We start from the raw sequence: 115,343 nt of genomic DNA on the forward strand, positions 1-115,343 counted from the left end.
AGGATGACGTCAAAAAGAATTTCTTCAAAAATGGCAGTAAAGGCTACGATTATTATGATCAATTGGCAAATACCTATACGAAATTAGGCATGGCTGATTCGGCATTTATTTCCCTAAAAAAAATGAAAGCTTCTATTACAAAATATGAAGTCAATAATTGGAGGTATTATGATCGAATGGGTAACTACTTTAAACTTATTAATAATCCCGATAGTGCTGCTGTTTATTATGCTAAAGCCGATTCAGGAACCGGTATTGCTAACAATGTTGAAGCACGTATTGAACGCTATGCTAATCTTGACACCTTATTTTCACGCAAAGGGAACTATCAGAAATCATATCATTATAAAACACTTTGGATGCAATACAAAGACAGTGCAGCAACACTCTCCAAAGAAGGTGATTTGGTAGTATTGGAGATTGATAACGAAAACCAACGAATGGAAGCCGAAAGAAGAGCTAGTCACACTATTCAATATATGGGAATAACAGCCGGATTGGCATCAATATTTATCTTACTGGTGCTATTAGGAGCATTTAGTTCAAGCACTGCAATTATTAGAGGATTGGGCTTTTTTGCTTTTATCTTCTTTTTTGAATTCCTGATTCTATTGTTTGACAATATCATTCACAAACTAACTCATGGTGAGCCATGGAAAATACTCTCTATTAAAATCGTTTTGATTGCCATACTCTTACCTCTACATCATTACGTAGAACATAAAGTTGTAAATCATTTGCTACAGCGAAAGAAAATCAGATTTCTCAGATGGAAAAAAGTAACATCGCAAACACCTTTACCTATAGAGAATGAGGATATTAAGAAATGACAAGCATCTTTATAAACTCATAGGGCTCTGGGTTTAGCCGTGAGACATTATTGAAATGTAAAGCGCAGACTCAGGATTTTAACACTTTTGTTCTGAAAAAAAATATAAGTTTGCTATTAAAAAGATTACTAAAAATAGCTAACCCAAAAAATGAAGAAAACAATATTATTGACATTAGTAATAATGGCAATAGTCTCAAATCAATCACAAGCACAATTCTCTTATGGTGACAAATGGTATAACAACCCTTTGGGGTTTGAACCTCTGAAACTTCACACTTCAATGGGATTCATAATTCCTGCAGCGGCAGTTGGTACTTGCCTATTGATTACAAAGAAAAATCCTTCACTAAAACAAAAGATTTCTATTTACAATGAAATTGGACTATCTTGGGGCTATAAATATCCAAATACTTTTTTGCCTCAAAACAACACTGGAATTAATTATCAACTTCGAAAATTTATGTCCATAGGAATGGAATTTGACATTGTTTTTGCAAAAGACAACTTCAACTCAACTACAGGATTTGCATTAAGGCCTTTTGCTAGATTCTATCCAATAAACAAAGAAAAATGGAGACTTTACTTTGAATCTGGTGGTGGATTAATTTATACATTAACCGAATTTCCAAAACCAACTGATCAAGATAGTAGACTTGGATTAAAATTAAATGGAATAACAAAATATGGTGTCGGCACTGATGTTAACATTTCAAAATCAACAGCAATAATGTTTGGTATTAGACACATACATATCTCTAATGGAAATGCAAAAGGAGAAGAGCGAAATCCATCACACGACAGCAACGGATTTTTTATAGGTTTATCTCATAGTTTAAAATAGTACCATCCGACAACACTATCTTGCATCAATTACTGTTAACTTTCAGTCGTCCTTTTTTGTTCATTTACAAATTCCAAAATATCTCCTGGCTGGCAGTCTAATGCTTCACAAATTGCTTCTAAAGTGCTAAAACGAATTGCTTTAGCCTTTCCCGTTTTTAAAATGGAAAGATTGGACAAAGTCAAATCAACTCTTTCTGAAAGTTCATTTAGGGAAATTTTCCGCTTTGCCATCATCACATCTAAGTTTACAATAATTGACATAGCTTAAATTGTTAATTCGTTTTCGTTTTGAATAGCTACTCCTTTTTTGAAAATAATAGCAATAATATAGATTACAGCTCCCATTAAAATAAACGCCTGACTGTCGGCCCAAAATGGGTTTAAGTTGTCTGTAGCAAAACCTCGATGCTCTAAATTTTTAGCAAACTGTCTGGCTATATAACTTAAAAATCCTATTGAAATTGTATAATAACTCATTTGTGAAATTTGTTCCGAGACAAAGCTGCTAAACGGTTTTGACAAATCCATTTTATGCATTAGTTTAATGACTGTGTAAAATAGGCAGGCTTTTAAAATTGAAATGATTAGAATAAAGCTATACACACCAAAAAAAGCAAATCTACTGTTAGCATACATTTCACTTAAGTCCAATTTTTGATAAAGATTTGAGACAAATTCAGGGTTATACAGACTGAAAAAGAAATTTACCAGTAAGCCTCCTGCTTCAATAGACAAGCCGACAAAAATTAACCAGGCCACAATATATAGACCCCAAAATACAAAGCTGTTTGTTTTTGACATAATTAGTAAAGCTTAAATTATGTCACAAAAATAATAAATATTTATTGATAAACAATAAAAATATATTATTTTTTAATAATTTATTTTCTCTGGAAGTTTATTTTCTGCCCAACATGCAATCCGTTGTTTTTGGCTAACATGCCACACATATGAAATAACATGCGCGCACCAACGTTGCCATCCCAATCATCATTTTCTCCCGGCGCAACTTCTACCAAATCAAATCCAATAATATCTTTTCCGCTTGCGGTTAATTTGTTGAACAAATAGGTTGCCTGCTCGAATGAAAATCCACCCGGAACCGGTGTTCCTGTATTTGGACAATACCATGGATACATTCCATCTATATCAAAAGACACACAAACTTTTTGTGGCAAGCTTGAAATGATAGCATCACATTGCTCTTCCCAGGTTTTGCCTGTAAAGGTTTCGGCTTTCAAATCGGCATCGGTGTTTACCAAAACTCTTCCATTTGACTGTTGCACTACTTCGACTTCCTGCTCACAGAAATCGCGAATACCAACCTGAACTATTTTTGAAATCTGTGGAATCTGCAAAGCATTATACATAATAGATGCGTGTGAATAAGTAAATCCTTCATAAGCAATACGCAAATCCATATGAGCATCTAAATGCAAAATTCCGAAATTGTTATGAATGCTTGCCAATGCTTCGTAATAACCTAATGGTGTCGAATGATCGCCGCCAAGCAACACAACTTTCTTGCCTTTCTTAGTCCAAAACAATACTTTTTCTTTGACTTCAGTATGCAAATCGCGACACGCTTTATTGATGGTTTCAAGATTTGATAGTAAGCTTGGATGATTGTTTAAATCTTCTCCTTTTTCAAGTGCCTGAATTATGGGTTGTGCCAATGCTTTGTAACTGTCTGAATTAATTTTCCAGTCTTCCGGTGCATCATCATAATATATCCCGAGTTTCCATAACTCCGGGAAATCCTGATGGTTTAAATCGACTTGGAAAGATGCATCTAAAACCGCTTCCGGACCTTCTGAAGCTCCGGCGCCATAACTTACCGTTACTTCCCATGGTACTGGAATAATAATGATTTCTGATTGTTCTGCCGAAAAGGGCAATCCAAAGATAGTTGCATCTGCTAAGCCCGGCTGACTTGGATCGAAAGTAGCTATGATTTGTTGTTTAGTCATTATTCAAAAGTTATAAGGTGGCAAAGTTATCCCTAAACTTCGGGATTGCAAAGTATTTTTGATATGGATATAAAAAAAGAAAACCACAACACTTTCGCATTATGGTTTTATTAATTGAATAAGCTTCTGTTATTCTTTTATGAATTTGTAAGCTACTTTGGCTTTATTGAAATACACATTGTAAATACCTTTAGCTAAAGAAGCAATATCGATACTTTCTTCGTTAGAAGTTACAGCTTTTGTCAAAATGGTTTGTCCTAACATATTGTAGATGGTTATGCTTTCACTGCTATCAAAATCGCCTTTTACATTTAACACATTAGAAGCCGGATTTGGATACAAAACGAAATTATTTTTCACAACATCTTCAACTCCTAAGAATGGAGTAATTGTAAGTTGGAATGTTCTTACAACTGTTGAAGCACCACTTGTAGCTGTCATGGTAATTGTATAAGTTCCCGGTGACAATACTGTTCCTGTAGTTGGCGATTGCGTTAAACCTGCATTACAATTGGCTGTTATTGGATTTGCCAAAGTAGCGTAACTTGGTAATGTATAAGTATTCGTAGCATCGGCAGTAACCGTCTGATTAGCTATAGCAGCCATTGTCAATCCTAAAGTTGGCAGAACATATCCTTTACCTGTAAATTTTTGAGTCATTACTTGAATGTCTGCACAAGGATAATTCATATTAATGGCAGCTTGTCTCACAGCAATTGCAGCATTTTGTTGATTTGTTGAACTATTAGTCAGTATCAAACCTTGTAAAAATGCTTTGTCGGTTTTTGTTCTTCCGATTACATCCCAAATTTGCATTAAAGCAGTTGCCCAAATTTGACCATCAGTATGAATTGAACCAGTTAGAGAACCCGGATAGGTACCGCTATAGTTAGTTGATCTTCCCGACCAACAAGTGTTATGTCCATCCCAACTAAACATGTATTGATTAGCTGCATCAGTGGATAACCATTGACCTAAACTTCTGCTGTATGACTGTGCCCAATAATCTCCATTTCCTTCACCAATTAAATTAGAAGTATTTCCATTGGTCAACCAATCGTGAATACCATGCCCTAATTCATGCCAAATAACATCTGCATCTTCAGCATCATCTACACAACCTTCACCAAAAGCCAATCTATCTGTAGATGGAAGATAATAGGAATTATCATCACCATTTAATCCTGATGAATCAAATCTAACCACTCCTGCGTTTAAAGCTGGTCTACAAGTTATTCCTAATGTTTCATTAATATATCTCATACTTGTATCAAGATGATAAAAAACATTAACCGCTTCAAAAGCATTGTTATCTCTGGTGAAATTAAACGCACTTGTTGCCTGAGTAAACAAGCCAGTAGTTGGTGCTTCGAAATCCTGAATCTCTGCATAAGAGCTTTTTAATGTATAAACTCCTGCTGTTAAATCAATTTCCGGTAAGGTTACCGATGTTCTTGCTGCTGCTAATTGTGTTGTATTGGCATCATTCCCGTCAGTATAACCTGTAGCTCCATAGGCTACACGGGCATAAGATAATGGATCAGATAAATAAACCATTGCTGTTCCCGAAACAAAACCTAAAGGTGACGTGGTAGTTGTTGGATTTGGTCCTTTGCTTACAACTTCTTTTTTATCATGGTACATCGCCTCATCATATGTACTTAAAACAGTTCCTGTTTGTGCATCAACTAAAACTGCCCAACTGGCACCACCTGTTTTTGGATTGGTAACAACTTTATAAACTAATTTAGTCTGGTCATTAACTTTAGTAACCAATAAAATGTTTTCGTCAACTGTATAGTCACCAGTAATTTTTAAACTTTCTTTTGATATGTTCAAAGCAGCCTCTTTAGAAATACTTGGTGTTGTATTAATATTTTCTATTGTACTGTCATACGAATCTGAAGTGAAAGCTAATTCGTTACTTGGATTGAAATTTACTACAATTTCAGAGTGATAAACCGGCACATCATTCATCATTTGTTGAAAACGAAGCGTTTCTCCGGCAAGACTTTTTGTAACGAATGATAATCTAAAAGTATCTGTTGGTTTAATTTTTAATTCACTTGCATGCGATTGTATCCATTGTCTTGCGGCACTTTCGTTCTCAGAAACTTGGGCAAAACCAGCGAATGATATTACAGTCAATGCTAAAGTTGCGAAATGTAATTTTAATTTCATTTTTTAATAGTTAATTAAGTGGTATTTGTTAATAAATCTTTGCAAATCAACGAATTGTTTTTCAAAAAACAAACTAATTTGCTGTTAAAATTCCTTGTTTTAGTATTTGTCCGAAATCATACATATCTTCATAAGAACAGTAAAAAGGAACCGGTGCCAGACGAATTACATTTGGCTCACGCCAATCGGTAATCACACCATTTTTCATTAAATAATTGAACAGACTTTTACCTTGTCCGTGAAGAAAAACAGAAAGCTGGCATGCTCTTTCTTCTTGATTTGTTGGAGTTATAATTTCAAATTCAGTGCCGTCAATTGCAGCATCGATTTCGTGTAAAATGAATTCTAAATAAGCCGTTAACTCATTTCTTTTGGCGATTAGTTTATCCATTCCGACTTCGGCGAACATTTCAACGGAAGCTAGATATGGTGCTAAAGACAGTATTGGTAAATTACTTACCTGCCAACCGTTTGCACCAACGATTGGATCAAATTTTGGTTCCATTAAAAAGCGTCTTTCTTTGTTTTGTGCCCACCAACCCCCAAATCGGGCTAAGTCTTTATTGGTATGATGCTTTTCGTGAATAAAACAACCTGAAGCATTTCCCGGACCGGAATTCATGTATTTATAAGAGCACCAGGCAGCAAAATCGATATTCCAGTCGTGGAGTTCTAACTTGATATTTCCGGCTGCGTGCGCTAAGTCGAAACCTACCTTTGCTCCTGCTTTGTGCCCGGCTTCGGTGATGGTTTTCATATCGAAAACTTGTCCCGTGTAATAGTTTACGCCACCAATTAGGACCAAAGCCAACTCATCGCCTACTTCATTAATTTTGGCTAAAATATCCTCTAAACGGATATTGTGTTCACCATCTCTTCTTTTAATTTCTACAATGGCATCTTCGGGTTTATAGCCGTGAAAATGAACCTGACTTTGAAACATATATTGGTCAGACGGAAACGCTTTTTCTTCGCAAATGATTTTGTAACGTATTTTTGTTGGATGATAAAATGACACCATTAACAAGTGTAGATTTACTGTCAAAGTATTCATAACTGTAACTTCCGAAGGTTTTGCTCCAACTAATTTACTTAGCGGATTGGCAAATCGTTCGTGATAATCCCACCAGGGTTTTTCGACGTAGAAATGACCTTCAACGGCATGACTTGCCCAATCGTTCATTACCTCATCAACATATTGTTTGGTTCTTTTGGGTTGTAATCCTAAAGAATTTCCGGTGAAGTATATTACGTTTTTTCCGTTGTGTTGCGGAAACAGAAATTCGTTGCGATAGTGTTTTAATTCGTCTTGTGAATCTAATTGTTGCGCGAATTCGCGTGTATTTTGGAAAGTCATTGGTATTGTTTAATTGGTGTCGTAAAAGTAAAAAAAAAGGGATAAGAAAAAAGGGATAAGGGATAAGTTTTAATTTGCAGATAGCCCTAGCCCTGATTGCAGTGGAAATCCTTTTATAAATTGCCACGGGTTTAAACCCGTGGCAATTTATAAAAGATTGGAACGGAAAGCGGGAAATAGCTCCTAAAAAAAATCCCAACATTGCTGTTAGGATTTTTATTGAGGGTCTTCGACAAGCTCAGACTGACATTTATATTATAAGCATCGCGTCGCCATAAGAATAGAAACGGTATTTTTCTTTGATGGCTTCTTCGTAGGCTTTTTTCATCAAATCGTGACCACAAAACGCAGAAATCATCATTAGCAATGTTGATTTTGGTGTGTGGAAATTGGTTACCATACAATCGGCAATGCTAAAATCGTGTGGTGGAAAAATGAATTTATTGGTCCAGCCTGTATACGGATTTAAGGTTCTTTGCGATGAAACTGAGCTTTCGATGGCGCGCATAGAAGTCGTTCCGATGCAACATATTCTGCTCTTTCTTGCCTTTGCTGCATTTACAATATCGCAGGCTTCTTGGGTGATGATTAACTCTTCCGAGTCCATTTTGTGTTTTGACAAATCTTCTACTTCAACTGGGTTGAATGTTCCTAAACCTACGTGTAGTGTTACTTCGGCAAAGTTAATTCCTTTGATTTCCAATCTTTTTAAAAGATGTTTAGAGAAGTGCAAACCTGCAGTTGGAGCGGCAACCGCACCCTCTTCTTTGGCATAAATCGTTTGGTAACGTTCTGCATCTTCTTCGGTTACTTCACGGTTGATGTATTTTGGAATTGGAGTTTCTCCAAGTTCGGTTAGTTTTCTTCTGAATTCTTCATACGAACCGTCATATAAGAAACGCAATGTTCTTCCGCGAGATGTAGTGTTGTCAATTACCTCAGCTACTAATGAATCGTCATCACCAAAATAAAGTTTGTTCCCAATTCTGATTTTACGAGCCGGATCGACTAAAACATCCCAAAGACGTTGCTCTGCATTTAATTCTCTTAGCAGGAAAACTTCAATACGCGCACCGGTTTTTTCTTTGTTTCCGTACATACGGGCTGGAAAAACTTTGGTGTTGTTCAAAATCATTACATCGCCATCGTCAAAATAATCGATGATGTCTTTGAATGTTTTATGTTCTATGGTTTTGTTTTTTCTGTTGACCACCATTAATCTGGCTTCGTCTCTGTTTTCTGCCGGGTATTCAGCTAATAATTCGGCTGGAAGATTGAACTGGAAATGAGATAATTTCATTTGAAAGAGTTATAAGTTATAAGTTATGAGTTATGTCATACTTTTTAAACGCCTGCAAATATACTATCGTGAGATAGCGAATGTCAAGTGTTTTGTTGTTTATTTTTAGAAAAGATTCTGAGATACTGAGTTGCTTAGGTTCTGAGATTTTACAAAAGTTCAGTAATGTAAAATCCAATACTCTTTAAGTCATTCCAAAAAGCAGGATAGGATTTGGAGACTACTTCAGCTTCTTCAATTATGATGTCGGTTTTTAGTGCTAAAGGTGCGAAAGCCATTGCCATTCGGTGGTCCTGGTAGGTTTTTATTTTGATATTGGAATGAATTGTACTTGATGGTTCTAATGTCAAGCTATCGTCAGTAATCGAAACTGTTGCGCCGAGTTTTTCCAGTTCATTTTTCAAAGCCTGTAATCGATCTGTTTCTTTTATTTTTAGTGTATGTAATCCTGTCAAATGACAGCCTATTCCTAATCCGAAACAAGTTACAGCTATGGTTTGGGCGATGTCTGGTGAGTTGTTGAGTTGATAGTTAACAGTTGTCGGTTGTCGGTTGTCAGTTTTCATAAGATGAATTGAATTTCCGTCAAAAATGGTCTCAACTCCAAAATCTTCATAAATCTGAGTCAAAACTGAATCTCCTTGCAGGCTGTTTTGTTTGTAGCTTGATAAAGTGATTTCGGTTCCGATGGCTGAAAGTGCTGCGATGGAATAGAAATAGGAAGCGGAAGACCAGTCGGATTCTACTGTTAGGGATAAAGGATAAGATACAAGGGATAAGGGCTTTACTGTGATTTTATTTTCTACGAAGGACGTTTCTACTCCAATTTCGTTAAGCAAGCTTAATGTCATTTTGATGTAAGGAATAGATGTGATTTCGCCTTCCAGTGTAAGTTCCAAACCATTTTCGAGTTTTGGAGCAATTAGTAACAATGCCGAGATATATTGACTGCTGATATTCGCAGCAAGCGAAACTTTGTGCTGTGTAACTTTTTTACCTTTGATTCGAATTGGCGGGAAACCTTCGTTTTCTTCATAACTTATTTCGGCTCCGAGTTGTTTTAAGGCATCAACTAAAATTTTAATTGGTCTTTCTTTCATTCGGGTTGAACCGGTAAGCACGACTTCGCGATTTTCCTGAATTGAAAAAAAAGCGGTTAGAAATCGCATGGCTGTTCCTGCGTGGTACACATCGACAAGCTCAGTGTGACAATCTGTAGAAAGCGCTTTCGCCATCACTTCTGAATCATCTGAATTGGACGTGTTTTCTAATGTTAGATTTGGATACAATGCCTGAAGCAATAACAATCTGTTGGTTTCGGATTTGCTTCCGGTTATTGAGATTGAAGATTGATAGTTAACAGTTGAAGATTTTAGAAGTAAGTTCATAGATTATTAGACAGAAATTCACAGAGAAGCACAAAGATATACAGAGTAAATCTTAATACTACTTTAGTTTATCGTTATTATGATGACGGTCGTGATCGCGATTGGATTTTAAATCCATTTTTTTGTCGAAAGCGGCTTGTAAATCGATCCCGGTTTGGTTGGCCAAACATAAGACTACAAAAACCACATCGGCTAATTCTTCGCCAAGGTCTTTATTTTTATCACTTTCTTTTTCGGATTGTTCTCCGTAACGACGGGCAATAATTCGGGCAACTTCGCCTACTTCTTCTGTGAGTTGCGCCATGTTGGTTAGTTCATTGAAATAGCGAACTCCATGAGTTTTAATCCAATTGTCTACTTCTAGTTGGGAGTTTTTTAAATCCATTTTAGTTGAGAGTTAATTCCATTAGCCAAATATACAACTCAAATAAAAATAAACGCTATGCTTTTTTGAGTACTATTTTTTCTGTTTGTTTATTCACGATTTCTTTATAGAAATTTTTCAATGCCTCATAATATTCAGAACCTATTATGGCTTGGTTGGTATCTTGAGTGTAAAGTAACTGAATTTGGCTTCCTGTATTTGAAATAATGTATTTAAAACCTCCTATATTTTCAGGCATCGCTACTGCTTTAGGTTGTGGTAATGTCTCTACAACATAGCCTTCAGGAATGGTAAGACTTATACTGAATTTATCCTGATCCGGAAATACAAAATCGACTGGATATTCACGCTTTTCCTGCTTGAATGGATTTTCAGTTATTGCAAAAAACAAAAATGGTGAAATATACATCTTGTCGCCAATAATCTCAACTGAATTAGTTGATGTAAAATCATAATTCTCAATAATTGGTAAGCTCAAATCATTACTGTTTTGAACATTATATTCTCCAATTTCAAGTCCTTGATGTTTCTTCTCCAATTTTTCAATATAACTATCTTTAGAAATGATATTATTGTTTTGTCGAAAAAGAAAAGCATTATAATCAAAATATTGGTCTCTTATTTTTCCTGTTACTTCGCCTTTTTCATTAATGCTTGCCATTATACTAACTACATCTTTTGAATTTGATTTTGGCATCAAATCAACATCAATAGAAGTTCCATCTTTTTTAATTAATCTTCCAAACCAGTTTAAATCTTTAATGGGTAAAATATTGGGTTGGGCATATTTATTTGTTGCATCCAACAGTATAATTTTCCCATTAGATTCTACTCCCGCAATAACGCAATTATAAGCTGTTCTGCTTGGGAATAATGAAATTCCATTAGCGCGTGTACTTACTAAAACCGGGTTGGCATTTACTCCTGCTTTTCTAAGCATAGCTACAAGTATCAAATTGATTTCAGCAGTATTTCCTGTCTTGTTTTTATAAGCTGATCTTACACCAACATCACAATAAACGCTGTTATATTCATTCCAATTCATTCTTAATTTAACAAAATCGAAAACTTTTGCTATTGTTTCATTATCCGACACTGTACCAATATTTAAAGCATTCAGATCCTCTTCAAAATAAGAACCTTTATTTAATTCACCGCCAAAATTTTCATTTTCATAAATAGTTTTTGTTACAGATTCCCATGTAGTTGCATATGAATTATACATTTCTCCAGGATATTGTATCGCAGCTAATTCATGCTCAATTGTTGCTGTATAATTTTCTATATTATTTACAAACGATTCCTCTTTTAAAGCTGTAACATTGCTTAAAGTATATTTTAATTTTGTTTCTTTATACTCTTTGGTTTCAGTAGAAAATTCAGTACTTGTTACTGTAGCTCTGATGTTTCTTTCCTTTGAGTTAATGTCAAACGATTTTCTTTGCACTTCCTTTTCTACAACTGGAGTCAAAAACCCTTTAAACTTTACATTATAGGTAAAATATTCAGGAATATACGTTGCGTATTCTGTATAATTAACCGGTATTTGTTTTTGAAATTGCCATTCAGGAAAAGTGGAATAAAAGGGAGAAGTTATTTCGAATTTATATTCAATAACAGAACCCTCTTTTACTTTAGGCATAGTGATTTTTTTTCGAGAGTAAAACTTATTAACTTTTTCGTCAAATTCTCCTTCACTATTGAGTTTCGTTTTCTCAACTTTTTCATTTACCAAATTATAGGTTATTGCTTTTGAAATAAAAACTTTTTCAACGTCTCCGCCATAACTATAGTAACTTATTGATTGATTTGCATAATCATAGCCCTCTTTTTTATATATTTTGATTTTAGCGATTACTTCTGTTTTTAACACAAAACCTTCATGCGCAGCATAACTAAAATAGGTTTTTCCCACATTAAACAAAACCGCCGCTACTGCTGAAGTATCTGATGGACAGACTTTTTCTTTTAGTTCTTCAATGGTTACATTCCCTAATTCATATTTTTGGGATTGGCACAATGTGCTTAAAAATAAAACAGCTAGTAAAAATAATTTCTTCATAATGTTAGGCTTTTGTAATGACTATTTTTGAGTTGTCGGTTTTGGCAATGGTTTCTCTGAATTTCCTATAGCTTTCGTATTTGGATTTGTCGTAAAATCCTTTTTTGATTACCAATTTTTTTTTGCACAATATTTTGTTTGAACTTATGGTATTGAATTCAATTTTATAATAACCAAATTCTGTTTCCTGTTCTGTTCCGTTTGGTTTTGCTTCTACCACAAACCCATCAGGAATAGTGATTTCTATTTCGTCTTCGTTGGTATAGCCGCGCTCCATTTGAAAGGGAAATTCGCGTGTTCTGTATTTCTTCGGGACATATGAACTTTGATCAAAAGCATTTAAAGCGAACATCAATTTCCCACCTGTGTTTTGAGCGTAACCTTCGGCTTCTAATTCTAAATCTTCTGTAAATTCAAGGGTTTTTGGATTATTATTAAAGTTTATTTTCTTTATTGTTAAATTATTGATATTGTCAAATTCCTCTTTATAATTTTTGATTTGGTCTTCTCTGCTCATTCTTTCTTTTCCGAATTCGCTGTCGTAACGCAGCGCTTTAGAGATGATTTTTACTTTGCCTGTTAAATTACCACTCTCCGTGATTTGATAGTATCCTTTTGTCGTTTTCACATTATCGGTTTCAGCAAATATTTTTGTTCTGACTATTTCACCACCTTCCGGTTTTATCAATAAAACATTCCTGTCATCTGTAAAGTCTCCCTGAAAACCGAACGGCTGAATTTGGCTTGTACATTCTAACCAAACCATTTTTTTATCTATAGGTAAAGTCAGAATAACGTGATTTCCCTGAATTGAAGCAAAGTCATTTTGCAAATCTTTTGTTTCATCGTCTCCGGCATAAACAACAGTATAATATGAGGGAACGCCAACCACTTTAAGCAATGAACGGGTATAATTTGATAATGCTTTACAATCTCCGTAACCCAGTTTATCTACATCTCTGGCCAACATTGGTTTCCATCCGCCAATACCAACCTGAACACTAACATAACGGGTTTTATCCTGAACAAATTTGTAAATAATCCGGGCAATTTCAATTGGATCTTTTTCATTTCCAACCAACTGCTTAATCTTTACTTGGGTTTCTTCCGGAATTTCTTCAGTATCGGCTAAAAGCGAACTGTAATACCATTTCCCAAATTCTTCCCAATTTGTTGCCTCTCCATCAACATTTTCCAAATGAAAGTTTTCTAAAGCAAAATATACTATCGGAAAAACATCTGAAAAACCCGGACTTAATTCTTCTCTTTTTTTTGCGATTAAGTTCTTTGCCTTATAACTTACACTATTTTCTGTTTGCTGTTTTTCGATGTGGAATTTATCCGAGAAATTAGCTTCTTTTATCTTTAGCTTTAACTCGGATTTAAAATTGATGGTTAACGAAGTACTTTCTGTGCTTACAAGGTAATCATCCATTGGACTCCAACTTGGAATAAAAGCGGTGTTTGACGTTTCTGTTTCAACCTCAAAAACCATCGTAAACGGATACGTAATTGGCGTGTAATCCAGATACAATGCTCTATTGTCATTAAAAACAGAAATCCCATCAGCAACACTTATATCCTTAAAATCTTTCCTTTTAAAGACTTTTAATTCGTTTCCAAAAGCATTATATGTAGTTGCTTCAATTTTATTTATTCTTGTGTTTTTATCGTAATTCTCATATAAACCAAGGTTTCTCAATCCCAATTCATTTAAAACTGTTGTAACCTGAATGGTTTTAAAAACCATCGATTTTTGTGAAGTAATGTCAATATTCAATTTACTCAAACGTACGACTGCATTTGCATTTTGCTTTAGGCTGTCGGGAATAGTTAAAGTGGAATATTCTAATTTTTGACCAAAGCAGAAAACGGAAAATAAAAGAAGAAAGAATGGTAAAATGTTTAGTTTCATTTGGACTAAGTTTTACCAAATATAAAAAATTAACTTACAATTAACAATATTAATCCTTATTTTTTGTGTCGATAATTATAGTAACCGGGCCATCATTTAAAAGAGCAACTTTCATGTCGGCTCCAAATTGTCCGGTTTGGACTTTCTTGCCTAATTCTGTTTCCATTTGCTGTATAAAAGACTCGTAAAGCGGAATGGCAATTTCGGGTTTTGATGCTTTTAAGTATGATGGACGATTGCCTTTTTTGGTAGCAGCATGAAGGGTAAACTGACTTACGATTATCATATCGCCGTTTACCTCTTTCAGCGATAAATTCATCACATCGTTTTCATCACCAAAAATTCGGAGATTGGCAATTTTTGCCGTTAACCAATTGACATCTTCTTTATCATCCGCATCTTCAAAACCAACTAAAACCAATAATCCTTTTTGGATATTGGCGACTTTATTTCCATCAATAGTTACGGAAGCTTCGGAAACACGCTGAATTACTGCTTTCATTTTAATTAAAAATACTGAATACTGTGACTGAACACTACCAACTATTTCCTCGTTTCATCGCTGGCAATTCGGTCGTCATTATACACATCCTGACGATAATGTTCGTCGTCGCCTTCTAAAATTTTGAGGTAACTATTGTAACGTGACCAGGCTATTTTATTTTCTTCCAATGCTTTTTTGACAGCGCAATGTGGCTCTTCTTTATGCAGACAATTGTTGAATTTGCATTGGTCTTTTAGTTTGAAAAACTCGGGAAAATAACCGCTGATTTCTGCCGGTTCCAAATCGACTACTCCAAAACCTTTTATTCCAGGTGTGTCTATGATTTTAGCATCAAATGACAAATCATACATTTCGGCAAAGGTTGTAGTGTGTTGTCCTTGTTTGCTTTGTTCGGAAATGGTTTTGGTTTTCAAATTTAAACTCGGTTCCAAAGCATTGACTAAAGTCGATTTTCCAACTCCGGAATGTCCGGAAAACATAGATACTTTTCCAATCATCATTTGTTTTAAATCTTCCAAGCCTTTCTTTTCAATAGCCGAAACTTTTAAAAATTTATAACCAATTTCAGAATAGATGTATTGCAGATACAATTGCTCATCCTTCATGGCTTCATCAAAAGTGTCGATTTTGTTGAAAATCAAAACCGCTTCAATGCCATAAGCTTCAGCAGTTACCAAAAATCTATCAATAAAACTCGTCGTTGTTGGTGGATTGTTGATCGTAATCAAAAGAAAAACCACATCAATATTAGAAGCAATGATATGAGTTTGCTTGGATAAATTCACCGACTTTCTGATGATATAGTTTTTTCGGTCGTGAATATTATGAATATTTCCGGTTACCGAATCTGAACTTTCATCCAACTCAAAATCTACTACATCACCAACTGCAATTGGGTTGGTGCTTTTAATGCCCTGCATTCGGAATTTACCTTTAATGCGACACTCGAAAACTTGATTGTCTTCGGTTTTCACAGTATACCAACTTCCGGTAGATTTGTAAACTAGTCCAGTCATGTCGCAAAGATACCATTTCCAATTTATATTTATCGGAATAAAAAAAGTTGCCATTACTGACAACTTTTCATTTATTTTCTCAAAACAGATTAATATTTATAACCGTAAGCTATTTTGTTTGATGAAGCATCTGTTGTTATCAAAACAAATTGATAACCCAATCTGGCTGCCTCCGTTTTTAGTCTTCTGGCAACCGCAGAATTCTCCGATTGATAGTTTGACAAGTCAGCACTTTCTCCAATTCGCGGTCCTACTTCTAAACCTTTAGTATTATCCACGTTTTCAAGGATGACAACTTTTGCCCAATCTGCTTGACCGTTAACCGTAATTTTGTTAGATGTTTGCACAACCTGACCTGTTCTGCCATAAGTAATTTTTTCAACTGCATTTTTAGCAATTGTATATGGAACATCCTGACCTTCGTATGTAAACACGATAACATTATCATCAACACTTATGATTCTTCCTCTAAGTGTTTCACCAATTTGTTTTTTTATCACATCGACTTGGGCGCTGGCTATGTTAAAACCAAAAACCAATGCAAATAGTAAAATAATTTTTTTCATATTCTTTATTTTTAGCATTAATAGACATTATTTAAGACATCAACAAATATAAAAAAAACAATTATTGCCACCCTATTTAACCGATATTCTCACAATTTATCCGATTATCCGTTAATTATCTTCTCTTGATGGCTGATACTTTCCTGGTGAATCGCTTTGAAAATTCTAAGAATAAACTCTTCGCTCAATCCTTTCTCTTCGCCATCTAAAATCATTTTTCCTAAAATTTCATTCCATCGTTTGTTTTGCAAAACAGCTACATTCTTTTCTTTTTTCAAGGCACCGATTTGTTCTGCGACTTTCATTCGGTTTCCTAGTAATTCCAGTAATTTGCTGTCGGCGATATCAATGTTAGCTCTTAGTTTTATCATTTTTGTATTGAAATCGTCGTCTTCGGTAGTTACTTTTTTGACTTTCAAATCTTCGAAAATCTGTTTCAAAACCGTTGGTGTAACTTGTTGTGCTGCATCACTCCAGGCATTATCAGGATCGATATGCGTTTCGATTATTAATCCGTCATAATTCAAATCTAATGCTTGTTGCGATACTTCCTGAATCATATTTCGTTGTCCTGTAATATGCGAAGGATCGCAAATCAGAGGCAAATCCGGGAAACGACTTTGCAATTCGATAGCAATTTGCCATTCCGGAATGTTTCTGTATTTTGTCTTTTCGTAAGTTGAAAATCCTCTGTGGATTACTCCCAGTTTTTTAATTCCGGAATTATACAAACGTTCTACTCCACCAATCCATAAAGCCAAATCAGGATTTACAGGGTTTTTTACCAAAACAATTTTATCCGTTCCGGCCAAAGCATCGGCAATTTCCTGAACTGCAAACGGATTTACCGTTGTTCTGGCACCAATCCAAAGCACATCAATATCGTGTTCTAAAGCCAATTTTACGTGTGCTGCATTTGCCACTTCGGTTGCCATTAACAAACCTGTTTCGGCTTTTGCTTTTTGCAGCCATTTTAAACCGATGGCGCCAACGCCTTCAAATCCACCCGGACGTGTTCTTGGTTTCCAGATTCCGGCACGGAAAACGCTTACGTCTGAATTTTTTAATTCGTGCGCAATTTTCAATACCTGATCTTCTGTTTCCGCGCTGCATGGTCCGGCAATTACTAATGGATGTGATAGATTGAAATCGACTAACCATTTTTTGTTTTCTGTTGTAATATTCATAGCTTCTATTATTTTCCGTTTAATATTTCTTTTATTCTGTTAGTATTTTCCATTTCGTTAAAAATCTGTTCGTAATTTCCGCTTTCTAACAACTCTTTGAATTGCGATAAATTGGCAATATATTCTTCTAATGATTTTACGACTTGCTTTTTATTTTGTTTAAAAATTGGCGTCCACATTGCCGGTGAGCTTTTGGCTAATCTGACTGTGCTTTCAAATCCGCTGCCTGCCATATCAAAAATATCTTTTTCGTCTTTCTCCTTTTCGATAACAGTTTTCCCTAGCATGAATGAACTGATATGCGACAAATGCGAGACATAAGCAATGTGTTTGTCATGCGATTTTGGTTCCATATAGCGAATTCGCATTCCCAAATCTTTGAATAATTTCAGCCCTTTTTCCTGCAACTTAAACGTAGTTTTTTCTACTTCGCAAATGATGTTGGTTTTGTCGACAAATAAATTTCGAATCGCAGCTTTTGGCCCTGAAAATTCTGTTCCGGCAATTGGGTGTGTTGCTAAAAAATTTCTTCTTTTGGGATGATTTGCCACGGCTTCGCATATTGGACTTTTGGTTGAACCGACTTCAAAAACCAAAGTTTCATCGGAAACCAAATCCAAAACTTTTGGCAAAAGCCCCAAAGCAATGTCTACGGGAACTGCGAGAATCACAAAATCCGCATCAATAACTTCATTTAATTCTGACTTCTGGTGAATAATTCCGAGTTCAATTGCTTCTTCCAAATGATCTTCATTGGCATCAACACCAACGATGACAGCATCTTTATCCAATGCCTGAATGTCCAATGCCATTGAACCTCCGATTAAACCAATTCCTATTACGTATACCTTCATAAAATTCCAAATTCCAATTATTAAAATCTTGAGATTGCTTCTGCTATTTTTTCTTCGGTAACGCAAAGCGAAAATCTAATATAGCCTTCGCCATTACTGCCGAAAATAGTTCCCGGCGTGATGAAAATATGTTTTTCTGTCAATACTTTATCAATAAATTCTTCGGATGAAATTCCGTCCGGAAGCTTTGCCCAAACGAACAATCCAACGCTGTTTTTGTCAAAAACACAATTCAGTTTTTCGGCCAGTTTAAAAATCAGATTTCTTCTTTTGGTGTAGATTTCATTTTGCTTTTCGAACCAATCGTTTCCCAGTTTTAAAGCTTCAATCGCTCCTTTCTGAATTCCGTAAAACATCCCGCTGTCCATATTGCTTTTTACTTTTAGAATCGCATCAATTAAGGTTGGATTTCCCATCACCATTCCAACGCGCCAACCAGCCATATTATAGGTTTTGGATAACGAATTTAATTCTAATGCAATGGCTGACGAACCTTCAACCTGCAATATTGACAACGGATTTCCATTCAAAACAAAACTGTACGGATTGTCATTTACTATTAAAATGTTATGCTTTTTTCCAAAGGCAATTAGTTTTTCAAACAACTCCAAAGTGCCATTCGCACCGGTTGGCATGTGCGGATACGAAACCCACATCAGTTTTACTTTTGATAAATCAGTTTTTTCTAAAGCTTCAAAATCAGGTTGCCAGTTGGTAGCTGCTGTCAAATCATAATACACTGCTTTTGCCTGAACCAATTCGGTTACCGAAGCATAAGTCGGATAGCCGGGATTTGGAATCAAAACGGCATCGCCTTCGTTTAAAAACGCCAACGAAATATGCATAATTCCTTCTTTAGAACCCATCAACGGAAGGATTTCTGTATTGAAATCTAAGTCGACATTAAAGTGGTTTTTATAGAAATCAGCCATGCCTTTTCTCAATTCGGGCAAGCCTTGGTAACTTTGATATTCGTGGGCTTTGTCATCAAACATAGCTTTTTGCATGGCTTCAATAACAGTGATGTCCGGAGCCAAATCAGGACTACCAATTCCCATATTGATAACCGGTTTTCCTTCGGCTATAAGTTGGCGTACTTCTCTCAACTTTCGGGAGAAGTAGTATTCCTGAACGCTATTTAATCTTTTGGCTGTAGTTATCATTGCATTCCTTTTTTATATTCACCCAACACTTTGAAATGTGTCGTCATTAATTCTAAAATCTTTTTGGCTTTATCATAATGCTTGTATTTTTCAAAAACCACATCCACAAAAAAGGAATATTGAAAAGGTGTTTCAATAATTGGCATCGATTGTATTTTGGTTAAATTGAGTTTCGAGTTGTTCATTACATTTAAAATCGTTGCCAAACTTCCCGGTGTATCGTCTAATTCAAATTTTATTGATGCCTTATTAATTTCTTCTTTTGGTAATTCTTTGTTTTGTGTTTTTACAATTACAAATCGGGTTTTATTACTTTGAATCGTGTGAATTCCAGCAGAAAGAATTTCTAAATCATACATTTTAGCAGCAATTGGCGACGCTATAGCGGCAATCCCTTTTATTTTTTGATCATGAATTCTGCGGGCACTTTCGGCCGTATCGCCACTTTCAACCAATTTAATATTGGGATATTGAAGAAAGAAATCAGCGCATTGAAGCAATGCCATAGGATGTGAATGCACTTCGGTAATATCATCTAGTTTTTGTCCTTTTAGCGCCATCAAATTCATGTGAATGTCTAAATAATGCTCACCTATGATGTGCAAATTATTTCTATCAATCAAAGCGTAATTTGGAATTATAGAACCCGCGATCGAGTTTTCTAACGCCATAACTCCTTTCTGAGATTTGTTTTCAATCAGGCTTTTTACTAAAGATGTAAAAGACATGCATTCATCCAAATCATATTCCTGCGCAAAATATTCCAGTGCCACCTGATGATGAAACGATCCTTTAATTCCTTGTATTGCAATTTTTGTTTCCATATAATCAAAAAAAAATCCCAACTCTTGTTGGGATTTATATATCGTATGTTTTACTTTTTACTTCTTTACATAACACAATACTAATCCCTTCTTTTGTCCGAAGAAAAAATAAAAGAAATAGCTATAAAAGGTGTTAAATGTTTTCATTTGTTGATTTCTATTTGGCTAATGTAAAAAATTAAAACGTAGGTTTTACAAGACTTTACAAAAAAAGTTACGGAAACGTTTTCGTAAAAACGCCTATTTATCGCTTTTCAACTCTTGTTGGTGTGTCTTTTCCGCTGATGATACTTTCTGAACTGATGGCTATGGCTTTGATGATTTCGGTCATATTATCTAAATCCAAAGTCGAAACCTCATCGGTTAATTGGTGGTAATTTTTTTCATCATCCATTTTGGAAGTTGAAATCGTATGTGCCGGAACACCCACTGCAGCCAAAGCGGCATTATCAGAACGATAAAATAATTGCATTTCCGGATAAGGATCTGCGTAAAACTTGAAGTTGCTTCCCTTTAAATTCTTTTGAAGGATGGTTCCAAAATCAGATCTTTCGAAACCAGTAATGTAGGCTGAGTTTTTATTCCATTTACTTTCCGTACCAATCATTTCTATATTGAACATAGCCACTACTTCATCGGGGTTAATATTTCTAGAGAAATATCTTGATCCTACAATTCCGATTTCTTCAGCTGTAAATGCCACGAAAATAATGGTGCGCTCATTATTGTTTAATTCCTTGAAATATTTTGCCAAAGCGATAACAGCAGTTGTTCCCGAAGCATCGTCATTCGCACCGTTATATACTTTGTCTTCTCCATCACTTACAGTTCCTAAATGATCATAATGCGCCGAAAAAATCACATATTCATTCGGTTTTGATTTACCCGGAAGCACTCCGATTACGTTGTTTGCGTTTTTATCTTTTCTGGTAAATTCCTGTCGGTAGTTTTTTAAATCCTTAAAATAAGCCAGTCCGATTTTAGCAAATTCTTTTTCAATAAAAGCGGAAGCGGAATCAATTCCGGGAGTAAAAACCTGTCTTCCCTGCATTTTGTCGGAAGCCAGTTCGGTTTCAATTCGGGTTACTTCGTCTTTTGAAATAAGAGGTTTCTTTTGAGCTTGAACTGCAAAGCAAGATAACAGGAACAGTAGTGCAATTTTTTTCATCGTGTAGTTTTGTTAATTGTAAAAGTAAGTGTTCTGTTTCAAAAAAAAGTTACAGTAAATCTAAAAAACAATAAACCCAAAACTTTTCTGTTTACATTTGCAATAAACATTTCAATTATGTCAATAGAAGTTCAAAATATTTCCAAAAGTTACGGAGCCCAAAAGGCTTTGGACAGTGTTTCTTTCTCCATCAAAAAAGGAGAAATCGTTGGTTTTCTTGGTCCGAATGGCGCAGGAAAATCTACCTTGATGAAAATTTTGACTACATTTCTTATTGCTGATGAAGGCGTAGCAACAGTGAATGGAAATGACGTAACCGAAAATCAAAAAGCAGTGCAGCTTTCGATTGGCTATTTGCCTGAACACAATCCGTTGTATCTGGATTTGTACGTTCGCGAATATTTGGCTTTCAATGCTGATGTTTATAAAGTTTCAAAATCCCGTATTGAAGAAGTTATTCAGTTAACCGGTTTATCGCCCGAAAGTCATAAAAAAATCAGTCAACTATCAAAAGGATATCGTCAGCGTGTGGGTTTGGCAACAGCATTGCTTCACAATCCTGATGTTTTGATTTTGGATGAACCAACAACAGGTTTAGATCCAAATCAATTAGTGGAAATTCGAAACGTAATTAAAAATGTAGGGAAAGACAAAACCGTTTTTCTGTCAACGCACATCATGCAGGAAGTAGAAGCCATTTGCGACAGAGTAATCATCATCGATAACGGAAAAATTGTGACTGATAAAAAACTGGACAAATTAGTTTCGGATGAAAAAGAGCAAATCATAGAAGTTGAATTTGACAAAACGGTTGCCGAAACTTTACTGGCTGGTTTGCCTAATATAAAATCTTATAAAAACACTAGTGCAAATCTTTGGACATTAACCTTCAACACCGAAGAAGATATGCGTCCAAAGGTGTTTGATTTTGCTCACGATAACGGATTAAAAACATTGCAGCTTAGTTTGAAAAGCAAGAATCTGGAGCAGATTTTTAGGGAGAAAACTAAGAAATAGTGTTCAGTCGCAGTCGCAGTTTACAATAAAAAAACTGAAAACTGCGACTGTGACTGTCAACTACAATTTAAGGATAAACGACTCTTCCCTGATACAGTGTTTGTACATCAACAATTGGAGGCACATTTTTCAAAACAAGATTTCCCGTACTGTTTAAAACGCCTCTAACACTTTGAATAGGTTTTACAATCATATCATTCGAACCACGATGGTAAACATTCATATTTTGAACGATTAAATTCTGAGCCTCTATTCTTCCATCGCCAAAATAGAAATTAAAATTGGCTGTATTGGTCTGTCCGGAAAGAAAAAATCGGGATACATTATTGTTAGCAATATTCAAATAATCATTGTTTACATTAAGAATAAAATCCCCTGTTCCTGCACCACTTTCTCCATCACCATCTTTGTCCATTGCAACAAAACTTATATAAGGAAACGTCAACACACCATTTGAACTGATATTCCTGTCGGTTTTTGAATAGACTTCCTCCAAGGTTGGTGTGGTAACTAAAATCTTTGTAGTTCCATAAGCACGAACCCAATTACAGCTCACATCATCCTTAAATATCAGTTGGTCTCCATTTTGTGTCACTTCTACATTACCAATAAAATTGGAACCGGCAACAATCTCTACTTTATATTCGCTTCCCTGAGTAATGACTACTTCAATCCCGCGATAAACCTTTATTTTTTTGAAAGGCTGAACAGTAACTTCCTTAGTAATTGTTGTCCCTGAACTTTCGACACAATCACTTGGTTTTTCACAAGCATTGAGTGCAAAAAATAAAACCATCAATAATGAAAACTTCTTCATAGCTGTTTTTTAAAGTCTGTATCCAATTCCAAATTCCAAAGCTTCTGCTAAAAACAAATGCGTTTTTATCGTAAATCCACCAAAAATTTTATTGGTGAAATAATATTTAATGCCGACTCTGTCATAAACCGGAATGTCCTTTTTAAAAGGCTCATAAGCATAATATCCTATTTGGGTTTCCAGCGAAATGCGGTTAATCATTAATTCATGTCCAACAAAAATTCCGATTCTCTTGTAATCCGTATTCGAACTGATATTTTCCTCCGGATAGGCAACCGAGTAATATCTAATATATTCCTGAATGGATTTCGTCAAAAACAATTCGGTTCCCAATTGCAATGTCGATTTTCTATTGATACGCTTACCAGCATAAAAACCTATGTGATAAAAAGGAAATTGGCCGCTGTTAATAATTGGGCTTTCATTAATTCCGGTACGTAAAACAAAATTATAGTGTATTGGCTCCTTATACGATTTCTTGACTAAGGTAGTATCTGGCTGGCGTTTAAAATCTTCGGATAAATTGTAATTCAACCCCAAATTCAACAGATATGTATTGATTCCGCTGTTGGGCGATTTCATTCTTCCATTGGAATAATGGGTAAATAAAATTCCGGCATGAAAGCCAATATTTTTAAAAAGAGACTGATTGTCATAAGCCAAACCTATATTGGTATTTCCCATTAGGCGACTTCCAAATGCTTTGTTTTTGCTGTTATTTGCCTTGTCATAAGGATTGGTTGTATAAGCAATTCCCTGTGCGAGTCTGAACTGTAAATGCCGCTTCCAAAAATAAAAATTATACAAGGCTCCGACAGCATAGTTTTGACCTAAAGGCTGGCTTTTAAAATCCTGATACAAAAAATAACCTCCATAATCCGGATAATTATATGCCTGATGCCACTCTTTAGAACCATCGGTTTTTTTGAGTATACTCAACATCAACCCTTCCGGATGTCCATTGACTAAATGGTACATGTCTTCAGTATGCGGCAAGGCATTTCCTCTTAAAGTGGAAACTTCAACCGCAAAAGGATTACTCTTTTGAGCAAAAAAAGAAAATGGAAATAGTAAAAACAGTAGGTAAATTTTCCTCATCTAAAATTTAATTCGCACAAATATATAGAAAATGTTTTCTATTGTCATCCCGAATACAAATGAGTATCAGGAGCGGAAGGTTCGGGCATTTTTGGTTTCCATTTTCCCGCTGTCCGAGCTACACGGTAGCTTCTCCCATCGGGGCTAGAAAGGATTTGTCTTTTGTGAAATCAGCTTAAAAAATCTCTTTAGCAATCGCCTTAATATTTTCAGCTCTTCCCATCGAATAGTAATGCAACACCGGAATTCCGGCAGCGACTAATTCTTTACTTTGTTGCGTACACCATTCGATTCCGATTTGTTTTACAGCGTCGTTATCTTTAGCTTTTACTACAGCCATAATCAAATCATCGGGCAATTCAACACTAAATCGGTGTGGAATTAAATTCAATTGTTTTTTAGTTGCAATAGGTTTTAAACCCGGAATAATTGGAATTGTGATTCCCGAAGCTCGACATTTATCTACAAAATCAAAGAATTTTTTATTGTCAAAAAACATTTGCGTAATGATATAATCTGCTCCGTTTTTTATCTTTTGTTTTAAAAAGTGAATGTCACTGTCCAAACTTGGTGCTTCCATGTGTTTTTCTGGATAGCCCGCAACTCCGATACAAAAATTGGTCTGCGCCGAATTCTTCAAATCCTCATCCAAATAAATTCCGTTATTCAGATTACTGATTTGCAACACCAAATCGGTTGCGAATTCATTACCTTCTTTTTCAGGATGAAAATAGGTTTCCGTTTTTAAGGCATCGCCGCGAAGCGCCACCACATTGTCAATGCCAAGGAAATCCAAATCAATCAACAGATTTTCTGTATCTTCTTTTGTAAAACCACCACACAAAATATGTGGAATCGCGTCAACATTGTATTTATTCTGGATTGCGGCACAAATACCAACCGTTCCCGGGCGTTTTTTTACAATCTTCTTTTGTAAAAGTCCACTTGGCAATTCCTTGAATTCGTATTCCTCACGGTGATACGTCACATCAATAAATGGCGGATTGAACTCCATTAACGGATCGATACTGTCAAAAATAGATTGGATGTTTTGTCCTTTTAAAGGCGGTAAAATCTCGAAAGAAAACAATGGCTTCCCGTTGGCGTTTTCTATGTGTTGGGTTACTTTCATAATTCCTTGTTATATGTTGTGAGTTGTATGTTGTATGTTCCAAACCCAGAACTTAAAACTTACAACCTAGAACTTTTTAATCTGCTATATTCGGCGAAAGCCATTTCGTGGCTGTTTCTGTTGCTATTCCTCTTCTTTTTGCGTAATCTATTACCTGGTCTTCTTTTATTTTTCCGAGTCCGAAATACTTACTTTCCGGATTTCCAAAATAATATCCTGAAACCGATGAAGCCGGCCACATTGCCATACTTTCGGTTAGTGTTACTCCGATTTCCTGTTCTACATTTAAAAGTTTCCATATCGTTGGTTTTTCTAAATGGTCAGGACAAGCCGGATAACCTGGTGCGGGACGAATTCCTTTGTACTCTTCGTCAATCAAATCCTGATTTGACAAACTCTCATCCGATGCATAACCCCAAATTTCATTACGAACTTTAAGGTGTAAATATTCTGCGAAAGCTTCGGCTAATCTGTCGCCTAAGGCTTTTACCAAAATAGAGTTGTAATCGTCTAATTGCTTTTCAAATTCGGCTGCTTTTTCATCTACACCAAAACCAGTCGTAACACAAAAACATCCAATGTAATCCTGCTTGGCTTCTTTTGGAGCAACAAAATCAGCTAACGCGATGTTTGGCGCACCGGCAGTTTTTTGTGATTGTTGTCTTAAAGTTAGAAAAGTTGTCGGTTGTCGGTTGTCGGTTGTTGGCTGAACTTCGATATCATCATCATTGACAGTATTCGCAGGAAAAATTCCAAGGATTCCTTTGGCAGTTAACCACTTTTCGGAAACGATTTGGCTTAGCATTTTTTGAGCATCGGCAAATAAAGTGGTGGCTTGTTCACCAACAACGTCATCAGTCAAAATCGCAGGATATTTTCCGTACAATTCCCACGAACTAAAAAATGGTGTCCAGTCAATGAAATCAACCAGTTCAGAAAGTTCTACTTCAATGGTTTTTGTTCCGATGAAATTTGGTTTAACCGGAGTAAAATTATCCCAATCTAACTTAAGTTTATTTTTTCTAGCATCTTCAATCGACAAGTAATTTTTGTCTCTGCTTCTATTCAAATAGCCATCACGCAATTTGTCGTATTCGGCACGAACGGTTTTGGCGTATTCAACTTTGGTTTCTGTTTGGAGCAAATTACTCGCTACAGTCACTGCTCGTGAAGCATCGTTTACGTGGACAACAGTTTCCTTATATTCAGGTGCAATTTTCACGGCAGTATGTGCACGCGAAGTTGTTGCTCCACCAATCATAATCGGAATTTTGATATTGAGTTTATCCATTTCTTTGGCCAGATAAACCATTTCGTCAAGTGATGGCGTAATCAATCCGCTCAAACCGATTATATCTACATTTTCCTTTACGGCAGTTTCAATAATTTTTTCGGGCGGAACCATGACTCCCAAATCGATGATTTCGAAATTGTTGCAGCCCAAAACTACGGCTACAATATTTTTACCGATATCGTGCACATCGCCTTTTACCGTTGCCATCAATACTTTTCCTGCCGATGATGATTTTCCGTCTTTTTGCGCTTCGATGAATGGCAACAAATAAGCTACAGCTTTCTTCATTACACGAGCCGATTTTACTACCTGAGGCAGGAACATTTTTCCGCTTCCGAATAAATCACCAACAACATTCATTCCTTCCATTAGATTGACTTCTATAACTTCTATTGCTTTATCGGCACTTAATCTCGCTTCTTCTACATCAATTTCGATAAACTCATCAATTCCTTTTACGAGCGAATGCGTCAATCTATCCTGAACTGAACCACTTCTCCATTCCTGAATTGCTTTTTCATTAGTTTTGCTTTCGCCTTTGAAGCTCTCGGCTAAATCCAACAGTCTTTCGGTGGCATCTTCCCTTCTATTCAATAAAACATCTTCTACATGTTCCAATAAAATTGGATCAATTTCATCATAAATCTCCAGCATTTCCGGATTTACGATTCCCATGGTCATACCATTCTTGATGGCGTGATATAGGAATGCCGAGTGCATAGCCTCACGGACTTTGTCATTTCCACGGAACGAAAACGAAACGTTACTAACTCCGCCTGAAACTCCGGCATACGGAAGATTTTCGCGAATCCATTTTGTGGCTCTGAAAAAATCCAATGCGTTTAATTTATGCTCTTCCATTCCGGTGGCAACCGGAAAAATATTGGGGTCGAATATGATATCTTCAGCAGGAAAATGAACTTCATTTACCAAAATGTCATAACTTCTTTTGCAGATTTCGATACGTCTTTCGTAGGTATCGGCTTGACCAGCTTCGTCAAAAGCCATAACGATTACAGCTGCTCCGTATCTTTTTATCAACTTGGCGTGATGAATGAATGCTTCTTTTCCTTCTTTAAGTGAAATCGAATTCACGACACCTTTTCCCTGAATTACTTTCAAGCCAGCTTCAATGATTTCCCATTTGGAACTATCAACCATCACCGGAACTCTTGCAATATCGGGCTCGGCAGCAATTAGGTTTAGGAATTTGGTCATCGCATAAACACCGTCGAGCATTCCTTCATCCATATTGATGTCGATGATTTGCGCACCGCCTTCTACTTGGTTACGAGCAATGTCTAATGCTTCTTCGTATTTTTCTTCTTTGATTAAACGCAAAAATTTACGTGAACCTGTTACATTGGTTCGTTCACCTACGTTAATGAAGTTAGATTCGGGAGTTACTATCAAAGGTTCTAATCCTGATAGCTTTAAATATTTTTGTGCTTGCGCCATTATATCGATTCTAAAATTTGTCTTGGTTTGAATTCCGCTGCAACCTCAGCAATCGCCTTGATATGCTCCGGAGTTGTGCCACAGCAACCACCAATTATATTGATTAAATTATCCTGTAAATATTCTTTTATCAATGCCTGCATTTCTTCGGGAGTTTGGTCGTATTGCCCGAAAGCATTTGGCAAACCGGCATTTGGATGCGCTGAAATATTTAATTGTGTATTGTGAGCTAATCTTTTTAAATACGGTTTCAATTGGTCGGCACCAAGCGCACAGTTGAATCCGATACTTAATAAATCGATATGGGCAATTGAAATCAGGAATGCTTCAACAGTTTGTCCGGAAAGTGTTCTTCCTGAAGCATCGGTAATTGTACCTGAAACCATTACGGGAATATCAAGATTGCGTTCTTCTTTTACTTCTTCGATGGCGAAAAGTGCTGCTTTGGCGTTTAGTGTATCGAAAATTGTTTCTACTAAAAGTACATCACAACCACCGTCAATTAAGGCTTCTACCTGTTGTTTGTAGGCGATGCGTAAATCATCAAACGTTACGGCTCTAAAACCTGGATCGTTTACATCAGGCGACATGGATGCTGTTCTGTTTGTTGGTCCGATGGAACCTGCTACAAAACGTGGTCTGTCGGTGAATTCGTCGGCAACTTCACGGGCAATTTTGGCGGATTCGTAGTTTAGTTCGTAAACCAAATCTTCTAAATGGTAATCGGCCATTCCGATAGTCGTTCCTGAAAAAGTATTCGTTTCTACAATATCTGCTCCGGCTTGAAAATACAAGCGATGTACTTGCTTCACCGCTTCAGGTTGGGTGATGGAAAGTAAATCGTTGTTTCCCTTTAATGGATGTGGAAAGTCTTTGAAACGTTCGCCACGGAAGTCTTCTTCGGAAAAGTTGTTGCGTTGCAGCATCGTTCCCATTGCTCCGTCGAGGACAAGGATTCTTTCTTGTATTGCTTGTTGAATTTTTGACATATAATTTTTTTGTTGTCGGTTATCGGTTGTCGGTTGTCGGTTTGGACAGTTGACACCAAAAAATCAATACATTTTACTTTTAGCCCCGATTGCAGTAGCTATCATGTAGCACGGAAAGCGGGAATATGGACTGCAACAATGCGCAAGCCATTCGCTCCAGATTCCTCCTAACGTCGGAATGACAATTAGGAATTCTGTTAAATTATAGTATGTTATCAGAAAGTTGAGAAGAATTCTCGGGGTTATCTTTGTCGAGATGCTGAAATAAATTCAGCATAATGACTAGAATGTAGCACCTTCTTTTGGCAAAGGGTTGCTAAGCTTTCAACGGGTCTATTCCCTCCAGCTTTCGTGATAACGAACAATAAGTTTATGAACACCGCAAAGTAAAGGCATAGATTTGGTTTTTGCAAGGGTTTTAAAAAAATAAAACCCTATAACGTTTTCGTGCATTGGGTTTTCGGAGTTTACCAATTATTTTTTAGAGCCAAACCGCTTCTTTTATTTTTGTTTTTTCGGCAATCTTGAGAATGTCGGTCAAAACGCCGCGAGCTGTTACTTCTTTTCCTGCGCCTGCTCCTTGAATAACGATTGGAATTTCGCCATACGATTTTGTATAAATTTCAATCAGATTGTCGGCACCTTTGAGTTGGCCTAATGCGGAACTCTGAGGAACTGAAATCAGTTTGACTTCCAATTCCTTCCTGACTACATCGAATTCACCCACGTAACGCAAAACATGATTATCTGCCTGAGTTATTTTGGCAACATGAAACGGTTTGTCAAAAAGCTGTTTGTTTACTGAATATTCAGCTTTCGAATTCGTTTCATTCAAATTTGGGAGCAAAAGGGATGAAATTTTGATGTTTGAAAATTCAAACTCCTGTTCAATTTCACGTGCCAGAATTAATAATTTTCGGGCAACATCATTCCCGGATAAATCTTCACGGGAATCAGGTTCGGTGTAGCCCTTTTTTTCGGCATCCAAAAGAATGTTGGAAAACGAAGTTTCTTCGGCAGAGAATCTGTTAAAAATATAGCTTAATGAACCCGAAAAAACGCCACGGATTTTCGTGATTTCTTCACCCGAAAAGTGTAAGTCGTTTATGGTTTGTACGACTGGTAATCCGGCACCAACATTGGTTTCATAAAGATAGGTCTTGTCGTACTTTTTTAAATTTCTTCTCAGTTCTTTGTAGAAATCAAAATGAAGTGTATTCGCTTTTTTATTGGCAGCTACGATATCAAATCCGTTTTGAATTAACGGAATATAATCTTTAACAATGTCTAGACTTGCCGTGGCATCAACTGCGATTAGGTTTTCTAATTCTTGTTCCTGCGCGTATTCAATTATATCTTCTATTCTGAACGGAATCGCTGACTGTGCAAAGTTGGCTTCCCACTGATTTTTGATGCCGTCTTTTTCGAAGAATGCTAAAGACGAATTTGTAATGATTGGAAATCGCAAATCGATATTTCTTTTTTCGAGGAAGAATTTTTGGCTTTCGATGACTTGGTTAACTAATGTGCTTCCCACATTTCCGATACCAAAAAGGACGATGTTTATTCTAAGCGCTGACATAAGTTTGTTGTTTTTGTTTGTTAAAAATAGGTTCTAAAATTTGGGCCAATTGGTCGAATTCAATCAAGAAAGCATCATGACCATGAATGGATTTTATTTCGTTATAAAAGACGTTGTCTGTAATGGATTTCAATTGGTAATACGTTTCCCGATTTTCATCCGGAATAAAGAAATAATCGGTATCGACTGCAACGATGTGTATATTGGTTTTGATATCCTTAAGTATTGTCAAAAAATCTTTTCTGTTACGTGTAATGTCATTCGTTTTCAATAAATGGTTCATTAATTTATAGGCTGATAATTGAAAGCGTTTTTTGAGTTTTACACCGTGATTCGCCAACCAATTTTCGATTTGAAAAATTGAAGATTCTTTTGCTAGCTTTCTTTGAAAACGTTGGTTAATCGATTGAGGTGTTCTATACAACAACATAGCGTGCAATCTTGCATCGACGATAGGATTAGCAGAATTGTTCAGCACTTGATCCTGAATTAAAACATTGGCAATAACCCAATCGGTCGCTTTCCAATCGGTCGCAATCGGAATTAGGTTTTGAATACTGTTTGGTTTCAAAGCTGTCATTTCCCAAGCCACTGCGCCACCTAAACTTCCGCCAATAACGGCAAAAACTTGTTCTACTTTTAGGAAATCCAAACCTTTCCAAAAAATTCCGGCGATATCGCGAACGGTAAAATCCCGGTAATTTGAAATCAAATTATCAGAATTGCCATCATATCCATTTCCGGGAATATTGAATGCAATTACAGTGAAATAATTGGTGTCGATAATTTTGCCCTCGCCAATCAAATCATTCCACCAGCCTTTTTCTCCGGTCACTGTAGAATTTCCTGTCAATGCATGATTGACAACTACTATTGGCGCTGCTCCTATTGACTGACCAAAAATTTGATAGAACAATGGAGTGTAAGGTAGTTGCTTTCCATTTTCTAAATCAAAATTTAAAAGGTCTATTTTTTCTAATTGTTTCATGTTGCTTATTGTTGTTTCTTTTATTCTCTTTGTTTTAAATTTTTAATTTTTCGAAGGCTAAAATAATTTCTTCAACTGGCTCAATTCCAATGGATAAGCGTAATATGTTTGGATTGATTCCGAGTGCATTTAATTTTTGTTCTCCGGCTACGGTTTTTAAATCTTCATAGTGTGCGAGATAGACATAAGGCATTGCGATGGTGAATTCTGTGCCTAAACTTGGTCCTTTAGAAAGATTTAATTTATCGTAATAAAAGGCTAAATCTTTATCGAAAACTACCGATAACAAACCCGGAAAAGCTGTTTCTGACTTTATGATTTTATGATAATTGGCTATAGAATCTTCATGAAAAACCGAATAAATTTCTTTTACAAAGGGTTGATTTTTCAAATATTCATATACGATTTTGGTGTTTTCGGAAACCTTTTTTACCCTGTTTTCGTAGTCTTCAATTTGGAATGCCAATCGTTGAACTTCTCCTTCAAAGGCTGGAATAACAAACTGTTCAAATTGATTTTTCAATGCATTTACAATTTCACTTTTATCGTTTAAAACAATCGCTCCAAGCAACAAATCGCCGTTGCCACAAGCAAATTTTGTCAAACTTTCTACAGCTATATCACAATAAGGCAAAACATCAACATTGAAAGGTGTGGCTATTGTTGTATCAATCAGTAAAACGATATTATATTTTTGGCAAAGTGCATAAAGCCAAGGCAAATCAACACATTGAATCAGTGGATTTGTAGTCACTTCCGTGATTAAAACGGCAACTTTTTCGTGATTGTTTTCCAACCAGTTTTCTAGTTGTTGTTTGTGGTGAATGTTGATTTGCAACTGCGCTGTGCTTCTTTTTTCGATGATTTCCATTGTATCCACATAAAGCCAACCTAATTGAATTACGGTATCTCTGCCTTCAGGTTTTCTGTGCTTTAGAATGGTTTCATAGGCAGCAAACAAGGCATTCATACCGCAATTGGTCAATAGAATATTTTCTTCGTCAACATGCGAATACCCTTTTGATAAAACAGTTTTAATTGTTTTTTCTGCTAAAGAAATGTTTGCTTTATTTTCCGGGAAGACAGATGGTATTTGTCCTAATTTGTACAAAACCGCTTCAGCTTTTCGGGAACTGATTAGCAATCCAATATTTCGGATATAATCTTTGCATTTTTTTAAAAAATCGGGTTCATTATCTAAAATCAGAAACACACAATCTTCTTCCTGAACACAGGTAAATTCGACTTCGACAAGATATTCTAAAATACTTTTGGCTTTTAAAGAAGCTATTGGCAAAATGATTTTTTCTGAGGAAATCGCGTGTTTTTCTTTAACAAAACCGAGAAGTTTCTTAACCAATTTATTTTGAAAAAACCTTGGATAACCTGATTGCATTTTAGCAATAGCCGTTTCATCGCCTTCTTCATAATCAATTACATTTTGTAACAATGGCATACTCACTGAAACCGCATGCGGATTTTGCAACGGCAATGAAAAACCAAACGGAATAGTGTCGAAATAGTTACTCATCATTTAGCATTTAAAACTTCTGCAAGCTGTTCTGTAAAACTATCAGCGCATTCTAATGCCTGTGCAATATCCTGAATCAAATCGGCTGTGTCTTCTAAACCAACCGATATTCTGACTGTTGCGTTACTTAATCCTTTGGCAGCCAGATCTTCTTCGGTGTTGGTTGCGTGACTCATTCTGGCCGGAATTTCCAAACGCGAGTCGGCACAACCAAATGAAACTTTTTCGCCAAAGAGTTGGCATTTTTTAATAAACTCTTCCGCTTTTTCTGCTGATTTTAATTCGATGGTTAAAACAGCCGGAATGATTTTTAATTGCTTTTTAGCCAATTCATATTGCGGATGCGATGGTAATCCCGGATATTTTACTTCTAAAACTTCCGGATGCGTTTCCAGAAATTCAGCTAATTTCAATGCACTGGCTTCTTGTGCTTTCATTCGATATGTCAACGTAGGCAATCCAAGAGAAACTAAAAAAACATCAAACGGACTTTGCGCTCTGCCTTGGGCATTGGCGATGTATTTGAATTTTTCATCCCAAAAGGAATCTTTAGAAACTATTGCTCCGGCAGTTACACTTCCATGTCCTGAAATGAATTTAGTACTCGAAAAAACCGAGAAATCTGCTCCTAATTCTAACGGTTTCTGTGAAGCAAATGTTGCCATGCTATTGTCAACAGCAAAAAGAGCGTTATAGTTTTTGGCCAATTTACCAAGTCCCTGGATATCCACAATTTTCAGGCTTGGATTCGTTGGCGATTCACAAACAACTAATTTGATGGCATTGGATTTCAATATTGTTTCGACTTCGGTTAAGTTGGTGAAATCGGCGTAATGCGCTGTGATGTTGTTCTTTTCGAATAAAATATTTAGTAAGCGATACGTTCCGCCGTAGCAATCTTTTTCGATTAAAACATGGTCGTTGGTTTTTAAAACGGTTTCAAAAACGAGTGCAATAGCCGAAATTCCGGTATTGGTACACACACAGCCAAAACCGTTTTCTGCTTTGGCAAAAACAGTTTCTAGAGCATTTCGCGTTGGATTATCCGAACGGGAATAATCATAAACCTGTTCGTCTGACGATTGTCTTTTTAAATCAAATGTTGCCGTATTGTAAATTGGCAAGTGAGTTGCTCCATAAGCATCCTTGATTTGAGAATGTTGTGTGATGTTGGCTAATAAAGTTTCTAGTTGCATTGTGACTTGTATTTTAGTGTTGCTATATTTTTACTTTCATGAGACTCTGAAATAAATTACTGCGTCAGTTCGCTGCGCTTGGGTCAGAGCAAAAAAAAACCTCTGCGTTTGCAGAGGTTCAATTGGTATATTTTAGTTTTAAAATTATACAATAGTGTCCTCTGCGGAAAATTTCCACATCATCATTGACATATTGTGCATAATAAAATTCATTTGTTTTGTCGCTTTACGATTTGGCAAATGTGTAAACAAAATTTGATTAAAAAAAATAAAATCGAAAAAAAATTACATTGAGCTAGTTATTATATATTTAAATACTACGTATTTAGATTTTTTGAAAATCATAAAAAAATTAAAAAAAGCAAAATAGTTTTTCTTATTCTAAATAGTCTTTATACATTTGCACTCGAAAAAATGAGAGGAAAAATTTGAACTGATTGCAACCTCGTTAAAAAATGCTAAAGCAGAAACTCTTCTTTAGCCTTACGAGCAATCTACTTTTCTCTGTTTACAATTAATATTAAATTTAAACATAATTATGGCTTATTTATTTACGTCGGAGTCAGTAAGTGAAGGACATCCGGACAAAGTTGCAGACCAAATTTCTGATGCGTTAATTGACAACTTTTTGGCATTTGATGCTGATTCAAAAGTGGCTTGCGAAACATTGGTTACGACTGGTCAGGTGATTTTGGCTGGTGAAGTAAAATCTAACACTTATCTTGATGTACAGCAAATTGCAAGAGAAGTAATCAAAAAAATTGGATATACTAAAAGTGAGTATATGTTTGATGCAGATTCTTGTGGAATCTTATCAGCCATTCACGAACAATCTGCCGATATTAATCAAGGTGTAGACAGAGCCAGCAAAGAAGAGCAAGGTGCAGGTGATCAGGGAATGATGTTTGGTTATGCCACCAATGAGACTGAAAACTATATGCCATTGGCTTTAGATTTATCTCATGCTTTGTTGAGAGAATTAGCCAATTTAAGAAGAGAGAATAACGAAATAAAATACCTTCGCCCGGATGCGAAATCTCAGGTAACTTTAGAGTATTCTGATGATAATAAACCACAAAGAATTGACGCAATCGTTATTTCTACGCAACATGATGATTTTGCTGCTGAAGCTGAAATGTTAGCCAAAATCAAGAGCGATTTGATTTCGATTTTGATTCCGAGAATTAAGGCAAAATATCCTCAATATGCTCATTTATTTAATGACCAAATAACCTATCACATCAACCCAACCGGTAAATTTGTAATCGGTGGGCCGCACGGAGATACAGGTTTGACAGGAAGAAAAATCATCGTTGACACTTACGGTGGAAAAGGAGCTCACGGTGGTGGTGCTTTCTCAGGAAAAGACCCGAGTAAAGTGGATCGTTCGGCTGCTTATGCTACACGTCATATTGCTAAAAACTTAGTGGCTGCAGGATTGTGTGACGAAGTTTTAGTTCAGGTTTCTTATGCGATTGGAGTGGCAAAACCAACTTCTATTAACGTGGTGACTTATGGAACTTCAAAAGTTAAATTGACCGACGGAGAAATCAGCAAAGTGGTGGAGAACGTATTTGATATGCGTCCGTACTTTATTGAGCAACGTTTGAAATTGAGAAATCCTATTTACAGTGAAACAGCTGCTTATGGTCACATGGGAAGAAAGCCGGAAACGGTTACTAAAACTTTCCAATTGCCTAATGGTTCTCCAAAAACGGTAACTGTAGAGTTATTTACTTGGGAGAAATTAGACTTTGTAGATAAAGTAAAAGCGGCTTTTGGGATTTAATTAACCGCAAAGTTTGCAAAGAAATATGCTAATCCCGAAACTTCGGGACGCAAAGAAAAAAACCTGACTCTCAAATGAAAGTCAGGTTTTTTTAGCCCAGATAGGAACGGCATCCTTTTTATGATTTTTCAAATCATAAAAAGATATAGTGGATAGCTGGAAATAGCTACAAATTATACTTCAAACTCAACATCACATAACGCGGCTGCACTCTGTATTGTGAAGTTCGTGTAGAGAATTGCGAAAAATTATCATCGTTGAGCGAAGTGGTGTTTAGCAAATTGGTAGCCGAGATTTTGTATTCCCATTTGCTGTCTTTCGTTTTTTGGTAAATCAAACTGGCTGAAAGAAAATCATACTCGTTTTCAACCGATTTATCGCTGTTGTAATAGTGATAAAACTCATATTCACTGACAAATGAGAAGCTTTTCAGGAAGAAATAATCTAATCTAACCGTTGGTTTGTCTGTAAAAAATTTATCGTTTGGATATTCATTAACCGAGAAAGTGTAACCCAATTCGATATTCGGTAAATTTTTAAAATTGGTGGAAGCTCTTAAGGTGTAGTTTTGGCTAATACTTTCATTGGTTACCAAAACATCCTGCAGCGTATTTCGGTCTATTTGAATGTTATTGAACTTTGACCAATTGACATTAGCCGTAAACGATGCTTTATAATATTTGAAAAAGGAACGACCATAATTACCAAAAAAGACCAGTGTTTCATCGGCAAACTCTGAGTTGAACGGTGATGAAACTTGGTTTACATTATTAAAAAACGCTCTTGTTTTAATGGCGTCAACAGTTCGATTATAGCTAATTGCTCCCGAAATGTTTTCAAAATTGAACATATTGTATTTAAAATAACGCAAAGAATGTGACTGCTGAATGGAATTCTCCAATGTTCTGTTTCCCGTTGACAAACTACTGTAGCTATTTAAAACGTAACCTTCCGCCTGACGGTTGATATCGGTGAAATTATTGGTAAACGAAAAATTATACGTCAGTGTTTCTGCCTTTTTGATTTGGTAAACTGCTAAGAAATCGGGAAGTATTCGGGTGAAGTTTTGCTTGTAACTTGTTCCTAATTGTTCATTGTTAAGAGCATAAGTGTGAAGGCTAACTCCGGGTGTAAAGGTAAATTTGCCGGTCAACACTTTGTAATGCAACCCTAAAAAGGCATCATTAAAACGATACTTCACATCATTGGTATTAGTCGTATTATCCAGTTGGTTAACATTTTGATTATCTAAAATTTGATACATCGATGAGTTGAAATTCTGATTTGAATTTGTGTTTCCCAGAGTAACATTGATGTTGCTTTTTGGCGTAACCATATAATAATAATCAAGCTTCGCATCCAGTTTATTTGTTTTAACAAAACGGTTTTGGTTCAGATTGGTTCTGTTTTGCGAAGTATCATATCCTAAAATATTAACTGCCGGCGAAGTGGATGTGAAAGGATCGGAAGCCAAATCGGCATTGTAAAACGGATTTTCGTCCTGATATAAATGTTGGCTTTCAAATGCAAAAACGTGTTTTTCTGCTGCCGTATAATAGAAACTCAAGTTCTGATTTACGGTAACCGGATCTTGTTTTTTGGCTGTAAAAATTCCTTCAGTCGCAGAAGCATTATTTTCATCGATGGTTTCTCTCAGGAGCGAATTGTTTTCGTCCTGTTTAGAAAACTTGGTCAAAATATCATAATCAAACTGGAAATTGACATTTGGTTTGTAACTTGAACTTAATTTAAACAAGCCTAAATTACTTTTCTGGTGTGCAATTTCTTCACGGTTTTCAGTTGATGCCACTTCAGTTGATGTTGGATCTAAAAAGTTGGTTGTTGATACCGTTTCTAAATCGGTAATCGAAGAAGACAAAATAGCAAAACCACTCAATGACCATGATTTGGTTGGGTTATAAGAGAAATTAGTTGCTCCGAAATCGGTTTCTATTTCTTTTGCGCGATTGTTTCTCAACAATGAAATTCCAAGATCATTTGATGACACATTAAAACTCGAACCGCCTTTAGCCATCATACTTCTGAAACCTCCGGTGAATTTGAAATAATCCTGAATTGTCAATGGCAATTCACCTATATTATTAAAATTAGTGATGATATTGACGCTGTATTTCGGGCTGTAATAAAACAGTTTTGGATTTACATTATAGCGGTCGAATTTTGATTCGGGGCGAAAACCACCGGCAGCCGTAACATCCCCAAACCAGAAATTTTTCTTTCCTGATTTCAGTTTGATATTCATCGCCACATTATCCTGATTGTTCTCGACACCTTTTAGTATCGAATTTTCGTTGTAGTTACGCAACACCTGCACTTTATCAATCGCATCAGCCGGAATATTTTTTACACCAAGTTTCGTATCGCCATCAAAAAAATCTTTGCCTTCCACCATTAATTTGGAAACTTTTTTTCCCTCAACTTCTACTTCTCCATCGGCATTGACTTCAACTCCGGGTAATTTTTTTAAGACATCTTCCAGTTTTCTTTCGGTTCCGGTTTTAAACGAATCGGCATTGTAAACTATGGTATCACCTTTTATAGAAACAGGCATTTCCCGGACAATTTCGACTCCTTCGAGTTCAATTCCACCACTTTCCATAGTGATGTTTTGGGTGATGTTTTGAGTTTGAGTAGTAATCGTAATTTCCTTGTTCTGCATTCCAAGGTAACTCATTTTAATAGTGTAAGATGAATTTGCTTTTAGGTTGAGGACAAACTTACCTTTGTCGTTCGTAATCGCGTAAGCATCCATGGTTTTGGTTGCCTGATTCATCGCCATGATATTCGCCATTTCGAGTGGCGCTTTATTAGTATCCTGAATAATTCCTTCAAAACGTATGTTTTGAGAAAAGGAAATGGCCGATATAAAAAGAATAAGTAAGGTGTATTGTTTTTTCATAAACGGAATGATGATTTAATTTCCCATTCTGATTTGCATTCCACCTCTTCCTTGCCCTTGATTCATGTCTTTTAATTCATCCATTTTTTTAAGAACGGTTTCATCATACTCTTTTTGGGATACTACTTTTCCGTTGGTTGGCGCTTTTATTTCTACTTTATCTTTAGAATTCAATACAATTTTAGAACACAGAATAACCGTTTTTCCATCGTTTACTTCGAGGATTAAACCAGGTAAACCCCAATAACTTTCAGGTCCTTGATTTACAGGAATTTCAGGCGTGTACCAAGCTGTGATAACAATTTCTTTTGGCATATCGAAATCATCCATAAAGTTGGTCTTCTTTTCTTTATCTTCTTTTTTAGCTTCTCCTTCTTTTGCTTCTTCTTGTTTTTTAGGTCTGAAATTTCTAAAATCTGATTTGCTTACAGGACGAACTGCTGTGGCTTTAAAACAATTATAACCGCCAATCATTCGGGTTTCACTTTCCATTTTCCAATTTAATTTTGGCAGTGAATCTTTTACTAGGAATTCTTTCCCCATAAATTCTTTGTCAACGGTGTAGGTTTTGTCTTTTACATTTTTGTAATAGGTTCCGCCACCGCCCATCATAGAGCTCATCATTCTGAAACCGCCTTGTTGTCCGCCCGGAGCATCTAATTTTTCTTCTTCTTTATAAATGGAGGCTGATTTATCGAAATTAAGAATGAATGTTTTTTCGAACATCTTTTTCATTCGTTCTTCAATCATTTTTTGCATTTCGGGAGAAATTTCTTTGTTGCCTTCAAAACGGGTTTTGAAATCGGAAGTGCTTGTTTTTGATTCGTAAACAGCCATACCCTGAAAGTCTTTTTGTGCATTTGTGGTAATACATACCAATAGAAATAATGAAGTATAAAATAAGTTTCGCATTGTTTTTTATTTTTGAAAGAACAAATATGACGAAACCTCATCAATTCTGTTACCAATCTTTTGTTAAAATATCATTTTCTACCTGCTGAAATTAATTTGGTTTACTGTAAATTAGCACTATGATGAAAAAGACCATTTATTTATTTTTATTTTTATGTTGTTCGATAAGTTTTTGTCAAAGCCAAAAGCTGAAAACCACTGCATTAAGTACAACAGAACTTGAGAACAAAACCTATATTGGATTTGATGGTTTGGGAAATAACTATTACATCAAAGATAATGTTTTCAACAAGCAAAACGAGAGCCAGACTTGGGAATATAAAAACGTAGCGTTGGGGAAAATCACTTCTGTAGATTATGTCAATCCGTTGAAAATAGTGATTTTTTATGAAGATTTTAATACCATAATTACACTTGACAATCAACTTAACGAAATTCAGAAACTCAATCTTTTTGACATTGACAATACTATTTTTGCTTCTAAAATTGGAATGGCATCACAAAATCAATTCTGGATTTACAATGCATTGACACAGCAAATTATGCTGTTTGATTATTTGAAAAGCACCTCCAAAAATATTGGAAATCCCATTCAGGAAAACATAAAATACACCCAATCCGATTTCAATAATTTTTATTGGATAGATGAAATCAATAATTGGTATGCAATCGATATTTTTGGCAAAGTGACTTTGTTGGCTAATATTCCTCCTTTTGAAAAAATTCAGATAATTGATAACGAAAAGCTACTGTTTTCGAGAGACAATATTCTGTATAGTTTGAATAATCAAACGAAAGTTGTTCACGAAATAGAAATTGTTGAGAAATCGTTTCAAAATTATTATTACAAAGACCAAATTTTGGCTATTTTTACCAACCAACAAATTAAGAATTATAAAATAAAATTACCATAATGCACATAGCAGTAGCAGGAAACATAGGAGCAGGAAAGACAACGTTAACAAGGTTTTTGGCAAAGCAATTCAAATGGGAACCACATTTTGAAGATGTAGTTGACAATCCGTATTTGGATGATTTCTATCACCAAATGGAACGTTGGAGTTTTAACCTGCAGATTTATTTCCTGAACAGTCGTTTTCGTCAGGTATTGCAAATTCGTGAAAGTGGTAAAAATATAATTCAGGACAGAACCATCTATGAAGATGCCCACATCTTTGCTCCTAACTTGCATGCTATGGGTTTGATGACGAATCGCGATTTTGAGAATTACTCCGATCTTTTTGAATTGATGGAAGGATTGGTTGGCGCACCTGATTTGTTGATTTATCTGAGAAGTTCTATTCCGAATTTAGTTGCTCAGATTCACAAACGCGGACGTGATTATGAAAATACGATTTCTATTGATTATTTGAGTCGACTGAATGAGCGTTATGAAGCCTGGATTCACACCTATGACAAAGGCAAGTTATTAATTATAGACGTTGACAATATTGATTTTGTAAATAATCCGGAAGATTTAGGGGATATCATCAATAGAATCAATGCCGAGATAAACGGTTTGTTTTAAATATAAAAGCTCCATTTGAGAGCTTTTTTTTATATCTTTACTTTACGCTTTGAAAAGGACATCCAAGTCTACATGATACTTCTGCCATGAATCACTGAATAGTAACCCAATTCAAGTAATCATGAAATCAAAACTTTACAAAGCAAAATCCGTTTGTTTGTTTCTAGCGCTACTTTTGATGTTTCAAAGTTGTACTGTATACAAAACCACTCCTATCTCAATTTCACAAGCTTCACAAATCAGTAAAAAGGTTTTGGTCACAACTACTACAAACAGTAAGTTGAAGTTTAATAGAATTGAAAAAACAGATAGTATTTATTATGGACTGAAGACAGTTAAAGGAAACGAGACTCGCATTGCTTTAAAAGAAACAGATATAGTATCTATTCGTCCTTATGATAAATCAAAATCAAGAAGCGCAACTTGGATATTGGTAATTATACCTATTGTTGCTGTGATTGGTATCGCAATTGCAAGCATGGATTTTGGTCCGGACTTTGGTGGCTTTGGTGATGGAAATTAACATTTCAAAGTATTGTTTAACATGATTAACATCACACACAAAATAAAAAAACCCCATCTCGTTTTGGAACGAAATGAGGCTTGTTTATTATATTGATTTGAAAATTATTTTAAAGCTTCAACTTTAGCTTTTACTTCTTCTAACGAACCTTCAAAAGTTTGTGTATTTACATTTCCTTTTTCGGTTGTAGTAACTGTAGCTTTAGCTTTTCCGTTAGTGTTAGTAATTTCAACTTTTACATTTTTCTCAACTTTTGCACCTTCTTTTCCTGCACAACAGTCGTCTTTTTTAGCGATGAATTTTCCATCAGCATCATAATGAGAAAGACAAGCTTCTTTTTCTTCTGGAGAACATTTCAAAGAATCGCACATTGCCGCACATTCTTCTTTAGTCATGTCTTTGCATTTGCTCATATCACATTTGCCCATCATTTCAGCTTCACAAGATTTCATTTCAACTGTGCATTGAATTTCTTTAGATCCACCTTCGTGACCGGCACCTAAGATTGGAGCGATTACTAATCCGATAAGACAAGTTAATTTGATTAAGATGTTCATTGAAGGTCCTGAAGTATCTTTAAATGGATCTCCAACAGTATCTCCGGTTACAGCAGCTTTGTGAGCATCAGAACCTTTGTATGTCATTTCGCCGTTAATCATAACTCCGGCTTCAAAAGATTTTTTAGCGTTATCCCAAGCGCCACCTGCGTTGTTTTGGAACACTGCCCAAAGAACTCCGGATACAGTAACTCCTGCCATATAACCACCTAACATTTCAGCAATTAATTGGTTGTTGTCTCCATAAACTAATTTTCCTAACAATACAATTGCAATTGGAAATCCAATAGTTAAAACTCCAGGCAACATCATTTCGCGTAAAGCTGCTCTTGTAGAAATCTCAACACATTTACCATATTCAGGTTTTCCTGTTCCTTCCATAATTCCAGGAATTTCTTTGAACTGACGACGTACTTCGTACACCATATCCATTGCAGCTTTTCCAACTGAATTCATAGCTAATGCAGAGAATACAACCGGAATCATACCTCCGATAAACAACATTGCCAATACAGGCGCTTTGAAGATATTGATACCATCAATTCCTGTAAATGTTACATAAGCAGCAAATAAAGCTAAAGATGTTAAGGCTGCAGAAGCAATAGCGAAACCTTTTCCAGTTGCAGCCGTTGTATTTCCAACTGAATCTAAAATATCGGTACGAGTACGAACTTCTTTTGGTAATTCACTCATTTCAGCAATTCCACCAGCGTTATCGGAGATTGGTCCGAAAGCATCGATTGCTAATTGCATTGCGGTTGTAGCCATCATAGCAGAAGCCGCCAAAGCCACACCATAGAAACCGGCTAAAGCATAAGTTGCCCAGATAGCTCCACCAAACAATAATACGGTTGGGAAAGTAGAGATCATTCCTGTTGCCAAACCGGCGATTACGTTTGTAGCAGAACCTGTTGAAGATTTTTGTACAATTGCCAATACCGGTTTTGTACCTAATCCTGTGTAATATTCAGTAACTGATGAAATTGCTCCACCAACAAATAATCCGATCAATGTTGCATAGAAAACTCTCATTGAAGAAATATCTTGTAAGCCTTCACCGAAGTATTCCATTTTCATTGTTGCAGGCAACATGTATTGTACTAAGAAGAAACATGAAACTGCAGTTAAAATAATAGAAACCCAGTTTCCAATATTCAATGCTTTTTGTACTTGTGCTTCTTTAGCATCATCGCTGGAAATTTTAACTAACATAGTTCCAACGATAGAGAATAAGATTCCGAAACCAGCGATTGCCATTGGTAACAAAATTGGACCAATGCCACCAAAGGCGTCTTCGATTTTTCCGCCCATATCTTTGATAACATAGTTACCCAAAACCATAGCAGCTAAAACTGTTGCAACATACGAACCGAATAAGTCAGCTCCCATTCCGGCAACGTCACCAACATTATCACCAACGTTATCTGCAATTGTAGCAGGATTTCTTGGGTCATCTTCCGGAATTCCGGCTTCAACTTTACCAACTAAGTCGGCTCCAACGTCAGCAGCTTTTGTATAAATACCACCACCAACACGAGCAAACAATGCAATAGATTCAGCTCCAAGAGAAAAACCAGCTAATGTTTCCAATACAACGGTCATGTCTTCAGTGTTTGTCCAAACACCACCCATGAAATTTTGAAATAATATAATAAAGAAACCTGTCAAACCTAAAACGGCTAAACCGGCAACTCCTAATCCCATTACAGTTCCACCACCAAAAGAAACTTTAAGTGCTTGTGGCAAACTTGAACGGGCTGCTTGTGTAGTTCTTACGTTAGTTTTTGTTGCGATTTTCATTCCCATATTTCCAGCTAAAGCTGAAAAGAACGCTCCAAATACAAATGCAATAACAATTAATAAATGTGTTTTAACGCCAGGTAAAAAAGTAATTCCTGCTAAAACAACACTCGCAACAACTACGAAAATTGCTAATAATCTGTATTCTGCTTTTAGGAAAGCTAAAGCTCCTTCGTAGATGTAATCTGAAATCTCTTTCATCTTTCCATCACCAGCATCTTGCTTTAAAACCCAACTTCTTTTAATAGCCATAAAAGCCAATCCAATTAATGCCATAACTATCGGCACATAAATCATGTATGATTCCATAAATATAATTTTTATTCTAAATTTTATCGGGGGCAAAAGTAGCAAAACTTTAACAAATAAAAACAATATAATTGGTGAATGTTTGCACAGTTATTGGGCAATCGATTGCATTGATTTTATTTAAATTGAAAACCCTTGTATACTGATTCAAAAAAACTATTTTTGAAATTATTTTATCTTCCAATGGAAATTAAAAAGCTTTCTATAATTATTCCATGCTTCAATGAAGGTCCGACTATTCATAAAATATTGGACAAAATTAGAGCGGTTTCTCTTCTGAATAACATCGAAAAGGAAATCATCATCGTGAATGATTGCAGCACTGATACTACTACGGAAAGCATAAAAAATTACATTTCAATTAATTCTTCACTAAATATAGTTTTCCTTGAACATGATAAAAACAAGGGAAAAGGCGCGGCACTTCATACCGGAATAGCTATCGCTAGTGGAGATGTTATTGTCATTCAGGATGCCGATTTAGAATATGACCCGCAGGAATACAACATTTTATTAAAACCAATAATTGATGGCGTTGCCGATGTCGTTTATGGCAGCCGGTTTATGGGTGGAAATCCACATCGTATCTTGTTCTTCTGGCACAGCATTGGGAACAAATTCCTGACCTTTTTGAGCAATATGTTTTCCAATTTGAATTTGACCGATATGGAGACCTGCTATAAAATGTTCCATTCCGAAATTTTAAAATCCATTAAACTAAAAGAAAAACGTTTTGGTTTTGAACCCGAAGTGACTCAAAAAGTAGCCCGAATTCCAAAAATCAGAATTTATGAAGTTGGCATAAGCTATTATGGAAGAACATTTGAAGAAGGCAAAAAAATCAACTGGAAAGACGGTTTTCATGCCATTTATTGTATACTGAGATACGGTCTTTTCAGGTAAGTCTATACGAAAGGCTTACGATTTCGTTTCTCCAAATAATGATGCCAAAGCATAAAAGTTGCCATGGTTCTGTAGGGTTTCCAATTTTCTGAAAGCTTTTCCATTTCCTCTTTGGTGTGAATGTCAAACAATTCCTTGATTGTATTTACAACAGCAATATCGCCTAGCGGAATAATATCAGGTGATTGCAGGGCAAACATCAAATACACATCGATGGTCCAATGACCAATTCCTTTGATTTTAATGAGTTCACTTCTAACTTCATCAGCTGATTTTGAAGTAAAGCTCTCTAAATCCAATTCGGACGAAACGGCTTCCGATAGTATTTTCAGATACCTTATTTTTTGTCGGCTAACGCCACAACTTTTCAAATCTTCATCAGGACACTTGATTATTGTTTCGGGAGAAACTGTTCCTAAAAGATTTTCTATTTTTAAAAAACAGGCTTTCGCCGAATCAATAGAAACCTGCTGTTCGAGGATTAATTTGCAAAGTGTAACAAATCCGGATGGTCTTGACGGAATAAAAAAAGTGTCATATTGCTGCTGCAAGTTTTTGAAAACAGGCTCTTTGGCAACCAAAAATGAAATGGCTTCTTTCATAACAATTACAAGCTGAAATGAATTACTTCGTCAATTCGCTACGCTCGGGTCAGCTTAAAAATAGAATCCGAATGACCCTTTTACAGTAAAGTTATTGGTGTCAGGAATGTCTCTATAGTTGGCTCTCCAGGCAAAATCGAGGCGGAATACTTTAAAGATATTTCCAATTCCGGCATTGTATTCCCAATACGGTTTTTCTGGAGCCTGATAAATTAGGTTGGAAGCGTTGATAAATCGGTTTTCATCACTAACTGTTCCGTAAACTCCTTTTATACCTACAATTTCTCTTAAATTGAGTTTTCTTAAACCCGGAATTCTGGCAAATATTTTCCCCTGGAAATTGTGTTCCCATTTTAATGTGGCATACTCATCGGTTACAAATTCGTAGAAATTCAGGTTGCTGAATGTATTATCAATAATAAAAAGTGTCTGATTTCCCGGAACTACACTTAATAACCCCAACGGAATCTTTCCAAAAGTTTTTCCAACTTCGACAGTAACGGTAGAACGTCCAAGTGGTCCAATAATAATAGGCTGTTTGTAATACAATTGAATCTTTTGGTAGCTGAAATCACTATTGATAAATCCTTTAAAGCCTTGGCTGTAATTCAGGAAAATACGGCTATACGGGTTATCAACATCACGTCTTTCAACGCCATATCCAATTGTTTTTTTCTTTGGTGTAAGTTCAATCTGGAAGTTCAATTCCGATTGTGTTACACTACTGTTTGTAGATGTCTGTGTGTCATCTGTAAAATAATCAAGCATGAAAGTGTCTGAAGCCGACTTCAATGTTCGGTAGGAAAATCCAAGCTGGAAGGTTACATTTTTAATTGGCTCAATCTCTGCTGCCAAAGTACTGAGATTAATATTGGTTAACTTACCGTTAGAACCAGTAGTAAATAATCCTGAAGAAGCATAACTTCGACCTAAAACATCATTGGTTGTTGTTAAACTGGCGCCTATTTGCTCTACATCTCGCCTATTTCCTCCCGAAATAATAATTCGGTTTTTCTTGTCAATCATCCATTTTCCGGAAACTCCATATTTTACTTTATTGTCTCTAAAACCATAGGCTGTATATCCTTGTAATCTCCATAAATCATTTGGCCCAAAATAAGTTCTGACTCCAGCTCTGACTCTCCAACCTTCCACTTCATTGTTTCCAATGGTTGAGAATATTGGTCCATAATCTAAATGATATTTCGGAATTTCGATATAACCGCTTCCAAGAATGGAAACCAAACTATACAACTGTTTGAATCGTTTTACCGTTTTGAGCGTGTCAATCATGGCATAGATTTTCTTCTCGTCTTTGTTGAGTTTTTCAAATCGGTTTTCTTCCCAATACTCATTCGATCTGGCGTAAACCTCATTGTTTATATAGTTGACTTCTTCTTTATAGAATTTGTCTGATTTCTTTTCATTAAACTTGAAATTTCTATACAAGGTTGTACGTTTTCCATAAACTCCTTTTGACTCTTCTTTCTTTCTCAACGCAAAATCAGACATCATATAATCTCTGGTTGGGAGAAAAATTGAATCGTTCAATACTTCGTATTCCTGCTCCAAATAAATATCTTTTACCCAGTTAATATTGGCACTTTTGGTAATGGCCATATTTATTTTCTTGATGGCAAAAGTCGTATCGTTAACCCAAAAATCTCCTTTAAAAGTCAATTCGTTTTTACGTCTTGGATAAAAGACAATGTTGTAGCACAATTTGTTATCTATAACTGCTGTATCAGCCAAAACATAGTTGTAAACATCAATTCCTGTTCGTGATAACGGACTCGTAAAACTCTTATCAAACAACTGCAAATAGTTGTCGTAAATATCATAGTCATTATACAAATCCTTGATAAACATGTTCACGCCATCACCGGTTCCTAAGCCCGAATTTTTGTTTGCTTTGAGGATTTCCCTACTCCTTTTATTTTCGTTATCTCCATAGAAATCAGACAACGATTCATTGATGAAAATAGGAAGATAAGTTTTCCCGGTTACTCTGGAAGTATCTATATTTTTGAAAACGAATTCCATACCTTTGAAAAGTTTCTTTTTCATAAAAGCACTATCGATAGTGTTCATGTCAAACTCTACTTTTTCATACTTTTCATATTCGTATTGCTTGAACATTTTTAGTCCGTTCTTTCTTCTTCGTTCCCAAATTTTTCTAAGAATATCTAAAGCCGGATTGTTCTTTTTGGATGTTTTTCCGGCAAAAATCTTCACTTCTTTCAAAGCATTCCCTTCGGTTAGAATTACCTTAAAATCATAATTTACCTTTTCGGGCAACTTTACTGTTTTATCCGGAAAGCCAACAAAGGACACTACTAATTCGGTGTAATTATCCGGTGATTCTATATAAAACCGACCATCTTCGTTTGAAACGACTCCGGTTTTAGAGCCTTTAAACACAACATTGGCGTAAGGAATAGGCTGCTTGGAATTATCAAGTATAACGCCACTCACTTTGGTTTGGGCCGTCAAAACTGTAGTGAAGACAAATAAAAATAAACTAAAATAAATCTTTTTCATAGGCATAAAAAAACTCCACCAAATCTATGATTGATGAAGTTTCAAATATAAGTATTTAGATAATTAGATTTTTAGACTTCTTAGATTTTTAGATTTTTTTCTATCCTTCTAATAATCTAACGATCTAACTGTCTATTTATAAGTTACTTTTTTAACAGCTTTAACTACATCTTCAGCATTTGGCAACCATTCTTTTAATAAAGTTGGTGAATACGGCGCAGGTGTATCAGCCGTCGTAATTCTTTGAATTGGCGCATCCAAATAATCGAAAGCGCGTTCCTGAACCATATAGGTAATTTCAGAAGCAACGCTGGCAAACGGCCACGCTTCTTCCAAAACTACTAATCGGTTTGTTTTTTTAACCGAAGTAATGATGGCATCATAATCCATTGGGCGAACCGTTCTCAAATCGATTATTTCGCAGGAGATTCCTTCTTTCGCTAATTCGTCAGCAGCAATGAAAGCTTCTTTGATAATTTTTCCAAAAGAAACAATCGTTACGTCTGTTCCTTCTCTTTTGATATCGGCAACACCAAGCGGAATAGTATATTCTCCTTCCGGCACTTCGCCTTTGTCACCATACATTTGCTCTGATTCCATGAAAATCACAGGATCATTATCACGGATTGCTGATTTCAACAAGCCTTTTGCATCATAAACTGTCGATGGAACAACTACTTTCAAACCTGGCGTATTGGCAAACCAATTTTCAAAAGCTTGTGAATGTGTTGCACCTAATTGTCCCGCCGAAGCTGTTGGTCCACGAAAAACCATTGGCATCGGAAACTGTCCGGCCGACATTTGACGCATTTTGGCAGCGTTGTTAATAATTTGATCAATACCAACTAATGAGAAATTGAAAGTCATGTATTCTACAATCGGGCGACAACCGTTCATGGCTGAACCTACAGCAATTCCGGCAAAACCAAGTTCGGCAATTGGTGTATCGATTACTCTTTTTGGTCCAAATTCGTCAAGCATTCCTTTTGAAGCTTTGTAAGCACCATTGTATTCGGCAACTTCTTCACCCATTAAATAAACGGATTCATCACGACGCATTTCTTCGCTCATCGCTTCGGCAATCGCTTCTCTAAATTGTATTGTTCTCATATAAAAAATTACTTTGTATCAATTTTGGATAGCAAAAGTAAAAAAAAGAAAATAGAAAAAGAGAAAAGAAAATAGAAAAAAAAGAAAAGAGAAAAGTGGAGATAGATTTACCTATTATAATCCGTGATGCTTGGCAACTTCCTTGTCATAAACAGCTGCTTTTTCGCTGAATTCAATTGCAGCTTTGGCACTTTCGTTAGCCTCAAGTTCCTTTCCTCCTGCGTGATACTTCATGGCTTCCAAATGTGCTTTTGCCGCTTCCTGATGTTCCAGTGCTGCATTTTTGTGACTTTCTACAATTGCTAATGTTGTTTCGTTATGTGTTTCCATGATTTAAGAATTTAAATTTTTTTTAGTAAATTGTTAGAATTTAATTTTTATAAAGATACTTCACCATAATTTTTTAAACTTTATACAACTATTTTTTTGTGTTATACAATTGTTACTTTACGAAATCGATATAATACTGAAAAATATTATGCGCGCATAGTACATTATTCAAAATATTATTCTAATTTTGTGCTTCGAAATTTTCAACAAACACATAATACTTATGAAAATATTAGTTTGCATCAGTCATGTACCTGATACTACTTCAAAAATTAATTTTGTCAATGGTGATACTGAATTTGACACGAATGGTGTTCAATATGTAATCAATCCAAACGACGAATTTGGTCTAACCAGAGCCATTTGGTTTCAAGAGCAACAAGGTGCTAATGTAACGGTTGTCAATGTTGGTGGTGCAGATGCCGAAGCCACTTTGAGAAAAGCGTTGGCTATTGGTGCTAACGAGGCAATTAGAGTAAACGCAACACCTACTGACGGTTTTTTTGTTGCCAAACAATTAGCCGAAGTAGCAAAATTGGGGAGCTATGATTTAGTTATCTGCGGAAAAGAATCATTGGATTATAATGGCGGAATGGTTCCGGGAATGTTAGCTTCATTATTAGATTACAATTTTGTAAACTCTTGCACCGAAATCACAATCGAAGGAACTTCAGCAAAAGCCGCCAGAGAAATTGATGGTGGAAAAGAAACCATCTCTGCATCGCTTCCGTTAGTAATTGGCGGACAAAAAGGTTTGGTAGAAGAAAAAGATTTGCGTATTCCAAACATGAGAGGAATCATGACGGCAAGAACAAAAGTGCTAACCGTTCTTGAACCTGTAGCTGCTAACAACAATACGAAGGCGGTGAAATTTGAAAAACCAGCTCCAAAATCAGCGGTGAAATTATTTGCTGCAGATGATTTGGACGGATTAATCAATGCCTTACACAACGAAGCAAAAGTTATCTAATTTAAAAACACGCGACATGTCATTATTAATATACGCTGAATCAGCAGACGGAAAATTTAAAAAAGTAGCTTTTGAATTAGCTTCTTATGCCAAAAAAGTAGCCGAATCTTTAGGAACAACTGTTACGGCAGTAACTGTAAACGCAGGAAACGTTTCCGATTTATCAAAATACGGAGTAGATAAAGTATTGAAAGTGTCTAACGATAAATTGAACAATTTCAATGCAAAAGCTTTTGCTGATGTTGTTAAGCAGGCAGCACAAAAAGAAGGAGCCAAAGTAATTTTATTGTCTTCTACAACCGACAGTTTATATATGGCACCATTAGTTGCCGTAGGTTTAGATGCCGGATTTGCTTCGAATGTAGTTGGATTGCCTTTGGGCACTTCGCCATTTCAGGTAAAAAGAAATGCTTTTTCAAACAAAGCTTTTAATATAACCGAAATTAACACTGATGTAAAAGTATTGAGTTTGGCCAAAAACTCTTATGGTGTTTTTGAAAGCGCTTCCTCTGCAAGCGAAGAAGATTTCACTCCAAGTTTAAACGATGCTGATTTTAATGTAAAAGTAGAATCCGTAGAAAAAACAAGCGGAAAAGTAACCATCGCAGATGCCGATGTTGTAGTTTCGGGTGGTCGTGGTTTAAAAGGTCCGGAAAACTGGGGAATTTTAGAAGATTTAGCTGGAGTTCTAGGAGCAGCAACCGCTTGTTCAAAACCGGTTTCTGATTTAGGTTGGAGACCTCACAGCGAACACGTTGGACAAACCGGAAAACCTGTAGCGGCTAATTTATATGTTGCGGTTGGAATTTCGGGAGCAATTCAGCATATCGCCGGAATCAACTCATCTAAAGTGAAAGTGGTTATCAATACCGATGCGGATGCGCCATTCTTCAAAGTTGCTGATTACGGAATTGTAGGAGATGCACTGGAAATTCTTCCAAGACTGACACAAAAACTAAAAGAGTTCAAAGCTCACAACCAATAAAATTCCAAATTTTAAAATCCCAAATTCCAAATACTGATACTTTGTTATTGGTATTTGGAATTTCTTTTTTTTGGGATTTAAAAGTTTTCGCTTCTGAAAACTTTTTGTTACTTTGCAGTCCACTTAACAAACAATGAATAAAAGTCTTGATACTCAAGTCTTGATACTTACAAATAATGAGTTTAGTAAAACTAACTATAAAAGGAATTTCCTATAGTCAGACGCAAAACGGTGCGTATGCCTTGATTTTAAACGAAGTAGATGGCGAACGAAAATTACCCATTGTAATTGGAGCTTTCGAAGCACAATCAATTGCAATTGCTTTGGAAAAAGAAATCAAACCGCCACGTCCATTGACACATGATTTATTTAAAAGTTTTGCTGACCGATTCGATATTGTAGTTAAACAGGTAATCATTCACAAGTTGGTTGACGGCGTATTTTATTCAAGTATTATTTGCGAAAGAGATAAAATCGAAGAAATTATTGACGCCCGAACTTCGGATGCTATTGCTTTGGCATTGCGATTTTCGGCACCAATTTTTACCTATAAAAACATATTGGACAAGGCCGGAATTTATCTGAACAGTCCAACCGAATTAGAAAATCAGAATCCCGATGACGAAGGTGTGCTTTCTACTCCGGAAACTTTTGGATTAGACAGTGAAGGCAATGCTTCAACAGATGTCTACAAAAGCATGAGTCTTTCTGAACTGCACGAATCTTTAGAAAAAGCAGTTCAAAACGAAGATTACGAAAAGGCAGCGAAGATAAGAGACGAAATTTCAAAGAGAGAAAGTTAATTCGGTTATTCGGAATACAAATAACCAAATAACCGCATAACCAAATCCACATAAAAAATGAAGCAGTACCACGATTTAGTGCGACACGTTTTGGAAAACGGTTGCCAAAAAGGAGACAGAACAGGAACAGGAACTAAAAGTGTTTTTGGTTACCAAATGCGTTTTGATTTAAATGAAGGTTTCCCAATGGTAACGACGAAAAAACTGCATTTAAAATCGATTATCTATGAATTGCTTTGGTTCCTGAAAGGCGACACGAACATTAGTTATCTTCAGGAAAACGGTGTTAAGATTTGGGATGAATGGGCAGACGAAAATGGTGATTTAGGTCCGGTTTATGGCCATCAATGGCGTAACTGGAACAGCGAAGAAATTGACCAAATCACTGAACTTATCGACACGCTGAAGAAAAACCCAAACAGCAGAAGAATGTTGGTCTCTGCTTGGAATCCTTCTGTTTTACCCGATACTTCTAAATCTTTTGCCGAAAATGTTGCCAACGGAAAAGCTGCTTTGCCTCCGTGTCATGCTTTCTTTCAGTTTTATGTTGCCGATGGAAAATTATCCTGTCAATTGTACCAACGAAGTGCTGATATTTTTCTTGGTGTTCCTTTCAACATTGCATCTTATGCTTTATTCACTATGATGATTGCTCAGGTTTGCGATTTGCAGGTTGGCGAATTCATTCACACTTTTGGCGATGCACATATTTACAACAACCATTTTGAACAACTGGAATTGCAATTATCGCGTGAGCCAAAACCGTTGCCAAAAATGATTTTAAATCCAAATGTAAAAAACATCTTCGACTTCACTTTTGACGATTTCACTTTGACAGATTATGATCCGCATCCACATATCAAAGGACAGGTTGCGGTTTAACCATCTTTTTTGACTGTTACATATTAATAGATAATAGTAGTTTTTTTGAAAAAAATAATTTAATTTGGCTAACAACTAGGTTAGTTGAATTATAAACTTATCGTTATTATCAACCAATTATGTCTGTCAAAACAAAACTTAAACACCTTTTAAGAAGACATTCCTTTTTATACAAACTGCGTTTTAAATTGTTATCGAGATTTGAAACAAAAGAAAGTATAAGTGAATTATATTATAATAAACTCAATCCTATTTCAGAAATACCAAAGTGTTTTTTTGAGATAAACACAAAAATTTTTTCTCAGAGCAGTACCACATTTAATGATTTGGAAAAAGTTGAAACAATAGCCCGATGGATGATCCTTAATATTCAAAGAGGACGTGGTTTGGGCTTATCATCGGAAGACACAGTCAAAACAATGACCAAAGAAAAAGGTGGCGTTTGTAGCGATTTTGCTCAGGTTTTTAATAATTTATGCGTAATCAATGAGGTAAAAGTCAAAGAATGGGGGTTTAAAAGTGTTTCTAAAAAAAAGGGAATACAAGGCGGACACTCATTTAATGAATTTTATTCCAAAGAATTAGAAAAATGGATTTTGATTGACACATACAAATGTATTTTCTTTTACAAAACCAACAGCGATATTCCGCTTTCTGTATTTGAACTTTTTGATACCCTAAAAGAAAACAAGAAAGTAATTTTTAAAAATATTGAACCCACCTATTTTACAGACCCTGTAAGGGTGAAGGATGTTTATCTTTCTTCGAACTCTGTACCTTTTTTAATAACCAACTACCACAACAAAACCTACGACTTTTATCTAAAAAAATTTAATTATCTACCTATCTTTATTACACATGGATTGATTTATTTATTAGGTAAGAGTTACAAGTTTTTATTTATTCGGGAAATTAATTTTCAACCAAAATAATTACGACTATTGTACTTTATTCTAGTTGCATTAAAACAAAAAATCCGTCCCGATAAATCGGAACGGATTTTTAACCAATAAACCTAAACCAAATTATAGTGCTAAAACACTATTTTCTGCACCGGCAAATTCGTTATAAGCATAACTATCTGCCTCTGGATCGTTTAAATAAGCACCATCAACTAAATATTTAAACTCAAAAGAATTGTCTTTTGGTAAATCAAAAGTCGCTTTAAAAGTTCCTGTTTTTAGTTTTGATAATTCACCTTCTACCGGATTCCAATTATTGAAATCTCCAACTACTGATGCTTTATTTGCTTCTTTTGCTTCGATTGAAAAGGTAACTTTAACAACCGGTTTTGTTTTTATAACTTGTTTTTTAATAGCCATAACTAATTCATTTATAGATTACTGAGGCAAAGTAAAGCATTAGTTTAATATGTTTTACACGTCAAATCATTTTTAAGAATTTGCTAAAAACTAAGCTAATTTTGAATAAGATGTATAATTTAAAGTGCTTTTAATTTTGTATGTCTGATTAAGAAAACGTTTTCTTAATACAATATCACAAAATCATATTTCGCCATTTTAAAAATAAATTTTACCTTTAAGCCACATTTTCGTCTTATGGAAGCAGAACAACACGAATTATATGAATATGCCCGAGATAGAATCAAGCAAAAAAAAGGCTTGTTTTATCATTTTATAATGCTTTGTCTCGGCAGTATTTTTTTAATTATAGCGAATAAATGGTTAGGCTTATATTCGGATAAAACTTGGTGGACATGGGCTGTCACTGTTTGGGTTTTTCTTTTTATTCTTCATGTTATAAGAGTTTTTGTGATTAACAACTTTATGAATAAGCATTGGGAAAGAGAGCAAATTGATAAACTAATGCTAAGACAAGCCAACAAAATAGAAAAACTAAAAAACGATTTAGAAAATTCAAAACCGGCAGCCGAATGATTACTCTTATTGCCGCCGTTGCCGAAAACTACGCGCTTGGCAAAGACAACCAACTGCTTTGGCATTTACCCGATGATTTCAAAAGATTTAAAAATGTCACTTCAGGTCATTATATTATTATGGGAAGAAAGACTTTTGAAAGTTTTCCAAATCCATTACCCAACAGAACCCACGTTATTATTACACGTCAAAAAAAGTACTCTTCTGAAAATTGCATTATAGTTGATTCGCTGAATGCTGCAATTTCTGTTTGCCCGAAGGATGAAGAAGTATTCATAATTGGTGGTGGAGAAATCTATACTCAATCCATCGAAATTGCTGATAAATTAGATATCACGAAAGTACATTACTCTTTTGATGCAGATACTTTTTTCCCTGAAATCGATTTGAATAAATGGAAATTAACCTCAACAGAATTCCATCCAAAAGACGAAAAAAACCAATTCGATTTTACGTTTGAAACGTATTTGAGAAAATACTCTTAATTCAAATATTGGCTTATATTTGCCAAAAAATCAAGCATGTCAAAGATTATCACACCATATAAAGATTCGTCATTAGGCAAAAAAGAGCAGGTTGCCCAAATGTTTGACAACATATCGGGAAACTATGATGGCTTGAACCGAGTCATTTCGCTTGGCATTGATATGAAATGGCGTAAAAAAGTGGTTGCTTTAGTTGCCGAAAAAAAACCAGAAACAATTCTCGACATTGCTACCGGAACAGGCGATTTGGTGATTATGATGTCTACTACTTCTGCCAAAAAGATTATTGGCCTTGATATTTCGGCCGGAATGCTTGAAGTTGGAAAACAAAAAATTGAAGCCAAAAAACTATCCAATAAAATAGAAATGGTTTTGGGCGACAGCGAAAACATGCCTTATCCAGACAATTATTTTGACGCAATTACGGTCTCTTTTGGCATCAGAAATTTCGAAAATCTGGAAAAAGGCTTAGCCGAAATCTACAGAGTTTTAAAGCCAAATGGCATTTTTGTAATATTAGAAACTTCGGTTCCAACTAAATTCCCAGTCAAACAAGGCTATACGTTTTACACTAAATTTATTTTACCTATTATTGGAAAAATTTTCTCTAAAGACAATAATGCTTATGGTTATTTATCAGAATCGGCAGCGAATTTTCCTTTTGGAGAAACTTTAAACAATATATTGCGCAAAATTTCGTTTATAGAATGTAAAGCTATGCCACAAACGTTTGGTGTTGCTACGATTTATACCGCAACCAAAAAATGAAACTGACTTTTCAGTAACAATATGAAAAAAATAGTAGTTCTGTTTCTTCTACTTTCTATATATGCCAATGCACAATTAGGCAAAAGTATATTCACAAAAGATCCGATAATCAATTTGGAGAATTTTGACAAACAACGTGTGTATTGGGGTTACTTTTTGGGTTTTAGTACTTTTGATTTTAAAACCGATTTTAAAACAAATCCGGCGCCGGACAAACTTATAGATGTTAAAGGCCATTCCGGATTTAACGTCGGATTAGTTGGTGTGCTTCGACTGCATGAATATGTAGAATTACGATTTGAACCGGGATTATATTATGCCAGCAGAACGCTGACTTATTCACAATTTACAAACGAAAGAGATGGCGTCAGAGAAGTAAAAGCTACTTATATTGATTTCCCTCTGATCCTGAAATTTTCTTCGTTGAGAACCGGAAATGTTAGACCTTACCTTCTGGGCGGATTATCATCAACCTTAAATCTTTCGAGCAATTCTAAATCTAAAGACGATAATTTACAACAGAAATTCAGGGTAAAACCTTGGACGCAGAATTACACCGTTGGTTTTGGAATTGATTTGTATTTTGAATATTTTAAATTCTCGCCTTCTATTCGCGGAGTCTTTGGATTGAAAGATGAATTAATTCGCGATGTTGATCCAAATAGTCCATGGACAGGAAATATCGAATCGATGAAAACCCGTGCGGTGCTTATCAATTTTACATTCCATTAAGATTTTCTTCTAAACTCGCTCAAGAAAATCGCAGTTGCGGTTGCGACATTTAAACTTTCCGTTTTTTGGATGTCACCAAATCTTGGAATGGCTATTCTGTTTTTTATATTTTTTTCTAAAGCCGCAGAAATTCCATTGGCTTCGTTTCCTAAAACTAAAATCCCTTCTTTGGGTAAGGTTTCTTTATAAATGTTTTTGCCATCCATAAAAGTACCAAAAACTGGAAGTTCACTTTGTAAAACATAATCTTTCAAATCAACATAATTCACCTTTACTCTGGTAATCGAACCCATTGTTGCCTGAATTACTTTTGGATTATAAACATCGACAGTTTCGGGCGAACATAGCAATTGTGTGACGCCAAACCAATCGCAAAGCCGAATAATAGTTCCTAAATTTCCCGGATCGCGAATGTCATCTAAAGCGATAATCAATCCGTTAGTATCTATTTCGGTCGCTGCCGGAATTTTAAAAATAGCCAAACAGGAACTTGCTGAACTCAAAGCCGAAATTCGTTTCATGTCTTGCTCTTTTACTATTGTTTTTTTGGAAATGGATACTTGTTCAAAAACAGCTTCGGTTTCAAATAAATGTTCCAGCACAAAATTTGATGCTAACAATTCCTGTATTACTTTTACGCCTTCGGCAATAAATAATTGATGCTCGATTCGGTATTTTTTATGTTGAAGACTCGTAATTAATTTTATTTGGTTTTTACTAACCATAAAATACTGTATTTTTGAATTAAATATTTCGCAACACTTGAAAAATAGTATCACAAAAATATCATTATTTATTATAACCGGACTAATTATCTTTGGTTGCAACACCACAAAAAGAGTTCCTGACGGTAAAAGTCTTCTAACCAAAAACGATATTTTTGTCGATGGCAAAAAAGACAATAGCGAAGATGTCTTCAATCAGTTATATCAAAAACAAAACACTTCTATTCTTGGTTACCGACTTAGATTGAATATTTACAATTTGGCAAAGCAAAAAACCGATTCGATTTACAGAGCCAAGTTTGCCAAAAATCCAAAAAAATATTTCCGAAAAGCAAAATGGCTTTCTAAAAAGCAGGTCAAAAGATTAGGCGAATCTTTTTGGTATTCGGGGGTTCATAATTTCCTGAGAAAAACAGGTGAAGCTCCGGTTATCTTGGATACTACAAGCACTAAAAAGTCGCTTCGCCGTTTAAAATATTATTATTATACACGCGGTTATTTTGATGTAGCGGCTAATTATAAAATCGACAGCGTCAGTAAGAAAAAAGTAAAACTAACTTACGAAATCATAAAAGGAAATCCTTACATCATTGACAGTATCAACAGTCATATTTCGAGCAATCCGTTAGATTCTATATATCAATTAAGAAAAAGAAACTCCTTTATAAAATCGGGCAAACGAGTTGATTATTCTAATTTCGATGCTGAAAAAGCCAGAATCACTGAAGATTTTAGAAACAATGGTGCCTTTCGCTTTCAACAAAACTATGTGACCTATGTAATTGATTCTATAAAAAGTAAGCATCTGGCCAATGTAGATTTGAATATTGAAAACGAATCAATAAGAGTCGATGACAGCTTGTACAGCGTTCCTTTTGAATTGTATAAAATCAGCAAGGTTAACATTTATACCGATCATAGTCCGGCCAATCAAAATCTTCCCATAAAAGACAGCACCGTTTATAAAGATTTCACTTTGTATAGTGTTAACAAATTGAAATACCGTCCAAAAGCAATTACAGATGGTGTCTTTGTAACCAAAGGCAATTATTTTTCGGATAATAAAACGACCTTGACATCAAAGTATTTGAGCAATCTTAAAGTTTTCAATTATCCATTGATTCAATATATTGAAGATAAAAATGAAAAAAACGGCTTAATTGCGAATATTTATTTATCGCCAAGAAAAAAGTATACGTTTGGTTTTTCAACCGATTTTATTCATTCCAACATACAGGATTTCGGAATATCCGGAAATACTTTTTTGAGTATCCGAAACGTTTTCAATGGTGCTGAAACTTTTGAAATTGGAACCAGAGGAAGTATTGGCGCCTCTAAAGATTTTGCCAATCCAAACAATAATTTTTTCAACATTTCAGAAATTGGAGCGGATGCCAGATTGAATTTCCCGCGATTGTTTTTGCCTTTCAAAACAGATAAAATCATTCCGAAAACCATGATTCCTTACACTACAATCAGTGTAGGTTACTCGAAACAAACCAACATCGGATTAGACAAACAAAACTTCACCAGTTCACTGGTTTATAATTGGACGCCAAAAAAAAATACAACTTTCCGATTTGATTTGTTTAATGTGCAGTTTGTAAAGAATATAAATCCGGGTAACTATTTTAATGTATATCGTTCTTCTTATAAAGCTTTAAATCAATTTGCAATTAATTATGGTGCAGATACGGCTTATTTTCAAGGTGGAGATTATGCTAACGGTTTAATAATTAATGACGGAGTCAACGGTTTCCTAAACGATGTTAACAATGGTGTGATTGTACCTTCAGCCAATGACACTAAAGCCATCAATAGCATCGTTGAACAAAAAAGAAGATTAACCGAAGACAATTTAATTGTTGCTTCGAGTATTGCCTTTTCAAAAACATCTCAAAAAGATTTATCCGATAACACTTTTTATGCCATCAAAGCAAAGGTAGAATCAGCCGGAAACTTAATGTCACTGATTGCCGGTGCTTCAAATCAAACTCAAAACAATTCGAAAACAGCTTTTGGCGTTGAATTTTCGCAGTACATTAAAACCGAGTTTGAGTATATAAAACACTGGGATTTACGACGTAAAAAAGTATTGGCCACCAAAGCATTTGCAGGAGTCGCGATTCCTTATGGCAACTCGAATAGCGTTCCGTTTTCGCGAAGTTATTTTGCCGGTGGAACAAACGATATCAGAGCATGGCAATCCTACGGTTTAGGTCCGGGTAAAACGGGTTCGGTTAATGATTTTAACGAAGCCAACATGAAATTGCTGTTTAGCACCGAATTCCGTTTCAATATTTTCCAAAAGTTAAATGGTGCTTTTTTTGTTGATACCGGAAATATTTGGAATATCAGTGATATTGCCACCAATAACAATAAAGATGCTATTTTTTCAGGTTTAAAATCGTTAGAAAACATTGCTGTTGGTTCCGGTTTCGGATTTAGATATGATTTCAATTTCTTTATAGTCCGAATAGATTTGGGTTTCAAAACCTACAATCCTGCTAATCCGGAAAACGAAAAATGGTTGAAAGAAATGCGTTTTGATAAATCCGTTTTAAATATTGGAATAAATTATCCTTTCTAAAATTAGAAATTATTATTTTTGTAAACTTAACTTAAAAACGACACAAACAATGGCTCACAATATAAAACCTGGAGTAGCAACAGGAGATGAAGTTCAAGCAATTTTTGCTTACGCGAAAGAAAAAGGATTTGCACTTCCTGCAGTAAACGTAATTGGTTCAAGTACAATTAATGGTGTTTTAGAAACTGCAGCAAAATTAAATGCTCCCGTTATTATTCAATTTTCTAATGGCGGTGCCGCTTATAATGCAGGAAAAGGACTTTCGAATGCCGGAGAAAAAGCAGCTATCGCAGGTGGAATTGCAGGAGCAAAACACATTCATACTTTAGCAGAAGCATATGGCGCTACTGTTATTCTTCATACAGATCATTGCGCTAAAAAATTATTGCCTTGGATTGATGGTTTGTTAGATGCTTCTGAAAAGCATTTTGCCGAAACCGGAAAACCATTGTATTCTTCACACATGATTGATTTATCAGAAGAACCTATCGAAGAAAATATCGAAATCTGTAAAACCTATTTGGCACGAATGAGCAAAATGGGAATGACCTTAGAAATCGAACTTGGAATTACAGGTGGTGAAGAAGATGGTGTTGACAATTCAGATGTTGACAGCTCAAAATTATACACACAACCGGAAGAAGTAGCTTATGCTTATGAAGAGTTGATGAAAGTTTCTCCAAAATTTACTATCGCGGCAGCTTTCGGAAATGTTCACGGAGTTTACAAACCGGGAAATGTGAAACTGACTCCGAAAATCTTGAAAAATTCCCAGGATTATGTTCAGAATAAATTCAACACAGGTCACAATCCGGTTGATTTTGTTTTCCATGGTGGTTCTGGTTCTACTCTTGAAGAAATCAGAGAAGGAATTTCTTATGGTGTTATCAAAATGAATATCGATACTGATTTACAATTTGCGTTTACCGAAGGAATCCGAGATTATATGGTAAACAACATTGATTACCTAAGAACTCAAATCGGAAATCCGGACGGAGCAGATTCTCCAAATAAAAAACACTACGATCCAAGAAAATGGATACGCGAAGGCGAACTGACTTTCAACAAAAGATTAGAAGAAGCATTTGCTGACTTGAACAACGTTAACACATTGTAAATTATGAGTTATGAATTATGAGTTATAAGTTGATGCTTTTAACTCATAACTTATAACTTTTAACTCATAACTATAAAATTATGGCTTGGTTTAAAAGAACAGAAAAAGGGATTACCACCGCAACCGAAGACAAAAAAGACGTTCCAAAAGGGCTTTGGTATAAATCGCCTACAGGAAAAATTATTGACCAGGACGAATTGGCAAGAAATCTTTGGGTGAGTCCTGAAGATGATTTCCATGTTAGAATTGGCAGTAAAGAATACTTTGAAATCTTATTTGATGACAATAAATTCAAAGAATTGGATGCAAAAATGACTTCAAAAGATCCATTAAACTTTGTAGATACTAAAAAATATTCAGACCGATTAAAAGACGCTATCGAGAAAACAGGATTGAAAGATGCTGTTCGAACTGCAGTTGGAAAATCTAAAGGAAAAGATTTAGTAGTTTGCTGTATGGATTTTGCTTTTATTGGTGGTTCGATGGGCGCAGTTGTTGGTGAAAAAATAGCACGTGGAATTGATTATTCAATCAAACATAAAATCCCGTTTGTGATGATTTCAAAATCGGGTGGCGCACGTATGATGGAAGCCGCGTATTCGTTGATGCAATTGGCAAAAACGTCAGCAAAATTGGCGCAATTAGCCGAAGCTAAAATTCCATATATTTCACTTTGTACTGACCCTACAACGGGCGGAACAACCGCATCTTACGCGATGCTTGGCGATGTAAACATTTCTGAACCAGGTGCTTTAATTGGTTTTGCCGGACCAAGAGTTGTTCGTGACACCACCGGAAAAGATTTACCGGATGGTTTTCAAACGGCTGAGTTTGTATTAGATCATGGCTTCCTTGATTTTATCACACCAAGAAAAGAATTGAAAGACAAGATTAATTTATACCTCGATTTGATTTTAAATCAGAATATTAGATAATAAAAAACCCTGAGTTAAAGCTCAGGGTTTTTTATTGTTTATTAATTCTACATTCCGCTTCTAATCGCTTCAACAGGGTCTAATCGCGAAGCTGAAACAGCAGGTAAAATTCCGGCCATTAATCCAATAATAGCAGCCAAACTTGTTCCGAGAATAATATTACCTAAACCGAGGACGAATTCAAAATCTAAAACATTTGTCATTATTACAGCAATAAACCAGACCAGCAGCAGCCCTACTATTCCACCAATAACACACAGAATAATTGCTTCGAAAAGAAATTGGAAAAGTATAAACTTGTTTTTGGCTCCCAATGATTTTTGAATTCCGATTAAGTTGGTTCTTTCTTTCACTGAAACAAACATGATGTTGGCTATACCAAAACCGCCAACCAAAAGTGAAAATCCGGATATGATCCAACCTCCGATTTTTAGACTTGAAATAACTCCGTCAATCATATCAGTAAGACCTGAAAGTATATTGACAAAGAAATTGTCTATTTCTCCTTGCTTCACACCTCTGTAATTGCGTAGCTTTTGTGAAATTTCACCTTTTAACGCATCTATATCAGCTCCTTTTTCAGGTTTTATGACTACTACGCTCAACACATTTTCGTTGTTATCGCCATATAAACTTCGAAGGAAATTGGATGGGAAAAAAGCCGAAGTATCATCACCACCACCTAATTCCATTCCGGAACCTTTCTTTTTGGTAACTCCAATAACGGTAAATCGCTGTCCATACATTCTGATTGTTTTACCAATTGGATTCCCATTTTCGAATAGTTGTTCTGCAATATCATGACCTATAACCACAACCTGCTTGCCCGAATTAGATTCCAATTCATTAAAAAAACGCCCTTCTGCAAACTCCATTCTCTGTATATCAACGAATTCATAAGTAACCGCAACCATATTTACATTAGAAACCGTTTTAGATTCAAACTTGACATTTTCACTACCGGTAAAATATTGAAAACAGGAATTCTCAACATTGCTTAACGTAGCTTTCAGGTATTGATATTCTTCATACTTCACATTAGGAAACTGTTCCCTTTTCCAACGCGGAACATCGGTTGGCCCAAATGACTGACTTGTTAAATAGATTGTGTTTTTATCCAGAGTGCTTAAGTCAGCTTTGATTTTTCTGTCTAAAGAATCAACAGCGGCAAGCACCGCAATAATAGAAAATATCCCAATCGTCACACCCAATAAAGAAAGCATGGTTCGCAGTTTGTTGTTGCGCAGCGCATTCATGGCAAAAGCAAAACTTTCTTTGAGTAATCTTAAGTAAAGTAACATTTAGGTTGGTTTATAGTGTTGTAAATTTCGATAAAAATAACGAAAATCAGCGCTATTTTTAAGATTGCTGTATTGGTGTCAAAAAATAAAATATTGTTACACTTCTTGCTTGAATTTTGCCTGTAAAAAAACTACTTTTGTTGGCTTAAATCTACCTGTCGGCAGACAGGCACAACACACACAACATGAGCACTACAAAAACAATCCAATCGGCACTGATTTCAGTCTTTTCAAAAGACGGATTAGAACCGATAGTTCGCAAACTACACGAACAAAACGTAACGATTTATTCCACAGGCGGAACAGAAGAATTCATCAACAATTTAGGAATTCCGGTTGTTCCTGTTGAAGAAGTTACATCATTCCCTGAAATTCTTGGCGGAAGAGTAAAGACTTTGCATCCGAAAATCTTTGGCGGAATTCTAAACCGTCAGGACAACGAAACCGATGTTGCCCAAATGAAAGATTTTGAAATCCCACAAATTGATTTGGTGATTGTCGATTTATATCCGTTTGAAAAAACGGTTGCTTCAGGAGCAAGTGAACAGGACATTATTGAAAAAATTGACATTGGCGGAATTTCACTAATAAGAGCTGCTGCCAAAAACTTCAAAGACACTGTTATAGTCGCTTCGGTAAATGAATATTCGCTTTTATTGGATTTTATTTCAACTCAAAACGGAGCTACCTCTTTGGAGCAAAGGAAACTTTTGGCATCGAAAGCATTCCATGTTTCTTCTCACTATGACACGGCAATCTTTAATTATTTTAATGAAGACGAAACAGTTTTCAAGGCCAGCATTTCGGAAGGTCAGGTTTTGAGATATGGTGAAAACCCACATCAGAAAGGTTTCTTCTTTGGCGAATTTGATAAAATGTTTACCAAAGTTCATGGCAAAGAATTATCTTATAACAATTTGTTAGATGTTGATGCTGCTGTGAATCTGATATTAGAATTCAAAAATAACGAACCAACATTTGCCATTTTAAAACACAACAATGCCTGCGGATTGGCTACAAGAAACAATATGAAAGATGCCTATCTGGCGGCTTTGGCTTGCGATCCAACTTCAGCATTTGGTGGTGTTTTGATTGCTAACAGGAAAATAGATTTAGCTACAGCTAATGAAATAAATTCACTTTTTTGTGAAGTTGTCATTGCACCAAGTTATGATGATGAAGCGATTGCCGTTTTATCTGAAAAGAAAAACAGAATTATTTTAATTCAGCATGATGTGGAATTGCCAAACCGTCAGGTAAGAACTTGTCTAAATGGGTTATTGGTTCAAGACAGAAATAATATTACTGATGCAAAAGACGGCTTAAAAGTCGTTACAAATTCAGCCCCAACCCAGCAGGAAATAGATGATTTATTATTTGCATCAAAAATTTGTAAAAATACTAAATCAAACACGATTGTATTTGCAAAAAACAGTACATTAGTAGCATCAGGAACAGGTCAGACTTCGAGAGTAGATGCGTTGAAACAAGCGATTGAAAAAGCGACAACTTTTGGCTTTGATTTGAATGGCGCAGTAATGGCTAGTGATGCTTTTTTTCCTTTCCCGGATTGTGTTGAAATCGCTCATAACGCTGGAATTACTGCAGTTATTCAACCTGGTGGATCGATAAAAGACGAGCTTAGTATTAATTTTTGCAACGAAAATAAAGTTGCAATGGTATTTACCGGAACACGTCATTTTAAACATTAATTTGTTTAACTTTGTGCGTTAAATTTTTATAAACATTAACCCTAATAAACTATATGGGATTTTTTGATTTCATGACCGAGGATATTGCAATTGACCTTGGTACCGCAAACACTCTGATAATACACAACGACAAAGTTGTAATTGACAGCCCCTCAATTGTTGCCAGAGACCGAATATCGGGAAAAATTATCGCTGTTGGAAAAGAAGCCAACATGATGCAGGGAAAAACACATGAAAACATAAAAACCATACGACCGCTAAAAGATGGGGTTATTGCCGACTTTGATGCATCCGAAAAAATGATTTCGATGTTTATCAAAAGTATTCCTGCTTTAAAGAAAAAAATGTTTACTCCGGCACTTCGAATGGTCGTTTGTATTCCATCCGGAATAACCGAAGTAGAAATGCGTGCGGTAAAAGAAAGTTGTGAACGTGTAAACGGAAAAGAAGTATACTTAATCCACGAACCAATGGCTGCGGCAATTGGTATTGGTATCGATATTATGCAGCCTAAAGGAAACATGATCGTAGATATAGGTGGTGGAACGACTGAAATTGCAGTTATCGCTTTGGGCGGAATTGTTTGCGATAAATCAGTTAAGATCGCAGGTGACGTTTTCACGAATGATATCGTGTATTACATGAGAACACAACACAATTTATTTGTGGGTGAAAGCACTGCAGAAAAAATCAAAATTACAATTGGTGCGGCGACTGATGATTTAGAAACACCACCGGATGATATGTCAGTTCAAGGTAGAGATTTATTGACCGGTAAACCAAAACAGGTTGAAGTATCGTACAGAGAAATCTCAAAAGCATTAGATAAATCAATCCAACGTATTGAAGATGCTATTATGGAAACTTTATCGCAAACACCACCAGAATTAGCAGCCGATATTTACAACACCGGTATTTATCTTGCGGGTGGAGGTTCGATGTTGAGAGGATTAGACAAACGTATTTCTCAAAAAACAGATTTACCGGTATATATTGCTGAAGATCCATTAAGAGCTGTTGTTCGAGGAACGGGAATGGCACTTAAAAACATCCCGAAATTCAGAAGCATACTCATTAAATAAATTCCAAATAAAATAAATTCCAAATTCCAATTTAGGTTTTAAGATGAGGCTTTTGGGATTTGGATTTTTTAATTTGATATTTTAAAAATTTTTTAATTTTTTACGATGCAGCAAATATTTAATTTTGTACTTAAAAACAGTAATCGCTTACTGTTTTTGCTGCTTTTGGTAATATCGCTTTCGCTCACAATTCAATCGCATTCTTATCATAAAAGTAAAATCATAAGTTCAGCCAATTTCTTTACCGGCGGTATTTATGAAAAGATAAATAACGTTGATGAATATTTTGGTTTAAGAGAACAAAATGAAGAATTAGCGGCAGAAAATGCTCGTTTAAAATCAATCCTATTCAACCAAAAAGACACCACAAAACTTCCGCAGATAGATTCTATAAAAGGCGTTAAGAAAATCGACATTATTGTTTCTAAAGTTATCCGAAATCCATACAGCACTTTGGAAAACTATCTTACTATTAACAATGGTGCCACTTCTGGAATCAAACCTAATATGGGTGTAATCAATAGCGCCGGAATTGTTGGAATTGTAGATAAGACTTCTAAAAATTACGCAACCATCATTAGCGTTTTGAATGTGAATTCAAAAATTAACGCCAAGATTAAAAAATCTAATCACTTTGGCTCTTTGGTTTGGAATGGTAAAAGCACCGGTTTTGTTCAGTTAATCGATGTCCCAAGATTAGCCGGAGTTCGCAAAGGCGATACCATTGTAACAGGCGGACAATCAATTATCTTCCCTGAAAATATTGGAATCGGAACCATCGACAAAGTGTATATTGATGATGAAACCAATTACTATACTTTAGACATTAGGCTGTTTAATGATATGACCAATTTGGGACATGTTTATATTATTAAAAACAAAGACACTGAAGAAATTACCAATTTAGAAAATCAAAGTAAGAAAGATGAATAGTGCTTTGTTAGGAAATATAGCCCGTTTCATTTTGTTGCTTGCAGCACAAGTTTTGATATTCAACCGAATTGATCTTTTTGGATTTATCAATCCGTTTCCCTACGTGCTTTTCATTATTTTATATCCTGTAAACGGAAACAAAAGCGGTTTATTAGCAGCTAGTTTTTTCTTAGGATTACTGATGGATATGTTTTGGAATTCGGGTGGAGTTCATGCCGCGGCATGTTTAATTCTTGCATACTACAGACCAGCCATTTTTAAATTTTCATTTGGTTTGAGTTATGAATATCAAACCGTTAAGCTCAATGATGTATTAACTCCTGAGCGATTTTCATTTTTACTAATTGCCGTTGTACTACATCACTTTGTACTTTTTGTTTTAGAGGTTTTCAAAATGAGTTTCCTTTGGGATATTTTAGTTCGAACCGTACTGAGTACCGTTTTCACCATTATCACTTGCATCATAATTATCTATATCATTAAGCCAAATAAGCGATGAGAAAGGTTTTGTTGCCCACAATTATTTTTATTTCTACAATTTTACTTGTTTTACGCCTTTTTTATTTACAAGTAATTGACGATACTCTTAAATTAAAATCAGATAATAACGCCATCAAAATCAGTTATGATTATCCTGAACGTGGTTATATTTATGATAGAAATGGTAAACTTTTAGTTGCCAATCAGCCTTCGTATGATATTATGGTTATTCCAAAAGATATCAAAGATTTGGATACAACCGAATTCTGTTCATTACTAAAAATCACTAAAGAAGATTTTCTTAAAAAGGTTGCCAAAGCCAAAGTATACAGTCCCAGACTTCCTTCTGTTTTTCTATCGCAACTGAATAAAAAAGAGTATGCTGCTTTTCAGGAAGTAGAGCGTAATTTTACAGGATTTTATATTCAGAAACGTGCTTTAAGAGATTATCAAGTGGCTTTTGGCGCTAATGTTTTTGGATTTATCACTCAGGTGAATGATAAAATTATTCAAAAAAACAAGTATTACAATAGCGGCGATTTAATCGGAAGACAAGGTGTTGAAGAAAGTTACGAAGATTTTTTACGTGGAATAAAAGGAGTGAAATACATCCAAAAAGACAAATACAACCGAGATATTGGTTCCTACAAAGAAGGAAGATTTGATACAATTGCCGTACAGGGAAGCGATATTACTTTGAGTATTGATGCCGAACTCCAAAAATATGGCGAAGAATTAATGATTAACAAACGAGGTGGAATTGTAGCCATCGAACCAAAAACCGGTGAAATTTTAGCTTTAGTAACTGCGCCGTCATACGATCCTGCAATCTTGGTGGGAAGACAACGTTCTAAAAACTACACTACCTTATACAAAGATTCGATTGCAAAACCTTTGTACGACAGAGGATTATTGGCAGAGTACACACCCGGTTCACCATTCAAGATTCTAACAGGATTAGTGGCTTTACAGGAAGGTGTAATCGACGAGAATTTTTCTGTCAATTGCCATCACGGATTCAGTTATGCTCCCGGCCGATTTATGAAATGTCACTGTCACGGTGGTACCTTACAATTGCATCGTGGAATTTATGAATCCTGCAATACTTTCTTCTCGACTTCATACATGAGAACTATAGATAAATATGGCAATCCGCCAAAAGGTGTTGATGTATGGAGCAACCATTTGAAAAGTTTTGGTTTAGGGCAGTTTATGGGTTATGATTTGCCAACCGGAAAAAAGGGTAACCTTCCTACATCTAAAACCTATAAAAAAATGTATCCGGGTTGGGGTTGGTCAAGCAAGACGATTGTTTCTAATGCTATTGGTCAAGGGGAAGTTTTAATGACTCCAATTCAATTGGCTAACATGATTGCTATTGTTGCTAATCGTGGTTATTATTATACGCCTCATATCATTAAAAAAATCAAAGGTCATAAAATTGATAAAAAGTTCACGACCAAACATGTCACTACAGTAAACAAAAAGTATTTCGAGCCAATGATTAACGGTTTATTTGATGTTTATAATATGGGAACAGCTCACGGTTTAAATGTGGAAGGCATTGAGATTTGCGGGAAAACCGGAACCGCAGAAAATTTTGCGAAAATTAATGGCAAAAGGGTAAAACTTCAGGATCACTCTATTTTTGTGGCTTTTGCACCTAAGGATAATCCCAAAATTGCAATTGCTGTTTTTGTTGAAAATGGCTATTGGGGAGCACGTTGGGCCGGGCCAATTACGAGTTTGATGATTGAAAAATATATCAAAAGAAAAATTACCCGAACCGATTTAGAAAAACGAATGTTGGAAGGAAGTCTTCAAGGTGAATACAATAAATATTATCCAAATGCTATTGTAGATACATTGATTAAATCAAAAATTGATGGTCCCGTAAAACCAATCGTAGCTAAACCAATTATAGTAAAACCAGAAGTTAAAATTGATACTGCCAAAAGAAATTAATTTCTAAGAAAATGAAAAATCAAAGTGTAACCAATAATCTAGACTGGATAAGTATTGTTATCTATTTCACTTTAGTGATAATGGGTTGGCTGAATATCTATTCATCTTCATTATCTTCTATAGAAGAGGAAGCTTCGATTTTTGACTTTACTCAAATATACGGTAAACAATTCATGTTTATTATCCTTACAATTCCGTTAATATTTGTTGTGCTATCCGTTGACGGAAAGTTTTATGAAAAGTTCTCGAGTGTGATTTATGTTATTGGCCTTTTTTCATTAGCAGGTTTATTTGTTTTCGGAAAAACCATAAAAGGTCAAGCCAACTGGTATTCTTTCGGGGCGTTTGGAATACAGCCTTCGGAGTTTGTAAAAGCCGCAACTGCTTTGGCATTGGCAAAATATCTGAGCGATGTTCAGGTCAATTTAAAAGATTTAAACAGGCAAATACAAGTCTTGGGAATTCTTTTTCTGCCCATATTATTAATTGTCCCTCATGATCCCGGAAGTGCCTTAATTTATAGCGTTTTCATATTGGTTTTATACCGTGAAGGATTGCCCTCCTGGTATGTTTGGACAGGATTTATTGCATTAATTTTATTTGTATTAGCTTTAGTCATAAAACCCATAGTGTTGACCGGAATCGCTTTAGCCGTAATCCTTTTTATATATTACAGAAGCCGTATCATAAACAGAAACTGGATATTGAGCACAATGGTTTTTGTGATGGTTGGTGGCTTTGTCTTTTCGGTTGATTATGTTTTTAACAATGTTTTCAAACAGCATCACCGAGATAGATTTAATATTCTTTTGGGAAAAGAAGTCGATATGAAAGGTATTGGTTATAACACCAATCAATCTGAAATTGCTATCGGTTCCGGTGGTTGGTTTGGCAAAGGATACCTTGAAGGCACTCAAACAAAAGGCGGTTTCGTACCGGAACAACACACCGATTATATTTTTACAACCGTTGGTGAAGAATGGGGATTTTTAGGTTGTCTTTTTGTAATTGGTCTTTTCCTTTGTTTAATCATCCGTATTATCTATTTGGCCGAAAGGCAAAAAACCAAGTTTAGCCGAGTATATGGCTATTGTGTCGCAGGAATATTGTTTATTCACTTTTTTGTAAATATTGCTATGGTGGCTGGTATATTCCCAACAATTGGTGTTCCGCTTCCTTTCTTTTCTTATGGTGGTTCCGGACTTTGGGGTTTTACTATTTTACTTTTTATCTTCCTAAAAATGGATGCCAATAAAGTAAATGAGTGGTAACTACGTTAAAGTTTTGCTTAAAAATTTCAACTCATTTTTATAAGGCATAGTTTCTCCTTACCTTTAGTATTCATTTAAATTCATAATTATGAAACTAAAAATTATCACCTTCCTTTTTATTCTAAAACTTGTCCCTGTAATGGCACAGGAAGAAAATAACACAACTGTAAAACCAGTAGATACTGTTGCTTTAAAACAAGTACAGGTTGATGCTGCTCTCAAAGAAAAAACAACTCCGGTTCTTACGGATCAACAAATTTTAGAAATCCAAAAAGCTACATTAGAAACACAAAAAGAAGCTGAAAGAATTAAAGCACAAGCAGAGAAAGAAGCCAAAGCTGTAGAAAAAGAACAAAGAAAATTAGAAAAAGAGCAAAGACGTTTCGAAAAAAGACAAGACAAAATTGCAGATTCTGAAAAGGATTTAATTAAGACAAAGGAAAAACTCAATAGAGAAAAGGAAAGGCTTGAAAAAATGCAATCCAAATTTGAAAAGAGTAAACGAAAAGGAAAACTATCTGAAATAGAAATTGAAAAAGAGAATATCAAAATCAGTAAACAACAAATAAAAATACAAGAATTACAACAAGACATTGATAAAACAGAAAAGAAGCTCAACAAATTAAGAGGTTAATCATAAAAAAGCCACCAATTATTGGTGGCTTTTTCTTTTCTACAATAAAATAAAATTATGATTTTACTAATTTATCTTTCTTAATTTTCGTTGTCAATCCTTTATTATTCTCCGATTGCAAATCGTTTAAAATATGAATTGCTTCTTCGATATAGATATCTTTTGACAGACTTTCATGCCATCTGTCACGTTTCTCTTTTAAGACAGAATCTTTATTCATTTCTTCTACTTCATAAGGAAGTGAGTTAAAATCAAACGCGTTTTTGTAATCAACAATTGGTTTGTATTTTTTGTTTTTTTCGTCTAATGCTTTTTGTTCTGCCTTGAATTTATCAATGTTTAGGCTATAAACGTTTTCTTTATTTCTTTGGTCAAGCCATTTTGCATTATCATCGATCAGTTTCAATTGAGCATTGTTGCTCATTCTTTCTCTGCTTTTTGCTATGGCTAAATCAAAATTGTTTTGCTTATCCCAAATTTTATAATCTGCCGGATCAATTTTGTCCCATGGCATAGCGTTGTCAATATCTCTTTCTCCCATTTTCAAATAAGAATATCTGTCCGGAATAGCAATATCACTTTTCACTCCTTCTAACTGAGTAGAACCACCGTTTATTCTGTAGAACTTTTGAGTTGTCGTTTTTAGCGCTCCCAAATCTCCGTAAGTACTTCCACGAACAAACTGATTTAAATCGATTACGTTTTGAACAGTTCCTTTTCCGTAAGACTGCTTACTTCCAATAACTACACCGCGTTTGTAATCCTGAATAGCGGCCGCCAAAATCTCTGAAGCTGAAGCTGAAAATTCATTAATCATAACTACCAACGGACCATCCCATTGTACTTTCGAATCTCTGTCATAGAGCACTTCTTTTTTTCCGGCTGCAGATTTAATTTGAACGATTGGTCCTTGCTCAATAAATAATCCCGCAATATCAACCACCGTTTTTAAAGAACCTCCTCCATTATCTCTTACATCCATTACAATTCCCTGAACACCTTCTTTTTTTAATCGCTCTACTTCTATCGCAACATCTTTTCCGGCATCACGGCTGTTTTGGTCTTCAAAATCGATATAGAATTTCGGCAAATAAATTATTCCATATTTAAAGCCATCTTTTTCAACAACGCTGGATTTTACATATGTTTCCTCAATTTCAACCTGATCACGAATAATGGTAATCACTTTTATAGAACCATCTGTTTTCTTCACTGTTAAACGAACTTCTGTTCCTTTTGGTCCTTTTATTTTTTTGACAACATCATCTAAACGCATCCCAACAACATCTACAGGTTCGGCATCAGCTTGAGCTACTTTAAGTACTATGTCACCCGCCTCAAGCTCTTTCCCTCTCCATGCAGGACCACCGGAAATTAATTCTGTAATCTCTGTAAAATCATTTTTCTTTTGCAAACGAGCACCAATTCCTTCTAATTTTCCGCTCATGCTCACATCAAATTTTTCTTTTTCGCTTGCGCCAAAATAAGAAGTATGTGGATCAAAGCGGGAGGCAATTGCATTTACATATACAGAAAACCAATCTTCTCTATCCAAATCTTTGATAAAACTGAAGTTATCATTTAAAGAATTAAGTGTACTTTCTCTGGTTTCTTTTTCAAGTTGCTCATACGTTTTTGGCGCTTGATTTTTTCTTTTTTCAACATCAGCAATAAATTTCTTTTCCGATTCGGGTGTAAGTTTATCCCCTTGATTAGCTCTAAAGTCTTTTAACTTTTCCTCTAAAGTCTTGTTTTTATCTTTGGCTAAATCTTCTTCTAATTTTTGTTTCTCAACTAATGAGGACAAAGTAGATAATTTCACCTGCAAACGCCATCTTTCTTTTAGTTCTTGTTCATTTTTACAGAATGGTAATTTCTCGTAATCAGTATTTATAGATTCCAATTTTTTGTAATCAAATGGTTTTTCTAAAGCCAACTTGTAATAGGATTTACTTTCTTCCATTCTCTTCATTAGTCGACTGTAAGTCAAATCAAAAAAAGTCAAATCTTTGTTTTTGATTTGGTCGTCAATTTGAGTTTCGTATTTGGCAAACTCATCAATATCCGATTGCAAAAAGAATCTTTTAGAAGGATCTAAGGCATTCAAATAATCTTTATAAACACCTTTTGAAAAAGTGTCATCAATAGCTGCCGGATTGTAATGCCCTTTTTCGATTACGAACGTCAATAATTCTATCAACATTTTATCTTTCTCGGGGTCAGAAGATTTCTCTTTTGGCATAAAACTCCACAACGCCACTGATAACAACGTAATTACCAGAAGCACTTTATAGTTTCTTTTCATAAATTGAATTATTTTATTCATTAATTATTAATCTAAAGTAAACAAAAAACTATGCCAAGCATTTCCAGACTAGATAATTTTTTGTTAAAAATTGTTATTCTCATTGATTTGCAACGCATGCAGGTTCAAAGTTATGAAAATGCAGCTTTACTAATCTTAAAAATAGTTTAATTTTGCTGAACATAAGTCGCACAAAAACTGTGCTAGTTACACAATTACAAAAAATGACCAACAAACCAACCATTTTAGTTACCAACGATGACGGCATAAATGCTCCCGGAATTCGTGCCTTAATTTCAGTTATGGCAGAAATTGGCGAAGTGATAGTCGTGGCTCCGGATAGTCCGCAAAGCGCCATGGGACATGCAATTACCATCAACAGCACTATCTATTTGAATAAAATTTCTGCCGAAAATTCAGCCATTACAGAATACAGTTGCTCAGGAACTCCTGTTGATTGTGTGAAATTGGCAGTAAATGAAATCCTGAAAAAGAAACCCGATTTGTGTGTGTCTGGCGTTAATCACGGTTCAAATTCATCGATTAATGTTATCTATTCCGGAACGATGAGTGCTGCTGTTGAAGCCGGAATTGAAGGAATTCCCGCCATTGGTTTCTCTTTGTTGGATTATGATTGGAATGCTGATTTTGAACAAATAAAACCCTACATCAAAAAAATTGCTTTAGAGGTTTTGGCAAAAAAACTAACGGAAGGAACTGTTTTGAATGTTAATTTTCCAAAACTAAAAACTAACGAAATTAAAGGAATTAAAATTTGCCGTCAGGCGAAAGCCATTTGGATGGAAAAATTTGACAAGCGACAAACACCTTATGGCAAAGATTATTATTGGTTAACAGGTGAATTTGTCAATCAGGACAAAGGTGAAGATACTGATGAATGGGCTTTGGCACACGGTTATATTTCGATAGTTCCGGTACAATTTGATTTAACGGCGCATCATACAATTGCCCAACTTAACACTTGGAATTTATGACACGAGCGTTAGCGACTGCATTTTTTACCTATAAAAATAAACACGCATAAAATGAAATATTACATCATTGCCGGCGAAGCTTCGGGCGATTTACACGGTTCTAATTTAATGAAAGCACTATATAAAGAAGATGCTTCTGCCGATATTCGTTTTTGGGGCGGTGATTTGATGCAAAATGTTGGCGGAACTTTGGTAAAACATTACCGAGAATTGGCGTTTATGGGTTTTGCTGAAGTGGTGATGAATTTAAAAACCATACTCAATAATATCAAAATCTGTAAAGCCGATATTGAAAAATTCAATCCTGATGTGATTATTTTTATTGATTATCCGGGTTTTAATATGCGTATTGCCAAATGGGCGAAACAAAAAGGTATCAAAACCCATTACTATATTGCGCCACAAATTTGGGCATGGAAAGAAAATCGAATCAAAGCCGTAAAAAGAGATTTTGACAAACTGTTTGTTATTCTTCCTTTTGAAAAAGATTTTTTTGAAGTAAAGCATCATTTTCCGGTTCAGTTTGTCGGTCATCCTTTGATTGACGCCATTCACAATCGCGTTAAAACAGATGAAGTTTCCTTTAGAAGAGAAAATAATTTAGACGAAAAACCTATAATCGCCATTCTTCCCGGAAGCCGGAAACAGGAAATCTCGAAAATGCTAAGCGTTATGTTAAGCATAGTAAGCGATTTCCCCGAATATCAATTTGTAATTGCCGGTGCGCCAAGTCAGGACTATCATTTCTACGAACAGTTTTTGACGACCAAAAACGTTAAGTTTATTTCGAATAAAACCTATGATTTACTAAGTATTGCTTCAGCAGCATTAGTAACTTCAGGAACGGCAACTTTGGAAACTGCCTTGTTCAAAGTGCCCGAAGTGGTTTGCTATAAAGGAAGTTGGGCTTCTTATCAAATCGCTAAAAGAATTATTACTTTAAAGTATATTTCATTAGTCAATTTGATAATGGATGAAGAAGTGGTGACCGAACTTATTCAGGATAAATTCAACTCTAAAAATCTAAAATTAGAACTTTCTAAATTGTTAGAAGAAAACCACAGAAAAGCGTTATTGAAAAAATATGACGATTTAGAGTCCAAACTTGGAGGTATTGGTGCCAGCGAAAAAACTGCTAAATTAATCCTAAATGATTTAAAGTAGTTTTTTAAATCGGCTTCAAAGTTTTACCTTCGCAAAAATTTATTTTATTGAAACGTTTTTTAATCATAGCATCAATTTTCCTAGTGTTTACTGCATGTAAACCAACATCAAGCGTCATAACTTCAAAGGATGTAGCTGTAAAAAAAGGGATTTATACTGAACCTGTTTTAGTAAAAAATAATACCCTCAATAATAAAAAAAACAAAAGAGAGTTAGTCGCTAAACATGTTAATCCCGCACCAAAACAAAAGCAGGCTTCAAAAATAAATGACCAAAATGAATCGGATATTCTAATTTCAAATGAAGATTCGAATTATTTGGCAGAGCAATTAATCAACAGTGCTTCGGATAATTTGGGTGTAAATTATCGTGCCGGCGGTACAACCTCAGCAGGTTTTGATTGCTCAGGTTTGATGTATGCTACTTTCAAAAAATTTGACATTACGCTTCCTCGTTCTTCACACGAAATGGCAGAAGTGGGAAAACAAATTAATCCACAAAACGCCAAAAAAGGTGATTTAATTTTCTTTATCAATAGAGGTCAAAGACGAATTAATCACGTTGGAATGATAGTCGAAATAAATGGCGATGAGATTAAATTTATTCATTCTGCTACAAATGGCGGTGTAATCATTTCCTCTTTAAAAGAATCGTATTACGAAAGAACTTTTAAACAAATCAACAGAATTATAGAATAATTTTCTTTCAAGAATTGAATTTTTACGTACATTTATGATGTGAAAATCTTACAATTCCCATTAGCAAGAATATTTATCGGATTTCTATTTGGACTACTTTTGTTTCGAATAGTAAGTCTGAGTCAGGTTTTTGTGGTTTGTGGTTTGGCATTTGGATTAATTGCTTTATATATTTCTACTCTTTACATTCAAAAAAATCATTTTCACAAAATCATTTTTGGAAGTCTTGTATTTCTAGTATCATTATTTGTTGGTATTTCAACAGCACTCATTCATAAAGAAAATTCAAACCCTTATCATTATACCAATCAAATTACTGATTATGAAAAAGTTCATAAGATGGATTTGCTGTTGGAGGAAAAGCTAAAAAACACTAAAAAAAACTATCGATATATAGGCAATATAAAAGAGCTTGATGGCGAAAGAAGTTTGGGGAAAATCATTCTCAATATTGCAAAAAAAGATACAGTCCGGAATCTTAAAATCGGCTCACATTTAAAGGTAATCGGAATTGTTTTTAAAAACAAAAATCCTTTAAATCCTAATGTGTTTAATTATGGTAAGTATCTTGAAAATCAGGAAATATATGCTCAGGTTTATGCCAAACCGAATCAAATAGAAATTGGAAATTATGAGTCGAGTTTGTGGTCAGGTTTTTCAAACTTTAGGGAAACTATTATTTCAAATTTAGAACATTCCGCTATTGCAAAGGAAGAATTAAATGTTTTGAATGCCTTGATTCTAGGACAACAACAAGATATTTCTCCCGAAGTTTTGAAGGATTATCAATATGCCGGTGCCGTTCATGTTTTGTCAGTTTCCGGTTTGCATGTTGGCTTTATTATGCTGTTTATTACCTTTTTGCTAAAACCAATTAGCAACTCGAGAAAAGGTTCTCTGTTGAAATTACTTATCATTGTTTTGTCACTTTGGTCATTTGCCATTTTGGCTGGTTTATCGCCTTCAATCGTCCGTTCGGTTACCATGTTTTCTTTTCTTGCGATTGGAATTCATTTAAGAAGAACCGTAAACATTTACCATACGCTGCTGGTTTCAATGCTGCTGATTCTGCTTTTCAAACCTTCCTTTTTGTTTGATGTTGGATTTCAGTTGAGCTATATTGCTTTGTTTTTTATCATTTGGTTACAACCTATTTTATCAAACATTTGGCAACCAAAAAACAAAATCATCATCTACTTTTGGAATATTATCACGGTTTCATTTGCGGCGCAAATTGGAGCTATGCCTTTAAGTATTTATTATTTTCATCAATTTCCCGGATTGTTTTTTGTAACCAATTTGCTGATACTGCCTTTACTTGGTTTAATTATGGCAGTTGGAGTTTTGGCTGTTTTGATTGCTACGTTCCATACAGTTCCTGAATTTATTGCAAAACCAATTGAGTTCCTGATTGCCTTTCTGAATACAATTATTCATTGGGTTGCTTCCTTTGATGCGTTTGTTTTTAAAAATATTTCATTTTCAACAGCGATGTTGTGGAGTTCTTATTTGGCAATTATTCTAATCATTTTGTGGATTAAAAAACCAACTTTTAGAAGACTATCAATTGCTTTTACAAGTATTCTTTGGTTACAAATTATTTTTATTATTCAGAAAACGGAAACTCAAAACAAGGAAGAACTAATCATTTTCAATTGCAAAAAGAACTCTATCATAACCGAAAGAATTGGCAATGCTGTAACGATTTACAGCAACGACAGTATTCAGAAAAACTTGAGTTCCAATTTACTTATCCAATCCTACTTGATTGGAAATTTTAGTGAAGCTAAAACGAAAAAACCACTGCAAAACTTACTGTTTTTCAAACATCAGAAAATACTAATCATAGACAGTTCGAGTATTTACACAAAAGATATTCAACCTGATATTTTAGTTATTATTCAATCCCCAAAACTGAATATGCAACGCTTGCTAAAAACCTATAAACCCAAAGAAATTGTTGTTGATGGTTCAAACTTTAAAAGCTATATCCAACTTTGGGAAGCAACGTGTAGAAAAGAAAAAATCCCTTTTTATAACACTAATGAAAAGGGATTCTATAAGATTTAACGAATTGAAATTACGATTTCTTGTTTCCTAGGATTTGATCTGCATTAGCTAACCAAGTAGTTGGTCCACCAGCCAGATAACCGGTGCTTCCTAATTTTTCAAGATTAATTTTTCCGTCTTTTTTGCTTGCTTTTACAATCCAAACTGTTGGATATCCCTGAACTGCAAAAGTTTGTTGTAATTCAGCGTTTTGTTTTTGAATCTCCGGTTTTTGTGGTGTTCTTCTTGGGAAATCTAGTTCAACCAATACCACATTCTTTTTTGCCCATTTTTCAAATTCCGGTGTTTTGAAAACTTCTTTTTGCAAACGGATACACCATCCGCACCAATCGCTTCCTGTGAAAAACAAAAACAATGGTTTTTTAGATTTTTTTGAAATCTTCATTGCCTCGTTCATATCAGTTTGCCATTTTAACTCTTGCGCCTGTATTGTTAGCGAACCCAAGACTAGAAATAAAGTGATTATTATTTTTTTCATTGTTTAAAATTTTTTTCCAAATATAACAAAAAGAATGCCAAATAAACGTTAACTATCTGACACCATTCATTAATTTTTTAATGACTGGCGACATCAATATTGATAAGAGTGCCATTGCTACAGAAATTATTGTCAATAACCAAAAGAAATAACTCAATCCGTGTTCATCGGCAATTTTGTCTATGTTTTCACCGAAGATTCCAGCACTTTTCATTCCGATGGCAACGGCCAAATACCATACGCCAAACATAAAGGCAATCATTCGGGCAGGCACTAATTTACTAACGTATGACAAGCCGACAGGAGAAATACACAATTCTCCCATAGTATGAAAAAGATACACTAAAATCAGCCAAATCATGCTGACAGATGCCGTTTTTGCACCTGGCTCGATTCCGGTAGCGCCAATTGCAATACAAGCCATTCCCAAGCCAAGCAATAGCATTCCCATTCCGTATTTTACATTCGCACTTGGATTGTATTTACTTTCCCACCATTTTGAAAATAATGGTGCTAGTGATATAATGAATAATGAATTCAAAGTAGAAAACCAAGTGGCAGGAACTTCGGTTATAGGTGTTGTAACCTTGTCTATTTTCAGTAGTTCAAGTGTACCATCTGAAAGTGATAAAACTCCTGCTGTGTAATAATCTTTCGCCAATATCCAGATAGCAATCGCCCAAATAATAACGAAACTCAGGCTTAGGATTACATTTGCAACAGCATAATTTTTGAATGTCTGCCCAAACATTTTGAACATTATCCATGTAATAATAGTCAAAGGAACAAGAGTCATTAGAGAATTGACTACCAAATAAACCATACTCCAGCTTCCTTCCAAAACCCTGTTGGTATAATCTTTTGCAAAAATGGTTAAACTGTTTGGTGACTGCTCAAATATGGCCCAAAAGAAAATTACAATGAACGCAAAAAAGGTAACCGCCATTAATTTTTCGCGAGTGATTTTAGAGTACTGTGTAAAACGATAAATCAATAAAACAATGAATAATCCTAAAGCGGTTAAAATAGCGATTGTATTTCCGTTACTTCCCAAAAATCCGAAGACATCAAGCTTTCCTTCAGAAATTTTTGAGGCAGGTGCGTTTATCACCCAAAGCAGTCCCAAAACGACAGACACTGCAATAATGACAAGTTGCCAGGCAGTGAATGGATTCCTTTTATCCTCATCTGAAGCAGCATTTTTTGCTTTACTTTCCTTATTTGGCTTAAGTCCGATATCTCCAAAAATCCTTTGGGACAACCAGAACTGAATCATTCCAAAAAACATAAAAACTCCTGCAAGTCCGAAACCATATGCCCAACCTACTTTTTCTCCTAAATAACCACACAATAATATTCCGAAAAAAGCTCCTGCGTTAACGCCCATATAGAATAAAGTATAAGCACCGTCTTTTTTCTCTGATCTGTCTTTATACATTTCAGAAATAATGGAAACCATATTCGGCTTAAAAAATCCATTACCAAAAACCAGTAAAACCAATCCTAAATAAATAGAAAAATGCGTTTCGACAGCCATGGCGGCATGCCCCAAAGTCATCAGGAACGCACCGAGAATTACTGCCCATCGGAAACCAATAACCTTATCTGCAAAATAACCTCCAAGCATGGTAGACAAATAAACCAAACCAACATAAGACCCAAACAATGCTGAAGCAGTTTCTCTTGACCAAGCCCAACCTCCATCTGCTAATGAAGCGGTAAAAAACATAATAAGTAGAGAACGCATTCCGTAGAATGAAAAGCGCTCCCACATTTCAGTAAAAAATAAAACGAATAAACCTGAAGGATGCCCTAAAACGGTGCTTTTAAAAAACTGGTCTGTTGAATTTTGACTCATATAAATTGATTTATTTAACGCCTTGCATTAGTTTTTTAACCAACGGAGAAATTAGTATTAAAACCACTCCGGCGATTAAAGCATAAATGGCTAGCTGCTGATAACCATCGGCATAAGTGTTTAGTTTTTCAAGGTTTGAAGAATTTTCAGAAGCCTCAGCTATATTAGCACCCAGCAATCCTGCGAAATATTGTCCGTAAGCACTAGCCAAAAACCACATTCCCATAATAACTGCCTGCGTTTTTTGGGGTGATAATTTGGTCATGGCGCTCATCCCAATTGGCGATAAACATAACTCTCCAAAAGTAATGACGAACCATCCAAAGGTAAAAATCCCTAATGAAGTTCTTCCGTTTAAGTCAGCAAAGAACTTCGTATAATAGAATATCCAGAAACCAGCGGCGAGGAATATAAATGCTAATCCAAATTTGATAACAGTATTTGGCTCAATCTTTCTTTTTGCCATCCATAACCAAACTAATCCTACCAATGCCGCAAAACCTATCACAAAAAATGAATTGGCTGAATTGTTAACGCCATTCGGGCTTAATTGAACGCCTAAAATTTCATTATTTAAATTATTTGCTGCAAACAAACTTAATGAACCTCCGCTTTGCTCAAAAAATGCCCAAAAGAAAATGGAGAAAATTATAAAAACCAATGCCGCCAACAATTTTTTATTTTCTACAGCGGAGAAATTCTTCATTTCATAAAACAAATACAGTATGGATGCAGGACCAATTATCATCATAAAATAATCGGTGTAAACCGTATTAGCAACCATTATAATTATCACCGGAATAATTAAAAGCGAACCGATATAGGTTGCAATTTCTAAAACTTTTTTCTTAGAATTTTCAATAGTAACTAAAGGTGAAAGTCCAATTGGGCCTAAACTTTTTTGTGTCTGCGTAAAAGTCAGCAAACTTATAATCATTACTACTGCTGCAAATCCGAATCCAACATTCCATCGAAGATGTTCCGGAACCAATGATTGCCATAAAGAACCTTCGGCCACAGCAATACAAATATAACCTCCAATCAAAGCACCAAGATTTACACCCATATAGAAGAAAGAAAAACCGGCATCTCTTCTTGGGTCATTCTCATTATATAATTGTCCGACCATTGAAGAAATATTAGGTTTAAAAAAGCCTGTCCCAACAATGGTAAAACCAATACCTATAAAGAAGAAATTCTTAGGGTCAATTGCTAATATAACACTACCAACAATCATTAGTATTCCACCCCAAAAAAGTGATTTTCTCAATCCTAAAATCTTATCTGCAAACAATCCGCCAATGAATGTGAATGCATAAACCCAAGCCTGAGTTGCGCCATATTGAAGATTAGCTGTTTTTTCATCCATTACCAATACGTTGACCATAAAAACAGCCAACATACCACGCATGCCATAAAAACAAAAACGCTCCCACATTTCTGAGAAAAACAAATACCAAAGCTGCTTTGGATATTTTCCTTTAAAGTCCTGAATTTGTTCTAAAGTTTGATTTGTTTCCATATTAGTTTATTCCTTTTTCTTTCATTACTTTATTTAAATTTTTCACCAAAGCAAACATCAGTAAAGTAGCAAACATCAGCAATCCGAAATTTACCCAAAAGAAGTTAGCCTTATCGTCATATGAATCCCACATGCTGGCTAAAACGCCACTCAATTTGTTTCCGATAGAAGTAGATAAAAACCATCCGCCCATCATTAAAGCTGTGATATTCTTTGGAGATAATTTAGATACAACTGATAATCCCATCGGGCTGAGGAATAATTCTCCGATTGTAATTACACCATAATTGGCCACCAACCACCAAACAGAAACTTTTTCAGCACCATTATTTCCAATGTGAACAGCTGCGACCATGACTAAAACGGATAATGCTGAAATTAATAATCCAAATGCGATTTTTGTCGGTGTTGAAGGCTCCTTTTTTCTGCTTCGCAAATAAGTGAAAAAAGCTACAACCAATGGTGTGAGAATAATTACCCAACCCGGATTGATAGACTGACTCAAATTGGCTGACCAGGTAAATACTTTACTGTTTTCTTCGGGTAGTTTTTCTTTGTGAACGTTTCTGAAATACAAAGGATAATCAACTGTCTTGATAACTTCGCCATCCTTTTTCTGAATACGGAAAGCTTGATCATATAGAGCTACCGAATCTATCTTATAAGTTAAAGTATCGGCAAGCACCAATTTCGAAGCAATTGTTTGAGAGGTTCCAGTTAATTCTCTGTCGGTATATTTATCGCCCCAATTGTTGAGCGCCGAACCGTTTAATTTGAATACAGCCCAAAACAAAATCACCACACCAAAAATGGCTAACAATGCTCCGATTGGTCTTTTGTCTTCTGTTTTGGCTTTGAAATAAAGGCTTCCGTAAAAGAAAATTACCGGTATGCAGGCAAAGATAAACGCATCGGTACTGTCAGAACCAAATATGGCACTATCAGGATTAGCATCCGATTGAACTCCTTTTAAAAACCATCCTATAACTCCAAAAATAATTGATGGTAAAAGGATGAATAATACAATTTTATAGAAAGGCATATCGCCTTCCTGCACTCCTTTTTTATCCGCTTTATCTCCGTAATGCTTGCTTCCGAGCATAAACACAATTACACCGATAAACATTCCGACTCCGGCTGCCATAAAAGCTTCCTGCCAACCGAAAAGAATTTTCAGTGCTGCGCCAAAAAAATTACAGATAAAAGCACCGATGTTGATTCCCATATAAAAGATGTTATAACCTTCATCTTTCTTTTCTTTGTATTCATCATCATTATAGAAATTCCCTAAAAGTGTTGAAATATTAGGTTTAAAAAAACCGTTTCCAATAATAACCAACGTCATGGAAACATAGAGCATTGTCAGGTTGTGAATTCCTATCATCATATAACCCAATCCCATCATTAAACCTCCAATGATGATTGACTTTTTATAGCCCAAATACCTATCGGCTATCAAACCTCCTATGAAAGGCGTAAGGAAAACCAAAGCAATGAAAGTTCCATACAAATCGGACGCTTCTTTTTCGGTCATGGCAAATCCGGCTTCTACATCTTTAAGATAAAGTGTAAAAATCCCAATCATTAAATAGTAACCAAAGCGTTCCCACATCTCAGATAAAAACAAATAAGGCAGTGCTTTAGGATGGGTTTTCCACATAATTTTTGATTTAAAAAAACAAACCTCCAGGAAATCCTTGGAGGTTTGAAAGATATAAAATTATTTTCGAATATGAGATTATCTCACACCGTGCATCATTTTTTTCAACTTAGGTGTTAATGCCATTAAAATAACAGCTGCCAATCCGGTAAGAACCACAAAAACCATAAAGAATTCAAACAGATTATGGATTTCAAAACCTGCAAAAACCGGATTATGATCAGAGATTTGATTATCAGCTAATAATTTTAATTGTTCAGAAGTTGGCGTAACTTTTTTATCTAAAACTGCCTGCAAATCAATTCCTAATTCCTCAGCTTTTTTAAATTTATCTCCGGTTGCAGGTAAGATAGAACCCAAAGTTCCCGCCAAAGCATAACCCGAAGCATTGGATAAAAAGAATACTCCATATAATAAAGAAGAAAAACGTTTTGGAGATAATTTACCAACCAATGACAACCCGATTGGAGACAAACACAATTCAGCACATGTCTGAATCAAATATAAAAGAATCAACCATTTAATTGCTAAAAGCCCACTGTTCCCTAAATCTTTTACATTGTAAGCTATAATAAAATAACTCAAGGCAATCAACGCCAAACCAACCGCTTGCTTTACCGGAGAAATTGGCTCTCTGTCTTTGCTTCTTAAGTAGTCCCAAAGCATACTAAACGGAACGGCAAAAGCAACAACAAATAATCCGTTAAAAATTTGCACCATCGATGGCGGCATATTGTAGCCAAAGAAGTTTCTGTCGGTTTGATTATCGGCAATAAACGTTAAAGAGGAACCCGCCTGTTCAAAGGCTGCCCAGAAGAAAATTACAAAGAAGGCAACGATATAAATAACTAAAATTCTATCTCTTTCCACTTTAGTTAAAGAGGAATCGGAAATAATTAATCCCGCTAATGTAATACCACTTGAATAAATAACAGTGTATATCCAGTTTTGATCAATTACATAGTGAAAAATAGCTCCCAAAACGAAGAAAGAAACGACAGCTCCTAGTAATGCTTTTTGAGAAAAAACAGCTTTTTGAGATTCTCCTTCTTCATAATCATCCGATACGTTATGTTTTGGCAAACCACCAAGAGGTCTTCCTTCCGGCGTAACTACATATTTATTTTTCAGGAAATAGAAAACAGCTGTTCCTATTAACATTGCCGTTGATGCAGCTAAAAATCCCCATTTGAATGCGTGAATATCTCTAATTCCGTTAGCATCTTTAACATCTCCCACAATTGGACAAATTAATTGTCCAAGGAAAGCACCCAAATTAATTCCCATATAGAAAATGGTAAAGGCAGTATCTAGTTTCGATTTTTCCTGCTTTGGATACAAACTTCCCACCATACTAGAAATATTTGGCTTAAAAAATCCGTTTCCAAAAATAATAATTCCCAATGCTGACCACATTAAAGTATTAGCTAAACCAATATTTGAACCAAAAACAGAAGCACTGAAAAACAATAAAAATTGTCCGACAGCCATCATTAATCCTCCAATCATAATGCAATTTCTGTTTCCGAAGAAACGGTCAGAAATAAATCCACCTAACATTGGTGTTAAATAGCATAGTCCTAAGAAACCTCCATAAATCAAAGAAGCTTCTTCTTCTTTCATCATCAAAGAATTAACAAGGAATAAGGTTAAGATTGCCCGCATTCCGTAGAAGTTGAACCTTTCCCACATTTCTGTCCCAAATAATACCCAAAGTCCTTTTGGATGTCCGGTTTTTACAGCTGTTTCACTCATTTTTTATTGTTTTAGTTTGGTTTTGAATAGTTTAATTTTCTTTATAAAAACTGTCAATTTTAGTGAAAAATTTACAATTAACAGTACTTTTTTGTGTTAAATGCAATTTCGTGAAATTCTGATTTGGGAAAAAGATTGAAAATTAGATTTTTAGAAGCGGCAGTTTGTCTTCTTTTTCACTTCTGCTCCCGCTATCCGCACTACGCGGTAGTTGCTCCTATCGGGGCTATTTGGACGTTTTCTTTTTTTTTGACTTAAGTAATGTTTCCTTACATAAACTAAAACAAGCTAAAGCTTGCGTACCTGAAGCCCACTGGGCTTCCTCCTCTTAATATCACACGAGCAAAGTGACTGCCGAAGGAAATCTCCAGGAATCGAATCTCTCCTGACGTACCACAAAAAAACCCATCACTTTGTAGTGATGGGTTTTTGTTTTGTGGTACCTCCAGGAATCGAACCAGGGACACATGGATTTTCAGTCCATTGCTCTACCAACTGAGCTAAGGTACCTTGCGTTGTAGCGGGTGCAAATATAGTACGATTTTTAATTTATCCAAAACAAATACTAAAAAAAAACTATTCGTAACTTTGGACACCAAAAATAGTGTCATGCTTTTAACCATCGATGTTGGAAATACCCGAATCAAAGCCGCTGTCTTTGAACAAAATAGACTTGTTGAACTTTTTGTTTTTACCAAAGAAGTGTTTCTGACCGAGACGAATTTTATCCTAAATAAGTTTCCAAAAATCAAAAGTTTAGTTGTTGCTTCGGTAGGAAATGTTGAAAAAGAATTGTTTTTGTCTTTAAAAAACAAAGCTGAAATTCATTTTATAACCCGAGAAAGCAAATTCCCTTTTACCAATTTATACAGTACTCCAACTACACTTGGAATCGATCGTATGGTTTTGGCTTCGGGAGCAGTTACACAATTTCCCAATCAAAATCGATTAGTAATAGATATGGGAACTTGCATAACCTATGACTTTATTGATGAAAATGATAATTATCTTGGTGGTGCCATATCTCCGGGAATTCGTTTACGCTATGAATCATTGCATCAACATACCGCTAAATTACCTTTGCTAACTAAAAACTATCCTAAAAGTTTTATCGGAAATTCTACTCAGGAATCTATTCATTCAGGTGTAATTAATGGAGTTGCTCTCGAGATTGATGGGTTTATTGAACTTTACAAAACCCAATACGCTAAATTTATCATAATTTTAACGGGTGGCGACGCAGAATTTTTGGCTATACAATTAAAAAATACCATATTTGCCAATTCAAATTTCCTCTTAGAAAGTTTGAACCAAACATTTCAATACAATCAAAAATGATTAAAAAAATTATAGTAAGCGTATGTTTACTTTTTTCACTGGCAACTTTTGCCCAGGAAGGAACATCTTCTCCTTATTCTTTTTACGGAATCGGCGATATAAAATTTAAAGGATCTATCGAAAATCGTTCTATGGGAAGTCTTTCTGTTTTTCCTGATAGTATTCACATAAATATTCAAAACCCTGCACATTTAGCCAGTCTAAAACTAACCGGACTTGCAATTGGGGCAACCTATGCCAATACAAAATCTAAAACAGAAATTCAAGAAGGAAAAGCACGAAGAACAGCTTTAGACTATTTGGTTATCGGAATTCCGGTTGGTAAAGCCGGTATCGGATTTGGACTTATTCCTTATTCTTCTGTAGGATATAAAATTGGAAAAACAAGCTACGTTACCAATAGTAATAATGACACTGTCAGAAGCATCTACTCGAAATACAATGGAATTGGCGGTGTAAACAAAGTTTTCTTAGGATTGGGTTATCAGCTTACTAAAAAAATAAATGTTGGTGCTAATGTCCAATATAATTTCGGAACTATTGAGACTACTGATTTGCAATATCAAACCGATTTGCAATACGGCTCTAGAGAAACCAATGTTTCTGACGTAAGAGGGGTTAACGTTGATTTAGGAATAACTTATCAAACAAAAGTAAATGCTAAATATTCTTTCTTTAGTGGCTTAACATATACACCCGAATCCGAATTAACGTTAGCTAATACCCGTGACATTGATGTTGTTCAGCTTTTAAGCAGCAGCGCAGTACAAGTTGTTGAAAGACAAACAATACCGGTTCAGGACACTAAAATAAAACTCCCTGCAAAACTTTCTTTTGGAACTGGTTTTGGGCAAGTGAAAAAGTGGTTAGTAGGTGGAGAAATTACACTACTAAACAACAGTGTAATGTCTAATCGTTTTACTGATATTAATGGTGCTACCTTTGAAAACGCTGTTCGCTATAGTTTAGGTGGATTTTTTATACCAAACTACAATTCATACTCTAGTTATTATAAGAGAATCGTATATCGTGGCGGATTGCGTTATGAAAATACCGGTTTAGTTATTCAAAACAAATCAATCAACGATTTTGCTGCAAATATTGGTTTGGGAATGCCATTAAGTGGTACCTTTACTAATATAAATATTGGACTTGAAATTGGTAAAAGAGGTACAAAGTATTATAATTTAGTAGAAGAAAATTATATTAACTTAAGTGTTGGCTTATCACTAAGCGATAAATGGTTTGTGAAGCGTAAGTTCGACTAAAACTAATAATTATGAAGGCAATTGTTTTTATACTTGGCGTTTTGTTTATAACAAACAGCAATGCTCAAAAATTTGATTGTGCTTCGAAAACTACCGAATATCAAACACTTTTTAAAGCAACTAAAATTGCTGAATCATTTGATATTTGGAGTGAAGTAATAAAAAATTGCCCAAAAGAAAGCGAAGCCGTTTATACTGACGGAATTCAAATTCTTCAATACAAAACTGACACCGCAACTTCAGCCGAAGAAAAAGAAAAACTGGTTCGCGATATTCTAAAATTGTATGACCAATACAATAAAAATTATCCGCTTTCTACTCCGGATTTCGAAGTAAACAAAGCCATGACTTTGGTAGCCAATAAAATTGACGCTAAAGATGAAATTTTCAGTTTATTAGACAGTGGTTTTGCCAAAGCTTCAAAAAGCGTAACCGATGCCAACGCAATCTATACTTACTTCAGTTTGTATTGCGAAAAATTCAATAACGGCGACAAAAAAATAACGGCCAATTCCGTTTTAGAAAAATACACACTAGTCAATTCTCTTCTTAATCAATTACAAATTTCCAAACCTGACTCGAACGACAGTGAACAGGCGAAGCAAAGTAAAGAATATAAAACGGCACAAAGAGCCATCGACAACTTGATAAAAGACGTGGCAACCTGTGAAAATTTAGATGCTTTTTACACCAAAAATTATCCGGACAATCAGGAAAATACCGATTGGATTACGTCTGCATTAATTAGTCTTTCAGCAAAATGCAGTACTAAACCAATTTTTGTTACCCTGGCCGAAAAACTGTATACCATTAAAGCTACAGCGCAGTCGGCTAAGTTCATGGCATTAGCAAACCTTAAACAAAAGAAATTCCCTGAAGCAATTAAATTTTATAACGAATCGGCCGAATTAGAAACAAATCCAACAGAAAAAGCAAAAATATATTATACACTTGCTACAGGTTTATTGGCCAACGATTTACCAAAAGCTAAAGAAAGCCTAAACAAAGCTTTGGCTGCTGATTCGAAAATGGGGAAAGCTTATTTGTTTTTAGCCCAACTTTATGCCAACAGCGCTAACGATTGTGGCAAAACTGATTTCGAAAAGAAAGCAGTGTATTATTTAGCAATACAAACTGTGAAAAAAGCCGAAATTGCCGAGGTTAAATTAAAGCCAACCGTAGATAAAATGGTGAGCGATTTCGAAGCCAAATCGGTAACCGCTGCTGAAATTTCCACAGCGAAAATGAATGAAAAATCGATAAGCATTGGTTGTTGGATTAATGAAACCATTACTTTTCCTGCCAAAAAATGATGTATTCAACTAGAAATAGTATCCCATTTATCATCTCAATCCTCTTTTGTTTTCTTATAATTGGTTGTGAAAGTAATTTTAAGGAAGTTCAAAAAATGGGTTTTGCCGAATTTTCACCAAGCGGTGATGCCGATGGTATTAACCTAAAATATACCGACTCCGGAAGAATTACTGCCAACCTGATAAGTCCAAAAATGTTGGATTATGCTACAGTCGAATTTCCGTTTACCGAATTCCCAAAAGGGATTCATTTGACCTTGTACGATAAAAACGGAAAGGAAACCTATATTGACGCCAAGTATGCAGTATCTCATAAAGCTACCAACATTATAGATTTGCAGGATAACGTAAAAATATCCAATCAAAATGGCGAAATGCTCGAAACAGAGCAATTGTATTACGACCAAAAAAACGAATGGTTTTTTACCGAAAAAAAGTTTAAATTTACTTCACCTAAAGGAGTTTCCTATGGCGAAGGAATTGATTTTAGCAAAGATTTCAAAAAAGTTAACTCACAAAAAATATCTGGAGAAGTCCAGTCAGAATAAAGACTATGAACTATTTAAGATTTACCCAATACGCCTATTTACTTGCCGGAATCCTTTTTGCCGTTGATGCTTTTGTAAAATGGCAGGGCAAAGAAAACTTTACCATCAGCGCGATATTTGCTGCTGTTTGTATTTTTCTTTTTTTCTTCAGAAGAAAGTTTGCCAAAAAATTTGACGACCACAACAAAAAACCCTAATTCATGGAAATCGGAATAATCATTCTGTGTTTGATACTTTCCGCATTTTTCTCTGGAATGGAAATCGCTTTTGTTTCTTCCAATAAAATCTATCTTGAAATTGAAAAAAAACAAGACGATTTTATCTCCAAAATCCTAACCAAACTTACCCAAAAACCATCCAAATTTATTGCCACAATGCTTGTGGGAAACAACATTGCTATGGTTGTCTATGGGTTTTTTATGGGCGAATTATTGATGCGCTGGTTTGTAACACTTGGATTTAACTTCACCGATTTCTCCAATTTATTGTTGCAAACAACACTTTCAACGCTTATCGTTTTAATGACTTCGGAGTTTTTACCAAAGGTATTTTTTCAAATTTACGCCAATAGTTTTATCAAATTCTTTGCCTTACCGGCTTATTTTTTCTACAAGCTCTTTTATTACATTTCATCATTTCTGATTTGGATTTCAGATTTTGTTTTGCGAAAGTTTTTCAAAACCGAAGGCGATCAAATCAATTTGTCTTTTAGCAAAGTGGAACTGGGAAATTATATTTCGGAACAAATGAATGCCGTGCAGGATCACGAAACGGTAGATTCTGAAATTCAGATTTTTCAGAATGCTTTAGAGTTTTCAGGTGTAAAAGCACGGGAAATCATGACGCCAAGAACCGAATTAGTTGCTGTTGATTTGCACAGTTCTATAACCGATTTGAGAGAACTTTTTATAGAAACCGGTTATTCTAAAATACTGGTTTATATCAACACGCTCGACGATATTGTGGGTTATGTTCATTCGTTTGAACTTTTCAAAAAACCTCGAAGCATCAAATCGATTATGATTTCGGTGGAATTTGTTCCTGAGACCATATTGATAAAAGACGCCATGAATCTGTTGACCAAAAAGCGAAAAAGTGTTGCCGTAATTTTGGATGAATACGGTGGAACTTCAGGCATAGTAACCATAGAAGATATAGTCGAGGAACTGTTTGGAGAAATTGAAGACGAACATGATTCTGATGAAGAATTAATTGAAGACAAAATAGATGAATCAAACTATATTTTTTCAACGCGTTTGGATGTTCAGTATTTAAACGAAACCTATAAATTAAATATTCCTGAGAGTGATTCGTATGAAACTTTGGGTGGATTTATCGTCGATTTTTCCAAAGAAATTCCGCTAAAAGGCACTCAAATAACCATCGGAAACTTTCTATTTGTCATCGAAGAAGCGACGAATAAGAAAATCGAATTGGTAAAAATGACGGTATTGGATTAATTTCTGAAAAAAAATCAAAAAATTAGATGAAATTATAACTATGTGAGTATTATTATTTCACATATAATTGTATTTTCGCAAACTGAAATAAAAATTAACAAAAATAGAAATGGCAGTTTTATCAAAAATTAGAAATCGTTCGGGCTTACTTTTATTAGCGATAGGTTTTGCTTTATTGGCTTTTGTTGTACAAGATGTATTTACAAAAGGTTTTAATAGTGTGTCTACAGACGTAGGAAGTGTAAATGGAAAAGATATTTCTTTTGACGAGTTTAAACTAAAGGTTGCAAACACTGAAAAAAATGCACAAAATCAAGGTCAGAATATAACTTCAATGCAAGCTTCAAACCAAGTTTGGAATCAGGAAGTTCAAGTGGCACTGCTTAATGCTGAATTCGAAAAATTGGGAATCCGCGTTGGCGAAAAACATATTATCGAAGCATTCAAATCGGATCCAAATATTGGTCAGAACCAAATGTTTTTAAATGCAGCAGGGAAATTTGACTTAAACAAGTTTAAAGATTATTTCAAACAAGTTCCAAACGGAATTCAAATGTTGAAAGATCAGGAAAAAAATGCTGAGTTGAGAGCAAAATATGAAATCTATTATTCTTTGATAAAAGGTGGAATGTATGCTACTCAAACAGAAGGAAAATTCAAATATGAAGCCGAATCAAACAAAGTAAACTTTGATTTTGTGATGGTTCCTTTTTCATCTGTAAAAGACAGCGATGTAAAAGTGACTGATGAAGAAATCACTGCCTACATGAAAACGAAAGAGAAAAAATTCAAATCGGAAGAATCTCGTGAATTGGATTATGTTTTGATTGCAGAAAAACCATCTGCTGCTGACGAAGCTGAAATCAAGAAAAATGTTGATGCTTTATTGTTGCCAAGTGTTCGTTACAATAAAGAAACAGGTAAAAACGATACCATTCCAGGATTTAGAACAGTAAATGATATCGCTGACTTTGTAAACGCAAATTCTGATATTCCGTTTGATTCAAGTTATGTGTCAAAACAAGATTTACCGGCTGAAAGCGCTGAACAATTGTTCAACTTACCTACAGGAGAAATTTACGGACCATACATGCGTAACGACTACTACTGTTTATCAAAATCATTAGGAAGACAAGCTGGCGCAAAAGTAAAATCGAGCCATATCTTAATCAGTTGGGTTGGTGCTGAAAGAGCGCAACCAAAAGAGAAAAGAACTAAAGAACAAGCTAAAATCAAAGCAGAAGGAGTATTAGCGCAAGCATTGGCAAATCCCGCGATGTTTCAAATGTTGGCAATGACAACTTCTGAAGATCCATCGGTTCAACAAAATGGAGGTGGTATGCCTTTTATTTCAAAAGCAGACAGTTTTGCTAAAGGATATAAAGATTTCGTTTTTTCAAACCCGATTGGTAAAATTGGTTTGGCTGAAACAGAATTCGGTTACCACATTATCAAAATCGATGACAAACAAGACGCTGTAAAATTGGCAACAATCGCTCAAAAAATTGAACCATCTGAAGCTACGAATGATAAAATCTACACTCAGGCAACCAAGTTTGAAATGGATGCTGCTAACAAAGATTTTGCTGCTTTAGTTAAAGAAGCAAAACTAACTGCAAATCCGGCGGTAAGAGTAAAAGCTATCGACGAAAACTTTGGTTCAATGAGCAATCAAAGACAAATTGTTAAATGGGCTTTTGAAGATGACACCAAAATTGGAAGTGTAAAACGATTTGAAATCGTAAATGTTGGTCACGTTATTGCTAAATTAAAAAGCATTGCTCCAAAAGGATTAATGACTGTTGAAGAAGCAAGACCACAAGTAGAACCAATCTTAAAAAACAAAAAGAAAGCAGCTAAGATTGCAGCAAAAATGAAAGGTTCTTTAGCAGCTATTGCACAAGCAAATAAAGTTACTGTTATGAATGCTGTTGATTTAACTGTTGAAAGTCCAAATGTTCCTGGTGCAGGTTTTGAGCCAAAAGTAGTTGGTAAGGCATTTACCTCTAAAGTAGGTGTAGTTTCAAAACCAATTGAAGGAAATTCAGGAGTATTTGTAATTGCTACTAAAGTGGTTACCAAAGCACCTGCAATTCAGAAATATGATGATTATATTGCTAAAGTAAAACAACAAGCAGTTCAAAATTCCGGAAGATTTATGCAAGCGTTGAAAGACGATGCTGATATCGTGGATAACAGAGCTAATTTTTACTAGTAGCATCTCAACATAAATAAAAAACCCATCTCGTTTTAACCAGATGGGTTTTTTTATAGTATCATTTCATCATACGGAATAACAATCTCAAAACCTTTCGCTTTGAAGTAATCCGTTGGATTTTCTTTGGAAATGCTCATTACAAAATCACCGCCCCAAGCTCCAAGGCTTTTTATTACACCATCGAAATCACCAAAAAAGGCTTCTTTAACGGTTGGCAATTCTAAAATATTACTCAATTCTATCTCGTGATTATCTAAGGCGACGCTAAAATCTTTTACAGTTTCAGCTTCAATTACAGCTTTTGTAATCGAATTAATGGTTTCCAAGGCATCTTGAATATTTCCTTGTTGTCCATAATAAGACGCAATCGCAGCTTTACTGTTCTGCTTTTTATTCAGATAAACAAAATAGATTTTATCTGTAAAATCCGGTTGGAAATTTACTTTTTCTACCACTGGTTTTTCATTGACCAGCTGATATACAATTGGACTGTTATTTTGAGCGCAGGCAATATCATAACCGCTACCTCCAAAACTTCTTTTTAGCAGCTCAAACGCATCGATTTGCAGCCATTGTCCAATGTTGTTGATTAAAGTAGAAGATGTTCCTAAACCCCAAAATTTCGGAAAGGTTAACTCGGTTCTGATGGTATATCCTTTTGAAGAGGTTATAAAATCAGAATTCATTAAATAAGCTTCGTGCAAAATTTCGATTAAAGTGTTCTTTATGTTGTTGGCATCATCAAAACGCTCTTTTCTGATAATAGATGAAAACGGAATGTTATCCTCAAACCAAATGCTTCCGTCGCTGTCAAAACTTTTCCAATGGATGATTTGTCCTTCGGCTTCTTCGATGATTAAATTTTGACCAAACTTTGTAGGCAACGCAAAAGCTTTGGCACCATCGAGTACCAAATATTCTCCTGTTATGAGTAGTTTTCCGTTACTGTAAAAAGTTTTGCTCAAGGATTATTTTCTTAATTTCTCAATGAATTCCACCACCGATGCATGCGAAATGGAATTATTTTCAAAATGAGTTTTGATTATTTTCAGTTCTTCGGCTGTGGTTTGAAACTGATTGAGAATATTATTGATGTGCATTTTCATGTGACCTTCCTGAATTCCGGTTGTTGTTAGTGAACGTAAGGCTGCAAAATTTTGTGCCAAACCTGTTACGGCAACAATTTGCATTAATTCCTGAGCCGATGGCTTTCCCAGAATTTCAAAAGCCATTTTTACCAACGGATGTAATGAGGTCAAACCACCAACAGTTCCTAATGCTAACGGAATTTCTGTCCAAAAAGTAAAGATTCCGTTTTCAATTTTGGCATGTGACAAACTCGAATACTGACCATGGCGTGAAGCATAAGCATGAACTCCGGCTTCAACAGCTCGGAAATCATTTCCTGTTGCTAATACAACAGCATCAACACCATTCATAATTCCTTTGTTATGCGTAACAGCACGGAAAGGTTCAATCTCGGCGATGCGAACCGCCTGCACAAATTTTTCGGCAAACTCTTGTGGGTTTTCTATTTTCTTTTCGGCTAAATCTTCGACTTTACAGGAAACTTCAGCGCGAACAATACAATTGGGAACATAATTCGAAAGGATGCTCATTACAACCGCAATCTCTTTTTCATTTTCATTAAAATCAGAATAATTCTGTGCTTCTTCTTTTAAAGATTTAGCTAATTGTTCTAAACATGAATTGATAAAATTCGCGCCCATGCTGTCTTTGGTTTCAAATGTCGCATGAAGCTGAAAGTAATTTTCTAATTCGGCAGTTTTATTTCGAAGTTCTAAAGAAGTGATTCCGCCACCACGCTTTTGCATGTTTTTGGTAATGCTTTCTGTAGAGGCAATCAAATTGTCTTTTATCGTATTGAAAAAAATCTCGAGTTTAGATGAATCTCCTTTGAACAGAAAATGCACCTGCCCTATTTTTTCAGTGTTTAAAACGGTTGCTTTAAATCCGCCACGAGTACTCCAAAACTTAGCTGATTTGGCTGCTGCAGCCACAACCGAACTTTCCTCAATAACCATTGGCACCGAATAATACTTATCATTGATTAGAAAATTTGGTGCAATTCCCATTGGCAAATAGAAATTGGAAATCGTGTTTTCTATAAACTCATCATGCAGCTGCTGAAGCTTGGCATCGCTATTCCAATATTGCTTTATGGTCGCAATGGCTTCCGATGGATTTGCAAAATATTCATTGGCAATCCAATTGATTTTTTCTTCTTTGGATAATTTTGAAAAACCTGAAATCGAATTATTCATGGTCAGTAATAAGTGAATTAATCAACTACAAATATAGATTATTAATTTGTTGTTTGAGGTGTTGTTGCCGGCGCAGGAACTGGTGCCTGACCTTCTTCATATTCCGTTTCCTTTAAGTCTTCGGTTTGTTTACCCAATCTAACTATTGGATTATCCTTTGTTCCGGTAACCTTAATCGGAATTCCGAAAAGTCCGAATGGCGGTAAACCCAATCGCATTTTGATATTTAAATCTCCGTCAAAGCTGGTTTGTCCTTCAATTCTTGGGCGAAAGCCTGCCACTTTGAATTTAAACCGTTCGATGTTTATGATGTTATTTTTGATTTTGGTTTTGATGTCAACCTGAGACAAATCTGGATTTTTCATAGCATCTTTTCCTGTTTTTCTGCTAACAGCACCAAACATTTTAAAGCCTTTCATTTTTACTTTTTTCACAGAAAGTGTTCCGCCACCAACAAGCGATGGATAAATAGGCTGCATATTTCCGTCCAGTTTTCCGGCAACTTTGTAGTCTAAGGAAATAATTCCTTCTGCATTTTCGGCCGCCGAGGCCATTTCACGGAATAGCTTCACTTCTTTGTAAGCGCGTTTTACATCAAAGTCTTTGGCTAAAATCTTGAAATCAAAATTGGCTCTATTTGGTGTTTCACTTTCATAAACAACATCCATTTTGACATTGCTTCCAACGACATTAAAACTGTTATTTTTCATTATCAGCTTGCCATTATTGATAAGCATGTTCCCGTTTAGCTTCTCTAAAATTAAATCCTGAAAGTTTAATTTATCTGCGACAGCGTGAAACTGCAAATCGAAATTACTCGGAATAACAATTACGCCTATTTCAGTTGGCATCGTTGGTCCTTGAGTATTAGCTTTAAGAACATCCGGAACGGCAGTTTGATTTGATGTAGCCGACATAAATTCGTCACAATTTATAAAGCTCGATTGCAATGCAAAATTCCCTTTTAGTATCGCTTTATCTGTCAATACAAAATCGATTACGTTTTGCAGATAACCATTCATTTTGAAATCGGATTGCCCATAATTGGCAACAAAATCATTGAAATTCATTTTGTCCTGATTGAACACAAAAGTTCCTTCTTTGATGATGAATGGTTTTGGCAAATATTCCGATGTGGTTTTGATGTTTCTCAGTTTTAGTGTTCCACTATTGCGAAGGTTTTTATAATTGCCTTTCATCGCGTCGTTTTGAGAACCTTTGAAAGAAACATCGGCATTGACATAACCTTCTAAATCCAATCCTTTTTTAGAGAAGACTTTATAGATTTTACCTAAATCCAGTTCACCTTTGGCTTTAATATCGTAGTTGATGTTATCGAAATTTTTCAATTTAGCATTGACAAAAATTGGTTTCCCTTCAAATTCAAATGATGCCGGTGTAATGTTTATTTTTAAATCTTTGGTCGAACCTTCCGTGTCTAAAATAGTCGCTAAAAGATTGATGTTCTTTATTGGATTTGGATAATAAATGGTTTTAACGTATCCGTTTTTCAATGCTATTTTTCCATTCGTTACCGGAATTTTATTGTGCATTTTATCATAAACTCCGTTCGATTTGATGTCCATATTCAGAACCCCACGCAAATCCATATTTTGCAAACCAAACGCTTTATTCATTTTTGCCAAATCAATTTTAGATTGAATTCGAGCTGCGATTTTTGGTTTTGATAAGCCAACCGTTTTGACAATTGCTTTAAAATAATCTTTATCGACATTGAAGAATATTGAATCGAGATTTACCCTTAATTGTTCAGTATCAAGCGAAGGCAATTTGGTATCAAAATTCAAAAAGATATTCGATGCCGGAAATGGTGCATCATTATAATTGATATAGCCGTCACGGATTTTCATATTGAAAGCCAAATCGGGTTTTTGATTTTTGGAAGCAATGTATTTTCCTTTTAACGTCAAGGATAAATCGGTGCTCCCTTTTACTTTCGATTTGTCAAGCCAGGTGACATAATGTGGTGGCAAAGCGGTAAAGAAATCCTTAAGCTTACTGTCTTCCGATTTGATATTGAAATCCATTTCATAACCATTGCTGAGGAAGTCAAACTTTCCTTTGAACTCAACCGGCAGTTTATTGATTTTTAAATTATTTTGTTCAAAGACAAATGCCAAGGAATTCGTGTTGATTTTGGTAATCAAATCGGCATTTACTTTTTTGTTTTTTAGGTATTGTTCACCAGCATACGTAAAATCAAAATCTTCGATATCGGCTTCGGTATATAAATCGAAAATAGCCTTGTCTAGGTCACCATTTCCAACATAATTAAAACCTTTAGCATCGATGAGCATCTTTGTGGATTTATCATCATAAACGATATGACTGTCTTCAATAGCAATTTTCTCAAGTCGTAACGAAGAACTCGAGCTGTCCTTTTTTGTCGAAGTATCATCCGAATTATAGACATTATAATTGGCTTCTCCTTTTTCATTGACTTTTACATTTATCAATGCATTGGAAACATAAATCTTGTCGATGTTAACTTTTTTATCAAACAATAATGAACTTAGATTTATTCCGAAAGCCACTTCGTTGGCTGAAAGTAAGGTTTCTTTTTTATAGGGTGCGGAACCTTTTAGAGAGAAATCGGTAAGTGTTAATGTTAGTGACGGAAAGTGATTAAAAAAGGAAAGATTGGCTTCTTTAAAATTTAATTCACCGTTTAGTTTTTTATTGGCAAATGCTTTTACTTCTTCGGCAATTTTACCGGGGAAAAGTATTGGTAGTATGAATAGCAATGCTAAAATAACGCCGAATGTAATTCCGGTAATTTTTAAAATTCTGACAATCACTTTTTTCATACTGCAAAACTACCAATCTTAAGCTTTTACAGCAAATGATTTTGTATTATTTTACACAAAAAAGCCACACAAAAAAGTGTGGCTTAAAAACAAACTAATTATTACTAACTCTAACTTTATTGTTTAATTAATTTCATGGTTTTAGAACTGTTGTTATTGTCAATTGCTTTGACTAAATAAACTCCGTTAGTCAAATTATTTACATCGAACTGATGTTCCTCAGAAATTATGTTGTCAAATGATTTTACCAATTGTCCTGTGATAGAATACACTTCTACTTTAGCAACTTGTCCTTTAATACTGAAGCTTCCTTTGGCAGGATTTGGATATAGACTTACTGTATTGATAAGATTGAAATTATTGTTCGCTAAAGTTGACGGTTTATTTCCATAAAGCCTGAAACCTCCCGGTTCAATAGAAATACTTTGCGTAGTCGATGTTACATCAATTGTTGAATTATCCATCAGGTTATACCAAGTTCCTGTAAAAGGGAATCCACCAGATGTTACTAGTGTATTATTTGAAAAATTAGTTCTGACAAAAGCATAACTCAAAGCTGCTGTTTGTGAAGTACTCGTGTAAACATCTAATCTTGGAGTACCAATGGTCGCTAAATTCCATGCATAGGTACCGTTTTCGAAAACATTTTCATTTATTTTTAAATCAATCAGTTTAGACCAAGTGTTATAAACTGCGCCTCTGTTTGTATCTCCCAACCAGTTTTCGACCCATTGAGGTTGTGGTTTTGTATCTAATTTACAATCCGGAGCAGAGAATGAAACATTTCCTGCATTACACGTCCAAAGTGAATCATCCCAACCAAGTTCACCAAAATGCCATATCATTTTTGGTCCCGGAACTAATAGATGAACAGCTCCAAGTGCAGGTAGTCTTATCAAAGCTTTGGTAAGATCTCCAAATGTTTGGTTGGCTCCACCATCATGTACGGCTTTGTATACTAATCTTTCCTCATCGTGGCTTTCTGCATAACCAACAAAACGGTTTGAAGGATCCGTAACACCTGAAATATCACCAAAATTACCTTTTAAAACATTGGCATAACCATCGGTTATTTTACGCCATTGCATAATCCCTTTTACGTCACCTGAACGCAAATAGTTAGACCATTCTACTTCCTCGTCATAAGAACCACCATTTCCTAAATGCTCAAAAATAACCAAGAAATTTGGATCAAACTCCCATTGTTTATCTGCATACCATTTTAGTTTGGCAACTCTATCAGAGCGGTATCCATTAGTACATGTTTCCTGACCGCCTGATACTGAAGGTGGGCATTGATTAGTAAATCCTTTGGTTAAATCCCATCTGAAACCATCAATTTTATAATCCTGTATCCAGGTTTGAATCGTTCTTACTGAATATGTATTGGTCAAATTATCCGGTTCTCTGAAGTGATTTAAATCGGTACCAACACTATAAGAATGCATTGCATCCTGGTTGCAATACGGATTTTCTGAAGAAACTCTATATCCGGTTCCATTAGCCCAACCGTCATTATCGGTATCTAACATCCACATTCTTTCTAGTGGTGAACGACCGAAAACGTGATTTAACGCTAAGTCAAGAATTACGGCGATACCATTTTGATGGCATAAATCGATAAACTCTTTTAGTTTAGCCGGAGAGCCATATCTTTTGTCTGGCGCCATGTGAAAAACGGTATTATAACCCCAGCTTTCATTGCCTTCAAACTCCATTACCGGCATTAACTGAATTGCATTTATTTTAAGATTTTTGAAATAATCAATTTTATTGATTAAATCCTGATAAGTTCTATTGGCATCGAAATCTCTTACCAAAGCTTCATAAATTACTAAATCTTTTTTCTTTGGTTTGACAAAATTTGTTGTTGCTGTGCTCCAGTTATAATTCCACCATGCTGTTGGACCAGTTTGCAAAACGGTAACTTCTCTTTCCTGTCCTGGTGCTATCGTAGCATAAACCGGTAATCCCGGATATACTCCTAAGGTTACGATTTGTGGATCATCGAAAGGAGATAATACTAAAGTAGAAAATGGATCAGCAGTTTTAACAACAGCAGGAGAATTTGCCGGACGACCTGTCACATCGCAAACCCAATATTGGTAAGCATATACTTGCCCTGGAGTTAGTCCGGTAATTTCTAACCAAAATTTACCTGTCGTTGGATCCTTCTTCATGGCATATGAAGCAGTTGGCTGCCAATTGTTGAAGTTTCCTGCTACATATACAAAGTCTTTATAAGGTGCATTTAATACCAATGTTGCTCTTGTAGCATCGGCAGAATCATAGTTTATTCCATCTAGCTTCCCAACTGGTAATGCTTGTGAAATTGTACCTGGATTGAATATATAGCTAAATCTTTTTACAATTGTTGTTGCACCTTGTGTACACTCTAAAGTAAATACGGTATTTTGTGTTACTAATGGCCCGGCAGTGAAGAATGTCGTTGTTGTTGGACCACTAACTGTCACGCCGTTTGCTTTCAAAGTATAGGTTGCTGCTCCACCGGTGTTAGAGGCTACAACACTTGCGTTGGTACTAGTAGAAATTATTGTATTGCTGTTTTCAGCCGGTGATGATAATGTCATTTGAAATGCTCCCACATTAAAAATATTATCATTTGTTTTTTTATCTCCGGAACCATCTTTAGCTTTTACTAAAAAACCCATTTTCCCAAAAACTGTATTGTTGTAAAAAGTTTGAGGAATAAAGGTTATCGTATAAGTATCTGTTCCTGAGTTGTACGTTAGTCTATTTGCTTCTGATGAAGCTGTCCAAGTTCCATTGGTAGGACAATCTCCAAGGGCATTTCCATTGACATCCTGCATCCATGCCCATAGATAAAGGGCATTTCCGGTAACTCCCCAAGTAGCCTCATTTATTTGGCTTCCCTGAACAGTAATGGTAATACTCTGGTTTCTCTCAAAAGGATTTGGAGTAACCGTAGGCGTAATTGTTTGAACCTGAGCTTGAGAAGCAAAAGTCGAAAACAATAGTAATAGGAATATTTTTTTCATAGTGTTTTTTTTAAAAAAAACATTCCCCGCCAAGTAATGACGGGAAATATTTTTGAAATTCAATTTAGTATTATATTAATTTGGTATTAAACGCAAATTATAGTTTGCAGCATTTCTCACATCTAATACAATTTTATAGTTCCCTGCAGTTGGAACTTTCATGTTACCTCCACCTATTTTAATACCATTAGCATTGGTAGCAGCAAGTGTTTCCGTATTTCCAGACAATGTTCCCATTTTTTCAGACCAGTCATCTTTTAAACGAATAAGGAACTCGTCTGCAGTCAGAGCTAAATCTAGTGTAAACATTCTATAATATGGCGAAGCTGGATCAGTGACAAATGTCATATAAGTTGGTGTTCCCCAACCGTTTGGAGTTGCTTGACCAATCATAGCTATTTGTCTTTTTGCAATCGTATACTTGTCGGTATTCCAATTAACAGTTAAAAAATAAGTGCCAGCTCCATCTGTAGGTCTAATATTTTTACCGCCAGCTTGAACTAAATCTGTAAATGAATTTGGAAACTCAGTGATATCACCTTTATCACCTACCCAGTCAGGTACAGGTGTAAATTTAAATTCAGGATTAGGATTATTCATCCAAACAAAACCTTCATATTTTCCATCATTTGCTTTAGAGAATAATTTAGGCGCATTACTTGGTGTCCAATCGGCATAACCACTGGCTCCTCCAAAATTACCCGGAACATAAAGTCTATCAAATTCATCAAATGCATCGTAAGCAGTCACAGTAACTGTTGCTTCCTGAGATTTGGCATTTAAATTAATATCAGAAGATGCTAATTGATTATTAACCAATGCATAAATTCTAATTTTATAGCTTACCGCATTCCCAATACCGCTTGGATTTGCTGCAAGAACTAAATTGTTAAAGTCTCTGGATTTAAGTGACTTTTCGAAAGATGCTCCTGGAACTGAACTATAGTTACCCAAACTTATTGAAGGATTTAGCGTTTGGTCATCTGAAAACGAATCGGTAGACTTAACCATTTGCAGTTTATAATTCGTTGCTGCTTGGTAACCAAAATCTGCTGATTCCCATTGTACAACTACTGCTTCATCTCCCGCTGTTGCAGCCGTTAATACAAACGTACCATCTACAGGAGCTGACATTGTAAAATCATCCGCTTCTTTAGCCACAGGATCTTTACTGTCTTCTGAACAAGAATACAATCCAATAGTTACAAAGGTGACTAAAAATGCTTTTTTAATTATATTTTTCATAATTATATTTTTTTATTAAATTAATTATATCCAGGATTTTGCGTCAAATTCGGATTCGCATCTAACGCCGTCAAAGGGATAGGGAAAACATTGTAATAATCCGGAATTGAAGTTCCGTTTAATGTGTTTCCTTTCCATGGCCATAAGTAGGAACCTCCGGTAAACTTACCAAAACGGATTAAGTCTGTTCTTCTTACTCCTTCAAAATTTAACTCTCTTCCTCTTTCATCTAAAATGAAGTCTAGTGTTAAATCAGCCTGTGCAATTGAGCTTGCATTACTTCTGCTTCTTACATTATTAACATAAGTTAAGGCTTGTGAAGCCGAACCTCCTGTTGCTCCTCTAAGTACACATTCAGCATACATTAAGTAAGCATCTGCTAAACGGAATAACGGGAAATCGGTATTTGAAAAACTTGTAGGAGTTGATGGCCCGTTAGCATTTGAATTTCTAAATTTAACACTTGGATATCCATTTGTCCATACTTTGTAATCAGTCATTTCGAAAGTGTGACCCGCTGTCCAGAAAAGTTGACCTCTTGCGTCAGAAGTTGTTGTTATATCTCCGTACAGGTTGTACCAAGCTTTCGTTGCTCTGTGTCCGCCCCATCCATCAGTAGCTCCATAAAAGCTCAATGGCATTGTTTCAGAATTTAAATTACCATTCACTAAATAAGTAGTATTACCATAACTTTGACTTGAAATCGCATCAGCAATCAATGGGAAAATAATCTCCGGTGAAGTATTGTTATCTGCTGAGAAGTTTTGAACGAAGTTTGGAGCTAAAGTATATCCTCCCTCAGTTATTACCTTATTAGCGTAAGTAAGTGCATCATTGTATCTGGCTGTTCCTGTATATACCTCAGCATTTAGATATAATCTTGCTAATAGCATTCTGGCAGCTGACTTATTTGCTCTTCCGTACTCATTTTGGTCTGGCAAACTGCTTTCAACAGCTAATAATTCTGACTCTACATAATTGAATAGTTCTGTTCTGGATGCTTCAGGTAAAGATTCTGTTGCTCCATAATTTTCCGTTGTAATTAATACACCTTTCCCAAAACAGTCTATCATATAATAATAAGCCAACGATCGTAAAAAACGTAATTCACTTATATACAATTCCTTATCCGGACCACTAGTATTATTAAGAGCAACTATTAAGTTAGTTGTTTGAGGCACTGTATAATAAACTCTATCAAATAAATATCTGAAGAATTTATTGTTTTGTGTCCAGTTAGAGGTCGTTGTCAATTGGTCAAGACCATCATCTCCCCAACGGTTTTTCATGTCGTCGGCTGTAAAATCCTGTAGGTTAATAATCCCCCTTAAGAATCCTGTTTCTCCGGCATCGTTTGATACGATATCCGAACTTCCCGGACCAGAAGGGCCGGTTAATGCAAAAGTTGCATACATTTTTGACACAAGACCTTTAGCTGCTCCCGGATTATTTTGAAGCAAATTGTCCAAAGTGTCGCCAATCAACGGTTTTTGATCCAACTCATTGGAACAAGAAGCCATTACAAAGAGTATGGCAACTACAGTTAATTTTCTAAAATTTGTTTTCATATTTTTCATAGTTTTTTAAAAATCGATGTTTACACCCATGTTAAATGTTCTTGGTCTTGGGTAGAAATCTGTCTGAATTCCGGAAAAACTTTCCGGATCCTGACCTGGATATTTTGTTAAGATAAATAAGTTGTTAACTCCAACTGACAAACGTAATGAACTTGATTTATATAATTTATCAAATTTATATCCTAACGAAATACTTTCGCAACGTAGGAAAGTTGCATCATGAATGAAATAATCAGAAACAACTGAATTATCTTGTATTGTAGTAAATGGTAAATAACCACTCAAAGCATTGTTAAGGTTTGTACTTTGACCTGGCAAAACTTTCTCTTTAAATCCAAATTGATAGTCTGGGCTATTGTAAACGTTTCCACCTAACTGACCTCTGAAACTTGCATTAAAATCGAAGTTTTTGTAGTTGAATGTAGTACCAAAACCAAATGTCCAGTTTGGAGCCATAGCTACATAATACTTATCGCCGTCATCAGTAATTTGACCATCGCCATTTCTATCAACAAATACGTCTGGAACCGGATGTCCTGCGCTATCATATACCTGCTCATAAACCCAAGCAGAATTTGGCTGCTCACCAACAGCATGATAGGTTAATGTTCTACCAATACCAGGTAATTTGTTCAACTCTATTCTGGAAGTACCTTTTAGCTCATCAACATTTCCAATATTGTAGGATACGTTACCATTTAAACTCCAGTTCATATTATCTGTTGACAATAATTTCACAGTAAGATTAGCCTCAATTCCTTTTCTTGATAGCGTTCCTGCATTATCAACAAATCTGTTAGTCAAAAACTGTCCCGGTGGAAAGTTAACTAATGCCAACAAATCAGTTGTTTTACTGTAATAAGCATCAATGCTACCTGTCAACTTGCTATTCTTAAGAATATCGAAATCTAATCCAACATTATATGTAGCCGTTTTTTCCCAAGTTAAATTTGGATTATATGGGTCGATTGAAAATGTTCCGATACCAGGTAAATATTGACCTTGTGCACTACCTATTGTGTAAGTAGGTATATATGAATAATATCCGGCAAAAGCAACATCTCTAAAATCACTGTTACCTGTAAATCCATAACCTAATCTTAATTTAAGATCATTAACACTGGAAGAATTTTCTAGGAAACTTTCTTGCTTGATTTTCCATGCAAGGGCTGCAGATGGAAAATAACCCCATCTGTTGTCTTTTGGAAATAAAGATGAAGCATCTGCTCTTACTGAAAAACTGAATAGGTATTTATCTAGTATGTCTATATTTGTTCTTCCAAAATAAGACTCAAGGACCATTTGCCCATAATATCTTCTATTTGGATTGTTTGCGGCCGGAGGGTTAATCTCTCTAAGACCACTATCAACATTATAACGGTATTCTGTTTTATTCCCGTCTAAAACAAAACTTTGGTAGTTGTGCCCACCTTGCACTTCAAATTTAGTAACAGTACCTGTCAATTTTTTTGAGTATGCTAAGTAAGCATCCACTGTTTTATTCATTATGGTTTGTCTCTCCAGATAATTCAACCCAGGGTTAAAGACATAATTGGTAGAAGGAGTTGACCCAATAGTAGTCCTTGTCTGATAAGTTTCAAGTGCATTATTGCTAAATTCTTCCTTAATATAAGATTGTGATGCTTCCATACCCAAGTTAACAACAGCTCTCAATTCTGGTAAGAAAGGCATTTTATAATCAAACTCAACATTACCTAAGAATTTATCGATAGTCTCAGGTCTGTATCTTTGATTCAATCTAGCTACCGGATTATATGCACCCTGAAGTAAATATCTTCCATCCCAAGATGCACTGCTAGGATTGTTTGTTTCTTGAAAATATCCTGCAAATCTATTGTCCGGACTATCTCCATATATTGGTTTTGTAGGATCCATATTTAATGAAGCATACGTAACAGCGCCAACGTCAATAGCATTTTTCTTTGAACTGAATCCTTTAGCATTAAGGTTAACTTTTAAGTTCCCATCAAGATACGTTGGAGATACGTTGAAACCAGCAGAAATTCTAGAATAGTCATTAGTCTGAATTAATCCCTCTGTTTTATTATATCCTACAGAAGCTCTAAACGGAACGTCTCCAAATATCGCAGCTCTAACACTAAAATTATGGTCCTGACTGAATGAAGTTCTGAAAACAGCATCTTGCCAATTGGTATTAGACAAAATTCTACCTTCAATAATTCCAAGTGTTGAAGGATCATCAACAGTAGTATCAGGCAAATTAGGATCATCAATACCTAATCTATTGGTATACTGAGGATAATTTGTTTCGATAAAAGATGTGAATTCACTAGCATTCATAACATCAATTGTTTTTCCAACCTTCCCAAAAGAGAATACATTAGAATAACTAAACTTTGGAGCTCCTGATGAAGAACCTCTTTTGGTTGTTATAATGATAACACCATTCGAAGCTCTTGAACCATAGATAGCTGTTGCAGAAGCGTCTTTCAAAATAGTGAAAGACTCAATATCATTTGGATTTACCAAAGACAATGGATTTGATTGCCCGGCAGCCAATTTGTTATCAATCTGAACATTATCAATAATGATTAACGGACTTGATTGCGCACTTAACGAAGCACCTCCTCTAATTCTAATATTAGGAGGAGTGTCTGGCTGACCTCCATCATTAGTGATTCTAACTCCAGCCACTTTACCAACAAGTAACTGATCGGCAGAAACTATAGCTCCTTTGTTAAAATCTTTAGCCGATACTACAGAAACTGATCCGGTGGCATCTTTCTTTCTAACAGAACCATAACCTACCTGAACTACAACCTCCTGTAATTCGTTTGCGCTTTCAGCTAAGCTGATTGAAACCGATTTTTGTCCTGTAAAGGTGATGGTTTCGTTATTGTAGCCAATAAACGAAAAGACTACTTTGTCTCCGCTTTTTAGACCCGCTAACTGGAATTTCCCATCAAAATCTGTTGTTGTACCTGTGCTGGCACCTTGAACGTTTACATTTACTCCCGGAAGTGGCTGATTTGATTTTTTATCAATTACAACTCCACTTAAACTGCTTTGAGCCAATACGCTAAAAGGCAGTAATAAGAATAAAAATAACAACTTTTTGTAAATTGTTTTCATACATTTTGTTTAGGTTAAAAAATAATTTTGTGCTTGTACTTAGACTTCGAATGTTAAATTTATGTAAAAAATTCAATCAACAGAATTCAGGGCTGTTAAATATGCTTCGAAAACGTTTGCGTGTTGAAAACTTTTTGCTTTTTACAATTAATTAACGCTAAAATTGATAGAATAAAAAATATCATATACCTTTATTCAGAAATTAGTATTTATCAAATTCATAACATGAAAAGAAAAGTAACACTAAAACAAATTGCCAAAGAATTAGACGTATCAATATCTACTGTATCTAAATCGCTAAAAAACAGTTTAGAAATCAGCGAAGACACCAGACAAAAAATTCAGGCATTTGCCAAATTATACAACTACAAACCAAACAATATAGCCCTGAGTTTAAAAAACAGAAAAACAAAAACAATTTGTATTATTATTCCTGAAATTATTCATCATTTTTTTGCAACTGTAATTAGTGGCGTTGAACAAGTAGCCAATGAAAATGGTTATAATGTGTTAGTCTGCTTATCTGATGAATCATTTGATAAAGAAGTAATTAATATGGAAATGTTAGCCAACGGAAGCATTGATGGTTTCATCATGTCGCTATCAAAAGAAACCCAACAAAAGAAAGATTTTCACCATATCGTTGAAGTCATCAATCAGGGAATGCCGGTTGTAATGTTTGATCGTGTTACCAATGATATTTTATGCGACAAAGTAATTATTGACGACAATTTAGCTGCTTTCAACGCCACTCAGTTTCTTATAGACAAGGGGTTTAAAAAAATAGCATTGATAACAACCGTTGACTATGTAAGCGTAGGAAAACTAAGAACTCAAGGCTATATCAAGGCATTAAAAAACAATGACATGAATGTCGATGAAAGTCTAATTCTTAGAATTGAAGACACCGAAAATTTTGAAACTTTAATCGAAGACTTACTGACTAATAACGATTTGGATGCTGTTTTTGCAGTAAATGAAATTTTTGCCGTAACCGCCATTAAATTAGCCCGAAAACTAAACATCAAAGTCCCGGAAGAACTTTCGATAATTGGTTTTACCGACGGGATTATTTCAAAATATTCTACTCCAAGCATATCAACGGTTAGTCAAAACGGAATCAAAATGGGAGGAAAAGCTGCAAAAATGCTCATTGAAAGACTGGAAGCAGAAGACGAAGAAGACGAACAATACAGCACCGAAGTCATAGAAACCGAATTAGTAGAAAGAGAATCCACCATATAATTTTATCAACAAAAAAACGTTTGCGTAACTCCATGCCTGCATTTTTTTTACTTAAAACCTACAAAATTTAAATTCTTTATTATCTTTACGACAATTATCAAAGCTTGTACTTTTACTTCGAACTAAAATAAGTTTTGATAAGCCTCGCGCTTATCGTATTATAAATCATTAAATTACGATAATGGAAAAGCGTAAATTAGGTTTCTGGGAAATTTGGAACATGAGTTTCGGTTTCTTAGGAATACAGTTTGGTTTTGCCTTGCAGAACGCAAACACTTCTAGAATCTTCGATACACTTGGCGCAGAAGTTGACAAAATAGGACTCTATTGGTTAGCAGCACCACTAACTGGTCTGATAGTCCAACCAATTGTTGGCTATTTTTCAGATAGAACCTGGACTAGATTAGGACGAAGAAGACCTTACTTTCTTGTCGGCGCTATTTTATCGTCCATTGCATTAATCTTCATGCCAAATTCTCCATCACTATGGATAGCTATTGGTACTTTATGGATTATGGATTCTTCCATCAATATTTCAATGGAACCATTCCGCGCATTTGTTGGCGATAATTTATCCGAAAAACAAAGAACTTTAGGTTTTGCCATGCAAAGTTTTTTTATCGGACTTGGCGCTGTTGCAGGCTCAGCACTTCCATACGTTTTTACCAATTGGTTTAATATTGAAAATACCGCACCGGAAGGAATAATTCCTCCATCAGTAAAATGGTCTTTTTACGTTGGCGGTTTTGTATTTCTCTTAGCTGTGATTTGGACAGTAGTTAAATCAAAAGAATACTCCCCCGAAGAATTAGAGGCTTTTGAAAATACTAAAAAAGAATCTACCTCATCAAACACTGATGATTCCGAAAGTGGTTGTACCGAAAAAAGACAATTTAATATTGGCTTAGTTCTATCTGTTATAGGATTATTACTTTCTTATTGGGTTTACGACATCAATACAACGAGTAAAAGCAGCCACAAAGAACTATATATTCTTTCTATAGGAATATTAGTTGCTGGTGTCTTATTTGCTGTGGTTTCTCAATTGAGAAAAAGAAATGTTCGTAACGGATTTACTATTATTGTAACGGATTTATTGAATATGCCAAAAACAATGAAACAATTGGCATGGGTTCAGTTTTTCTCATGGTTTGCATTATTTTCTATGTGGATTTATACCACTAACGCTGTTACAGGTCATGTGTTTGGAACCACAGATACAAAGTCAAAACTTTATAATGATGCGGCTGACTGGGTATCAGTAATGTTTACAGTTTACAATGGTGTGGCTGCTGCAGTAGCTTTTCTTTTACCGGTTTTAGCCAAAAGAACCAGCAACAAATTCACTCATATGCTTGCACTAATTGCCGGAGGACTAGGATTGATTTCTATCTATTTTCTATCTGATAAGGTTGGATTATTGTTAGCAATGATAGGTGTTGGAATTGCCTGGGCAAGTATTTTATCTATTCCTTATGCCATGCTTTCAGGAGCATTACCATCCAGCAAAATGGGTTATTATATGGGAGTTTTCAACTTCTTTATTGTAATTCCGCAAATTGTAGCCGGAACCATTTTAGGATTTCTAGTAAACACTTTTTTCAATGACGAACCGATATATGCTCTAATTATTGGAGGATTATCAATGATATTTGCAGGATTTTTAACGCTGACAGTATCAACAAATAAAAAGATTGACATTAATGAGTAAAAAAGCATTCATCTTCGACCTTGATGGCGTTATTGTTGACACGGCCAGATATCATTTTTTGGCATGGCAAAAAATAGCTGCCGAATTAGGCGTCGAATTTACACCAGAACACAACGAAGAATTAAAAGGAGTTAGCCGTGTTCGTTCTTTGGATATTATTCTAAAACTTGGAAATATTCAAGCGTCCGAAGAGAATAAAAACAAATGGCTGAAGCAAAAAAATGAAGATTATCTGGCATATATTGAACACATGGATGAAACAGAAATCCTTCCCGGTGTTCTTAATATTTTAGAATTTATTAAAGAAAAAAATCAACTAATCGGATTAGGTTCGGCTAGTAAAAATGCCCGACCAATTTTAGAAAAAGTGAAAATTTTGCATTTGTTTGATGCCATTGTTGACGGAAATGACGTAACCAATGCAAAACCAGATCCTGAAGTTTTTCTCAGAGCTGCAAAATTATTAAATGCAACCAACGAGAATTCCATGGTTTTTGAAGACTCGGTAGCCGGAATTCAGGCTGCTAATATTGCCAATATGACAAGCATCGGAATTGGCGATGAGAAAATTTTACATGAAGCAAAATACAATTTTAAAGATTTTACTTTTATGGATACATCTTTCATAGAAGCGTTCATAAACTAAAATTGAATGATAAAAGGAAAAAGAAAATGAATCAAGATTATATCAAACCAGACAACTGGTCTATCATAGAAGAAGGTTTTGACTTAGACCAAGTGAAATCCTCCGAAAGTCTATTCAGTATCGGAAACGGTGCCATGGGACAACGCGCCAATTTTGAAGAACACTATTCCGGGGAAACATTCCAAGGAAGTTATATTGCCGGAATATATTATCCGGATAAAACCAAAGTGGGTTGGTGGAAAAACGGATATCCCGAATATTTTGCCAAAGTTTTAAATGCCCCAAATTGGATTGGAATCAATATAGAAATCAACGGAGAAAACCTTGATTTGGCAACATGCAAAGAAGTAAAAAACTTCCGCCGCGAATTGAATATGAAAGAAGGAATCTACAACCGTTCTTTTGAAGCTACTTTGCAAAACGGAACTCAAATCTCAGTAAACGTTCGCCGTTTTCTTTCGTTAGATTTGGATGAAGTTGGCGTCATCAATTATGAAGTTACCCCAATAAATAATGACGCTAAAATCGTTTTCAAACCTTATGTTGACGCCGGAGTTCACAACGAAGATGCCAACTGGGAAGAGAAATTCTGGGAACCATTGGATGTGAAAAATTCGGGTAACGAGGCTTTTGTAACAGCAAGAACGTTCAAAACGCATTTTACAGCTACAACTTTCATGCAAAATAGTATTCTGTTAAATGGCGAAAACCAGAATGTTTCTCCATCAAACATTGAAGCTTCAAATGAGAAAGTTCAGTTCACTTATGAAGTTGCTGCCGCAAAAGGTCAAACAGCTTCAATACAAAAATTAGGTGGCTATACTGTATCCATGAACCATGACAATACTCAAGTGGCAGCGCAGAATGTCATCGCGAAAGCATTGTCATTTGGCTACGACCAATTACTAAATAATCAAATCGATGCCTGGGCAAAAATATGGGAAATGAGCGATATTACTATCGAAGGCGATGTAAAAGCGCAACAGGGAATTCGTTTCAATATTTTCCATTTAAATCAAACGTATTTAGGTAAAGATTCGCGTTTGAATATCGGCCCGAAAGGATTTACAGGCGAAAAATATGGTGGCTCTACGTATTGGGATACCGAAGCGTATTGCATTCCGTTTTATATGGCTACAAAAGACCAGCACGTGGCTCGAAATCTTTTGGCGTATCGCTACAATCAATTGGATAAAGCCATTGAAAACGCAGGTAAATTAGGTTTTACAAACGGCGCTGCTTTGTATCCAATGGTGACGATGAATGGCGAAGAATGTCATAACGAATGGGAAATTACCTTTGAAGAAATCCATAGAAATGGTGCGATTGCTTTTGCGATTTTCAACTATTACAGATACACCGGCGATTACTCATACATTCCTGAAAAAGGTTTAGAAGTGTTAATCGGCATTGCCCGTTTTTGGCATCAAAGAGCGACTTTCTCAACTCATAAAAATCAGTATGTGATTTTGGGTGTTACCGGTCCAAATGAGTACGAAAACAACGTAAATAATAATTTCTACACTAACTATCTGGCCAAATGGTGTATCGATTATACTATCGAACAAATAGAAAAAGTAGAAAAAGAATACAGCTCCGATTTTGCCCGAATCATGAGCAAAGTAAAATTAGATAAAACTGAAATCGGACATTGGAAAAAAGTAGCTGACCACATGTACTTCCCGTTTTCGGAAGAACATGATGTGTATTTGCAACAAGATGGCTTCTTAGATAAGGAATTAGTAAAAGTGCACGATTTAGACAAATCACAACGACCAATTAATCAAAAATGGTCTTGGGACAGAATCCTGCGTTCGCCTTATATCAAACAAGCAGACACATTACAAGGTTTCTATTTCTTCGAAGATCATTTCAGCAAAGAACAATTAGAAAAACATTTCGATTTCTATGAACCGTTTACCGTTCATGAAAGTTCACTTTCGCCTTGCGTTCACTCCATTCAGGCAGCCACTTTAGGCCGAATGGAACAAGCCTATACTTTCTATTTAAGAACTTCGCGTTTGGATTTAGATGACTATAACAAAGAAGTCGAAGAAGGTTTACACATTACTTCGATGGCAGGAACCTGGATGAGTATCGTCGAAGGTTTTGGCGGAATGCGTATCAAAAATGATGCACTCCATTTTGAACCAAGAATTCCAAAAGACTGGAATGGCTATTCATTTAAGATCAATTTCAGAAACCAAATTCTAAAAGTTTCTGTTCATCAAAATGAAACCAAATTTGTTCTTGAAGGAGAAACAGCGATTTCAGTTTTCGTAAACGGAAAAGAAGTCTTGGTTGAACCTAAT

General features: G+C 35.4%; 92 protein-coding genes, 1 tRNA gene and 1 riboswitch (2 of these 94 running past the window's edge). Of the genes, 42 read left to right on the forward strand and 51 right to left on the reverse strand.

Annotated features, from left to right (window positions below):
* Positions 1 to 830 carry the end of a hypothetical protein gene (locus tag L1S35_RS05400; RefSeq protein WP_236397515.1) on the forward strand. The gene continues 886 nt to the left of window position 1, outside the view, so 830 of the gene's 1,716 nt are visible here — the last part of the coding sequence; the start codon falls outside the window, past its left edge; its stop codon occupies positions 828 to 830.
* Positions 831 to 980: 150 nt separating this feature from the next.
* Positions 981 to 1,673 (forward strand): acyloxyacyl hydrolase, encoded by a 693-nt coding sequence (locus L1S35_RS05405; protein ID WP_236397519.1) that lies wholly within the window; start codon positions 981 to 983, stop codon positions 1,671 to 1,673.
* 35 nt (positions 1,674 to 1,708) lie between these two features.
* Here L1S35_RS05405 and L1S35_RS05410 read toward each other — a convergent pair whose 3' ends face one another.
* From L1S35_RS05410 to L1S35_RS05495, 18 genes are all read right to left on the reverse strand, one after another.
* Positions 1,709 to 1,936, reverse strand: a complete 228-nt coding sequence (locus L1S35_RS05410) for a helix-turn-helix domain-containing protein (protein WP_236397522.1) — start codon at positions 1,934 to 1,936, stop codon at positions 1,709 to 1,711.
* Between the two features lie 3 nt (positions 1,937 to 1,939).
* Positions 1,940 to 2,476, reverse strand: coding sequence for a DUF2975 domain-containing protein (locus tag L1S35_RS05415; protein ID WP_236397526.1), 537 nt, complete (start codon positions 2,474 to 2,476; stop codon positions 1,940 to 1,942).
* A gap of 80 nt (positions 2,477 to 2,556) precedes the next feature.
* Positions 2,557 to 3,645, reverse strand: coding sequence for an agmatinase family protein (locus L1S35_RS05420; protein WP_236397528.1), 1,089 nt, complete (start codon positions 3,643 to 3,645; stop codon positions 2,557 to 2,559).
* A 129-nt stretch (positions 3,646 to 3,774) separates the two neighbouring features.
* Entirely contained in the window at positions 3,775 to 5,826 is a 2,052-nt protein-coding gene (locus L1S35_RS05425; RefSeq protein ID WP_236397532.1) for a T9SS type A sorting domain-containing protein, read from the reverse strand.
* A 73-nt stretch (positions 5,827 to 5,899) separates the two neighbouring features.
* Positions 5,900 to 7,183, reverse strand: a complete 1,284-nt coding sequence (kynU, locus tag L1S35_RS05430) for a kynureninase (protein WP_236397535.1) — start codon at positions 7,181 to 7,183, stop codon at positions 5,900 to 5,902.
* 250 nt (positions 7,184 to 7,433) lie between these two features.
* Positions 7,434 to 8,483, reverse strand: a complete 1,050-nt coding sequence (queA, locus tag L1S35_RS05435; protein ID WP_236397540.1) for a tRNA preQ1(34) S-adenosylmethionine ribosyltransferase-isomerase QueA — start codon at positions 8,481 to 8,483, stop codon at positions 7,434 to 7,436.
* Between the two features lie 149 nt (positions 8,484 to 8,632).
* Complete coding sequence (locus L1S35_RS05440; RefSeq protein ID WP_236397543.1) at positions 8,633 to 9,871, reverse strand: 3-phosphoshikimate 1-carboxyvinyltransferase; 1,239 nt, start codon at positions 9,869 to 9,871, stop codon at positions 8,633 to 8,635.
* Positions 9,872 to 9,929: 58 nt separating this feature from the next.
* Positions 9,930 to 10,256 (reverse strand): nucleotide pyrophosphohydrolase, encoded by a 327-nt coding sequence (locus L1S35_RS05445; RefSeq protein WP_236397546.1) that lies wholly within the window; start codon positions 10,254 to 10,256, stop codon positions 9,930 to 9,932.
* Positions 10,257 to 10,311: 55 nt separating this feature from the next.
* On the reverse strand, positions 10,312 to 12,318 hold the full coding sequence (locus L1S35_RS05450) for a DUF3858 domain-containing protein (protein WP_236397549.1): 2,007 nt from the start codon (positions 12,316 to 12,318) through the stop codon (positions 10,312 to 10,314).
* Positions 12,319 to 12,322: 4 nt separating this feature from the next.
* Positions 12,323 to 14,233, reverse strand: coding sequence for a DUF3858 domain-containing protein (locus L1S35_RS05455; RefSeq protein WP_236397552.1), 1,911 nt, complete (start codon positions 14,231 to 14,233; stop codon positions 12,323 to 12,325).
* A gap of 49 nt (positions 14,234 to 14,282) precedes the next feature.
* Positions 14,283 to 14,735, reverse strand: coding sequence for a D-aminoacyl-tRNA deacylase (gene dtd, locus L1S35_RS05460; RefSeq protein WP_236397555.1), 453 nt, complete (start codon positions 14,733 to 14,735; stop codon positions 14,283 to 14,285).
* A gap of 41 nt (positions 14,736 to 14,776) precedes the next feature.
* Complete coding sequence (gene rsgA / locus L1S35_RS05465; protein ID WP_236398340.1) at positions 14,777 to 15,754, reverse strand: ribosome small subunit-dependent GTPase A; 978 nt, start codon at positions 15,752 to 15,754, stop codon at positions 14,777 to 14,779.
* An 89-nt stretch (positions 15,755 to 15,843) separates the two neighbouring features.
* Positions 15,844 to 16,320 (reverse strand): hypothetical protein, encoded by a 477-nt coding sequence (locus L1S35_RS05470; protein WP_236397558.1) that lies wholly within the window; start codon positions 16,318 to 16,320, stop codon positions 15,844 to 15,846.
* Between the two features lie 104 nt (positions 16,321 to 16,424).
* Positions 16,425 to 17,507 carry a bifunctional 3-deoxy-7-phosphoheptulonate synthase/chorismate mutase type II gene (locus L1S35_RS05475; protein WP_236397561.1) on the reverse strand — a complete coding sequence of 361 codons (1,083 nt, stop codon included), beginning with the start codon at positions 17,505 to 17,507 and terminating at the stop codon, positions 16,425 to 16,427.
* A gap of 8 nt (positions 17,508 to 17,515) precedes the next feature.
* Complete coding sequence (locus L1S35_RS05480; protein WP_236397563.1) at positions 17,516 to 18,361, reverse strand: prephenate dehydrogenase; 846 nt, start codon at positions 18,359 to 18,361, stop codon at positions 17,516 to 17,518.
* A 20-nt stretch (positions 18,362 to 18,381) separates the two neighbouring features.
* Entirely contained in the window at positions 18,382 to 19,524 is a 1,143-nt protein-coding gene (locus L1S35_RS05485) for a pyridoxal phosphate-dependent aminotransferase (RefSeq protein ID WP_236397566.1), read from the reverse strand.
* Positions 19,521 to 20,348: a prephenate dehydratase gene (locus L1S35_RS05490; protein WP_236397569.1), complete on the reverse strand. Its 828-nt coding sequence runs from the start codon at positions 20,346 to 20,348 to the stop codon at positions 19,521 to 19,523. The genes L1S35_RS05485 and L1S35_RS05490 overlap by 4 nt, the downstream gene beginning before the upstream one ends.
* Before the next feature lie 244 nt (positions 20,349 to 20,592).
* Positions 20,593 to 21,516, reverse strand: coding sequence for a M20/M25/M40 family metallo-hydrolase (locus L1S35_RS05495; protein WP_236397572.1), 924 nt, complete (start codon positions 21,514 to 21,516; stop codon positions 20,593 to 20,595).
* Positions 21,517 to 21,633: 117 nt separating this feature from the next.
* Here L1S35_RS05495 and gldA point away from each other — a divergent pair, with 117 nt between their 5' ends.
* On the forward strand, positions 21,634 to 22,533 hold the full coding sequence (gene gldA, locus L1S35_RS05500) for a gliding motility-associated ABC transporter ATP-binding subunit GldA (RefSeq protein WP_236397574.1): 900 nt from the start codon (positions 21,634 to 21,636) through the stop codon (positions 22,531 to 22,533).
* A 67-nt stretch (positions 22,534 to 22,600) separates the two neighbouring features.
* Here the strand turns inward: gldA and L1S35_RS05505 are convergent, their stop codons facing one another.
* The 9 genes from L1S35_RS05505 to L1S35_RS05545 all read right to left on the reverse strand — a co-directional run bounded on the left by L1S35_RS05505 (position 22,601) and on the right by L1S35_RS05545 (position 34,618).
* Entirely contained in the window at positions 22,601 to 23,350 is a 750-nt protein-coding gene (locus tag L1S35_RS05505) for a head GIN domain-containing protein (RefSeq protein ID WP_236397577.1), read from the reverse strand.
* Between the two features lie 9 nt (positions 23,351 to 23,359).
* Positions 23,360 to 24,448 (reverse strand): acyloxyacyl hydrolase, encoded by a 1,089-nt coding sequence (locus L1S35_RS05510; protein WP_236397580.1) that lies wholly within the window; start codon positions 24,446 to 24,448, stop codon positions 23,360 to 23,362.
* Between the two features lie 175 nt (positions 24,449 to 24,623).
* Entirely contained in the window at positions 24,624 to 25,580 is a 957-nt protein-coding gene (gene metF, locus L1S35_RS05515; RefSeq protein ID WP_236397583.1) for a methylenetetrahydrofolate reductase [NAD(P)H], read from the reverse strand.
* Positions 25,581 to 25,656: 76 nt separating this feature from the next.
* Positions 25,657 to 28,332: a methionine synthase gene (gene metH / locus L1S35_RS05520; protein ID WP_236397586.1), complete on the reverse strand. Its 2,676-nt coding sequence runs from the start codon at positions 28,330 to 28,332 to the stop codon at positions 25,657 to 25,659.
* The gene (locus tag L1S35_RS05525) at positions 28,332 to 29,321 is read right to left on the reverse strand and encodes a homocysteine S-methyltransferase family protein (RefSeq protein WP_236397589.1); all 990 of its coding nucleotides are present in this window, start codon (positions 29,319 to 29,321) and stop codon (positions 28,332 to 28,334) included. The genes metH and L1S35_RS05525 overlap by 1 nt, the downstream gene beginning before the upstream one ends.
* 239 nt (positions 29,322 to 29,560) lie before the next feature.
* Positions 29,561 to 29,682: riboswitch (SAM riboswitch) on the reverse strand.
* Between the two features lie 120 nt (positions 29,683 to 29,802).
* The gene (locus tag L1S35_RS05530) at positions 29,803 to 30,903 is read right to left on the reverse strand and encodes a homoserine dehydrogenase family protein (RefSeq protein ID WP_236397592.1); all 1,101 of its coding nucleotides are present in this window, start codon (positions 30,901 to 30,903) and stop codon (positions 29,803 to 29,805) included.
* Positions 30,890 to 31,891, reverse strand: a complete 1,002-nt coding sequence (locus L1S35_RS05535) for an alpha/beta fold hydrolase (RefSeq protein WP_236397596.1) — start codon at positions 31,889 to 31,891, stop codon at positions 30,890 to 30,892. The genes L1S35_RS05530 and L1S35_RS05535 overlap by 14 nt, the downstream gene beginning before the upstream one ends.
* Positions 31,892 to 31,925: 34 nt before the next feature.
* On the reverse strand, positions 31,926 to 33,422 hold the full coding sequence (locus L1S35_RS05540) for a PLP-dependent transferase (RefSeq protein WP_236397600.1): 1,497 nt from the start codon (positions 33,420 to 33,422) through the stop codon (positions 31,926 to 31,928).
* Positions 33,422 to 34,618 (reverse strand): trans-sulfuration enzyme family protein, encoded by a 1,197-nt coding sequence (locus tag L1S35_RS05545; RefSeq protein ID WP_236397603.1) that lies wholly within the window; start codon positions 34,616 to 34,618, stop codon positions 33,422 to 33,424. The genes L1S35_RS05540 and L1S35_RS05545 overlap by 1 nt, the downstream gene beginning before the upstream one ends.
* Positions 34,619 to 35,156: 538 nt before the next feature.
* Between L1S35_RS05545 and metK the strand changes: the two genes are divergently transcribed.
* Positions 35,157 to 36,407, forward strand: coding sequence for a methionine adenosyltransferase (gene metK, locus L1S35_RS05550; RefSeq protein ID WP_236397606.1), 1,251 nt, complete (start codon positions 35,157 to 35,159; stop codon positions 36,405 to 36,407).
* 166 nt (positions 36,408 to 36,573) lie between these two features.
* Here metK and L1S35_RS05555 read toward each other — a convergent pair whose 3' ends face one another.
* Positions 36,574 to 39,327 carry a TonB-dependent receptor gene (locus L1S35_RS05555; protein ID WP_236397609.1) on the reverse strand — a complete coding sequence of 918 codons (2,754 nt, stop codon included), beginning with the start codon at positions 39,325 to 39,327 and terminating at the stop codon, positions 36,574 to 36,576.
* Between the two features lie 15 nt (positions 39,328 to 39,342).
* Entirely contained in the window at positions 39,343 to 40,239 is an 897-nt protein-coding gene (locus L1S35_RS05560) for a GLPGLI family protein (RefSeq protein ID WP_236397612.1), read from the reverse strand.
* Positions 40,240 to 40,361: 122 nt separating this feature from the next.
* Between L1S35_RS05560 and L1S35_RS05565 the strand changes: the two genes are divergently transcribed.
* The 3 genes from L1S35_RS05565 to L1S35_RS05575 all read left to right on the forward strand — a co-directional run bounded on the left by L1S35_RS05565 (position 40,362) and on the right by L1S35_RS05575 (position 42,290).
* On the forward strand, positions 40,362 to 41,153 hold the full coding sequence (locus L1S35_RS05565; protein ID WP_236397615.1) for a hypothetical protein: 792 nt from the start codon (positions 40,362 to 40,364) through the stop codon (positions 41,151 to 41,153).
* Positions 41,153 to 41,767, forward strand: coding sequence for a deoxynucleoside kinase (locus L1S35_RS05570; protein WP_236397618.1), 615 nt, complete (start codon positions 41,153 to 41,155; stop codon positions 41,765 to 41,767). Before L1S35_RS05565 ends, L1S35_RS05570 begins: the two co-directional genes overlap by 1 nt.
* Positions 41,768 to 41,888: 121 nt before the next feature.
* Positions 41,889 to 42,290, forward strand: coding sequence for a hypothetical protein (locus L1S35_RS05575; RefSeq protein WP_236397620.1), 402 nt, complete (start codon positions 41,889 to 41,891; stop codon positions 42,288 to 42,290).
* A gap of 104 nt (positions 42,291 to 42,394) precedes the next feature.
* Here L1S35_RS05575 and L1S35_RS05580 read toward each other — a convergent pair whose 3' ends face one another.
* Positions 42,395 to 44,956: a sodium-translocating pyrophosphatase gene (locus L1S35_RS05580; protein ID WP_236397623.1), complete on the reverse strand. Its 2,562-nt coding sequence runs from the start codon at positions 44,954 to 44,956 to the stop codon at positions 42,395 to 42,397.
* Positions 44,957 to 45,139: 183 nt separating this feature from the next.
* Here L1S35_RS05580 and L1S35_RS05585 point away from each other — a divergent pair, with 183 nt between their 5' ends.
* Positions 45,140 to 45,859, forward strand: a complete 720-nt coding sequence (locus L1S35_RS05585) for a glycosyltransferase family 2 protein (RefSeq protein WP_236398343.1) — start codon at positions 45,140 to 45,142, stop codon at positions 45,857 to 45,859.
* A gap of 2 nt (positions 45,860 to 45,861) precedes the next feature.
* On the opposite strand, the gene L1S35_RS05590 is transcribed toward L1S35_RS05585, so the two are convergent.
* The 4 genes from L1S35_RS05590 to L1S35_RS05605 form a co-directional block, all read right to left on the reverse strand.
* Positions 45,862 to 46,461: a DNA-3-methyladenine glycosylase family protein gene (locus L1S35_RS05590; RefSeq protein WP_236397626.1), complete on the reverse strand. Its 600-nt coding sequence runs from the start codon at positions 46,459 to 46,461 to the stop codon at positions 45,862 to 45,864.
* A 54-nt stretch (positions 46,462 to 46,515) separates the two neighbouring features.
* Positions 46,516 to 49,002 (reverse strand): DUF5686 and carboxypeptidase-like regulatory domain-containing protein, encoded by a 2,487-nt coding sequence (locus tag L1S35_RS05595; RefSeq protein ID WP_236397630.1) that lies wholly within the window; start codon positions 49,000 to 49,002, stop codon positions 46,516 to 46,518.
* A 132-nt stretch (positions 49,003 to 49,134) separates the two neighbouring features.
* On the reverse strand, positions 49,135 to 50,112 hold the full coding sequence (locus L1S35_RS05600; RefSeq protein WP_236397632.1) for a pyruvate dehydrogenase complex E1 component subunit beta: 978 nt from the start codon (positions 50,110 to 50,112) through the stop codon (positions 49,135 to 49,137).
* A gap of 114 nt (positions 50,113 to 50,226) precedes the next feature.
* Complete coding sequence (locus tag L1S35_RS05605) at positions 50,227 to 50,442, reverse strand: hypothetical protein (protein ID WP_236397635.1); 216 nt, start codon at positions 50,440 to 50,442, stop codon at positions 50,227 to 50,229.
* Between the two features lie 223 nt (positions 50,443 to 50,665).
* Here L1S35_RS05605 and L1S35_RS05610 point away from each other — a divergent pair, with 223 nt between their 5' ends.
* The 5 genes from L1S35_RS05610 (at position 50,666) to L1S35_RS05630 (ending at position 55,014) form a co-directional block, all read left to right on the forward strand.
* Positions 50,666 to 51,412, forward strand: a complete 747-nt coding sequence (locus L1S35_RS05610) for an electron transfer flavoprotein subunit beta/FixA family protein (RefSeq protein WP_236397637.1) — start codon at positions 50,666 to 50,668, stop codon at positions 51,410 to 51,412.
* Positions 51,413 to 51,428: 16 nt separating this feature from the next.
* On the forward strand, positions 51,429 to 52,397 hold the full coding sequence (locus tag L1S35_RS05615; RefSeq protein WP_236397640.1) for an electron transfer flavoprotein subunit alpha/FixB family protein: 969 nt from the start codon (positions 51,429 to 51,431) through the stop codon (positions 52,395 to 52,397).
* Between the two features lie 176 nt (positions 52,398 to 52,573).
* Positions 52,574 to 53,200, forward strand: coding sequence for a bifunctional nuclease family protein (locus L1S35_RS05620; RefSeq protein ID WP_236397643.1), 627 nt, complete (start codon positions 52,574 to 52,576; stop codon positions 53,198 to 53,200).
* Between the two features lie 57 nt (positions 53,201 to 53,257).
* A complete protein-coding gene (locus L1S35_RS05625) occupies positions 53,258 to 54,082 on the forward strand; it encodes a thymidylate synthase (protein ID WP_236397646.1) in 825 nt (274 codons plus the stop codon).
* Between the two features lie 119 nt (positions 54,083 to 54,201).
* The gene (locus L1S35_RS05630) at positions 54,202 to 55,014 is read left to right on the forward strand and encodes a transglutaminase domain-containing protein (RefSeq protein ID WP_236397649.1); all 813 of its coding nucleotides are present in this window, start codon (positions 54,202 to 54,204) and stop codon (positions 55,012 to 55,014) included.
* Positions 55,015 to 55,107: 93 nt separating this feature from the next.
* Here L1S35_RS05630 and L1S35_RS05635 read toward each other — a convergent pair whose 3' ends face one another.
* Complete coding sequence (locus tag L1S35_RS05635; RefSeq protein WP_236397651.1) at positions 55,108 to 55,404, reverse strand: isoamylase early set domain-containing protein; 297 nt, start codon at positions 55,402 to 55,404, stop codon at positions 55,108 to 55,110.
* 237 nt (positions 55,405 to 55,641) lie between these two features.
* Between L1S35_RS05635 and L1S35_RS05640 the strand changes: the two genes are divergently transcribed.
* From L1S35_RS05640 to porT, 4 genes are read left to right on the forward strand one after another with little or no spacing between them, the layout of a single operon-like run.
* The gene (locus L1S35_RS05640; protein ID WP_236397654.1) at positions 55,642 to 55,980 is read left to right on the forward strand and encodes a 2TM domain-containing protein; all 339 of its coding nucleotides are present in this window, start codon (positions 55,642 to 55,644) and stop codon (positions 55,978 to 55,980) included.
* Positions 55,977 to 56,465, forward strand: coding sequence for a dihydrofolate reductase (locus L1S35_RS05645; protein WP_236397657.1), 489 nt, complete (start codon positions 55,977 to 55,979; stop codon positions 56,463 to 56,465). The genes L1S35_RS05640 and L1S35_RS05645 overlap by 4 nt, the downstream gene beginning before the upstream one ends.
* 36 nt (positions 56,466 to 56,501) lie before the next feature.
* The gene (gene ubiE / locus L1S35_RS05650; protein WP_236397660.1) at positions 56,502 to 57,233 is read left to right on the forward strand and encodes a bifunctional demethylmenaquinone methyltransferase/2-methoxy-6-polyprenyl-1,4-benzoquinol methylase UbiE; all 732 of its coding nucleotides are present in this window, start codon (positions 56,502 to 56,504) and stop codon (positions 57,231 to 57,233) included.
* A gap of 21 nt (positions 57,234 to 57,254) precedes the next feature.
* The gene (porT, locus tag L1S35_RS05655; RefSeq protein WP_236397663.1) at positions 57,255 to 57,965 is read left to right on the forward strand and encodes a type IX secretion/gliding motility protein PorT/SprT; all 711 of its coding nucleotides are present in this window, start codon (positions 57,255 to 57,257) and stop codon (positions 57,963 to 57,965) included.
* Here porT and L1S35_RS05660 read toward each other — a convergent pair.
* A complete protein-coding gene (locus L1S35_RS05660; protein WP_236397666.1) occupies positions 57,962 to 58,690 on the reverse strand; it encodes an RNA methyltransferase in 729 nt (242 codons plus the stop codon). The genes porT and L1S35_RS05660 overlap by 4 nt on opposite strands.
* 37 nt (positions 58,691 to 58,727) lie before the next feature.
* Between L1S35_RS05660 and tamL the strand changes: the two genes are divergently transcribed.
* From tamL to accD, 3 genes are all read left to right on the forward strand, one after another.
* Positions 58,728 to 61,280, forward strand: coding sequence for a translocation and assembly module lipoprotein TamL (gene tamL, locus L1S35_RS05665; protein ID WP_236397669.1), 2,553 nt, complete (start codon positions 58,728 to 58,730; stop codon positions 61,278 to 61,280).
* A gap of 49 nt (positions 61,281 to 61,329) precedes the next feature.
* Positions 61,330 to 62,397: a class II fructose-bisphosphate aldolase gene (gene fbaA, locus L1S35_RS05670; RefSeq protein ID WP_236397672.1), complete on the forward strand. Its 1,068-nt coding sequence runs from the start codon at positions 61,330 to 61,332 to the stop codon at positions 62,395 to 62,397.
* 80 nt (positions 62,398 to 62,477) lie between these two features.
* Entirely contained in the window at positions 62,478 to 63,332 is an 855-nt protein-coding gene (gene accD / locus L1S35_RS05675; protein WP_236397675.1) for an acetyl-CoA carboxylase, carboxyltransferase subunit beta, read from the forward strand.
* Between the two features lie 47 nt (positions 63,333 to 63,379).
* On the opposite strand, the gene L1S35_RS05680 is transcribed toward accD, so the two are convergent.
* Positions 63,380 to 64,633, reverse strand: coding sequence for an ABC transporter permease (locus L1S35_RS05680; RefSeq protein ID WP_236397677.1), 1,254 nt, complete (start codon positions 64,631 to 64,633; stop codon positions 63,380 to 63,382).
* A 185-nt stretch (positions 64,634 to 64,818) separates the two neighbouring features.
* Here L1S35_RS05680 and purH point away from each other — a divergent pair, with 185 nt between their 5' ends.
* The 7 genes from purH to L1S35_RS05715 all read left to right on the forward strand — a co-directional run bounded on the left by purH (position 64,819) and on the right by L1S35_RS05715 (position 72,710).
* Complete coding sequence (purH, locus tag L1S35_RS05685; protein ID WP_236397680.1) at positions 64,819 to 66,345, forward strand: bifunctional phosphoribosylaminoimidazolecarboxamide formyltransferase/IMP cyclohydrolase; 1,527 nt, start codon at positions 64,819 to 64,821, stop codon at positions 66,343 to 66,345.
* A 53-nt stretch (positions 66,346 to 66,398) separates the two neighbouring features.
* Entirely contained in the window at positions 66,399 to 67,427 is a 1,029-nt protein-coding gene (locus L1S35_RS05690; protein ID WP_236397682.1) for a rod shape-determining protein, read from the forward strand.
* A 105-nt stretch (positions 67,428 to 67,532) separates the two neighbouring features.
* Positions 67,533 to 68,360: a rod shape-determining protein MreC gene (gene mreC / locus L1S35_RS05695; RefSeq protein ID WP_236397683.1), complete on the forward strand. Its 828-nt coding sequence runs from the start codon at positions 67,533 to 67,535 to the stop codon at positions 68,358 to 68,360.
* Positions 68,353 to 68,859, forward strand: coding sequence for a rod shape-determining protein MreD (locus L1S35_RS05700; protein ID WP_236397685.1), 507 nt, complete (start codon positions 68,353 to 68,355; stop codon positions 68,857 to 68,859). Before mreC ends, L1S35_RS05700 begins: the two co-directional genes overlap by 8 nt.
* A complete protein-coding gene (gene mrdA, locus L1S35_RS05705; RefSeq protein ID WP_236397688.1) occupies positions 68,856 to 70,805 on the forward strand; it encodes a penicillin-binding protein 2 in 1,950 nt (649 codons plus the stop codon). The genes L1S35_RS05700 and mrdA overlap by 4 nt, the downstream gene beginning before the upstream one ends.
* 11 nt (positions 70,806 to 70,816) lie before the next feature.
* On the forward strand, positions 70,817 to 72,076 hold the full coding sequence (rodA, locus tag L1S35_RS05710) for a rod shape-determining protein RodA (protein ID WP_236397691.1): 1,260 nt from the start codon (positions 70,817 to 70,819) through the stop codon (positions 72,074 to 72,076).
* A gap of 88 nt (positions 72,077 to 72,164) precedes the next feature.
* The gene (locus L1S35_RS05715) at positions 72,165 to 72,710 is read left to right on the forward strand and encodes a hypothetical protein (protein ID WP_236397694.1); all 546 of its coding nucleotides are present in this window, start codon (positions 72,165 to 72,167) and stop codon (positions 72,708 to 72,710) included.
* A 55-nt stretch (positions 72,711 to 72,765) separates the two neighbouring features.
* On the opposite strand, the gene L1S35_RS05720 is transcribed toward L1S35_RS05715, so the two are convergent.
* Positions 72,766 to 75,036: a carboxy terminal-processing peptidase gene (locus L1S35_RS05720; RefSeq protein ID WP_236397697.1), complete on the reverse strand. Its 2,271-nt coding sequence runs from the start codon at positions 75,034 to 75,036 to the stop codon at positions 72,766 to 72,768.
* Between the two features lie 203 nt (positions 75,037 to 75,239).
* Here L1S35_RS05720 and surE point away from each other — a divergent pair, with 203 nt between their 5' ends.
* The 4 genes from surE to L1S35_RS05740 are packed head-to-tail and all read left to right on the forward strand — an operon-like array spanning position 75,240 to position 79,942.
* On the forward strand, positions 75,240 to 76,010 hold the full coding sequence (gene surE, locus L1S35_RS05725) for a 5'/3'-nucleotidase SurE (protein WP_236397700.1): 771 nt from the start codon (positions 75,240 to 75,242) through the stop codon (positions 76,008 to 76,010).
* A gap of 51 nt (positions 76,011 to 76,061) precedes the next feature.
* On the forward strand, positions 76,062 to 77,174 hold the full coding sequence (gene lpxB, locus L1S35_RS05730; protein WP_236397702.1) for a lipid-A-disaccharide synthase: 1,113 nt from the start codon (positions 76,062 to 76,064) through the stop codon (positions 77,172 to 77,174).
* A 47-nt stretch (positions 77,175 to 77,221) separates the two neighbouring features.
* The gene (locus tag L1S35_RS05735) at positions 77,222 to 77,872 is read left to right on the forward strand and encodes a C40 family peptidase (RefSeq protein WP_236397705.1); all 651 of its coding nucleotides are present in this window, start codon (positions 77,222 to 77,224) and stop codon (positions 77,870 to 77,872) included.
* 39 nt (positions 77,873 to 77,911) lie between these two features.
* Positions 77,912 to 79,942: a ComEC/Rec2 family competence protein gene (locus tag L1S35_RS05740; RefSeq protein WP_236397707.1), complete on the forward strand. Its 2,031-nt coding sequence runs from the start codon at positions 77,912 to 77,914 to the stop codon at positions 79,940 to 79,942.
* Between the two features lie 10 nt (positions 79,943 to 79,952).
* Here L1S35_RS05740 and L1S35_RS05745 read toward each other — a convergent pair whose 3' ends face one another.
* The 6 genes from L1S35_RS05745 to L1S35_RS05770 all read right to left on the reverse strand — a co-directional run bounded on the left by L1S35_RS05745 (position 79,953) and on the right by L1S35_RS05770 (position 87,725).
* Positions 79,953 to 80,420 (reverse strand): thioredoxin family protein, encoded by a 468-nt coding sequence (locus L1S35_RS05745; protein ID WP_236397709.1) that lies wholly within the window; start codon positions 80,418 to 80,420, stop codon positions 79,953 to 79,955.
* A gap of 52 nt (positions 80,421 to 80,472) precedes the next feature.
* A complete protein-coding gene (locus tag L1S35_RS05750; protein ID WP_236397711.1) occupies positions 80,473 to 82,278 on the reverse strand; it encodes a peptide MFS transporter in 1,806 nt (601 codons plus the stop codon).
* Between the two features lie 10 nt (positions 82,279 to 82,288).
* Positions 82,289 to 83,800 (reverse strand): peptide MFS transporter, encoded by a 1,512-nt coding sequence (locus L1S35_RS05755; RefSeq protein WP_236397713.1) that lies wholly within the window; start codon positions 83,798 to 83,800, stop codon positions 82,289 to 82,291.
* A 1-nt stretch (position 83,801) separates the two neighbouring features.
* Positions 83,802 to 85,460, reverse strand: coding sequence for a peptide MFS transporter (locus L1S35_RS05760; protein ID WP_236397715.1), 1,659 nt, complete (start codon positions 85,458 to 85,460; stop codon positions 83,802 to 83,804).
* A gap of 78 nt (positions 85,461 to 85,538) precedes the next feature.
* Entirely contained in the window at positions 85,539 to 87,215 is a 1,677-nt protein-coding gene (locus tag L1S35_RS05765; protein ID WP_236397717.1) for a peptide MFS transporter, read from the reverse strand.
* Positions 87,216 to 87,652: 437 nt separating this feature from the next.
* Positions 87,653 to 87,725 (reverse strand) — tRNA-Phe (locus L1S35_RS05770).
* Between the two features lie 99 nt (positions 87,726 to 87,824).
* On the opposite strand from L1S35_RS05770, the gene L1S35_RS05775 reads away from it, so the two are divergent.
* The 7 genes from L1S35_RS05775 (at position 87,825) to L1S35_RS05805 (ending at position 95,357) form a co-directional block, all read left to right on the forward strand.
* Entirely contained in the window at positions 87,825 to 88,553 is a 729-nt protein-coding gene (locus tag L1S35_RS05775; protein ID WP_236397719.1) for a type III pantothenate kinase, read from the forward strand.
* Positions 88,550 to 89,821 (forward strand): BamG family beta-barrel-assembly machinery protein, encoded by a 1,272-nt coding sequence (gene bamG / locus L1S35_RS05780; protein ID WP_236397722.1) that lies wholly within the window; start codon positions 88,550 to 88,552, stop codon positions 89,819 to 89,821. The genes L1S35_RS05775 and bamG overlap by 4 nt, the downstream gene beginning before the upstream one ends.
* An 11-nt stretch (positions 89,822 to 89,832) precedes the next feature.
* Positions 89,833 to 91,134, forward strand: coding sequence for a tetratricopeptide repeat protein (locus L1S35_RS05785; RefSeq protein ID WP_236397724.1), 1,302 nt, complete (start codon positions 89,833 to 89,835; stop codon positions 91,132 to 91,134).
* A complete protein-coding gene (lptC, locus tag L1S35_RS05790; protein WP_236398345.1) occupies positions 91,134 to 91,682 on the forward strand; it encodes an LPS export ABC transporter periplasmic protein LptC in 549 nt (182 codons plus the stop codon). The genes L1S35_RS05785 and lptC overlap by 1 nt, the downstream gene beginning before the upstream one ends.
* A 5-nt stretch (positions 91,683 to 91,687) precedes the next feature.
* Positions 91,688 to 91,879 (forward strand): hypothetical protein, encoded by a 192-nt coding sequence (locus L1S35_RS05795; protein WP_236397726.1) that lies wholly within the window; start codon positions 91,688 to 91,690, stop codon positions 91,877 to 91,879.
* A 3-nt stretch (positions 91,880 to 91,882) separates the two neighbouring features.
* Entirely contained in the window at positions 91,883 to 93,142 is a 1,260-nt protein-coding gene (locus L1S35_RS05800) for a hemolysin family protein (RefSeq protein WP_236397729.1), read from the forward strand.
* A 109-nt stretch (positions 93,143 to 93,251) separates the two neighbouring features.
* On the forward strand, positions 93,252 to 95,357 hold the full coding sequence (locus L1S35_RS05805; protein WP_236397732.1) for a peptidylprolyl isomerase: 2,106 nt from the start codon (positions 93,252 to 93,254) through the stop codon (positions 95,355 to 95,357).
* Positions 95,358 to 95,410: 53 nt separating this feature from the next.
* Here L1S35_RS05805 and L1S35_RS05810 read toward each other — a convergent pair whose 3' ends face one another.
* The 7 genes from L1S35_RS05810 to L1S35_RS05840 form a co-directional block, all read right to left on the reverse strand.
* Positions 95,411 to 96,325, reverse strand: coding sequence for a GYDIA family GHMP kinase (locus L1S35_RS05810; RefSeq protein WP_236397735.1), 915 nt, complete (start codon positions 96,323 to 96,325; stop codon positions 95,411 to 95,413).
* Positions 96,326 to 96,328: 3 nt separating this feature from the next.
* Positions 96,329 to 97,645, reverse strand: coding sequence for a hydroxymethylglutaryl-CoA reductase, degradative (locus tag L1S35_RS05815; RefSeq protein WP_236397738.1), 1,317 nt, complete (start codon positions 97,643 to 97,645; stop codon positions 96,329 to 96,331).
* A gap of 41 nt (positions 97,646 to 97,686) precedes the next feature.
* The gene (locus L1S35_RS05820) at positions 97,687 to 100,473 is read right to left on the reverse strand and encodes an AsmA family protein (RefSeq protein ID WP_236397741.1); all 2,787 of its coding nucleotides are present in this window, start codon (positions 100,471 to 100,473) and stop codon (positions 97,687 to 97,689) included.
* A gap of 116 nt (positions 100,474 to 100,589) precedes the next feature.
* Complete coding sequence (locus L1S35_RS05825) at positions 100,590 to 103,493, reverse strand: T9SS type A sorting domain-containing protein (RefSeq protein WP_236397742.1); 2,904 nt, start codon at positions 103,491 to 103,493, stop codon at positions 100,590 to 100,592.
* A gap of 75 nt (positions 103,494 to 103,568) precedes the next feature.
* Positions 103,569 to 104,738 carry a SusE domain-containing protein gene (locus L1S35_RS05830; protein ID WP_236397745.1) on the reverse strand — a complete coding sequence of 390 codons (1,170 nt, stop codon included), beginning with the start codon at positions 104,736 to 104,738 and terminating at the stop codon, positions 103,569 to 103,571.
* A gap of 20 nt (positions 104,739 to 104,758) precedes the next feature.
* Positions 104,759 to 106,306, reverse strand: coding sequence for a RagB/SusD family nutrient uptake outer membrane protein (locus L1S35_RS05835; protein WP_236397748.1), 1,548 nt, complete (start codon positions 106,304 to 106,306; stop codon positions 104,759 to 104,761).
* Between the two features lie 15 nt (positions 106,307 to 106,321).
* Positions 106,322 to 109,429 (reverse strand): SusC/RagA family TonB-linked outer membrane protein, encoded by a 3,108-nt coding sequence (locus L1S35_RS05840; protein WP_236397751.1) that lies wholly within the window; start codon positions 109,427 to 109,429, stop codon positions 106,322 to 106,324.
* A 225-nt stretch (positions 109,430 to 109,654) separates the two neighbouring features.
* Here L1S35_RS05840 and L1S35_RS05845 point away from each other — a divergent pair, with 225 nt between their 5' ends.
* The 4 genes from L1S35_RS05845 to mdxK form a co-directional block, all read left to right on the forward strand.
* Positions 109,655 to 110,674 carry a LacI family DNA-binding transcriptional regulator gene (locus L1S35_RS05845; protein ID WP_236397754.1) on the forward strand — a complete coding sequence of 340 codons (1,020 nt, stop codon included), beginning with the start codon at positions 109,655 to 109,657 and terminating at the stop codon, positions 110,672 to 110,674.
* Between the two features lie 181 nt (positions 110,675 to 110,855).
* On the forward strand, positions 110,856 to 112,385 hold the full coding sequence (locus L1S35_RS05850) for an MFS transporter (protein ID WP_236397757.1): 1,530 nt from the start codon (positions 110,856 to 110,858) through the stop codon (positions 112,383 to 112,385).
* Positions 112,378 to 113,031: a beta-phosphoglucomutase gene (pgmB, locus tag L1S35_RS05855; protein ID WP_236397760.1), complete on the forward strand. Its 654-nt coding sequence runs from the start codon at positions 112,378 to 112,380 to the stop codon at positions 113,029 to 113,031. The genes L1S35_RS05850 and pgmB overlap by 8 nt, the downstream gene beginning before the upstream one ends.
* A gap of 26 nt (positions 113,032 to 113,057) precedes the next feature.
* Positions 113,058 to 115,343: the 5' portion of a maltose phosphorylase MdxK gene (gene mdxK, locus L1S35_RS05860; RefSeq protein ID WP_236397763.1), read on the forward strand. Its footprint extends 18 nt past the window's final position; only the first 2,286 of its 2,304 coding nucleotides appear in the window; its start codon is at positions 113,058 to 113,060; its stop codon lies beyond the right edge, outside the window.

This window comes from Flavobacterium anseongense (assembly GCF_021608185.1).
Lineage (GTDB): Bacteria > Bacteroidota > Bacteroidia > Flavobacteriales > Flavobacteriaceae > Flavobacterium > Flavobacterium anseongense.

What these genes read in the sequence shown, in the direction of transcription:
- L1S35_RS05535 (WP_236397596.1), bottom strand. Translation starts at nt 31,891, where the DNA reads ATGAAACAATTAGAAAAAATAGACCTTTTAAATTTTGATTTAGAAAAT.
- L1S35_RS05765 (WP_236397717.1), bottom strand. Translation starts at nt 87,215, where the DNA reads ATGAGTGAAACAGCTGTAAAAACCGGACATCCAAAAGGACTTTGGGTA.
- L1S35_RS05555 (WP_236397609.1), bottom strand. Translation starts at nt 39,327, where the DNA reads ATGAAAAAACAATACACCTTACTTATTCTTTTTATATCGGCCATTTCC.
- L1S35_RS05440 (WP_236397543.1), bottom strand. Translation starts at nt 9,871, where the DNA reads ATGAACTTACTTCTAAAATCTTCAACTGTTAACTATCAATCTTCAATC.
- L1S35_RS05690 (WP_236397682.1), top strand. Translation starts at nt 66,399, where the DNA reads ATGGGATTTTTTGATTTCATGACCGAGGATATTGCAATTGACCTTGGT.
- L1S35_RS05540 (WP_236397600.1), bottom strand. Translation starts at nt 33,422, where the DNA reads ATGAGTAACTATTTCGACACTATTCCGTTTGGTTTTTCATTGCCGTTG.
- kynU (WP_236397535.1), bottom strand. Translation starts at nt 7,183, where the DNA reads ATGACTTTCCAAAATACACGCGAATTCGCGCAACAATTAGATTCACAA.
- L1S35_RS05485 (WP_236397566.1), bottom strand. Translation starts at nt 19,524, where the DNA reads ATGATAACTACAGCCAAAAGATTAAATAGCGTTCAGGAATACTACTTC.
- surE (WP_236397700.1), top strand. Translation starts at nt 75,240, where the DNA reads ATGACCAACAAACCAACCATTTTAGTTACCAACGATGACGGCATAAAT.
- L1S35_RS05760 (WP_236397715.1), bottom strand. Translation starts at nt 85,460, where the DNA reads ATGTGGAAAACCCATCCTAAAGCACTGCCTTATTTGTTTTTATCTGAG.
- L1S35_RS05525 (WP_236397589.1), bottom strand. Translation starts at nt 29,321, where the DNA reads ATGTCAAAAATTCAACAAGCAATACAAGAAAGAATCCTTGTCCTCGAC.
- L1S35_RS05645 (WP_236397657.1), top strand. Translation starts at nt 55,977, where the DNA reads ATGATTACTCTTATTGCCGCCGTTGCCGAAAACTACGCGCTTGGCAAA.
- L1S35_RS05565 (WP_236397615.1), top strand. Translation starts at nt 40,362, where the DNA reads ATGAAAAAGACCATTTATTTATTTTTATTTTTATGTTGTTCGATAAGT.
- L1S35_RS05800 (WP_236397729.1), top strand. Translation starts at nt 91,883, where the DNA reads ATGGAAATCGGAATAATCATTCTGTGTTTGATACTTTCCGCATTTTTC.
- L1S35_RS05815 (WP_236397738.1), bottom strand. Translation starts at nt 97,645, where the DNA reads ATGAATAATTCGATTTCAGGTTTTTCAAAATTATCCAAAGAAGAAAAA.
- L1S35_RS05580 (WP_236397623.1), bottom strand. Translation starts at nt 44,956, where the DNA reads ATGGAATCATACATGATTTATGTGCCGATAGTTATGGCATTAATTGGA.
- gldA (WP_236397574.1), top strand. Translation starts at nt 21,634, where the DNA reads ATGTCAATAGAAGTTCAAAATATTTCCAAAAGTTACGGAGCCCAAAAG.
- purH (WP_236397680.1), top strand. Translation starts at nt 64,819, where the DNA reads ATGAGCACTACAAAAACAATCCAATCGGCACTGATTTCAGTCTTTTCA.
- L1S35_RS05600 (WP_236397632.1), bottom strand. Translation starts at nt 50,112, where the DNA reads ATGAGAACAATACAATTTAGAGAAGCGATTGCCGAAGCGATGAGCGAA.
- L1S35_RS05785 (WP_236397724.1), top strand. Translation starts at nt 89,833, where the DNA reads ATGAAGGCAATTGTTTTTATACTTGGCGTTTTGTTTATAACAAACAGC.
- L1S35_RS05590 (WP_236397626.1), bottom strand. Translation starts at nt 46,461, where the DNA reads ATGAAAGAAGCCATTTCATTTTTGGTTGCCAAAGAGCCTGTTTTCAAA.
- bamG (WP_236397722.1), top strand. Translation starts at nt 88,550, where the DNA reads ATGATTAAAAAAATTATAGTAAGCGTATGTTTACTTTTTTCACTGGCA.
- L1S35_RS05840 (WP_236397751.1), bottom strand. Translation starts at nt 109,429, where the DNA reads ATGAAAACAATTTACAAAAAGTTGTTATTTTTATTCTTATTACTGCCT.
- L1S35_RS05700 (WP_236397685.1), top strand. Translation starts at nt 68,353, where the DNA reads ATGAATAGTGCTTTGTTAGGAAATATAGCCCGTTTCATTTTGTTGCTT.
- L1S35_RS05505 (WP_236397577.1), bottom strand. Translation starts at nt 23,350, where the DNA reads ATGAAGAAGTTTTCATTATTGATGGTTTTATTTTTTGCACTCAATGCT.
- L1S35_RS05755 (WP_236397713.1), bottom strand. Translation starts at nt 83,800, where the DNA reads ATGGAAACAAATCAAACTTTAGAACAAATTCAGGACTTTAAAGGAAAA.
- L1S35_RS05560 (WP_236397612.1), bottom strand. Translation starts at nt 40,239, where the DNA reads ATGCGAAACTTATTTTATACTTCATTATTTCTATTGGTATGTATTACC.
- L1S35_RS05820 (WP_236397741.1), bottom strand. Translation starts at nt 100,473, where the DNA reads ATGAAAAAAGTGATTGTCAGAATTTTAAAAATTACCGGAATTACATTC.
- L1S35_RS05635 (WP_236397651.1), bottom strand. Translation starts at nt 55,404, where the DNA reads ATGGCTATTAAAAAACAAGTTATAAAAACAAAACCGGTTGTTAAAGTT.
- L1S35_RS05795 (WP_236397726.1), top strand. Translation starts at nt 91,688, where the DNA reads ATGAACTATTTAAGATTTACCCAATACGCCTATTTACTTGCCGGAATC.
- L1S35_RS05570 (WP_236397618.1), top strand. Translation starts at nt 41,153, where the DNA reads ATGCACATAGCAGTAGCAGGAAACATAGGAGCAGGAAAGACAACGTTA.
- L1S35_RS05425 (WP_236397532.1), bottom strand. Translation starts at nt 5,826, where the DNA reads ATGAAATTAAAATTACATTTCGCAACTTTAGCATTGACTGTAATATCA.
- L1S35_RS05495 (WP_236397572.1), bottom strand. Translation starts at nt 21,516, where the DNA reads ATGAAAAAAATTGCACTACTGTTCCTGTTATCTTGCTTTGCAGTTCAA.
- L1S35_RS05585 (WP_236398343.1), top strand. Translation starts at nt 45,140, where the DNA reads ATGGAAATTAAAAAGCTTTCTATAATTATTCCATGCTTCAATGAAGGT.
- L1S35_RS05825 (WP_236397742.1), bottom strand. Translation starts at nt 103,493, where the DNA reads ATGAAAAAAATATTCCTATTACTATTGTTTTCGACTTTTGCTTCTCAA.
- rsgA (WP_236398340.1), bottom strand. Translation starts at nt 15,754, where the DNA reads ATGACTGGACTAGTTTACAAATCTACCGGAAGTTGGTATACTGTGAAA.
- L1S35_RS05510 (WP_236397580.1), bottom strand. Translation starts at nt 24,448, where the DNA reads ATGAGGAAAATTTACCTACTGTTTTTACTATTTCCATTTTCTTTTTTT.
- accD (WP_236397675.1), top strand. Translation starts at nt 62,478, where the DNA reads ATGGCTTGGTTTAAAAGAACAGAAAAAGGGATTACCACCGCAACCGAA.
- L1S35_RS05420 (WP_236397528.1), bottom strand. Translation starts at nt 3,645, where the DNA reads ATGACTAAACAACAAATCATAGCTACTTTCGATCCAAGTCAGCCGGGC.
- L1S35_RS05605 (WP_236397635.1), bottom strand. Translation starts at nt 50,442, where the DNA reads ATGGAAACACATAACGAAACAACATTAGCAATTGTAGAAAGTCACAAA.
- L1S35_RS05750 (WP_236397711.1), bottom strand. Translation starts at nt 82,278, where the DNA reads ATGAGTCAAAATTCAACAGACCAGTTTTTTAAAAGCACCGTTTTAGGG.
- L1S35_RS05715 (WP_236397694.1), top strand. Translation starts at nt 72,165, where the DNA reads ATGAAACTAAAAATTATCACCTTCCTTTTTATTCTAAAACTTGTCCCT.
- ubiE (WP_236397660.1), top strand. Translation starts at nt 56,502, where the DNA reads ATGTCAAAGATTATCACACCATATAAAGATTCGTCATTAGGCAAAAAA.
- L1S35_RS05745 (WP_236397709.1), bottom strand. Translation starts at nt 80,420, where the DNA reads ATGAAAAAAATAATAATCACTTTATTTCTAGTCTTGGGTTCGCTAACA.
- L1S35_RS05455 (WP_236397552.1), bottom strand. Translation starts at nt 14,233, where the DNA reads ATGAAACTAAACATTTTACCATTCTTTCTTCTTTTATTTTCCGTTTTC.
- L1S35_RS05660 (WP_236397666.1), bottom strand. Translation starts at nt 58,690, where the DNA reads ATGGTTAGTAAAAACCAAATAAAATTAATTACGAGTCTTCAACATAAA.
- L1S35_RS05575 (WP_236397620.1), top strand. Translation starts at nt 41,889, where the DNA reads ATGAAATCAAAACTTTACAAAGCAAAATCCGTTTGTTTGTTTCTAGCG.
- L1S35_RS05595 (WP_236397630.1), bottom strand. Translation starts at nt 49,002, where the DNA reads ATGAAAAAGATTTATTTTAGTTTATTTTTATTTGTCTTCACTACAGTT.
- pgmB (WP_236397760.1), top strand. Translation starts at nt 112,378, where the DNA reads ATGAGTAAAAAAGCATTCATCTTCGACCTTGATGGCGTTATTGTTGAC.
- L1S35_RS05835 (WP_236397748.1), bottom strand. Translation starts at nt 106,306, where the DNA reads ATGAAAACAAATTTTAGAAAATTAACTGTAGTTGCCATACTCTTTGTA.
- L1S35_RS05610 (WP_236397637.1), top strand. Translation starts at nt 50,666, where the DNA reads ATGAAAATATTAGTTTGCATCAGTCATGTACCTGATACTACTTCAAAA.
- dtd (WP_236397555.1), bottom strand. Translation starts at nt 14,735, where the DNA reads ATGAAAGCAGTAATTCAGCGTGTTTCCGAAGCTTCCGTAACTATTGAT.
- L1S35_RS05445 (WP_236397546.1), bottom strand. Translation starts at nt 10,256, where the DNA reads ATGGATTTAAAAAACTCCCAACTAGAAGTAGACAATTGGATTAAAACT.
- L1S35_RS05640 (WP_236397654.1), top strand. Translation starts at nt 55,642, where the DNA reads ATGGAAGCAGAACAACACGAATTATATGAATATGCCCGAGATAGAATC.
- L1S35_RS05630 (WP_236397649.1), top strand. Translation starts at nt 54,202, where the DNA reads ATGTCTGTCAAAACAAAACTTAAACACCTTTTAAGAAGACATTCCTTT.
- L1S35_RS05470 (WP_236397558.1), bottom strand. Translation starts at nt 16,320, where the DNA reads ATGAAAAAAATTATTTTACTATTTGCATTGGTTTTTGGTTTTAACATA.
- L1S35_RS05490 (WP_236397569.1), bottom strand. Translation starts at nt 20,348, where the DNA reads ATGGAAACAAAAATTGCAATACAAGGAATTAAAGGATCGTTTCATCAT.
- queA (WP_236397540.1), bottom strand. Translation starts at nt 8,483, where the DNA reads ATGAAATTATCTCATTTCCAGTTCAATCTTCCAGCCGAATTATTAGCT.
- L1S35_RS05475 (WP_236397561.1), bottom strand. Translation starts at nt 17,507, where the DNA reads ATGAATATTACAACAGAAAACAAAAAATGGTTAGTCGATTTCAATCTA.
- L1S35_RS05450 (WP_236397549.1), bottom strand. Translation starts at nt 12,318, where the DNA reads ATGAAGAAATTATTTTTACTAGCTGTTTTATTTTTAAGCACATTGTGC.
- L1S35_RS05405 (WP_236397519.1), top strand. Translation starts at nt 981, where the DNA reads ATGAAGAAAACAATATTATTGACATTAGTAATAATGGCAATAGTCTCA.
- metF (WP_236397583.1), bottom strand. Translation starts at nt 25,580, where the DNA reads ATGAAAGTAACCCAACACATAGAAAACGCCAACGGGAAGCCATTGTTT.
- mreC (WP_236397683.1), top strand. Translation starts at nt 67,533, where the DNA reads ATGCAGCAAATATTTAATTTTGTACTTAAAAACAGTAATCGCTTACTG.
- L1S35_RS05680 (WP_236397677.1), bottom strand. Translation starts at nt 64,633, where the DNA reads ATGTTACTTTACTTAAGATTACTCAAAGAAAGTTTTGCTTTTGCCATG.
- porT (WP_236397663.1), top strand. Translation starts at nt 57,255, where the DNA reads ATGAAAAAAATAGTAGTTCTGTTTCTTCTACTTTCTATATATGCCAAT.
- metK (WP_236397606.1), top strand. Translation starts at nt 35,157, where the DNA reads ATGGCTTATTTATTTACGTCGGAGTCAGTAAGTGAAGGACATCCGGAC.
- metH (WP_236397586.1), bottom strand. Translation starts at nt 28,332, where the DNA reads ATGGCGCAAGCACAAAAATATTTAAAGCTATCAGGATTAGAACCTTTG.
- L1S35_RS05775 (WP_236397719.1), top strand. Translation starts at nt 87,825, where the DNA reads ATGCTTTTAACCATCGATGTTGGAAATACCCGAATCAAAGCCGCTGTC.
- L1S35_RS05480 (WP_236397563.1), bottom strand. Translation starts at nt 18,361, where the DNA reads ATGAAGGTATACGTAATAGGAATTGGTTTAATCGGAGGTTCAATGGCA.
- L1S35_RS05530 (WP_236397592.1), bottom strand. Translation starts at nt 30,903, where the DNA reads ATGTCAGCGCTTAGAATAAACATCGTCCTTTTTGGTATCGGAAATGTG.
- L1S35_RS05615 (WP_236397640.1), top strand. Translation starts at nt 51,429, where the DNA reads ATGTCATTATTAATATACGCTGAATCAGCAGACGGAAAATTTAAAAAA.
- L1S35_RS05625 (WP_236397646.1), top strand. Translation starts at nt 53,258, where the DNA reads ATGAAGCAGTACCACGATTTAGTGCGACACGTTTTGGAAAACGGTTGC.
- L1S35_RS05545 (WP_236397603.1), bottom strand. Translation starts at nt 34,618, where the DNA reads ATGCAACTAGAAACTTTATTAGCCAACATCACACAACATTCTCAAATC.
- L1S35_RS05620 (WP_236397643.1), top strand. Translation starts at nt 52,574, where the DNA reads ATGAGTTTAGTAAAACTAACTATAAAAGGAATTTCCTATAGTCAGACG.
- lpxB (WP_236397702.1), top strand. Translation starts at nt 76,062, where the DNA reads ATGAAATATTACATCATTGCCGGCGAAGCTTCGGGCGATTTACACGGT.
- fbaA (WP_236397672.1), top strand. Translation starts at nt 61,330, where the DNA reads ATGGCTCACAATATAAAACCTGGAGTAGCAACAGGAGATGAAGTTCAA.
- lptC (WP_236398345.1), top strand. Translation starts at nt 91,134, where the DNA reads ATGTATTCAACTAGAAATAGTATCCCATTTATCATCTCAATCCTCTTT.
- L1S35_RS05850 (WP_236397757.1), top strand. Translation starts at nt 110,856, where the DNA reads ATGGAAAAGCGTAAATTAGGTTTCTGGGAAATTTGGAACATGAGTTTC.
- L1S35_RS05830 (WP_236397745.1), bottom strand. Translation starts at nt 104,738, where the DNA reads ATGAAAAATATAATTAAAAAAGCATTTTTAGTCACCTTTGTAACTATT.
- L1S35_RS05720 (WP_236397697.1), bottom strand. Translation starts at nt 75,036, where the DNA reads ATGAATAAAATAATTCAATTTATGAAAAGAAACTATAAAGTGCTTCTG.
- L1S35_RS05845 (WP_236397754.1), top strand. Translation starts at nt 109,655, where the DNA reads ATGAAAAGAAAAGTAACACTAAAACAAATTGCCAAAGAATTAGACGTA.
- L1S35_RS05415 (WP_236397526.1), bottom strand. Translation starts at nt 2,476, where the DNA reads ATGTCAAAAACAAACAGCTTTGTATTTTGGGGTCTATATATTGTGGCC.
- rodA (WP_236397691.1), top strand. Translation starts at nt 70,817, where the DNA reads ATGAAAAATCAAAGTGTAACCAATAATCTAGACTGGATAAGTATTGTT.
- L1S35_RS05410 (WP_236397522.1), bottom strand. Translation starts at nt 1,936, where the DNA reads ATGTCAATTATTGTAAACTTAGATGTGATGATGGCAAAGCGGAAAATT.
- L1S35_RS05805 (WP_236397732.1), top strand. Translation starts at nt 93,252, where the DNA reads ATGGCAGTTTTATCAAAAATTAGAAATCGTTCGGGCTTACTTTTATTA.
- mrdA (WP_236397688.1), top strand. Translation starts at nt 68,856, where the DNA reads ATGAGAAAGGTTTTGTTGCCCACAATTATTTTTATTTCTACAATTTTA.